This window comes from Vibrio sp. 779(2023), from assembly GCF_033344285.1.
In the GTDB taxonomy this organism is placed as follows: Bacteria; Pseudomonadota; Gammaproteobacteria; order Enterobacterales; family Vibrionaceae; genus Vibrio; species Vibrio alginolyticus.
Genome location: NZ_JAWPOM010000012.1, coordinates 1 through 115,343, shown reverse-complemented (window position 1 = coordinate 115,343; position 115,343 = coordinate 1). Strand labels below are relative to the sequence as shown.

Sequence of the window (115,343 nt, the reverse complement as noted above, 5' to 3'; positions counted from 1 at the left end):
TCCAGAAATGCGAGCCTCCTTAAGTACAGTGCGCAAGTCAGTTCACTTGTTACCGAAGGTGGATTGATGTTTCAAAAGCTCTCACTCGAAACCAAATATATTTGCTCGACAATATTCGTTGTCTTGTTTGTTGTGGTGATAAATCTTGCGTTATACATGCACGGTTACGATGCGTATTCAAATAGCTTAACTCAACAAATCACGAACAACTCTCAAGAAAAAACAGAATCTTACGTTAAGCAAAAAGGGTTGGTTTATGCAGAGCTATTATCAAAACAGCTTTTTGATCCACTCTATACAGACAATATCAGTCAAGCGTATGAGCAAATTAAGGCAACATTGAGCCAGCCAGATGTCTCGAAAATACATGTTGTTGACAATGAAGGGCTAATCTTTCACGACGGCACTACTCAGCTAAGGATGTTTGCCCAACCTCATTACCGCTCTCCTTTTATTTTGAAAGCAATAGAAGAATCCAGAACTCTCGTTTCCTTTTCCAAGCATCAGTTGGAGATCGCAGCGCCGATTCAGCAATCAAATATTACTCTTGGGGCGGTATATCTTGAGCTTAACTTGATACATCTACTGGAAGAGAAAGAACAGAACATTGAACAAGTCCAAGCGATTACCTCAAACGATAAACAGAAGATGTTTAACTTGCTGCTAACGATCAGTGGGATATCCGTTCTATTCGGTAGCATCATCGCTTATGCTTTGGGGCGGTCGTTAACTAAGCCACTCAAGCAACTAAAAGATCAATTTTCAGAGTCAAATACCCAAGCGCTGCCAGTCACCGACATACAAAGCAAAGATGAAGTGGGAGAACTTATTTCGGCGTACAACAAAATGTCAAACAAAGTGAACCGATACACCAGCCGAGTTGAGTTCATGGCGTACCACGATATTCTGACTTCCCTGCCAAACCGAGAAAAGTTACTCATTGATATTCAAACGCAAATAACTGACCACAAATCCCCCTCACTCGCGGTTGTGTTTATTGACTTGGATGACTTTAAGCACATTAACGATAACTATGGACATAACATTGGGGATAAATTGCTAGGCCATCTTGCCTCAGAGCTTCAAGGCCGTTTGCCGAGTTATTTTAAGCCGCTTTACCGCCTTTCTACCATCGTAAGTCGAGTAGGTGCGGATGAATTTGTACTGGCCTTTCCGTGCTCGGACAATCATGAAGCTACAGAAAAAGCGCACGCTATTCATCGCCAACTACTCTCTCCCTTTAGTTTGGAAGAGAACGATATTCAAATTACGGCAAGCCTCGGAATTGCTGTGTATCCAGAATTTGGTTCAAACGCTGAGTCTCTTTTACAGCTTTCCTCTCTTGCGGCGCAGGAATCTAAAAGACGCGGTAAAGACATTATGACGATATACGATTCCACGTTTGATGAAACGATTAAACAACGTTTATACATAGAACGAGAACTGCGTCGTTCAGTACGTGACTTGTCTCAATTCGAGCTGTGGTATCAACCACAATTTGATCTAAAAACCTATCGCCTAATTGGGGTCGAAGCATTGGTTAGGTGGAATCATCCCGAGAAAGGCTATATCAGTCCAGAATCGTTTATCCCGATCGCAGAGCAAAGTGATTTAATATTGGAGCTTGGAGAACATATCATTGAGACGGCAGTTGCTCAGCGGGCAATGTGGGCAGAACATTTCGGTACTGATTTTCACATAGCATTAAACTTGTCCCCAAGACAAATCTATCGCCAAGATTTAAGTCAATTATTTTCTAAGTATTTACGACGACATGATGTCGCCCCTCAAACCATTCATGTTGAAGTGACAGAGTCACTTTTTATTGATGATACAGAGAAAGCTCAATATGTGCTTAAAAAACTACAAAGTATCGGAGTGGAAGTTTGGCTAGATGACTTTGGTACGGGGTATTCAGCCCTTGCCTACCTACAACATATGGCTTTTGACGGGCTCAAGATTGATCGTTCATTTATCGCTCAAATCCGAAAAAGCGATCAAGACGATTCATTAGTTCGCGCGATTGTATCCATGGCTCACAACCTAAGAATGAAAGTAGTAGCCGAAGGCGTAGAAACTCAAACTCAACTCACACGAATGGAGTCTCTCCACTGTGACGTCGTACAAGGTTTTTTCTTAGGTAGACCTGTACCTGCTGAGGAATTGATTGCATTTGAATACCAACGAGGGAGTGGCGCTCAAAGCGTCAATCACTTTGCTTAGAACGCCGTTTTGTTAACTATTGCCGCTTAGCGCGTTAGTACTCGTAATGCAATATCGGTCACACTTCCCCCACCTCATTAATATGAATTTTCTCTTAAAATCTAACATCTGAGATAAATAAACTACACTTTTCATATCAACTTCTTGGATATGGAAATGCGCGTGGTAGGAATCTTTTCTTGGAACAACCTGTCGGTAAAACAAAAGCTATTTGGGTTGGTTTTGCTGCCAATTTTATTGTTGCTTGTCCTCGCGGGTAAACATGTACAAAGCCTTTCTATCCAGGCTCAGGAACTACAAAAAGCACAGTTATTCTCTGTCTACATCGACCGCGTATCTTCGCTTTATCACCTACCGAATAACCCTGATGTAATAGATAAGCAACTAAAAACTCAGCAGATATCTCAATTGTTACGCGACACCGCTGCACCAGTATTCGGTGAAAACGCTGAGATACTAAACCAGTTGACAAGCTTTGAGGAAGCAACCCTCTCGATGCTCTCTTCGCAAAATCAAGAAGAAAAGTTAGATGCGGCAGAGTGGCGCGCTGATACGTTCAAAGAAATCCTCATGAGCTTAGACAAAGTCTATTTTAGAAATGTGAGTTATGAAACAAACACTCACCTTTCTTCTTTGATGCAACTTGAATGGTTGATGTTTTGGTCCACTGAAGAGCATAGATTAAGCGAATATTTGATTCGATCTTCAGAGGAAAATAACGAGTATGACCTCACAACACAGGCTTCTATCCAATCTTTAATCCAGAACCAACAACTATTTCTAGAGCGTTTTGTGACGCTAAATGCCAATCAACAACAAGTAGATCTGCTCATTGAGACGTTTACGGGTGAAGTCTTTATCAAAAGCCAAGAGTTTCGTGCCTATTTATTGCAACCAACTCAACTCAAATCATTAACCCCGGATGAGATTGATGCGGGGTTATCTGCACTCAACAAACGCTTATCGTTATTACAAAGTGTTGACGACAAAATGGAACAGCAGCTGAGTGATGATATATCAAAGACAATCAACACGACGACACAGCACCGCTTTACCTTTATCGCAATGATGAGCCTTTTAACGCTGTTGGTCGTAAGTTTAACATTAAGATTGGTGCGAAAAGTTACTGGAAACTTGAATCTAGTCCTCAAATTTCTCAGTAACGAAAGCAATGAACAAAGTAACACTGAAAATTCACCTCTTGCTCAACTAATAAAGGGTAAAGACGAGCTGAGTAAGTTTGCTCGAGAGGTAAAAAAGCTTAGTGATGAGCGGATGTTGTCCAGACTAAAGCTCACACAAGCTAAAGAAGATGCAGAACAAGCAAAAGATGATGCAATTAAGGCGAGTAAAGCCAAAAGTAGCTTTTTGGCCAACATGTCCCACGAGATCCGCACGCCGCTAAATGGCGTTATTGGTATTTCTGAAGTCTTATCCGATACTTCCCTGACTGCCACACAACGCGATTACGTCGACACGATTGAAACCTCCTCCCAACTGCTTTTGAGTTTAATTAATGACGTTCTAGACTTCTCAAAAATTGAATCTGGGATGTTGCTCATTAGCCCACATTCAACTTGTGTTCGAGAGTCTATCTATGACATTGCTTCTATCATTTCACCGAAAGCAAAGGAAAAAGGCATCGATGTGCAAGTCAACATTAGCCGTAACACGCCTTACCACGTAATGTTGGATGACCATCGTATACGCCAAGTTGTCATGAACTTCATGTCTAACGCGGTAAAATTTACCGAACAAGGCAGTGTAGAGCTATCGGTCATCACCCGCGAAATTAAAAATGGTGAAGCGGTCATCGAGTTTTCCGTTAAAGATTCTGGAATTGGTATTGATGCCCAGCAGCAAAAGAAAATATTTGCTCCATTTGCCCAAGAGGATAACTCTACTACCCGACAATTTGGGGGAACTGGACTTGGGCTTGCCATTAGCACGCAATTAGTTGAGCTAATGGGTGGAGAAATTCAACTTGAATCCGAGAAAGGTAAAGGCAGTCGCTTCTTCTTTGAACTAACTGCTCCTGTTGTGACGCAAGAGTTTAACGCTTATCACGCTCTGAATCACAACGATATATGGATTGTATGCAGCAGTACTCAACTAGAACAAAAACTGCGTAACGAGTTAAGTTTTTTCAACATCAATATAACGCAGTCAGTAGATACCTTAAGTGCGTTGCCAACGTGGATTGATAACGAGCGCGTTATCGTTATTCATGTAGAAGCATCACCAAATGCAGCGGCGATGCATATCGATGAGATAGAAAGCCTTTGTAAACGAAACATTCGTGTCTGCCTCATCAAGCACCTTCATAGCCCACAATTCGACTTTAGAAACAGTATCAGCGCCTTGGTCACTCAGCCACTACTAGGGCAGCGCTTAATTAAAGCACTTGAAAGTTGTGCGGCAAATTTCTCGCACGCACAACAAGAGAGCACTTCAGCGCAACATGTTAAATCTCTGCCGAAAATTTTGGTCGTTGATGACAATACGGTCAATCAAAAAATCGCGGGGCTACACGTCACAAAAGCTGGCTTCGAATTTGATGTCGCTGTAAACGGACAAGAAGCGGTTGAGAAATTTCAACAGAATCAATACAGCCTAATTTTAATGGACTGCATGATGCCCGTAATGGATGGATTTGAAGCCACCCAAATAATTCGTCAAATAGAAGTAAAAGAAAAACGCGCTTTCAGAATTCCGATTATTGCTCTAACGGCAAGTGTGGTCGATGACGATATACAAAAATGCTTTGACGTTGGAATGGATGACTATGTGCCCAAACCATTTAAAGCAGGGTTGCTTAAAGAGAAGTTAGATAAGGCAATTGGGTTACGTGTTTCCAACACGACGCCTGCTGAACCACACCAAGAGAACACCACCCCCGATAAAACTCATGAACTACCTGCAAGTTCTGAGCAACCAGAAGCAACGGTAACGCCTATTCGCTCCGAACGCATCTTGCTTGTCGAAGATAATAGAGTGAACCAGAAAGTGGCTTCTCTATTGCTATCTAAAGCAGGCTATCAATTCGAAGTCGCAGAAAACGGACAAATTGCAGTCGAAATGTTCCAAAAAGATGGAAAGTTTGATGTTATTTTGATGGATTGCATGATGCCCATAATGGATGGGTTTGAAGCTTCTAGGCAAATTAGAGCTTATGAAGCGAGTAAAGGATTAGCTAAGACGCCCATTATCGCATTAACAGCAAGCGTCGTTGATGATGATATTCAACGCTGCTTTGATTCAGGAATGGATGCCTACGTACCAAAGCCTGTGCGCAAAGAAAAACTGTTGTATCAAATTGAACAAGCAATGTAGGTGGATTCTATGAGTAGAAATCATTCTCGCGTTGCTTTTCCTTTGCGTTACATAAAACGCTATCTGTTTATTCTGATTGCCCTTCTTTCATTAAATTGCCAAGCTCTCGCTGCGGAGAGCTACGCCGTTTTCTCATTTAATGACGAATTCTCTCCGCTCACTGTCAATAAAGCGCGAAAGTTGTACAGAGGGAAGACGCAACTTTTACAAGGCCAGCGAATTGAACTCTCTGACTGGCCTGCGACATCAACAGAAAGAGCTGAGTTCTATCGTTATCTTCTCAACAAAAATTTAGCGCAAATGAACGCGCATTGGGCAAGCTTGTCTTTTTCAGGTAAAGCTAGACCGCCAAAAGTGATTGCACGCTCCAGCATTGATGACCTCATAGCATGGATGCAAGAGAAGCCGAATAGAATTGGTTATGCCCCAACATCGAGCGTCCCTAGTAATGCTCATGTTTTATGTGTGGTTAGCTCGGAGAATTGATATGAAAAAATATTTAACCATGTTATCGCTGAGTATCGCGACCTTTCCGAGCTCAGCCACGATTGAAATAACAGAACAACTTTCTTTAAGTGGTTTTGGCTCTACGTCGTGGGCAAAATCCGATAATCCAACTACGGTACTAGTTAACCGCTTTATTGGCGATGAATCTTGTTTCGATTGCGATACCACTTTCGGCATGCAGCTCGATTATTTTCACAAGGCATTTCGGGCATCCGCACAAGTCGTAAAGCGCCCGCAAGACCATTGGAGCTCGCCTCAGCTCGAGTGGGCGTATTTGGCTTATACCTATAAAAACATAGAAATACGAGGAGGACGCTTAAGACTGCCACTGTTTTTGATGTCTGAGTACAACTATGTCGGCCACGCTTTTACCCAAGCCCGCCCACCGAATGAGGTATATGACAGCATTCTAGGTATCACGGCTTATAACGGCCTATCTGCACGCTGGATTCATGACCTTAATGAGCAAACCGTACTTACCGCCATGCCGTTTGTCGGGTTTAAAGACAATAGTGACGTAACCATCAATGAACGTACTGAATTGGAAATTGAGTCAAACAATACTGCAGGGATGAACTTAACGCTAAGCGGAGAGAGTTATCGTTGGTATTTTTCCTACCTCCACGGCGATTATGATCAAACAACGACGCTCTCTAACATTGAGCAATCCACTCCCGGTGGCGGAACCACAATCATTGACCGTCTAGTTGAAACAGAAAAAAACAACACGATCGATCTGTTTTCTCTAGGGTTAAGATACGAGCTCGATAACATTGTGATTATGGCAGAAGGACAGACCAGCAATCTTTCCTCATCTTGGTACGCGACAACAAGTTATAATGTAAACAAGCTGACTCCTTATATTGTTTACGGTCAGCAGTTTAATAGTCGGGATAAAAAAAGTGGAGACAGTTTCTTACTCGGGTTGAGATACGACCTAGATTACAACGTTTCCCTGAACGCAGAATGGCAAAGGTTCAACGCCTACAATAATAGCTCTGGCGCGTTTTCATCAGCCCCAAAGGATGACAGTGCGAGCCTTTATACGCTAATGCTCAACTTCGTTTTTTAATGTTTCTTACAGTACCAATTTCCACAACACTGGGGGCTGTTGTATTAAGAAGGTTTTTTGCAACACGTAACTAAACGCTAAACGACTGGAAGGGATAGAATCGATCAGATAGGTAAGTGGCAATCCAAACAGAGACAAAGGTTACTCTATTTCGGTTTGTTTTGATTGCCTTTTAACCGCTTTTCTTTGCGTCGCAGTGCCCGGAAAAACTTTGACTCTTCGTGGTACCAACCAAGGACACTAATTGGGAAGCCCACGAGCATCATAATAAAAACATCCGCAGGGAGTTGTTCCCAAATGTCGCTTAAAGAATGCAGCTCTCCAAAAATGAACAAACCGATGACTTTACCAAGCAGTAATGCACAACAAATCATAAAGAAGGACTTTAATATATAGTGCCATTTGCCTTTTTTACGCTCTTCTCTCCAATAGGCATATTTATATTGTCGGTCGTACATTCATCCCCCTAAAGTAAACTTGCCGTAAGTTTAAGTATCTCGATAGCGTAAAGTGCGTTGGCACCTCTTTAATCATAGTGCGTATCTAAAGTGAATGCTTATCGTGGCAATAAGAAGGAGAGGTATTCTGTAGTAAGAGCTACATAATCTCTGAACGTTATATGTCTTGTGTCATTCGGATGATGTCTGATTTTGCTTATCGCTAGTGTTTTCTGAACACCCAAATCGGGCCGATGAGTAGAAACTGTAAATCCTCAAAAAACGACGGTTTTTTACCTTCAATCTTGTGACCGATAAATTGCAATATCCACAATACGCCAAACAAGAGCATAGAAATATGCAGAACGGGCAACATCAATACCTCTAGAGACCAAATAAGGCCAATGCACGCTAATGTGTAGCCGATCATCATCATGAATACGCTCAGAGACAAACGAAAATAGAAAACCCAAGTGGGGATCACTGCTACCCAAACCCAATTAAGTTCGAAGCCTAATAATGAAATCTGGGGAATCGACCAAATAAGTCCAACCACAGAAAGGTAAATACCTGGAACTGCGATTGTGTGAATCTTTTGGTTGATAGGGTTTTGGTGACTCTCCCCGTATTCTTTTAGCCATTCAGATAATGCTCGCATATCATTCCCCTTTTCCACCTTCTTATTCTTATATAGCCCGAGGATGATAAAGGTGCGAATTTTTCCGTAAAGGCTACGAGCAACGAGCGACAAAACAACAGAGGCCAGTGCGTTGCCGATTACTCACCAAGCAACGCTCGTTGTGCTTTCGGCAGCTTGGCAACGACAAGAGCATAAGAGCGTTCACACAAGTCTTGAATCAACCCATCCTCGACATCACCGTTAAAATAAACCGTTATCCAATGACGCTTATTTAAGTGATAACCCGGGATAATATCCGTAAACTGCGACGTTAAGACTTCTCCATCTTCTGGTTTTACTTTTACGCTGACATACTCCCGACCGTTTCTCTCTGCAATGATGGCAAACATCTTGCCTTTGATTTTGTATACAAGCGCTTCAGGCCCAAATGGGAAATCGCTTTCTGCACACATGAAGGTACTTAAGTATTGTTCTAGTTCTTTGCTTTTCATATCCCCTGCCTCCTTCTGCGTTCTCATTCAAATTGTGGCAATAGCAATTTTAACGCCTGGTTAACCTGCTCTTTTTCATTGCCTTCTAAACCATGCAATAACGATTGCTGAACGTCTACATGCTCCAAAATTAGCTTGTCAATTAAGGTTAAGCCTTGCCCTGTTAGTTCAACGGTGACGCTACGTCGGTCTTCTTTACTATGGGTTCTGGTGATAAACCCTTTCTTCTCTAGTTTATCTAAGCGATTAGTCATCGCACCCGAAGTGAGCATCATCGACTCTATTAACGCTGAGGGAGTAAGACAATATGGTGAACCAGCTCGACGCAGTGTCGCTAACACATCAAATTCACCCATTTTCAGATCGTACTTCTTATGTAGCTCGGCGACCCTAGATTCCATGTGTTTTGCAATTCGCATTAGTCGACCCATTATTGCCATCGGTTCAGTGTCGAGGTCTGGCTTCTCCCTAGCCCACTGCTCTACCACTCTATCAATTGCATCCATTATTTCTCTCCAAACATCATATATTTTTTATTTTAACATAAAGATACTTTACAAAAAGCCACCTTGCCGATATCGTTACATTTAATTATCTCTACATAAAGATATTTAACATGAACATTTTACTTGCGATGATTCCTGCCTTTTTTTGGGGGACGACTTACGCTGTTACTCAGTTTACTCTACCGAACTGGCCTCCCGTTTTACTTGGCGCTCTAAGGGCACTGCCTGCGGGTCTTTTGTTGCTGGCAATAAAGCCCTCGTTTCCGAAAAGAAGTGAGTGGAAGGTGCTGCTTGTTTTAGGAACCATCAACATCGCTTGCTTCTTTGGTCTCATTTTTGTCATGGCGTTGACGCTTCCTTCTGCCATCTCTGGTGTTGGTATGGTTTCGGTCCCCGTTTTTGCGATGCTGTTTGGTTGGGCGGTCTACAAACGTCAGCCTAGTGGCATTCAAGCTATAAGCGGCGCAACTTTGATTGCTTTAGCTTGGTTCTTATTTGATCCTAGCTCTATTTCTCTCGAACCCGTGGGCTTACTTGCGATGATCTCCGCCATTATGTGCATCGTGATAGGAAGTAGCGTAACAAAGTCACTAGGTACAAAAATGCACTGGTGGACAGTGTTAACATGGCAGCTCATTTTGGGTGGCGTGATTATGTCTATCGCAACAAGTGTGCTGGCGATAAACAATCCAGAGCCATATGTTACGGTCGTTCAGGACGTATCCATGACGAATATTCTAGGGTTACTGTGGGTAATTATTCTGAACACCGCATTAGGGTATGGCATGTATGTATGGTTATTACAGCGGATGTCGGTCGTAGATTTTACCTTTGGTGGTATTGCAAACCCAGTCGCAGGCATTGTTTCGGGCCTACTGCTATTGGGGGAAACGTTCACTCCTCTGCAATACAGCTTAATGCTAGGAATGATCGTAATGTCATTACTACCTCAGCTCATTACGTCAATCAAAACGAAAAGAGCCGCACTCTCCTCCTAAGTAACGTTAATTCCTAACACTCTAGAAGTAATGAGAGTGTTAGGAATCCTCAAGTGTAACCCCATCAGCAGAAATCAGCGCTAACCTAGGCAACTGACACCTTTAAAACGGTACGTTTTGACATTATGGCTGTTAAGCGCTTGCAAGGTTAGTCAGGGGCTCTGGTTTAGCGTAAACATAACCTTGAATAAGGTAAATCGCATGCTGAGCCAGATATTCGACTTGAGCCTGGCTCTCTACACCTTCTGCAATCATCTCACATTCCGCTTTGTTCGCTGCAGACACAATTGAGTCCAGCACTTTCAACTTTTGATCGTCAGATCCTATTGGATCAATGAACATCTTATCCACTTTTACACACCGGATGCCCAAATCTTGTAGGTAAGAAAAGCCACCATATCCGGTACCAAAATCGTCAATTTTGAACTTGTAGCCTTTATTCGTTAAATACAAAATCTCTTTTTTCGCGGCCTCAGTGTCTTTTACTGGTATTCTCTCGGTCAACTCAAAATGAATTCTATTCGAGATTGGCCAATTTAACTCCGACAGCAACTTCGTTAATACGCCTGACTCTAAATGGGAGGAAACAATATTGATGCTGACCCACGTATGCTCGGGCAAGTCACTTAAGTCTTGTATGATTTTACGAATAAGCTGATTGGTCATCGGGATAATCAGGCCACTTTCTTCTGCAGCACCAATAAACATATTTGGTGGCACCATTCCATCACGTCGCGACCATCGAATCAGAGCTTCATATCCTACTGTCTTACCATCGCGACTATCGACAATCGCCTGGTAGTAAGGAATAAATTCTGTATTACTAATCCCATTTTCAATTAGACCTGTAATGGATTTTCTCAAGCTTTTACCAGATATGTATGCAAAGGCAGTCACAAGACCAGCAAGCACACTTACAAGACCGCCCCACAAAAGTACTCTTTCCTGAGCATAATTTTTAAGTTTTTCACCGCTGTATATCTTGATGAGCATGTTGGCTTGAGACTCTCCTGAAAAGAAGAACTCTTTTGACAGTGCGTTTTCTTCTCCTGCAATATTCGCTTTGCCACGGCTTATCGTTAAATCACCAAATATTGGTTCATCATACTTAAACTCTACAAATAGGCAGTCTTTGCAAGGCGTTTTTATTACCTCGTTAACCCAACTGTTATCAAGTACCCAGAAGACTTCAACGTGTTCATTATCATAAATGACCATCCACTCTATTTGGTCATTCTGTTGCGGCAAAATGAGTGATGCGAAAAAGTTCTCATCCATCTGAAATCGTTCACTACTAGATGGGCGAGACACTTCACTACCAACCGTGGAACACGTTTTTCCGCCTTCTGTGGTCATCGCAATAAAACGAATGTAACGGTTATAAAAACGTGGGTCGCGTAAAGTTCTTACATCACTATCACTACAAGTAAAATCTAACTGAGCAATCTGCTTCACTATTGCTCTGTCCAAATAGGCAGACCTTTGATTTAAATATTCTACGTAAGCATCTATTTTCGACGCTTTTACCGAGTTGACGTAAAAGTTGGTTATCGAATGAAAGGCCACTACAAATATGGCGATGGGAACTAAGCCGAGTAAAATGGCATACCTTGTATTCTTTGTTATCAAAGTTCGTCCTGCTAATCTGACAAGCAACCTAAGTGGGATATGAATACTATCTCATTTTTATAGTCCAAAAAGTGAGGAATGACGCTCAATAAAATTATAGACTCAAGTGGCTTTCAGATGTCGGGATTTAGAATGCGAGCACCAAACCACATTCGAGGAGAACAAAGTAGCGACTAAGTGGAAAGTAAGAACGAGCCCAATTGTTAAGTCATCCGTAATAAAAGTGACGACTTGGAGCTTGAGCAATACTTTTTAGATAGGCAGCAGATACGCTAAAAAATAAAAAGGAAACGATTGATGCCAACCGCTTCCTTGATTTGTTATTGCTATTTAAAAGCGCGTGAATTACGCCACTTCAAGAATCACTTTTTCCAATTTATCTAAGCCTTCGTTCAGTACGTCAGATTCGATGGTCAGTGGAGGTAACAGACGAATCACGTTCGCTTTTACTCCACAAGAAAGCAGAATAAGGCCGTTTTCTTGCGCTTTAGAAATCACCGCTTTGGTCATCTCTTGCAGTGGTTTGCCTGATTCTGGGTCAGTAAACTCAATCGCCATCATTGCACCCGTGGTACGGATTTCACCAATAGCAGGCACAGATTGTTGCAGTTTGGTCATACGTGCATTGACCACTTCACCAATGCCCATCGCTTTAGCACACAAATCTTCTTCTTCGATAATTTTCAGCACTTCAAGACCAGCAACACAACCAAGTGGAGAGCCCGCATAAGTGCCACCTAAACCACCGGGTAGTGCAGAGTCCATCACATCCGCTTTCCCAACTACCGCTGAGATTGGGAAACCACCAGCAATGCCTTTCGCCATTGTCATTAGGTCTGGTTCAATGCCTAGGTACTCTGTTGCAAACATTTTACCGGTACGAGCAAAACCCGTTTGGATTTCATCGGCAATCAACATGATACCGTGCTTATCACACAGCTGACGTAAGCCTTGTGCAAACGCTTCAGGTGCTTTGTAGAAGCCGCCCTCACCTTGCACTGGCTCGAAGATGATCGCCGCAACGCGCGAAGGTTCAATATCGCAAGCAAATAGATCGTCGATCGCTTGTAAGCTTTGCGCCACACTGATGCCGTGGAACGCATTTGGGTATGGCGCGTGGTAGATTTCATTTGGGAAAGGACCAAAGCCTGCTTTGTACGGCGCAACTTTACCGGTTAACCCCATCGTCATATTTGTGCGACCGTGAAAGCCGCCTTTAAACGCTATCACGCCGCTACGGCCTGTATGAGCGCGTGCCACTTTTACGGCATTTTCGACCGCCTCGGCGCCAGTGGTTAGAAAGATCGCTTTCTTCTTAGTCTCACCTGGTGCAAGTTCTGTCAGCTTTTCAGCCAGCTCTACGAATGACGCGTATGGCGTAACCATCGCACACGTGTGCGAGAAGTTGTCCAACTGAGCTTTTACCGCTTCACTGATACGTTTGTGAGAATGCCCGGTGTTAGTTACCGCGATGCCCGCTGCAAAGTCGATGTATTTGTTGCCTTCGATATCCCATACGTAAGCGTTTTCAGCTTTCTCGACGTAAAGCGGGTACAGTGCGCCCATGCCTTGAGCGATAACTTGGCTTCTTCTTTCGTGTAGTTGTTGGTTTGTCATTGTTTTGTCCTTAATTAGTTGCCGCCAAAGCAGAGATATTTCACGTCCATGTATTCATCGATACCTTGTTTTGCACCTTCACGTCCGATACCGGACTGCTTAACACCACCGAAAGGAGCCACTTCAGTAGAGATCATACCTTCGTTAATGCCGACCATGCCGTATTCGAGCGCTTCTGCGATTTTCCAAACACGGTGAATGTTTTGGCTGTAGAAGTACGACGCAAGGCCGTAGATGGTGTCGTTCGCCATTTCGATCAGCTGTTCGTCGCTGTCAAAACGAATCACTGGCGCGACAGGGCCAAAGATTTCCTCAGAGACAATCTTCATGTCGTGAGTAACGTCTTTGAGAACCACTGGCTGCATAAATAGACCATCGAGCTTTTTAAGTTCTGAAACCGGCTTCGCACCTTGCTCGATAGCACCATCGATCAACGCTTGAATGCCTTGCTTCGCTGACTCGCTGATCACTGGACCAATGTTGACCCCCTCTTCCAATCCGTTACCAACTTTGAGCTGCTGAACCGCAGCGTCGAACTTAGCAACAAACTCGTCATACACTTTGCTATGTACGTAGAAACGATTCGCACACACACACGTTTGACCTGCGTTACGGAATTTCGACGCCATCGCACCCGCCACGGCTGCATCAATGTCGGCATCATCAAATACGATAAACGGCGCGTTGCCACCGAGCTCCATTGAGGTACGTTTAATGTCCGCCGCGCTTTGCTGCATCAGCACACTACCAACTTGGGTAGAGCCAGTGAAAGACAACTTGCGAATCAACGGATGCGAAGTGAAAATAGCGCCTACCTGACGTGAATTTTCACCGAGAACCACTTGCAGCACATCGCGTGGGATACCCGCTTGATAGGCAAGCTCTGCGACCGCAAACGCAGACAGCGGCGTAGATTCAGATGGCTTCACCACAAAGCTACAGCCTGCCGCTAAAGCTGGCCCTGCTTTGCGCGTGATCATCGCAATTGGGAAGTTCCAAGGCGTAATCGCACAGGCAACACCAATTGGCTGTTTGATAGTAACCAAACGCTTGTCTGCACTTGGCGCAGGAATCGTCTCACCGTAGGTACGTTTCGCTTCTTCAGCAAACCATTCGATAAAGCTTGCACCGTAAAGCACTTCACCTTGAGCTTCCGCTAGCGGCTTACCTTGCTCTAACGTCATCAAACGGCCAAGGTCGGCTTTGTTTTCTAGCAGGAGTTGGAACCAACGATTGAGCATGCCAGCACGCGTTTTTGCTGGCAGTGCCGCCCATTCTTTCTGCGCCACACTGGCACGTTCAATGCCATTTAAAATGTCGTTTTCGGTTGAGACTGGTGCGTACCCGAGGAGTTCTCCGGTCGCCGGATTAGTCACTGCAATGCCCTGTTGTGGATTCGCTACCATAAACGAAACAAGGCTTTGGTTTTGTATCTGTTGCATGGTCATTCCTTTTGACAACTCATCATCGCCGCTAAGCCAGCGGCGAGTTTATGTTTAAGCAGGGATCTGCTGCGTAATACAGTGAATGTTCCCTCCGCCGAGTAGAACCTCTCTCGACGGTATCGCGATGATTTGGTATTCCGGCATCGCGTTTTGCAAAATATCGATCGCCATAGCGTCGGTCTCTTCGTCCAGCATCGGCAAGAACACATGCTCGTTGACGATAAGAAAGTTCGCATAAGAGGCACTTAGGCGTTCGCCAGCTTGTCGACTCATTCCTGAACTGGCGTCAATGCCATTGGCTTCGCGCTCGCTGTAATGCAACGGACCCGGTAATGGCAAACGGACAATTTCAATCTCGCGCCCTCTCGCATCGTGCTGAGATTTCAGTACTTGTTCCGCTTGACGAGATAACGCGTATTGCGGATCGCTTGGGTCATCGGTCCAACTTAGTACCACTTTACCCGGTGCGATAACGTGCATCAGGTTGTCGATATGGCCGTCTGTTTCGTCATTGAATAAACCATTTGGCAACCAAATGACTTTTTCGATACCGAGGTAGGCCTTTAACTGCTCTTCGATTTGCGCTTTGCTCAACTGCGGATTACGTCCTGGGCTGAGTAAGCACTCTTCTGTGGTGTAAAGCGTGCCTTCACCATCGGTGTGAATCGCCCCACCTTCAAGTACAAACGGTGCGCGGTAATAATCAATACCGATGATGTCGCACACCGAGCCAGCTACAAGGTCGTCCTGCTGCCAGTTATCGTAAAGCCCGTTGTATTCGCCGCCCCACGCGTTAAATTGCCAACTAATCCCACGGCGCTCGCCCGCTTGGTTAACAAGCACGGTCGGCCCGATGTCTCGCATCCACGCATCGTTAAATGGGATTTCCACCAAACGTACGTCTGAGTGGAGCATTTGACGCGCTCGATCAAAGTTGTGCGTGCATACCGCCACGCACACATTGGTCACATCCGCGATTAAGTTCGCGATTCTGGCAAAGGTTTCTTGCGCGGGTAATGCGTCATCACGCCAGTTGTCTTTCCTTTCTGGCCACGCTAGCCAAACTTCACTAACCGGCTGAAACTCAGCCGGAAAATAGAAGCCATCTTGCGCTGGTGTTGTCGATAACTTCATTTTAATGCCTCTTTAAACGGCTAGTTTGCCAACGCTGGTGTAAAGGTCTGGACGACGGTCGCGGAACAAGCCCCATGCGTGACGCGCTTTCGCTGTCGTAGCGAGGTCGATTTCTGCGTAAATGATGGTTTCACCTTCACGTGGTGCTTCGGCAATTTTTGCACCAGTGTGGTCAGTGATAAAAGAAGAGCCATAGAACGTCGTCTCGATACCATCATCGACTTCAGTGCCCACTCGGTTTGACGCAATCACTGGAACGAGGTTTGCTGCCGAGTGACCTTGCATTGTACGTTGCCAGTGGTCACGTGAATCCAGTGTCGGATCTTGAGGCTCAGAACCGATTGCAGTTGGGTAAAAAATCGCTTCCGCGCCGTGCAGAGCCAAGCTGCGCGCAAGCTCTGGGAACCATTGGTCCCAACAAATGCCAGCACCGAACTTACCGAACTTGGTTTGCCACACTTTGAAACCGGTATCGCCAGGGCTAAAATAGTACTTTTCGCTGTAGCCCGGGCCATCAGGAATGTGTGACTTGCGGTAGTTATCTAGTACCGTACCATCGGCATCAATCATCACTAGCGAGTTAAAAAACGTGTTGCCCGCTTTTTCAAAGTAGCTAACAGGAATAACCACGCCGAGTTCTTTCGCCAGTGCGCTCATTTCCTGAATAAGGTGGCTATTTGCCGTCTCTTCTGCAAGCTCGAAATACTTCGCTTCTTGTTTTTTGCAGAAGTAAGGCGCGGCGAACAGCTCTTGAGGAAGAATCACGTTCGCACCGTTTTGTGCTGCTTCACGAATCGCCTTTTTGGCTTTAGCTAGATTTTCTTCCAGATCCCAGCTTTTCGTCAGTTGAAGGGCTGCAAATTTCACTACTTTGCTCATTGGATATTCCTTATCTCTTAAATCGCCAGTTTGTCACGTAGGTTGTAGTAAGCCGCGCCCATTGCCGTAAACGGAATTTGGAAGTGGCGGCCCCCCGGGAAGGAGTAATGTTTCAGAGCCGCAAACGCGTCAAAGCGTTCTGCGTGTCCGGTCAAGGTTTCAGCCAGCAACTTACCTGCGAGGTGAGTACACGTTACACCGTGACCGCTGTAGCCTTGTAGGTAGTAAATGTTGTCTGCAAACGAGCCAAATTGCGGCATGCGTGAGTAAGTCAGCAAGAAGTTACCCGTCCAGGTGTAATCAATCTTGATGCCTTTCAATTGTGGGAAGACTTTCTCCATCTTCGGACGAATCAGTGCTTCAATGTTTTCTGGGTCACGTGCGCCGTAAACCACGCCACCTCCGAATAACAAACGCTTGTCGGCAGTTAAGCGGAAGTAGTCAAGCAAGTAGTTACAGTCCTCAACGCAGTAGTCATTGGTCAGCACTTGTTTTAGCTGCTCATCACTCAAAGGCTGAGTCGCCACCACTTGTGTGCCGCACGGGATCGCTTTGTTGCTTATGTTTGGTGCCAAACCACCAAGGTAGGCGTTACCTGCCAGTACCACGTACTTGCTCTTCACGCTGCCTTGCGCTGTTTTCACTACTGGGTTAATCCCTTTATCAATCGAAACGACTGCCGACTGCTCAAAGATTTGACCACCCAGAGAAATAAACGCAGCGGCTTCACCTAACGCGAGTTTAAGCGGGTGAATGTGACCACCGCGCATATCCAACAAGCCACCAGTGTACACTTTGGTCCCTACCGCTTGTTCTACTTCTCCTGCGTCAAGCAGAGTCAGTTGGTCGTTGCCGTAACGCTCCCAGTTCTTCTTATGCTCTTCTAGCCCTTTGAGTTGTTTACTATTCAGTGCCGTGAACAAACCACCTTGCTTGTAATCACAGTTGATGTCGTATTTGTCGATCAGACCACGGATGATATCGCCGCCTTCAAAAATCATATCGCACAGAGCTTTGGCTTGGTTTTGGTCGTAACGGCTTTCAATCACGTCAACATCTCGGCTGTAGCTATTAACGATTTGGCCGCCGTTACGACCAGTTGCCCCAAAGCCCACTTTTGCGCTTTCTAGCACAACGACTTTAAAACCTTTTTCCGCTAGGTGCAGTGCAGAAGAAAGACCAGAGAATCCCGCACCGACTACACACACATCGCACTCGATGTTGTCTTGCAATTGTGGGTATTCCGGCATGTTTGGCACAGAGTGCGCGTAGAACGAATCCGTATGCTTGTTCATAGAACTATTCCTTTATTTATCGTAATCGTCAGCAGGCTTAAGGATGGAGGCGAATCCAAGTGGTTTTGGTTTCGGTGAATTTTTCAATCGCGTGGAGAGACTTGTCTCGACCATTTCCGCTCATTTTGAATCCGCCAAATGGGACCGTCATATCACCTTCGTTGTAGTTGTTGACCCAAACCGAGCCGGCTTGCAGTCGTTTTGCTACGCGATGAACGCGGTTGATATTGCTACTCCAAAGTGCCGCGCCTAAGCCGTACTTCGAATCGTTAGCGATCTCGATTGCTTGCGCTTCGTCTTTGAATGGAATGACACACAGCACCGGACCAAAAATTTCCTCTTGGGCGACACGCATCTTGTTGTCGACGTTGTCTAAAATGGTTGGGGAAACAAATGCGCCCTGCCCATCGACATCGCCGCCACAACGTACGTTTGCACCTTCTGATTCACCTAACGAGATGTATTCCAATACTTTTGATTTATGATCTTGGTCGATGAGCGCACCCATTGATGAACTTGGGTCCATTGGGTCTTTTGGCGTGAACGCTTTCGACGCTTGAATAACTTTTTCTATGAACTGATCTTTGATGCTTTCGTGAACAAGCAAGCGGGTTGCCGCGACGCACACCTCACCTTGGTTGTAGAAACACCCTGCAGCGGTTTCTGCTGCTGCGCGGTCTAAATCATCACAATCTTCAAACACGATGTTCGCGTTCTTGCCGCCCGCTTCTGCAAACACGCGCTTTAGATTGCTCTCACCCGAGCTGACCATCAGTTGACCTGCAATGCGCGTTGAGCCAGTGAAGGCGATGCAGTCTACATCTTGGTGTTTCGCCAGCGCGTCGCCAGCTTCATGACCAAAACCCGTCACGACTTGGAAAACGCCTGTTGGCAAGCCCGCTTGAGATGCAAGCTGGCCTAAGAAGATAGCGGTCAGTGATGACTTCTCTGAAGGTTTTAAGATCACGCTGTTACCAGCTGCTAAAGCAGGGCCAAGCTTCCAACACGCGAGCCAAAGTGGGAAGTTCCACGGCACAACCGCGACAACCACACCAATCGGTTGATGAGAAATAAAAGCGTGTACATCTTTTTCGGTTGGGGCAACTTCGCCGTATACTTTGTCGATTGCTTCTGCGTACCAGCGTAATGCACTCGCCGCACCAGGAATATCGGTAGAGAAGCTATGAGAGATAGGCTTACCGGTATCAAGCGTTTCTAGCAGAGCCAATTCTTCTTGGTGTTGATCAATCAAGTCAGCAAACTGTTTAAGCACTGCTTTGCGATGAGCTGGGCTGCTCTCGCTCCACTGACCGGACTGAAATGCTTGGCGAGCGTATGAAACTGCGAGATCAACATCTTCATTTTGGCAACGGGCGATTTCGGTGAATATCTCGTCTGTTGCTGGGTTAACTACCGGGATGGTTTGCCCTGTTAAAGCGGCACTGTATTCACCGTTAATGTACGCCCTGTTTTCGATGTTTAGATTGTTTTTTAGTTCAATCCATTGCTCTTGGGTTTTCATACGCTCTCCTTGTGATCACACAAGGCAAGCCCCCACTAAAATGTGGTTGGCGTATGCGCACTTATCATTCGACAAGCCTTGTCTGTGTGATTTGTAAATCGATGGGGCTTCGTCGTATCAATAATGTACGACTCGCCCGCTGTTATGACATGAGATTGCCCTTTATATTCCAGAGTGATTTCACCCTCTAATACGGTGCCAATCTCTTCGCCTTCGTGTTTGATTTCTGCCGCACCAGTGGTTCCATAAGGTGCGTATTCCTCGATCAAGAATCCGATGACTTGATCTTTGTCGCCATTCGTTACTAGTTTCATGGACACCGTCTCGCTCCCGATTTCCACAAGATCTGACGGCTTGATGACTACTTTCACTTCATCGTTCGAAGGTTGTTCAAAAGTGAAAAACTCTGATAACGATAAAGAAAATACATTAACGATTTTTTGTAGTGAGCTGACCGACGGGCTCACTTTGCCATTTTCAATGGATGAGATTGCACTGTGGGTAATACCAGCGCGCTCGGCTAGTTCCCTTTGTGACAATCCATGTTTTTTTCGTAACTGAACAATATTTTTACCAATCTCTTGATTGTCCATTCATACAGCTCCAAACGTTTAACGAGAGGTAGCCATCATAAATTCATTGAACAAAATTTGAGAGAAATGATTGGTTTTTGCTTCCCATTCTGGGTGCCACTGCACGCCAACGAAAAATTTTTGATTAGGAAGACTAAATGCTTCTACCAAGCCATCCGGGGCTTTAGCTTCTACTTGTAATAGAGGAGCAAGCTGATCGACGCCTTGGTTGTGTAGTGTGTTCACTTCAAAGAAGGTGGTATTTTCCCAATGATTTTGCACCAGCCATTGTTCAAATAAGCTCTGCTTTTGAACTAGCACAGCGTGTGCTGGCGCGTATTTTTGTTCGAAATCTTCAACAGGCGCTTCACGATGGTCATTGAAGCCGGAGTCATGAACGGCTGGGTTTAACGAGCCACCAAGTGCGACATTCATCTCTTGAAAGCCGCGGCAAATACCAAGGCACGGAATGTTTTGGTCAACCGCATGACGAATTAACGTGAATGAGAGCTCATCACGAGCTTCATCTTTGTAGCTCTCTTCGTGCGTTGCATTGTATCGATGTGGCGCAACGTTAGAGTGGCTGCCAGGAAAAAGAAAACCATCACATATGTCTAGGATGGTGGTTACGTCATCGCCCGACATGTCGGGAGCCAACATAATCGGTAGTCCTCCAAAATCCTTTATGGCGCGAAGGTAAAAGTCGTTGACCGCTTGTATCTGATAGCCACCCAACTCTTTAGCGCAGCTAACCACACCAATGATGGGTTTGTGTGTATCTGCCATGATATGTCCGTGTTCAATTTATTTAACACAAACCCTACAAACCATGTACAAAATTATCAACACAGATGACCATTATTATCGTCACAACGTGATCTAAAGCACTTTTTAGGCTTCAAAACTGAATATTTATGCTCATTATATTGAACAAAACAAAATCAACTGTTACAAAATAGTTAACAGAAAGACATAAAAACCAGCCGTTAAACATCAAAAACACAGTGTAAGTACATGTTTAAATTAAAAATAACCTAAAAAACAAACAACTCGCTCAGAGTGCTGTAATTTATTTGTTAATTTGGTTATTTCTAATTTCTACTCGTCAGGCTATTTGGAGAAGAAAATGGAATCGTATCTACAGGAAGTACAAAATTTTAAACAAAAATGGCCCGATATTGAATTTATCGATCTCATCTTTACCGATATAAATGCCACCCCAAGAGGAAAACGCATCCCGATAGATGCTCTAGAAAAACTGAATAAAGGTGTTGCCCTCCCCCTTTCGACCATCACCCTAGATACCAAAGGTAACGTCGTTGAAACGGCCGGGTTGGGAGAAGATCTCGGAGAGCCAGATAATCTCTGCTATCCAATCAGCGGCACCTTAATGCCGACGGCAAAAGAACAAGTTGGTCAGCTACTGCTTAGTATGATGGATGAAACCGGGCAGCACCCTAACCCACTGTTCATCCGAAACATTCTCGCTTCTATATTGCAAACACTGCATGCTAAAGACCAATATCCTTGTGTCGCGCTCGAGCTGGAGTTCTATTTAATAGACAAAACCCGCGGCGAAAATGGCGAACCATTAACGGCAATTAACCCCACGAAAAAAACTCGAGAAAAAGATACCGAGGTTTACGACCTTGATGGACTAGATGACTACGCTGATTTCTTGGCCGACCTTAATCGAATTGCATTAGAACAAGGTTTAAACACTTCCGGAGCCCTATCTGAATCGGCACCAGGGCAGTTCGAAATCAACTTCAACCATTCTAAAGATGTACTTCGAGCATGTGATGAAATCATCATCGCAAAACGCTTGATTCGCCAAGTCGCTCATCAGCACGGATTTGACGCCACATTTATGGCGAAACCTTTTAGTGAGCAAGCGGGTAATGGCATGCACATTCACCTCAGCTTGGTTGATACAGATGGTAACAACCACTTTAGCCAGCCAGACGGTCAAGCGAGCGCTTTCTTCTATCAAACCATGGCAGCGATGCTGTCACAAACATCCGATGCCATGGCCCTAATCTGTCCTAACGTTAACTCTTACCGTCGCTTTGTTCCTGGCGCTTACGTCCCAACCAAAGCCGATTGGGGAGAAAACCACCGCGGTGTTGCGTTGCGTGTGCCTATCAGCGATAGCAAAAATCGCCGTATAGAGCATCGTATAGCAGGCGCTGACGTTAACCCATACATTCTCGCTGCAGTAGTACTTTCCGCAGTATTAGCGAGTGAAAGCTACACCAAAGATCAATGTCCACCGACTCTCAGTGATGATGCAATTGAGTTACCTCTGCGTATGTCAGAAGCTCTAGAGCGACTGGAGCACAGTGAGCTGGCTCAATACATCTCAAGAGACTTTATCGATTTGTATCTAGCTTGCAAACAGAGTGAACTCGCAGAATTTGAGCGAGCGATTACTCCATTGGAAATCGACTGGATGTTGCACTCGGCATAAACAAAGGAAATGAACTTTATGACTACGCAGACCAAGGCGCTGGATGCGCCTCTTAAAATCAACTCTCAACACATTATTGTTTCTTTAATCTCGGTTGCGACGTTTGTCTTTTTTACCACAATCGGTTTGAACCATGAGGAAGGCGAAGCCTACGGATGGATGAGTCTTTTACCAACGGCGTTGGTATTGGTCTTTGCGCTGACAACACACCGAACTGTGGAAGCCCTCTTTAGCGGCGCTATTGCCGGTGTTCTTCTGCTTAACCCAACTGAAGCGGTGGAACAGATTGTTGATATTTCCATGAGTGTAATGATGGATGAAACTATTGCTTGGATCATCCTCGTTTGTGGTTTGATGGGCGGCCTAATTGCTATTTTGGAGAAAGGCGGCAGTATCTTAAGCTTCTCCGACATGCTGGTCACGAAAGTAAAAAGCCGTAAGCAATCGATGCTGATGACCTTTGCTTTAGGTATTCTGATCTTTATCGACGATTATTTGAATGCGATTGCAATTTCTTCCTCAATGAAAAAAGTTACGGACGGCTACCAAATCTCGCGTGAAAAGCTCTCATATCTTGTGGATTCAACCGCCGCGCCTATCTGTATCCTCGTACCGATTTCCACTTGGGCAATTTTCTTCAGTTCGTTGCTAGAAGCAAACGGAGTAGCAGAAGCGGGAGATGGTATCAAAGCATACATTGAAGCTATTCCATACATGGCTTACGGCTGGGTAACGCTGGTGATTGTTTTGCTGGTTGCAATGGAAAAGATCCCAGATCTAGGTGCGATGAAAAAGGCAGAAAAGCGTGCGAAGAATGGTCAAGTTCGTCCAGACGGTGCAACAGATGTCGACTTTGGTCCCGATGTATCTGCACATACCAACCCAACCATGGGCCTTGTCAACTTCTTGTTACCAATGATCGTACTTGTTGCCGCAAGTTGGTATTTTGGTATCGATCTACTTGCTGGTGTTTTCGTCGCGTTAATCTTTACTATTAGCTTTTACGGCGCACAAAAACTGATCTCGATGAACGACATGTTCGAAGCTGTTTATGATGGCATTAAAGTTATGCTACTGCCGCTTGCGACCGTTATTGGTGGTTTCATGTTGAAATCGGTCAACGACTCATTGGGCGTCACGCAGTATGTCATTGAGACCGTCAGCCCTTACCTGTCAGCGTCTTACTTCCCTGCGATTATCTTTATGATTACGGGCGCGTTGGTATTTGCAACGGCATCGTCTTGGGGAACGTTTGCAGTAGCGATGCCAATTGTTCTACCTTTGGGCGAACAGCTTGGTGTGCCTCTACACTTAACCGTTGCAGCGCTGCTTTCAGCATCAGCGGCAGGGAGCCACTCTTGTTTCTTTAGTGACTCAACCGTGTTATCTGCACAAGGTTCGGGCTGTACAGCAATGCAACACGCAACCACACAGTTTCCTTATGCGTTGATTGGTATTGTTGCAACCGCGATTTTCTTCTTCATCATCGGTTAGCCCCTTTATCTAATTGCAAAACCCTGCTCAAAAATAGCGGGGTTTTGTTCTATCAAGTCAAATGATCCTCTTAAAACTACTTTACGCCCGTTCAGTATAAAAATACTCAAAGATATACAGCTGCACTCAATAAGGGTTTGGTAAACCTAATATTTTTGGTTTACGCTTAGCGAAGCGTTTATTGTGCAACAAGGCAGCTTTTGAGTAACTTAAATGCCGCCTTAATACAGTGTTAACGGTTGGAGAGACATGAAAAAGTTAGCCCATGAGATATGGATATTTGACGGAGATCCCGTCCAATTCTTAGGACTCCCATACACCACTCGTATGACTATTGTTAGGCTTTCTGATGGTGGCCTTTGGATTCATAGTCCAATTAAGTTATCAAATTCGATTAGAGAGCAAATCAACAATCTAGGCCAAGTGAAATACTTAATCGCTCCTAATCATTTACACCACTTGTTCTTATCTGAATGGGTATCTGCCTATCCTAGCGCAGAAGTTTATGGCACAGATGAAGTCATTAAGAAGTGCCGTGATATACACTTTCACGCTTCACTTAACCAAGGCGGTAATGCTTGGAACTCTGAGATTGAACAAGAACTATTTTCTGGCTCTCCATTAATGGAAGAGTGTGTGTTTTATCATCGACTTTCAAAGACCTTAATTGTTACTGACCTCGTCGAGAATTTTTCTGGCCAGAACTTTAACTACTGGCAGCGGTTTGTGGCTAAAGGGGCCGGTATTCTTGCTCCGAATGGAAAAATGCCTTTGGATTGGCGCCTAAGTTTTATGTTTAGCAAACAAGAGGCTCGAAAACACTTAAATAAATTGCTGTCTTGGAAACCTAATATATTGGTTATGGCTCACGGCGAAATCGTCCTTGATAATGCAGACGAGTTCTTACAGCGCTCTTTTAAGTGGCTAGTATGAGACAACATTGAAAACTCACACAACAGAATAGACAAGAAGCTATTTTAAAACATTAGGCCCTTTTAGCTTAGTCTTAGGGGGCAATTTACAGAACTACACGTTATGTTTAACGATAAGCTCCCCTATTCCTCTTAATTGAGCATTATGCAGCAATTTAAAATTCCGTTAGAATTGCACTTCAAAAACTTCAATGCGAAGAATTCTGAACATTGATACGGACATAAGTTCAAGAGTTAACATAACGCTATAGCAATCTCTTACTAATTATTTTGCTTCGAGACATTGGCATACTCCCGAAACAAACCCTTCGACTCTAAAGGTTTTGTTAATAACTGTTGCCATGCTTGTTAGTTATTCTCGTTGAACTCAGTATCTTGAAGTTGTTTGAATATATAAATTTAAAAAAGAGACATAAGATGCACAAAAAACTCATCATTCTAAGCTTGCCTATTCTATTAGCCGCATGTGCGGCACCAAAGTATACGGTAGAAACAATCTCGAAAGAAAATCAGAGCAAGGAAATCACCATCGTAAAAGACAACGCCACGCGAGATGTTTTCTTAGATTCGATGCAAGACTGGTGTTTGGATACCGCCCATAAATGCACAGTCGTAAGCGACGGCACGCCTCCTGTTAGCTCTGAGCTAACACTTACTTACGTATCACGCTGGAGCTGGGATTTTAGAACATTTATCGCTGATGCTCAGATCAAAGCCTACAAAAATAACGAAAAAGTAGGACAAGTTGAATTTAAAGCACCAAACAGCGCGAATCCAGATAAATGGGGTAAAGACAACAAACGAATCATTTCGATGATGGATTTGTTATTCGGTAAACAAACCGTGAGTGAGGCTCAATCCAAGATTAAGCTGGGCGAAATGTAATGAGTCGAACAATTGCCCATTTAACAAGCATCATATATTTGTAGAGAAAGATAGGAATGTTTAAGTGACTGAAGTCAAAACCATTGGGCTTTTCTTTATAACCGCCATTGCAGAAATATTAGGCTGCTACTTACCTTATCTCTGGTTAAAGGAAGATAAGTCAGTTTGGCTTTTGGTACCGGCAGCGCTATGCCTTGCTATGTTTGCTTGGCTTCTATCTTTACATCCTACCGCTACTGGCAGAGTTTATGCTGCTTACGGTGGTGTCTATATTTTTGTCGCAATTCTATGGTTGTGGTGTATCGACGGCGTTCGACCAACGCTCTGGGACATAGTGGGGGTTTCTGTCGCTATGCTTGGCATGTCAATCATCATGTTTTCACCCAGAGCATCCTAAACGTAACCGAGGGAAACCCTTACGCTTAGTATTTTGGCTATGTGCTAGATTTATTGATTAATAACATTATGACGTAATTGCTACATAGCCAAAGTACGCTTGGGCTTCACCCCAAAACAGCGCTATTTATAGGAGATACCAATGAACCATGCAGTGAAGGCAAGATTTGATGAGTATCCAAAACATGTGCGTATTCGGATAGAAGAGCTACGAAATATCGTCTTAACTATCGCTTCTGAATTAAAACTGGGGGAAGTTGAAGAATCTCTAAAATGGGGAGAGCCAAGCTACAGTGTGAAAACAGGTAGCCCGGTAAGGATGGATTGGAAACAGAAAACGCCTAGTCGTTATTATCTGTTCTTTAATTGCCAAACTAAGCTCGTCGACACATTCCGCGAACTGTATAGTGACTCACTTGAGTTTCAGGGTAATCGAGCAATAATTCTATCTTTATCAGCTCCTTTGCCAGAAGCTTCAATCAAGAGCTGTTTAGAATTAGCATTAACCTATCAAAAGCGAAAGAACTTACCTCTTTTAGGTATGTAAGATCGCTTAATAAAACTATTTACGGCCGATTAACCATATTCAACTACTCTACCTTTGTATCCTTTTTAATGCTTACGCAGTAAAGTTTTAGATTAAGTGGTCACCTTAATAGCGCCGTAACCAAACTAGTAATATCGAAATAAAGAAGAGTTTATGAAATCAAAAATCTTGTTCTTACTTATGCTTGGAGCTCATTTCAATGCTTTTTCAGCGACGAACTATCAAGTAAATGTGGTAGTAACAGAGCCTCAATCAACATTCATTTTTCCGACTTTTGAAATATCCTCTAAAGGAAAAAGCAAAACCAGTTTTGTCGACGGCTGCACGTACTTAGGAACCCTTTCAGAACCGAGCAAAAATAGCATACAGCTTGAAGCTACCATGTCATGCAACCGAGATGGCGCTACGTCAAGGATGGAAATGCCGGTATTTGTACTCAACTCCGAGGGTCAAAGCGCGAGTTATGATCTTGTAGAAAACGGGGTCGTGATGTGGAAATATTCTGTAGAAGTTAAGCCGTCACTTAAAAAGTGATATATCAGAAATACTAAAGTAACAATCAGCACTATTAACCGCCGTTTAAGTGTAATAGGTATATTCTTTACGACTTAATGACGTTACTTGTTGCCGCAAGTCTCCAACTCATGTACAAAACAGCCCTAATTTTAATAGGAGATAAGTGGCATGAATTTAATTGTACGTCAGGTAACTTTAGGTGATGCTGAAGGCATTACAAACGTCCTCAACCCCATCATTATTGAAGGTCTATACACTGTATTAGATACGCCTTTCACACCTGAAGAAGAAAAAGAGTTCATTACTCATTTCCCAGAACGGGGCGTGTTTACAGTCGCTTTATCCGAAAATAGCTCACAAGTCATAGGTTTCCAAAATATCGAGCCATTTGCACAATATACAAAAGCTTTTGACCATGTTGGCATAATTGGTACGTTTGTTAGTGACGGTGCTCGTGGCCAAGGTGTGTCTAAACAGCTTTTCAAATCGACATTCGAAGTAGCCAAACAAAAGGGTTACGAAAAACTATTTGCGTACGTTCGCGGCGATAATGAGCGAGCGTTATCAGCCTATCTCAAACAAGGCTTCGAAATCGTAGGGACCGCGAAGAAGCATGCAAAAGTTCGTGGGAAATACGTAGACGAAGTCCTCATTGAGAAGTTTTTGTAGGTGTTAAGTCGCTAAACACTAAGCACGCATATAAGAACATTTGAACCAAGACTCAATTTCCGTCGTAGAAATCTCTTTTCTAAAATAGGTTATTTGAAATGAAACTGACCTCGGAAACTGAGTCAAGAATAATAGAAATGGCATGGGAAGACCGCACCCCATTTGAGGCTATCGAATTTCAATTTGGTTTGAATGAATCCGACGTGATTCAGTTTATGCGTAGCCGGCTCAAATCAAGTAGCTTTAAATTGTGGCGTAAAAGGGTTTCGGGGCGCAATACAAAACACAACAAGCTACGAAACTCAGACATCATTAGAGGTTATTGCCCAACTCAATATAAGCCGCGATAGCGAACTGCACTTGGCATAAATTTTTATTACGAATCGCAACATTTATCGCCCTACCTTTGAATCAACTCCATGATTGGAGGGGAATAGTCACCACTTAATTCAACCTAGGTGTTTCAGGGCGATAATAAATTCAATGGGAGTCATCTTAACATCCTCAGACGCCATCAAACTAATGATTCCACAGAAAAGATTGACACAAAACGCCCAGTAAAAATAACTCAGATTACGGCGTCATTTAACCCGTGTATCAATCTTCTTTGACCTTCTGTTTAGGCACTAGAATCACTAACCTTCTATTTTATCTTTGAAGGCACAGACAAAAAGCTGCATGATTAAAAAGGAAAAATAGCTGATAACGGTTTAACAAGCACTCGGAGCTTGGAGGCAATTTTGAACAAATTACTTATGATATTTGCGTTGGTTTCTTTACCTTGCTTGGCCTCTGATGATGTTGAAGACCCCTGCAAAGTAAAAGGCGGTGGCGTTATGGCTGGTTATCAGTGTGTAGAAAAGAAAATGGAATCTGCAGATAAAGAGCTTAACGAAAGTTACAAGGAAGCAATCGCTAGAATAGGTGAGGAAGAAAAAGCACTAAGGGAAACATGGTCTCAGACCGAACTGGTAGAGCCATTTCGAAAGGCCCAAAGAGCTTGGCTAAAATACAGAGACGCCGAATGTGAGTTTACGGGCCTGTCTTCTACGCCCTCACCCTGGCAAGGTGTCCAGATTGAAGAATGTAAGTTAAGAATGACGTTAGAACGCGTCGAGTACTTCAATGGTGTATACGTAGGCTAAACGGATTACATCTAACAAAGCACTTCAATAAGATTCGCAACTCTTGGCAATTTCAGTTTAAATGTACTCTGTGTTTAAGATGCAAGCGTTCAGGTTATGCGTAAAGCTTATATGGGTGTGAAATAAGTATGGAAAAAGACGATTTAGTTGGGCTAGTAGTTAAGTATTTCGAGAAAATAGATGCCGGTGATCCTAGCTATCTGGATCTATTCTCAGAGGATGTTGATTTTTTCTTTCCTAAATTTGGGCAAGCGAAAGGAAAGAGTGCCTTAGTGGAGTTTGGCAATAGGATTGGTAGCTCGTTGATTAGTATCTGGCACGACATAGACGGCTTTCAAATAACGACTGCTGGAAACAAGGTGATTGTTGAAGGACAGGAAGGCGGCGTAATGAGTGATGGTACCTCTTGGCCGGACAACAAAGTTTCCACAGGGCGTTTTTGTAGTGTATTTGAGTTTGAAGGAAAAATGATAAGTCGTATGTTTGTGTACGTAGATCCTGACTTCCCGAGTCGAGATTTTGAGAGAATTTCCGTGCTGTCAGGCGAGAGCAACGTGCGACAAACTGTTCAAGCCTGAAGACTACCGCTACCGCATAGCATCTTTGTTATGCGGTAGTATTCGTAGTTAAGGTGTGTTGAGGGCTTTGATATCACTTTGCTCACACCTTATCAGTGCGTTAGCTATATTCCCTTACTGATAGAAATGCTACTTTCTTCAATCGTCCTGTATTATGATAATGAAAAAGATTGCACTAATTTTAAAATTAAAATGAACCAAAAATTTTTTCTAAAACTACTCCCTGTCCCTTTTCTTCTAACCGGTTGCCAGTCTACGCAAAGCCAGCTTCAGCCTATACCTGAAAACGTATTATCAAACCTATCGACTCAATGGGCAGTGGTAGAGGCCTGTTTTCACTCCGATGCTTATAGCTTAGAGCAATCCGTAAACTATCGAGAGGCCATTAACTATTCTTTTTCTACTTGGCTAGTCGATCAGTCCGATATCGATCAGTCTGTAAATGAAGCTCGTGTAGCGTTATCAGAATATCAGTCTCAGAATGATGGTTTAGGAACAACATGTAAGGATTGGCACCTACCCCTAGAATCTGGATTGCGAGAAGTTAACAATCATAAGAATCAAGTGGCGATAGACCAGCAGCGAGCACATGAAATACATAAAGCAAACGCTTCTAAACCTGTAACGTATTCAACACCAGCATCTACTTCGACTAGTAATGTTGTTCACTGTTACAAATTGGAAGACGTTAGCTTGGATAAGAACATTCAAACCTTTAATGGAATGATATGCCCTATAGGCTGGCTTAAATATTATGGCTATTAATGTATTTGATTAATACAGTACTTAAGAATGAACTCTAAGTTTAATTTTTAGTTCAAGATTGGGTTTCTTGTTTACAATGTTATGTTTCCAGTTGGATTACCGTATTCGAATAGATTGACGAAGTTAATCAATATATGTGTATTGATGCTTACTTTTTATCGAGTTATCTTTGTTTGATAGCCATTAAAACGAGTAAGGAAACAAAGTGACTGTGTTAACAAAAGGCATACACCACGTAGGTTTAACCGTATCTAACCTAGAAGCAAGCGCGAAGTTTTTCACTGAACAATTAGGTTGGAGTGAAGTAAAAAGAAATCCAGGCTACCCGGCAATATTTGTGAGTGATGGGCATATCATGCTTACACTATGGGCGGCTAAGGCTGATGCCGCCACTCCATTTGACAGAAAAACGAATATTGGTTTGCATCACTTAGCTTTACTCGTAGAGACTGAGAAGCAACTCTATGAGTTGCGTGATCAATTTATGGCGTCGGGAATCGAAATTGAGTTTGGTCCCGAGCTTGTTAAAACAGGACCCGCAAAACATTTAATGTGTTACGACCCAAGTGGTATTAGGGTTGAGTTTTTCTGGGCGGGCTCATAAAACAAACATAACAAAGTTTTATAATAGGGATTTGGTACACATGGCATTGTTAGTTTGCACCGCCTTTGGTGTTTAAGGTGCTCAGCAGAAGCTTGCGTATTGAATGCCCCTCCCCTCCTACTACACATTTTGCGACTTACGAGTAAGTCCAAAAGGATAAATGTTATGTATAAAATCGGCGTTGTTTTATTTGATGATTTCACGGATGTCGATTTCTTTCTTATGTATGACTTGCTAGGGCGCACAACCGACAGTTGGACAGTAAGTATACTTGGAACTAAATCTGAACATCATTCCCACCTCGGTATGAAAGTTAAAACAGACGGACACCTTTCTGAGGTGACGAATCAAGATGTCGTTCTTATTACAAGCGGCAAACGGGGTATTCCAGCCGCTTTAAAAGATGCTGAATTTATGTCAGCGTTGAATCTTGATCCAAATAGGCAGCTAATAGGTTCGATTTGTGCGGGATCATTCATCCTCCATGAACTCGGTTTACTAGAAGGCAAGCGATTAACAACAAACCCAGATGCAAAGGCTGTTCTACAAAGTATGGGAGGAGATGTTCAGGATCTGCCTCTCGTGATAGACGGTAATGTAGCGACGGCCGGTGGCTGCCTTTCACTGATGTATCTAATTGGTTGGTTAACAGAGCGGCTATTTGACTCAAACAAACGAAAAGCTATACAAAATCAATTGATACCTGCTGGGCAATTAGAGCTGTTTGAAGAGCTTATTGCCACAACTATTCAATCAGCAGAGTTAGCAAGCTCGGATAACAAGGCGTTAAATAATCATTCATAACATGTGGTGTTTTACATTACGTTAGTTTTAGTGTTTAGGGTAAGTCACACACCAGTCTTGTGTGACTTACCCTTGAACATAACGCCACTTGGGGAAATTAACTTACAGGGAGTAAATCAATTGGTAAAAATGTACGGTTCTGAAGAGACAAGAGCGTTTTGCTGTAATTGTAAAGAAGTAACGCTACATCGGTACGAAAGCTTCTCTAAAGCACAGGAAAAGACCGAGAAAAAAGCTAAAGGTTTCTTCTCTGGTCTATTTGCAGCAATAATTGGCTCATTAATGGAAGGCGAAGCGACTGGTGACTACAAATGTACAATATGCGGCACTAATCTTCACACGCCAGATAATTTAGATTAGTAGTCAGTGTCTCTAGTGCCACAGCAAGTGGCACGCAACACAATTTATAGACGGCTCTAGTGGGTTTGAAGCGTATGCACCTTATGCATTGGCATTTAGGGTTTTGAGGTTGTGTTGCGGATCAGGTAGTGCGCTTTTATCTTTAACAAGGGGCTAACGCAGAGCAAAAACAAGGACAAGAAAAGAAGTAGTTTTATTTGAGTATTAATGAATTACAGACACAAAAAAGCCCACCAAAAGGTGGGCTTTTCTAAAATTTGGTGGGTCCGGGCGAACTCGAATCGCCGACCCCTACCATGTCAAGGTAGTACTCTAACCAACTGAGCTACGGACCCAAATTTTTATGTTCCTAACCATTCAATTCAGAATGGTGCGTCCGAGTGGACTCGAACCACCGACCCCCGCCATGTCAAGGCGATACTCTAACCAGCTGAGCTACGGACGCATTTCTCTGGAACGACGAGGATATTAGCTATAAGCGAACGACGGTGCAAGCACAAATTTACCAACTTTGAACCGTTTGGCGAAAATGTAAACTCAACACGCGTTTTCAGATGATTTTATCGACAAGGACTGAGCCTGCAGGGTTTAAAAGTGTGATCTATATAACTTTTATTATCTCACTTAATTGTCGTAAGGCACTTCACTGAGCATCCAAATCTGTAAGGTTTGCGATACCTTAGGGCAAGTGCCGAACAAAATCTGATATTTAGGTTTAAATGGTTCGCCGATATAGGTTGTACGGATCAACTCTCCTGTTTTGACGTCTACTTGAGTGCTCACCCTGCCTTTGAAGTTTTGAAATATGACAAACTGCTCACTGTGGTAAACCATTTGCTCTCGGTAAAACAAGAAATGATCTTGGGGTGTCTCTGTCAATTCACACTCCAGTGGTTTCAAATTAGGTATCGCACTAACATTCGATGCGATGAACAACGCCGATAAAATCCATCCGTATCGCATATGGCTGCCCTATTCTGCCCTCTTTTTCAAAGTATAGGCCCTGCCTTGATGACTGATACAAAAAAGGCTTTGATCATCTCTAATCAAAGCCCCTTGTTTCTGCTGGTTAATTGTCGTGTTTAGTCGTCCGCCTCAAACACAACGTTATAATTTTCGGTGTATGTACAATTCGGCTGACGGCTACAAGTAAAGAAACGTCTCCCTTTGAACTCACCTTGGCTTGCGGTTTTAATGATCATCGGACTGCCGCATTTTTTACAAAAACGCACTTCTTTATCGGGCTCAATCAAATCAATGTGTGCCGCAAGCAAACGACGTAATCGCCCAACTTGATAACTGTGCTTTATCGAAGCGCCAATTAAAGGCAGGTTGGCCGTCTTACAAACATGAATCAATAACTTTTGTCTTTCTATCTTACCCTTGTTTAGCTCCTGCCCATTATCCAATTCAACGATAACGCGCGGCTCTAGTGTCCTTGGGTCACAAATAACGTAATCAAAATAGCTTCGAGATATACGGTTGTTCGCGACAAAAAACTGCTTCTTATTTTTGATTTCTTTTGGCGTAACCAAACTGGACATGTTTACTTTCGCGAATACTACGGCATGCTCCCCTACCGCCGCTCTTAACGCATTATAGAACGCACCCTCTTGACCTCTGAGCAGAGGGCCTTTCGAGCGATAAGGATAATCACGCGTGTCATCGTGCTTAATCACGTACTTTTGAATAACAAAGAAGAATAAAACCAGAAGAACAACAATGATAAAAATGTTGGTCATAAATAAAGTGCATCCAAAACAACTCGTTGCTCAAAGCGTAAATGGAAATGTTATGCAGAGCAACAAAACCTCGCAATTTTGAGGCGCCACGACGATAGCGAGAAACAGAAAATTTTGCTCACCAATAAAAACGAGCCAATCACACACTTGGATTGGCTCGTTTAAATTTTGTTAATACATTATGTATGCTAAGAATCAACTATTAGCGTCTGGCTGATTCTCTGGCATCGCATCAATAAAAGCTGGCAGTTGATTGCATGACTGCACAACAGCGTTAATGGTTGGATAAAGAGAGGTATCTACACCAAAGCGTTGTGCGTTATAAAATTGTGGTACCAGACAAATATCGACAATAGATGGCGAGCTTGTCAGGCTAAACTTGCAATCACCATTTAGTTTACGATGCTTCTGAAGTTTCTCTTCTAATGCTGTAAAACCTTTGTGGATCCAGTGATGAATCCAAGCGACTTTGCGCTCTGGCTCGCAAGCTAACTCCCCCTCTAAATACTGTAGAACTCTTAAGTTATTCAGGGGATGAATCTCCATTGCAATATCCTGAGCCAAAGCTAGCGCTTGGTATCGAAGCGGCGTTTGCTCGGGGATCACAGTGACATCCGGGTAGTGTTCTTCTAAGTATTGAATGATCGCCAGTGACTGGGTTAACTGAACCTCCCCATCCACCAGCAAAGGAACCAGTTCAGAAGCGTTTAACTCATGGTACTCGTCACTATGTTGTTCGCCACCATTGCGCACCAAGTGTACCGATTTTGAATCATACGATAACTCTTTAAGATTCAAGCAAATACGCACACGATATGCCGCCGATGATCGCCAGTATCCGTATAAAATCATGCTATCGCTCATATCGTCTCCCAACCAGCACTGTTAGTGCTTGAGATATTGGCTAACTTGTTGGTCAATCGAACCGAATATGTTGTTGCCATCCGCATCGAACATTTCCAATCTAATAGAATCTCCAAACGACATGAAGTTAGTCGACGGCTTACCATCACGAATGGTTTCAATCATGCGAACTTCCGCGATACATGAATAACCAACACCACCCTCCTCAATCGAAGTGCCATGTTCGGTGCCTTGCTTATTAGATACCGTGCCAGAACCTATAATTGCCCCAGCAGATAGCGGGCGCGTTTTAGTCGCATGAACAATTAAGTCTGCAAAATCAAACGTCATATCGATACCCGCATTTGGGCGACCAAACGGCTTGTGGTTGTAGGTCGAGACCAGTGGTAAATGCACTTTGTTTTCGTACCACGCATCGCCTAGTTCGTCAGGTGTTACTGCCACAGGAGAAAACGCAGAAGAAGGTTTAGATTGGAAAAAACCAAACCCTTTAGCTAACTCTGCCGGAATTAGACCACGCAGTGAGACATCATTCACCAGCATGATCAAACGAATCGACTCCTGAGCCTCTGCAACACTCGCGCCCATTGGTACGTCACCAGTTACCACAGCAACTTCACCTTCGAAATCAATACCCCATTCATCACTCGCAAACTCGATGTTGTCACAAGGTCCAATAAAGGCATCAGAGCCTCCTTGGTACATCAACGGGTCCGTCCAAAAACTCTCTGGCATTTCAGCGCCGCGAGCTTTTCGAACCAACTCAACGTGGTTTACGTAAGCACTGCCATCAGCCCACTGATAAGCGCGAGGAAGCGGCGACTCACAGTAGTGCGCTTCAAACTCTTCATACCCTGCAACCGTGCCATTGTTCAGTGCAACGTATAGCTCTTCCAGTTGTGGTGCTAGCGTATCCCAGTTATCAAGTGCCACCTGCATCGTCGGTGCTAAGTTCATAGGGTGGAAAATTTCTGTCGCAGGTACGCAGCGCGTTAAGTCTTTGCTCACGACCATCAACAAACCGTCACGAGTGCCATTTTTCTTGGTTGCTAATTTCATCCTTGCCTCTTACTTCTCTTGCCAGCTATAGACGTATTCTTTGTTTTCTACTTTTTCCAGCTCATCCGAAAACTGAAGTGCGTGACGCGTATCAATCATGACCGCGACTTCGTCGGTAAAAGTCTTCTTATGCTCTCGCCCTGCTTTGAAAGCTTTTGGGTGAGGGCCATGTGTAAATCCTGCTGGATGGAATGTCACCATACCCGCTTCAATGTTGTCACGACTAAAGAAGTCACCTGCATGGTAGAACAAGACTTCGTCATAATCGTCATTGTTGTGGTAGAACGGTACTTTGAGCGCTCCAGGATCACTTTCAATTGGACGAGGAACGAAGGTGCACACCACAAATCCTGCTCCTACAAATGTAGTATGTGCAGAAGGCGGTAAATGGTAACGATGTGACATAAGTGGACGAATATCACGCCAGTTCACTTTTACTACCGCCAAATCACCATGCCAGCCAATCGCATCCAGCGGGTTGAATGGGTAAGTGATAACACTGACTTTATCGTGGCGTTTCACCTGAACCTGTGTTTGATTCTCAGAATATTGAGCACGGAACTGATCGTTGATCGACGGCGTTTCTAAAACCGCTGGATCAAACACCGCGTGGTTTCCAACCATGCCTTTTTCGGGCAATGTATAAGCCGCATCGGTATTTTCGATCATCAGAATGAACATCGGCTCGCTTGGCTCTAAACGCCAGCTCGTTGAGCGAGGGATCATGACATAATCCCCTTCGCTCACTTTCAAATGACCATAATCACAGTAGAGATCTGCCGTACCTTGGTGGATGAATAGCAGTTCGTCGCCATCCGCGTTTCTCACCAAGAAGTCCATTTTTTCATCCATACGCCAAACACGAACTTTACAATTCGCGTTGTGTAATAGATGCGGGACTGCCCAAGGGGTAATATGGCTGGCTTTCTCGACTAGATTAAAATCAAATGCTCGTGGACGTAGCTCGCCTTCCCACTCAGACCACCCCGTTGGGGCATGTTGATGATGAAAATGTGTTGCGGGGCCGAAGAAGCCACTTCGACCTGCCTCACGTTCATAAATTGCCTCTTCCGGGAAGTCAGCATGCGCTTGTTTAGAGCACACTCCCTCCCGTTGAGGGAATGTGATCCATTTATGCATCGCTCAATACTCCTCGGCGAATTTGGTCTTCTTCTATCGATTCAAACAACGCTTTGAAGTTACCCTCGCCAAAGCCTTCATTGCCTTTACGTTGGATGATTTCGAAGAACACAGGGCCGATAACGGTTTGAGTAAAGATTTGTAGCAAGATGCCATCTTTCGTTGGCGCACCATCAATAAGAATCTGCAAATCACGAAGCTTGCTTACATCTTCACCGTGGCCTTCAACACGCTGATCGACTTTCTCGTAATAAGTATCTGGTGTTGGCATAAAGTCCATGCCTCGCTCACGCAAGGTTTTGACCGTTTCGTAGATGTCGTCTGTGGTCAATGCGATGTGTTGAATACCTTCGCCATTGTATTCACGGATAAACTCTTCAATCTGTGATTTATCATCTGACGACTCATTGATAGGAATTCGGATTTTGCCGCAAGGTGCGGTCATCGCACGGCTGACAAGACCTGTCAGCTTACCTTCGATATCGAAATAACGAATTTCGCGGAAGTTACCAATGCGCTCATAGAAACCTGACCAGACATCCATGTTGCCTTGCTTAACGTTGTGCGTTAAGTGGTCGATTTCGTAAAGACCAACATTCGCTTTTGATAAACGCTCATCAGCATCATCATAAAAACGAAAATCGACATCATAAATGCTCTGCTTTCCATAACGATCGACAAAATAAAGCAAGCTTTCACCGATGCCATAAATAGCAGGAATGCTTAGCTCCATCGGCCCAATTTCCGTTTTATATTCTTTACCGCCATTCTCTAACGCATGCGCCAGAGCAACGGTGGCGTCTTTCACACGAAATGCCATGCCACAAACCGACGGACCGTGAACTTTGGCGAATCCCTCAGCTTGGCTATGCGGCTGCGCATTCACAATAAAGCTAATGTCACCTTGTCGATATAACCACGCTTCTTTTGAGCGATGCTTTGCGATTTCCGCAAAACCTAACGATATAAACAGATCTTTAAGCTGTTGAATGCCTTTGTTGTCTGCAGCGGTATATTCAACAAACTCAAATCCGTCTGTTCCTAGTGGGTTGTATGCATCAACCATGACTTTCTCCTTGTCTCAGTAGCTTTTGTTTGGACTTATTTTTCTAACTTGGCGCAGGTCTTGAGAAATTGGAATACGTGGGGAGAAATCTTTATCTTGGCGATTTTTACGCCTAATTGTAAAATATATGTTACACACAGAGGACACATCGAATCCACTTTCGTAAACATCAAACAAACTGCTTATTTTCAATATATTAGATTGATATTTTCGGCTTTACGCCAACACAAAAAATGTAAACAAGTTGTTACCTTGGCATTTTATCTTGGCAACGTAGCTCAAAAAGTAAAAGGGTATGGAAAGCCTATTGCCCCCTATTTCTATCTGCTTCATTCATTTGGTCCTACAAAACATCAAAAGTAATGTTTCGTGACGCTTCATACAGTTCGAAAGACTCATCGGTCAGAATCGTGTCATGGATACCCCTTTATTGATTCACCTCAGTTTTATTCAAAAGTAACTGTGCCATAAGTGGTGCTCTGTTCCCTATCGAGCCGAGCCACAAGGCTTCACGCTCGATCAGAAAAAGAGACATCTAATGACACACATTAATCAAGAACGCCTAGTTAAACACTTTTGCCAACTAGTACGTATCGACAGCGAATCAAAAAACGAAAAACAAATTGCAGAAACACTGGCAGAACAGCTAGGCGAGCTAGGCTTTACCGTGCACAAGCTTCCAGTGCCTGAGCACATTTCTAACGGTTTTAACGTGTACGCCCGTTTAGACGGCAAAAAAGACGGCTCTATCCTAATGAGCTGTCATATGGATACGGTCACTCCAGGTATTGGCATTGAGCCACTCATCGAAGACGGCATTATCCGTTCAAAAGGCCATACGATTCTCGGTGGCGATGATAAATCTGGTATTGCTGCCATCATGGAAGCCGTTCGTTGTATTCAAGCGGAAAACCGTGAGCACAAAACGTTAGAACTTGCTTTCACCGTGTATGAAGAAGGCGGTTTATTCGGTTCACAATACTTCGATATGTCACACGTCACTTCAACGGAAGCAATCGTGTTAGATACGGGTGGCCCTATTGGCACCATTGTGACCGCAGCCCCAGGCCAGCAAAAGATCATGGCAAAAATCAAAGGTCGACCAGCACACGCAGGGCTTGCGCCAGAAGAAGGCATCAGTGCGATCATGGTGGCGGCTGATGCTATCAACCAAATGAAGCTGCTGCGCATCGACGAAGAAACGACAGCCAACATCGGTATGGTTAACGGCGGTCAGGCCACAAACATTGTTATGCCTGAATTAAAAATCGTGGCAGAAGCACGCTCCCTGAATGGCGATAAACTAGATGCTCAGGTCAATCATATGATCTCAACATTAGAGTCTGTCTGTAAAAAACACGGTGCAGAAGTCGAAATTGAATCTAGCCGAGCCTACGACGCTTTTGTTATTGAAGAAAACCACCCACACGTAAACGCTATAAAAGCAGCGTTTTCAGAGTTGGGAATTGACGCCTTCACAAAAGGCACTGGCGGCGGTAGCGATGCCAACAACTTTAACAAGAAAGGTCTCACAACGGTCAACCTTTCAACTGGCATGGCAAAAGTACACACGACAGAAGAGTTTATCGCGGTAAGTGATATGGTCAAAATCACTGAGTTCGTGAAACATTTCCTAGTCAGTTAACGTCGTGCCTTTTGAAGAGAGACTGACTATCTTCCCCTTCTAGCCTGTGTTTGAAGGGGATTTTAATTTGTATCGAAGCAAAATTACTTCCCGTCATGCCAACTTGATATCAGATCTTCAAAGAAATTCCCCTAGCTCACTTTTTGAGACCAGACAGCTCAACACCTGACACCCTGTTACAGTAATGTTAAAACTCGATTGTGTAGACAATTTATACAATATACATTTTTGGCATCTTTCAGGATGAAAAGAGTGAGACAAGGATGAAATTACCTAAGTTGCTTTTATTAGCGTCGATGATGAGTCCAATACTGGCAACATCAAGCTATGCCGCGCCGTATCCCGCAGGTGTGACCCTCGATGAGACACAAGAAATTACGCTAAACAATGGAGCTGAAGTTACTTCTATTGATCCAGCCAAGCAAGCCGCAGAGCCCGCTTTTAATCTCGGTCGAGACCTGTTTGAAGGTCTGGTCATTCAAGATAAGCAAGGTAAAACCATTCCTGGTGTTGCTGAGTCTTGGTCAGTCAATGACAACAATACGGTTTATACCTTCCACTTACGTGATGCAAAATGGTCAAATGGCGAAACGGTCACTGCACAAGATTTTGTCTACAGCTGGCAACGCTTACTGAATCCAAGCACTGCTTCACCCTACGCTTGGTTTGCGGCCATTCCAAATATCGAAAACTCGCAAGCGATTATGAAGGGCGAAGCCGAGCCTGAGTCTTTGGGCGTGAAGGCGCTGGATGAAAAAACATTCCAGGTAACACTCGAAGAGCCTATTCCCTTCTTTACGAAACTATTAAGTCATCCAGTGCTTGCCCCCGTTCACAAAGCGACCGTTAAAAAACATGGCAACCGTTGGACCCAGCCTGAGCATATCGTTACAAATGGTGCGTTTACTGTCTCTGAATGGAAAGTTAACGAAAAACTGGTGATGGTTAAAAATCCACATTATTGGGACGCAAGCAATGTAGTGCTGGAAAAAGTCACTTGGCTACCAATTGGTGATGCAAACGTAGTGCTAAACCGCTACCTAGCTGGTGAGATAGACCAAGCGGTTTCCATTCCTGCCGCTCAGAAGAAAAAGTTAATTCAACAACGCCCACAAGAGGTGGCAAGCACCAGTGCGTCTCTTGGCTCCACATTCTATTACCTCAACACTCAACAAGGGCCAACAAAAGACGTTCGGGTTCGTAAAGCCCTCTCATATGCCATTGACCGTCAACTGTTAACGAGTGCTATTTTGAGAAACGGTGGGGTTCCAATGTATACCCTTGTGCCACCTCAAACAGATGGTTTTAAATCTCACACTCCTGAGTTCGCAACTTGGAACCGCCATAAACGTATCGAAAAAGCGCAGCAATTACTGTCAGAAGCTGGATACGATAAAAGCAATCCGCTTAAGTTAACGTTTACCGTACCAACTTTCTCGATGGACGTAAAAATGGCAACCACCATGGCAGGCATGTGGAAAAGCCGATTGGGTGCGCAAGTCACGATAAAACAGCTAGAACCGAAAGTGTTCTACGCACTTAAAGAGCCGACCGACATTACTCGCGGCGGCTGGACGGCCGACTACAATGAAGCCTCTACATGGTTGGATATCTTCGTTTCTAGTGGTGAGTACAACGATTCTCGTTATAACAACCCGCAATACGACGAGTTAATGGCTCGCTCAAAGACCATGAGCAACCCATCAGAACTGTATTTACAAGCAGAAAGCATGCTGATTGAAGACATGGCCATTATTCCTATTTATCGTCCGGGTAACGATCAATACCTCATCAAGCCTTACGTGGGCGGCTACGAACTGACAAACCCTGAGTCGTCGTACTACCGCAAGAATGTCTATGTAACAGCCCACTAAAAGCATGTTTTCGGTCTGAGTCGGCAAGTTCAATGTTTACTTGCCGTTCCTCATATCTCTCGGTGGAGAAGGCAACCTGAGCTCAGACCATTTTTTTATTCATAACCCTTCGAAGTGATTTCGGATGACCAAAGGATGATGGATCATGATTTGGTACATTGTTAAGCGATTAGCTATCGCTATCCCCACGCTTCTATTCATCGCACTCGTATCATTTTGGCTGATGCACATTGCACCAGGGGGGCCATTTGATATGGAACGGCCTATGCCAGAGGTGGTACGTGCGAATATCGAAGCAAAATTCCATTTGGACCAGCCCTTCCTTACTCAGTTTTGGATTTACATTGGTAATTTCATACAAGGAGATCTCGGTCCGAGCTTCGTTTATCAAGACTTCAGTGTTACACAGCTCGTCGCACAATCATGGCCAGTTTCAGCAGTATTAGGCGTGCTCTCCTTTTGTATTTCCGTTCCACTTGGCATGTTGCTTGGCACCATTGCGGCATTGAACCGAAATAGCCGCCTAGATTACGGCCTGATGACACTTTCGATGACTGGAGTTGTGGTTCCGGCTTTCGTGCTTGCTCCAGTTTTAGTCATGATCTTCGCTATTCAGCTCGGCTGGTTCCCTGCTGGTGGTTGGGAAGGAGGAAAGCTGGCTTTTCTTGTTCTTCCCGTGCTCAGCCTAGCGATTGGCTCCATTGCGAGTATTGCACGCGTCATGCGTGGCGCAATGATTGAAACGCTCAACCAACCATACATTCGAACGGCAAAAGCCAAAGGTTTGTCCACAACCTACATTTTATTCCATCACGCTTTGCGACCATCCCTGATTCCCGTCGTTGCGATGCTCGGCCCTGCGTTTGTTTCTGTCGTGACAGGCTCGGTGATTATCGACATTTTCTTTGGTACAGGTGGCATGGGACAACACTTTGTGTCTGGGGCTCTCAACCGCGACTACGGCCTAGTAATGGGCATTACTCTGATTGTCGCTTCACTCACTATCTTCTTTAACCTTGTGGTCGACTTGCTATATACGATTATCGACCCTCGTATACGCGTTTAGGAGTCCGGTATGTTAACGATCAAAAAACTGGATACACAAGCTCTTCAAGATCAAGTCGTCGACAATATTGAAGCCGTCGAAGGTCGCAGTCTTTGGCAGGATGCATGGACTCGATTTCGTAAAAACAGAGCCGCGATGACATCAGTGTATGTTTTGGCTTTCATTACCTTATGCATCACTTTCGGCCCCTCTCTTGCCGCTTTTGGCCATGATGAAATTGACTGGGAAGTGCTCATCGATCCATACGAGCTAGGGAAACCTTCACTGAGCAGTGGCCATTACTTTGGTACCGATGATCTCGGGCAAGATGTCTTCGCTCGCACGATGCAAGGTGGCAGGCTCTCTATTTTGGTGGGTTTTGTTGGCGCCTTAGTCGCCGTTGTTATTGGTACGATTTGGGGAAGTATTTCCGGCTATCTTGGCGGCGTTGTCGATAGCGTAATGATGCGCATTATTGAGGTGCTCGATTCGGTGCCATTTATGTTTATGGTTATCCTGTTTGTTACCCTTTTTGGCAACAACATCTACCTGATTTTTATCGTGATCGGAATGGTATCTTGGCTGGGCATTGCCCGTGTTGTACGTGGTGTCACCTTCGGTCTAAAAAAGCGAGAGTTCATCGAAGCCGCACACTCTATTGGGGTTTCTAAATTGACAATTGTCCGACGCCATGTTCTGCCTAATGTGCTTGGGATCGTGATGGTTTATTCCTCCTTAATGGTACCAGGATTCATTATGTTCGAATCGTTTTTAAGCTTCTTAGGGCTTGGTGTTCAACCACCAGACACGAGCTGGGGAATCCTAATCTCCGAAGGCGCAAAAACGATTGACGTTGCATTGTGGATGCTGCTTTTTCCCTCTCTGTTTTTAGTTGCCACCCTCTTTTGTTTTAACTTCATCGGCGATGGCTTGCGTGATGCTCTTGACCCGAAAGACCGATAAGGACAAACCCATGCTATCTATTGAAAACATGAACGTGCGCTTCGATACGCCAGATGGGCAAGTGCAAGCGGTCAGTAATCTCTCCTACTCGATTAAAGCGGGCGAAACTCTTGGGATTGTTGGGGAATCAGGTTCGGGAAAAAGCCAGTCTGTTTTCGCATTAATGGGGTTAACCGCGGACAACGGCGCCGTGTCTGGCAGCGCGATGTTCCACGGTGATGATTTACTCGCGATGTCTAAAAAGCAGCTCAACCGCATCCGTGCAGAGAAAATCGGAATGATCTTTCAAGATCCGATGACGTCACTCAATCCATTCATGAAAATTGGCAAACAGCTTTGTGAAGTTCTCATGATTCATAAAGGAATGAGCCGAAAACAAGCAAAAATTGAATCGATTCACATGTTAGATGCGGTGCGTATTCCCTCTCCCGAAACTCGGATGAATCAATACCCTCACGAGCTATCTGGCGGAATGCGTCAGCGAATCATGATAGCGATGGCCTTGTTGTGTAAGCCCGAGTTGTTAATTGCAGACGAACCAACCACCGCATTAGATGTAACCGTTCAGGCTCAAATTTTGACGCTATTACGAGACTTACAACAAGAGTTCAACACCGCAATTTTACTGATCACTCACGATATGGGCGTCGTCGCCGAGATGTGTGATCGCGTATTGGTCATGTATGGTGGTCAAAAAATGGAGCAATCAGATACCGAGACATTGTTCGCTCAACCTGCTCACCCCTATACTCAAGGCCTGCTAAAGGCTATTCCTTCTATCACTGAAGATATGCCACGTTTACCAACCATCCCAGGTAACCCACCAAGTGCGTTGATTAACCATCAAGGGTGTCCGTTTAGAGAGCGGTGCGAGCATCGAGAGACGCGTTGCCAATACGAAACCCCACGGTTTTCCCCATTAAACACGAGCCAGTCCATTGCCTGTCACGTTAAAGCACCCAGTGTTATCACTCCCATTCAAATAAAAGCTTAAGGAGGCGTTATGAATAAAAAAGAAGTCCTCATGTCTGCTCGTGATTTAAACGTCCACTTTCCTGTTTCACGTCATCTTATTCCAAGTCGACGTAAAATCGTGAAAGCGGTCAATGGTATCGACTTAGATGTTTACCGAGGTGAGACACTTGGCATTGTGGGGGAATCAGGCTGCGGAAAATCAACACTTGCACGCGCCTTACTTCGCTTAATTGAACCTACACATGGCGAGTTGACTTGGAAAGGTCAAGACATGCTCGGGTTTAGTAAAAAAGAGCTTTCCTCTCGACGCAGAGAATTTCAGATGGTGTTTCAAGACCCATCCGCTTGTTTGAATCCGAGGTTAACCATCTCAGAATGCATCGCCGAACCACTGCTCACCCACGAGCCAAAGCTTAAACGGGCAGAGGTAGAAAAGCGTGTCATCGCTATGATGGATAAAGTGGGTCTCTTGGCGAGCCAGCGAAACCGCTATCCACATGAATTTTCCGGAGGTCAATGCCAGCGTGTGGGCATTGCTAGAGCGTTAATTCTCAATCCAGATTTGGTCGTGTGTGATGAACCTGTTAGTGCGCTAGATGTCTCCATACAAGCTCAGGTCATCAATCTTCTAGACGATCTTAAACAAGAAATGGGGTTAACACTGGTGATGATTGCGCACGACTTAAGCGTGGTGCGCCATATCAGCGACCGCGTTATGGTGATGTATCTTGGTAAACCTATGGAAGTAGGACGTTACGATAAAGTATTTGATGATGCACAACACCCCTACACCAAAGCACTGTTATCTGCTGTCCCGATAGCTAATCCGCAATTAGCACGTGACCGTGAAATACAACTATTGCCCGGCGATCTTCCTTCTCCACTTAACCCACCGAGCGGTTGCGTTTTTCGTACTCGATGCCCAGAAGCCACAGAAGTATGCGGGCAACAGAACCCAATAAAAACAGGCTCGGAGCAGCATCATATCTATTGCTCAAATATGACTTTAGGAACCATTTAATGAACAATACTAACTCAGTAAACCAACGCCTTACGTTATTACGTGAGGCAATGTCCTTTCACAACGTGTCTGCATATATCGTGACCAACAATGACCCACATAACAGTGAATACTCAGCGGATCATTGGTTAGCGCGAAGCTGGATTTCAGGTTTTACCGGCTCAGCAGGCGATGTCGTCATTACCCAACAAGGTGGTGGCCTGTGGACTGATGGTCGTTACTATATTCAAGCTGAAGAACAGTTACACGGCACAGGACTTGAACTGTTTAAAGCCAAACAACCAGAAACGCCGACAGTTGCCAAATGGCTGGCTACCACGCTACCAGAAAACAGTATTATCGCGGTTGACGGGCGCGCCATCAGTTACGCTTTTTATCAAGGCCTCAAACAAACCTTTGAAGCGAAAAACATTAAGATCATTCTCGACCTGGATTTACTCACACCGATTTGGCTTGAAAGACCACCTCGCCCAAGTGCACCCGTATTCGAGCACCCCACCGCTTTTGCTGGCGTTGACACTGAAAATAAGTTAGCGAGAATCCGTTCTTGGTTAACCGAGAACCAAGTAGATAGCTTATTAGTGTCAACGCTAGATGATGTCATGTGGACAATGAATATTCGAGGTGGTGATACGAATTACTGCCCAGTTTCTGAAGCCTATCTAGTCGTAGAGCAATCACTTGCGACACTGTTTATTGATAAAGCCAAACTGCCTCAAGACGTTGAAAGAGCGCTGACCGATCAGAGTGTACACATTCGCCATTACAACTACGTAAGTCAGTATTTGAATCAGCAATGTGAGGGATTATCGCTCGCTTTTAACCCGACCCACACAGACAGCTTATTGGTGAGTTCGATTGAAGGGAATGTGAATCTAAAGCCAATGGCTTGCCCTGTAACGGCAATGAAGGCCATAAAAAATGCGACCGAGCTAACTAGCCTAGAACAGGCATTAACAGATGATGGTGTGGCAATCGTAAGGTTTATGAACTGGCTCGAAGAGCAAGTTCCAAGCGGACTCGTTACAGAATTGTCTGCTGAGGCACAACTGAATCACTATCGCCGTCAAACCCGACATTATGTGAGTGACAGTTTCCGCACTATCGCAGGCTTCGCAGCTCACGGGGCAAAAATGCATTATGCCGCCGATGAAGAAAGCAATGCGGCAGTCAATGAAAGCAACTTCTTTCTCGTCGATTCTGGTGGCCAATACCTTGGCGGGACAACAGACATCACCCGTACTTTCCACTTCGGGTCACCGACCATTAAGCAGCGCAAAGATTATACCTTGGTGCTCAAAGCGGTCATCCGACTGACTCAGACTCGATTCATGAAAGGCTCTACGGGTGCCAATCTTGATATCATGGCGCGTGGCGTCTTATGGCAACATGGTATTGATTACAAGTGCGGCACTGGACACGGCGTGGGCGTTTGCTTGAATGTTCACGAAGGCCCACAAAATTTCTCGCAAAGCCACCACGAGGTTGAACTAAAACCGGGTATGGTCATTACTAATGAGCCAGGCGTTTATCGCGAAGGTGAGTACGGGGTAAGAATAGAGAACATTCTTAAAGTTGTAGAAGTAGAACAAAATGAGTTCGGCACGTTTTACGGTTTTGAGACCATCACTCTTGCTCCAATTGCGACCAACGCCCTTGATTTATCAATGCTAGATCAAGCAGAGCTAGACTGGCTCAATCATTACCATTCACGAGTCTATCAAGCACTTAGCCCTTTTCTTGATACGCAAGATAAAAACTGGCTTCAACGCACAACCCAACTTATTGAGAAATAGGATATCAGCAAGCTTTATAACGTTTTCATTTTCATCTCAAACTCCTTGTTTGCCAGCCTTCGGGCTGGTTTTTTTATAGAGATAACGGCGTGAAAAACAAAAACGCCCCGCAATGTTAGCGAGGCGATCAATTAAATTAAAATGATGCAGTTAAAATGCCCTACTGACGACACTTCTGAGCATCAAAATCAACGACGATGGCGGCATTCTCAAAGTCACCAGAGACTTTAACGTAGCCCCAGTAGTTACTCTGATTTGACAACGTAATACACTCTCCATTACCAATATTATCTGACCACCCGTGAAGATTAGCACCATCCGGCCAACCAGAGTTACTGTATTCAAGCTTTAGGTTGCCCATACCGTTCCCCGTCGTTATCGCCAGATTTGAGCTCTCATTCACCGCTGGCACGCTCAGCCAAATGGTTTGTTGATTTGCCAAGCAAACAGGCTCTCCTGCTGTTAGGCGCCCACCGCTTACTTTACTTTGCACCGCGCAGTCTTGTGGCAATGTGTCATTACCGCCCAACGTTGAGATAACAACACTATGAGTGGCGGTTGCCGTCAAGCCTTCACTGTCTGTCACACTTAGACTGACCGAATACTCCCCTTCACTCCCATATTGGTGCGTCGGCTTGGTTTGTGTACTTGTCGAGCCATCACCGAAGTCCCATAAGACGCTGACGATCTTCCCGTTTGGGTCTGTACTGTTTTCACTGCTAAATGTAATGCTTTCACCGACTTTCCCCTTGTTGTTTGCGGTTATGACTGCATTAGGTGCACCATTTGAGACAAGGGCTTGCTGCCACTGCTCAAACTCACTTTGATATAAATTCGCCCATTGGGTGATCGTTGCTTTGTAATTGCTCCAATTCCCTTGGCGTGTTTCCACCAGCATTTGGTTTACGTCATCTTTATGATTTTCAAACATAAAACGTACAGCTAAGTACCCCCAACGATAAATTCGATCGACATCAAACCCATCATAAGTAGTCTCGAAAATCTCACTTAAGGTATATGTCGAGCCGTCTAAAATCGTCTCAAGTGCTGCTTGGTTGTCATTTTCTTGAGCGACATACTCTGCAATGCCTTCACTCCACCACACTATTTTTTCAGTTGGATGACTAAACCCTCCATAGAGATCAAATCGACCATCTAAGTAATGCACGTATTCGTGCTCTAAGTTCCAGACAAAGTGATCCGCGTTCGCATAAGAGGCTTCATAAGCAATAAAGTTGGGAATATTCCCCGGCTGGGAAGGATCGCCTTCCAAGTACATACCGCCATTGTCAGTACTAATATCGAAAATTGGCCCTGCGTACTTACCATAATCGGTGCTTGAATCGAAGATATTGACTTGGAGCTGAGTATTGTGGTCATCTTTTACTGGCTGTTCACCAGTTTCTAATGACTGATGAAAGTAACCCTCTTCGTAACCCATTTTAGAACATGCGGCCGCGTGTTGCTCTTGCGTCATATTCTGGGACAATATTCGAATTGTTGGACTACAAGTATAAGTTTGCGATAGCACTAAGCCTTTTAGCTCAGTTTCGAAATTACAAATTCCGAACTCACTACAATCTGCGTAATATGAGGCAGTGTCCGCCGCCGCAAGCCAAACCGCGTCACCCCGACCATACATTTCATACTGTTCAAAGATTCGACTCAGCTGACTCTTCACAACAGAACTCGCGTTACCCGTATACTTGGTCAAACGCCCGAGCTCTCGCCCCGCATTCGCGGCCATGAACTCATCTTCAGCACCGATTGATGATGCCCTCAGAGCAAAATCGCCTAAAGCTTTGGCAAGGTCCGTTTGGTTGCCAATTATTTGCACAAATTGCTCGTTCCACTGCCCACCAAACAAAATAGTGAAAACACCGTTAACTGCATTGCGCATATACCAGTGCTGGGCGTATTGATCATTCCAACGTGTAAGCCATTGGGTCACTTGCGGTAAGTACGCGTGCTGCAAGCCCGCACTATCCATAGTGATGATGACTTCACTAAGCACTTTGCCGTGACGGTCGCTGTTCTCATAGAAGTTTGCGTTATTAACAAACTCATCCACGGATTCTTTCACCGCTGGTGTGACCCATTCAATAAATGAGATGTTGTCATTGTAAAACTCGGCGTAATAACCCGCGCGTAAGTATAAGAACAACGTTTCTAGTTCATCGCTCCCGCCACCTGTATACCCCTTCGCCAATGTCGTAGTACGCTTCGCAATGTTGTACATATGAGCGGAGCTAAATACCGACTCTTGAATCCGACTTTCAGCAGAGAATAGCTGGTTCACACACGTCGCGCCCTGACTTAAAATTTCGCCGATCAATTGGTTACTGCTTTCGGTAACCAATGCTTCCAAATCACAAGCAGTGCTCGACTCATCAAGGCTTTCAAGTGACTGTACTCGAGTTGCCTTGGAAGGCTGAATAGGGAGAGTTGCGGTTGGTTGGTATTCAACTCGATTGGATTCAACACCGTGTGTATGAGCCGAATGTGCATGTTGCTCTGTAACTTGAGAAACTGGCTCGCTTAACGCAAATACGCCAGTGCTGGTTAATGTTGTCGCAATCGCGACACTCAAAGTCTTCAGTTCCATCTAATTTCTTCTATATTGAGTTTTCCTTAGATGCATTACGTCTTTTGCATCGCCACTGCCCTTATTACTGCAAGAGCATCTCCATATAATCTACTCGCAAGACAAGATGAAACATTTTGTTAACAACTGAACGTGACGGTGTCAGTTTTTGGTACTCGAGTTGCCGTTGCACGAGCTTGCCAGAAATCGATTTGCTTTAGTAATATTGATCAACTAGTTGTTTATCTTTCCATTCAAATATCTTTTATTGCTCCTCACAAAAGCGATAAAATGGTTTCTTTTCTTTTTGCTAAACAACTCCTATGACCGACGCTGATATTGAGCTACAACATCTTTGGTTAGAAGTCCAAGCCGAACGCTGGCAAAACCTGCCACGCTTTTTATTCAGTTACTACTGCTACAAGCACAACCTTGTCAGTAAAACCAACAAAGTTTGCTGGGAGACGGCACGTGCAAGACTGCCCGCTTCAACATCAATAAAAGAGCGAAAAAACGCGGTGGTTGAACCGTTAGTCTCTGAGGAAACCGTCGTTGGGTTATTGAAAACCATCAGCAAAGATGGGGAAATGACGTTTGACGTGATGGTAACCACACTTAATACGTTTTTGCACTATGTTGTGATTAGCAAGGAAGAAAAAGCGCAACTTAAATCAAACATGCCAGCTAGTTGGTATCAGCAATCGAACAAGTCGCCTTTGGCACGTTTCGAGCAAGCTGGCATTAAGCTACCAGAGTGATATGTCAGTCATCGCTGATGATAAACACAAAAGACAAGCGCCTACAATGAGGCGCATTTGGTCAAAAATTGAGGAGCACCTAAACAAAAGTGCGTAGCGAGCAACAAAGAAAAAGTTTGGTTATTCTTGAATGCCTCGAATGCGTACATTACGCCTACGTAGAACTTCTAAAGTCACGAGCAAACACACCGACATAAAAATCAGCAACGTAGCGACCGCCAATATAGTCGGACTGATTTGCTCTCGAATTCCTGACCACATCTGCCTAGGAACGGTTTTTTGTTCTGCCCCAGTCAGGAATAACGCCACCACAACCTCGTCGAACGAAGTGCCAAAAGCAAACAAGCCGCCAGAAATCATCCCCGGACGAATCAGAGGAAAGGTAATGTGTCTGAAAGTATAAACAGGGTTTGCTCCTAAGCTAGCCGCCGCTTTTACCAAGCTATGGTCAAAGCCGCTTAACGTCGCAGTAACGGTAATGACGACAAAAGGCGTACCTAACGCAGCGTGTGCCAAAATGACGCCTAAATAAGTTTGTGATAAGCCAAGGCGTGTGTAGAAAAAGTACATCGCAGCAGCAGAGATAATGACTGGTACGATCATGGGTGAGATCAACAGCGCCATAATCGTATTGCGAAAAGGCAAGTTACTACTTGCTAAACCCAACGCCGCCAGAGTTCCTAGCCCTGTTGCAACGAGTGTCGCCATAAAAGCAATAAACGTGCTGTTTTTCAGCGCCAACAGCCACTGATCACTAGTAAACATTTCTTGATACCAGCGAGTAGAATACGCTGCCGAGTCAAGGTTTAACATCCCCTCGGTAAAAGTAAAGTAAGGCGTTGCATTAAACGATAACGGGATGATGGTCAGAATTGGAGCGATTAAAAAGAACAGCACCACCCCACAAAAAGCTAAGTAACCTGCGTAAGCAACTCGCTCTACTTTTGATGCATAGTTTGGTAATGCCATGGTTATCCCCCTACCTTAAGGTTGTTAATGCCAACCACACGGTTGAACATATAAAACAGAACCAGTACAACGAACAAAAGCAGTCCACCCAATGCGCCAGCCATCCCCCAGTTCAGTGATGTCTGCATATGATAGGCAATCATATTGGAGATCATCTGTCCGCTTCTTCCACCAACCAAAGCGGGCGTAATGTAGAAGCCAATAGAAAGAATGAAAGTAAGCAAGGCCCCCGCACCTATCCCCGGTAACGTAAGCGGCATATAAACTTTGATGAACGCAATGAAAGGCGTCGCGCCTAGAGAACGAGCGGCACGGAAATAAGTTGGGCTAATTCCTTTCATTACGCTATACAGAGGCAGGATCATAAAAGGCAACAGAATGTGCACCATAGACACCACCGTTCCGAAGGTATTGTGAATCATCTGAATTCGCTCAGAAGTAAAACCCGACCAAATAAGGAGATCATTAATGACCCCTTGGTTTTGCAGCAGAACAATCCAAGACGTGGTTCTGACTAATAATGATGTCCAAAATGGCAGCAGCACAATGATTAAAAGTAAGTTCGCGCGCTTATCAGGTAAATTGGCAAGCAGGTAAGCAACGGGGTACGCCATCACCAAACAAATTAAGGTGATTGAAATAGACATCCAAAAAGTTTTAAAGAAAAGGTCGACGTATATTTGGCGTTTTTCTGGTTGGGGTTCAATGTCTCCAAACTCATTCACTTGCAAGTCTAGCGCTGCAAGATAGTGACTGAATGTTAATGCGCCACTAAGATTCTTAAACGCCGCCCAATATTTAGGATTAGCCCAACGCTTATCCAGCTTAGCTAGCTGTGTCACCGAGCTCGGCAGCGACGTCAAACGAGACAACTTTCTGCCGGTTTTCATGAGTAAACTGCGCATACCTGACTCTTCAATATTCATCCGGTTGGCTATTTTCGGCAGCTCTTTGCTTTGATAAAGCGCAAGTACTTCAACAGAGAATGCCTCAATGACTTCTTGATGAGGCTGACCTTGATAATCCCAACTTTCTAAGGCTTGAATAGTTTGTGGTAGTGACAGGGATATTTCTCGGTTATCCACGCTTCGATAAAGCATGTCGAGGATAGGAAAAGCAAACGTAAGCAGAACAAAACACACCAATGGCGTTGTGAGCATAATGGAGCGAAGCTTTTTTCGGCGCTCGGCCTTTTGCAACTGCGCTTTCAAATTGGTTTCTTGCTCATGAACTTGGCGTTCGATTTCCAATACAGAATCTAATGCGGTTAGCTCTCGACTCATGCTGCTACCTCGCTACTTTGAGTTTGTGTCCCATCAAGAGCATGGCAATCGTCACTTTGCCAACCAATACGACAAATTGAGCCAGGCGTTAACTGCAAGTGTTTACGATTATCGTTAGGTACTTTAACGATGAAGTGACCAACGCTCTCTACTTCGACTACCAGACGATAATGATCACCGTGATAAATCAATTCTCGTAGGACGCCCGAGACTTGGTTCTCACAAGACGCTTTCTCTGGTTGAATAACAATCTTTTCTGGTCGAATGGAAAGTGTTGTTCTCTGCCCTTGCTCAGAGACTCTGACAGGTTTCGCAGTAAATAACTCTTTCCCAACGAGCACTTGGCAATACTTTCCGTCCCACTCTTTGACTAAACCTGAGAGTTGGTTGTTTTCTCCGATAAACTGCGCAACAAACGTATTACTCGGAGATTCATAAAGCTCGGTTGGTGTCGCGAGTTGTTGCACTTCGCCGTGATTAAAAACCGCAATACGGTCGGACATAGTGAGAGCTTCGTCTTGATCGTGCGTCACATACAAAATGGTAATGCCAAGCTTTTCATGCAAATGTTTAATTTCCATCTGCATTTGCTCACGCAGCTGCTTATCTAACGCGCCTAGTGGTTCATCCATCAACACGAGTTTAGGCTCAAACACTAATGCTCGCGCTAACGCAACACGCTGTTGTTGACCACCTGATAACTGCTTCGGGTATCGAGTCGCAACATGCTCAAGCTCGACCATTTCTAATACACTCTGAACTTTGCTTTGAATCGTGTCACTGTCGAGTTTTCGCACCTTTAAAGGAAACGCAAGATTCTCAGCAATGGTCATATGTGGAAACAACGCATAGTTTTGAAACACCATACCAATATCGCGCTTGTGCGGCGCGAGATGATTAACAGGAACGCCATCAATATAAATGTCTCCACCGGTCGCAGTTTCAAAGCCTGCTAGCATCATCAAGCAAGTGGTCTTGCCCGATCCTGACGGCCCCAACATAGTAACAAACTCTCCAGGAGCAATATCTAAGTTGAAGTCTTTCACCACCAAATTCGTGCCATCGTAGGTTTTCTTAACGTGTTGAAAGCTGACATAGTCCTTGTTTTCCGTGCTCATGACTTCCCTCTTCTCATTTTTTGAATATTACGAATAAGTAGAGCGTCAGTTAACGCTCTACTAAACAGCACAATTACAGATTGTATTTGGATAGGTCTAAGCGGGTTTCTAACGCATGTTCAACCATTTGAATGACTTGTTGACGCTCTTCACCTTGTAAGAGTTGGCGTGGCGCACGAACCTGTTCAGAGCCACGTCCGCAGACTTGCTCGGCCAATTTTATGCACTGAACCAGCGTAGGAATGGTGTCTAAACGCAGTAGCGGTAAGAACCAACGGTAGATTTCTAACGCTTCAGCATAACGACCTTGGCTTGCCAGTTTATAAATCGCGACGGATTCTTCTGGGAATGCGTTGGTTAAACCAGAAATCCAGCCGGTCGCACCTAGCATCAATGATTCAAGAGCGATGTCATCAACACCACTGAACACGGTAAAGCGGTCATCAAATTTATTGTAAAGCTCAGTGATACGACGAGTATCAGTGGTCGACTCTTTGATAGCTACAATACTTTCAAACTCAGCCAGTTTCGCCATAATATCGAGGTTTACATCGACACCATAAGCAACCGGGTTGTTGTAAATCATGATTGGCATTTCTGGCGTTGCTTCTGCTAGCGTGCGGTAATATTCGAACGTTTCGCTCTCAGACGTGCGGTAAACCATGGCAGGCATCACCATACAACCATCGATACCAATTTTGTGCGCATCCTGCATGTAATCAACAGCTGCTGTGGTAATAGACTCTGCTGTACCAGCAATCAAAGGCACACGGCCATTTACGACTTCTTTTGCCGCTTGCAAGACCTGGCGTTTCTCCTCCGGGTACAACGCACAGTTCTCACCGACAGTACCCAAGCAGATAATGCCATTCACACCATCTTTAATCTGGTTGTCTATAACGGTTTGCGTTGCGTCTAAGTCAATTGACTGATCTTGACGAAATTGCGTACTGACCGCCGGATAAACACCTTTCCAATCAATTTTCATGAACTACTTTCCTTATATGTATATTGTATGCAATTTAAATGAACGAGCGAAAATGCTCAGACATGGCTATCTATGCCATTTTCTAACAACACCGCCTTTACAGCGGCCAAATCAGACAAAGCACTGCCAACTGATTTGTATAAAGTAATGACCTCATCGTTTTGACGTCCTGAGATTTGTTGGGCGCAAAGCTGCGGTAATTCCCCTTTGATATCGTCTGAAGTGAACACGCCCTCTTGAATTGGAATGAGAAGATCGCCCGCTTCGGCTAATACATTAATACGGCTATCAACATACACCTGTGCTCGTTGCACTGCTTCGGAGTCGCATTCACGCTTGTCCAAGTCATGATTACCGACCAAATCAATATGGGTGCCCTGCTGCACGTCTGCGCCATTAAACAAAGGCTCTGCTGATGCAGTAATACAGCTGATGATGTCAACATGTTTGATAACGTGGTCCACTTTTTCTACGACTGAAACACGGAACCGACGCTCATCAGGAAGCGACTGATACTCTGAAGATGACACAATGGCATCTACCGTCGCCTCGGCTTTATCTGAGTTACGCCCCCAAATATAAACCTGCTTAAGTGGGCGAACCGCAGCGTATGCCCACGCAAAATAAGGCGCAAGATTGCCCGTTCCGAAGATCAACAGACGATCAGCATCGGGACGCGCTAAATAGTCCGCTGCCAACGCAGAAGCTGCGGCGGTGCGCCAAAACGTTAAAACTTTACCGTCCACGAGTGCGAGCGGCTCACCATCGTTTCGTCTAAAAACAAGCAGCTTAGATGCAAGCGTATCTTTGCCTTGCTCAGGGTTATGCGGGAAATACGTAAAGGCTTTCACCGCAATCAACTCCTGGTTCCAAGCTGGAAGTAGCGCAAACGCCTCGTATTCTCCCTCTTCTAAGGGCATGACTCGGCGTTGAGGTATTGTTGCTGGCCGCGAGTACATTTCACGCATCGTTTCAATAAGAGACTTCATTGTTAAACATTGCGCGACTTGCTGTGCTTCGATGACTTTCATTATTTCTCCGAAAACATAAATACAGTTGAGGAAAAGTACGGAACCTCGCTTATGGATGAAAACTCGGCCCCATACAAAAATTAACGCCTAGTTAAGCAGCCAGGTGTTGAACTCTTCATTGAGTTCATCCGCGTAGTCTGACCACCATTCATCGTTAATCAGGAAGGCGGTTTGGAAGTTTTGAGGTGCGGTAGGAAGGTTCGCTAAAATGTCTGGGTTCACCTCCGCCGAAGACGACTTACGCGTAGGCCCATAGGCAACGTACTTAGCTTGATCAGCTAATGGTTTTGTTCCTGAAGAAAAAGCAATGAAGTCCAATGCAAGCTTTGTGTTCTCACTCCCTTTAGGTATCGCCCATCCATTCATGTAACCCATTTGACGGTCCCATATAATCCGAAATGGTTGACCTTCATCTTTACGGGCATTGTGGATTCGGCCGTTAAACGCCGAGGCGATCACCACTTCTTTGTCTGCAAGCATTTGAGGTGGCTGGGCACCTGTTGTCCACCACAGCACTTCTGATTTGATCGTATCCAACTTAGCAAACGCACGCTCACGCCCGGCTTCGGTTTCGAGCAGGCTGTAGACCTCTTCTGGCTTTACACCATCAGCCAATAGTGCCCACTCAAGATTACCCTGAGGTTGTTTTTGCAATGCACGTCGACCTGGAAAAGTTTTTAGGTCAAAAAGATCGGTCAACTTGCTAGGCAAAGCCTTACCTTTAAACGCGTCTTCGTTCACCGCTAATACTGTGGACACAACGATGGTATTGATTGCGCATTCGTGAATCGCACCATCAATGAAATCCTCTTGTGCTGGTGTTCCATCTGCGCCCGGAGGCAAAATACTTGGGCTCACTGGTTCTAGTAACCCTTCGGCGCAACCACGAACAATGTCCGGCTTGTCGAGAGAAACCAAATCCCAGCGCACATTGTTCGCTTCCACCTGCGCTTTAATTTCGGCTAATCCGCCACTGAAATCCTCGGATACGATCTCAACACCTGTTTTTTTAATGAAAGGCTTATGATATGCCTCCACTTGGCTCTTGGTGAATGCACCACCCCAAGATACGACCGTCAATTTGTCTTCAGCATAAGCAGAGGTCCCCAACAGCATTCCTGAAATCAACAGCGCCAATGGTGCTTTGGTCATTCGTGACATGTTTTACTCCTTTTGGTTGTTTTTCTGGAGGCATCCGAGTACGGCTGTTGGATACCAGTTTTTGTTAAAATTAAGTTAACATTAGCATTTAATATATTTTATACAATATTTAATATTAAATTTTTCAGGCAAATCGTTGTAGTGAAAAAGGTGAAAGATCAATCGATGTTGGCTTTCCTTCGATAAGCTCTAAAAGGAGATCTGCCGTAATCGCCGCTTGAGTTAATCCAAGGTGTTGGTGGCCAAATGTCAGTAATACATTTCCATCCCAAATGCTATCAATAACCGGTAACGAGTCGACTGTTGAAGGCCGATTCCCCATCCACTTTTCTCCTTGCTTGAGTGGATTTAACCCCGATTCAAACATCTCATCACCTAACTGAAAAAGCATTTCTGAACGTTTCATATTGGGTGGTGATTCTACATCGGCATACTCAACAGTGCCTGCCAAGCGTAGCCCACCAGACATCGGAGTCATGATGAATTTTCTATCGGCAGAGCTAATAGGAAATGGCAGTACATCACGCTTGTCATCCACCATTAGGTGATAACCACGCTCGGCTTGAATAGGCACTTTGACTCCGGTTAGTTCCCGTATCAAAGGCTTAGAATGTACACCAGCGGCAACAATGATTCGGTCAAATGAATGTGTTTGAGACTCAACCAGCACATCGCCATTTTTCGCCAACGCAGATACACCTTTTTGTAAAACCTTACCGCCAAGCTCTTCAAAGGCTTCACTTAGCTCAGCACAGAGCTGATAAGGGTCTAGAGTATGACCGGTTTCGGGAAAAAAGACTCCGATACGAACCTTATGGCTGAGATCAGGTATCCGCTCTCGAATCTCCTCTTGTGTCCAAACTTGATGCGTCACACCGTTTTTAGCCAGTGAGTTAAGCGTACTTTGATAATTCTGAAACAGTTTCTCGTTTTCAAAAGTGAGCAATGAACCATTCATTTTTATTAGATGCGCTTTTCCGATTGAATCAAGCATGCCACGCCAACTTGCCACTGACCGCTCGTTAAGACTCTTAATCGCGTTTTTTGCCCGCTCCGCGGCTGATGGCTTGGTTTGTAATAGAAAACGAATCATCCACCCGATTGTGTTTGGAATATCTTGCCAACGGATCGAAACCGGACTTTTGGGATCTAGCAGCATTTTAGGTAATTGTGGAAGCAGCGCTGGCGTTGCAAGAGGGAAGATTTGCTCAGTCGCGATATGGCCTGCATTTCCCTTAGAGCATCCATTCCCCACGCCATTGGGATCAAAAATCGTGACTTGATAACCTTGCTGCTGCAATTTCAAGCCAATTGATAAGCCAATAATCCCCGCACCTATCACAGCGATCCTTTCCTTTTTAGTTTCATCCTTGACCAACATAAATATGCTCCGAGTCACACTTGAAAACGTAGATTGTATACAATATATTTTACATTACGTTAACATCACTATTGTTTAATTCAACCATTTTTTCAGCAAGGAGCGAAAAATGAGACAAGGAACTTTTTTCTGTATTGATGCCCACACCTGCGGCAACCCAGTTAGGCTGGTAGCAGGCGGTGTGCCTCCACTCGAAGGCAATACCATGAGCGAAAAGCGCCAATACTTTCTTGAGCATTATGATTGGATTCGTCAGGCACTCATGTTTGAGCCTCGCGGACACTCGATGATGTCGGGGTCCGTTGTCTTGCCTCCTTGCAGCGATAACGCAGACGCTTCAATTCTGTTTATTGAAACCAGTGGCTGCTTACCAATGTGTGGCCACGGCACCATTGGAACCGTCACTACCGCTATCGAGAATCGCCTTATCACTCCCAAAAAAGAAGGCCGTTTGATACTTGATGTCCCAGCAGGACAAATCGAAGTGCACTACCAAACAAAAGGTGACAAGGTCACGTCGGTGAAGATATTTAACGTACCAGCTTACCTTGCCCACCAAGACGTAACCGTGGACATAGAGGGCTTAGGTGAGCTCACTGTCGATGTTGCTTATGGCGGAAACTATTACGTAATCGTCGATCCTCAAGAAAACTACGCCGGACTTGAACACTACTCTCCAGATGAAATTTTGATGCTTTCACCAAAAGTTCGCGAAGCGGTATCTCGAGCGGTTGAGTGCGTACATCCAGAAGATCCAACAGTGTGCGGTGTTTCTCACGTGCTATGGACCGGAGAGCCCACTCAAGAAAACGCCACCGCTCGAAATGCTGTGTTTTACGGCGACAAAGCGTTGGATCGTTCGCCATGTGGTACGGGAACAAGTGCACGTATGGCGCAATGGCATGCAAGAGGCAAGCTCAATCAAGGGGAAGACTTTGTTCACGAAAGTATCATCGGCAGCCTATTTCAAGGACGTATAGAAGGCATTACCGAAGTGAATGGCAAAGCCGCTATTTTGCCAAGCATTGAAGGATGGGCACAAGTATACGGTCACAACACGATATGGGTAGACGATGAAGACCCATATGCGTACGGATTTGAAGTGAAGTAATAAGGATAGTAAGGAAGAATGATGAACCCACAAGAACCAACCACTTTTTACGCAGTCAACGCCTTTACTGGTGAGCCTCTACCTATAGCGTTTCCGGTACATGGAGAGCAAGAAGTTAATCAAGCCGCCTCAGCCGCCCAAAGCGTTGCGCGTGAGTTTCGCCAACTAAGCAATGCAAAGCGAGCGAGCTTACTTTGCTCTATCGCCTCTGAATTGGAAGTGAAGAGTGAAGAAATCGTTGCTCGTGCTCATTTAGAAACTGCCCTTCCCGAAGCACGTTTAAGCGGTGAAATAGGACGTACCGCGAGCCAATTAAGACTATTTGCCGAGGTTGTGAGATCGGGTAATCACCATCAAGCAATTTTCGATACGCCAAACCCAAACCGTCAACCACTGCCAAAACCAGATATTCGCCGTCAACAAATCGCAATTGGCCCTGTCGCCGTGTTTGGTGCGTCTAATTTTCCGCTCGCATTTTCTACGGCAGGTGGTGATACGGCTTCGGCACTGGCAGCTGGCTGTCCTGTGATTGTAAAAGGCCATACCGCCCACCCTGGCACCAGTCAACTTGTTGCCGAGTGTATTGAGGCTGCACTTGAGAAAGAGTGCTTACCGCAAGCCATCTTCACGCTATTGCAAGGCAACAAACGTGCACTTGGCCAAGCACTCGTTACCCATCCAAAAATTAAAGGGGTTGGGTTTACAGGTTCAGTCGGTGGTGGCCGTGCGCTGTTCAATCTAGCCCAGCAAAGACCAGAGCCAATCCCCTTCTATGGCGAACTAGGGGCGATTAATCCAACATTTATTCTCCCTTCAGCCATACGGGCAAACGCATCATTGGCTGAAGAATTTGTGGCTTCTATGACTTTGGGCTGTGGACAATTTTGTACAAAACCAGGCGTTGTATTTGTCTTGAATAGCCCAGAAACGCAAGCCTTTATCGAAATCGCTCAAGGGTTAATTCGACAACAATCAACGGCCACTTTGCTAACGCAAGGAATCCGAGAAACGTATGAATCCGAAGTGGATAAGCGAGCTTCCGAAACAGGCATTAACGTCACTCGTTCTGAACAAGCAGAAGCGACCAATGTCTCACCAGCACTGTTCGTGACGGACAGTAAAAACTGGCGTGAAAACCCGCAATGGGAGGAAGAAATATTTGGTCCTCAATCGTTAATCGTAATCTGTGAAGATTTCGATGATATGTTGAAACTGAGTGATTCACTGACTGGATCGCTCACCGCAACCCTTCACGCTACCGCTGAAGACGAAGAACAAGCCAAGCAACTGCTTCCAAGTTTGGAAGAAATCGCCGGACGCCTTGTATTCAACGGTTGGCCAACTGGCGTCGAGGTTGGTTACGCTATGGTTCATGGTGGACCCTATCCGGCTTCAACCAATTCTGCCTCAACATCTGTCGGTGCGGAGGCTATTCATCGTTGGTTGCGTCCGGTCTCTTATCAAGCTTTGCCAGAATCTTTATTGCCGGATTCATTAAAAGCGTCGAACCCACTGGGTATCCAACGCGCCATAGATGGCAGTGTGTCCCAATAAGCCCACCAAATGGCTCAAAAAGGCATCAACTGATGCCTTTTATTTCACTCTACTTCTCAAAACCTTCTTTCCTAGTTGGTTTGTGCCAGAAAAACAATAAACTACTAAAGTAAAATGGATTGGATACAATATTAATTTCACGGGAGACTTCAATGTCACAGAAACCTGTTTTTAAAACGCGCACTCAGCTCGTTGAGGAAGCAATTCGAACTCAGATCTTGAAGGGCGAGTTAAAAACTGGTCAACCTTTACGTCAAGATGCGTTAGCAAAAGAGTTTAATGTTAGCCGAATTCCTGTGCGTGAAGCGTTAGTTCAATTGGAAGCACAAGGACTCGTTAGCTTTGAACCTCACAAAGGTGCGACGGTCACTGAGCTATCTTCAGAGAAAATCAATGAGCTATTTGAACTGCGCGCTGTCGTGGAATGCCACATTTTAGAGCGCGCGATTCAAAATATGACAGACGCTGACCTTGAACGCGCGCGCGAAGTTCGCGAACGTTTCGAGTCAGTAGTGAACAGTGGCGACGAAGTAGAAGAATGGAGCAACTACAACTACGAGTTCCACAAAGCCCTATATGCGCCAGCCAACATGCCTGAAACTATGGACGTCATTTACAACCTGAACACAAAGTGTGACCGATACATACGCATGCAGCTATTGTTTACTACAGGCATTAAAAAGGCAGAAGAAGAGCACTTAAGCTTGTTTGAAATGTGCCAAAATCGCGATATCGAAGGCGCCAAGTACCTACTGAAAAAGCACATTCTAGAAGCAGGCACAGCGATTCGAAACCTGCTGCTTGAAAGGCAAAATATCAGCCAGTAAACGGAATAACGAATAAGGTGATATTCAAGGATGAATGTTGGACCAAAGTTTTTACTTGCAGCGCTACGACAAAAGATTAAAGAAGAAGGGCTTTGCTACAATTCCTTGTCAGAGAAAAGTGGCATCCCTTTATCTAGTATTAAACGCCACCTACATAATCCAGCTTTAGGTTTGGATAAAGTACTTATTTATCTGAACTACCTGAATACCGATCTCATCGAACTCGCAACCTTAGCCAACGAGCTTCAGCACCAAAACGAGCAAATGCTAACAGATGAAGAGAGCGCCCTTTTCGTTGAGCATCCTTATTTACTTGATTTTATTTATATGCTGACTTCTCGTGATATTAAACCGCAAGAGATAGCCCAAACTTACGGACTTTCTGATACAAGCTTACGATTCTATTTGCGTATCGCGGAAATTCTAGGATATGTCGAAAACTTCGGAGACGGCTTGTTTTACCGTTCTGGTCGTCGATTTATTATGGAAGAAGGTACGGCATTAGACACCTTATTCAAAGAGCGATTTCAACAAGATTCGCTTTCTCATGATATCAACCCAGGCGTATGTATAGGTCGCATTAGGCTCACCGAAGAGCAGAAAGTGCAAATAGAGGACGAGCTTTGTAATAAATTAGCGAAACTTAACGCAGTTAACACTTCCAACAATGAAGGTGAACTAACAAATATATTAATGCGCTGCACTCCCGGTGCTCAGATATTTTTCGCTGATGATTTACCTAACATTGACGGAAGCTTATTAAAGCACGTCGCTCAACTCACTAAATTAAGTTAAAGCATCAGATAAATAAATCAAACACCCCCGAGATAACATCATATATCCCTACCAAACTATTGATTCAAAGCGTTTCCTGAATCTAATTCTGATTTTTTATTTAGCAAGCGTCGCTTAGTCAACTAAGAACTTGTCTTAATTTCACACTTATTAATTGTCTTGTTAGCTCTTTTGAAATAGACAGAAAACTTAAGTAATGACTAATTTAGCTTAAGTATAAAAGACAACTTTTTTACGTTATTTACCTCACACTATTTAACTATAAATTTGCAGACGAACAAATTAAATTAATACATTCACCTAGCTAATAAAAACAAAAGCAAAACACATAATTATAATTCTATTATTTATAAGGACATAGAAAAGTGAAATTTAAGTATTCTTTAGCAACGGCAGTCACTCTCGCATTATTACAAGGCTGTGGCGGTGGCGGCGGTGATAGCTCATCACCTACTCCGTCCACTAGCAGTGCAAACGGTCCAACATGGAAAGTTCATGATTTTAGCCAATCGTCGAAAACGTTTATCAACCAATGTGAAACGCCCCGCGTCGGACTGGACCCATATGACAACTATGCCGCCTATCCAGATAAATTGGGCTCTGCATTACACGAAAAACTCTTTTTAAGAGCTTTTACTAACGAAACGTATCTATGGTATGACGAGGTTCCTGATAATAATCCAGCAAACTACAAAACTGTTACTGATTACTTCAATACGCTGGTCACCTCTGCTACTACCGCGACGGGTAAACCGAAAGATCGCTTCCATTTTACCGTCTCTTATGAAGATGATATGAAATCATCGCAATCCGGTTTAGTTGCTGGATTTGGTTTTAACTGGGCATTCCTACGTGGCGTACAACCTCGAGACGTTCGTATTTCCTACAATGAAGAAGCCTCGCCAGCTGATAGAAGCGGCATTGCTCGTGGTGATAAGCTTCTGAAAATCAATAATATTGATGTGGTTAACACCGGTAGTCAGTCCGACATTGATTTTATTAACAAAACGCTCTTTAACCCTGACATCAATCAAGATTACACCTTCACATTTGAGAGTGTTGACGGTCTAGAGAAAACCGTGACGCTTACCGCCTCTGATGTCATGACCTCTCCAGTTAAAAATGCCAAAGTGATTACACACAATGGTATGCGGATCGGCTATCTGCAATACAACTCCTTTGAACCAAGCGCTCAAGCCCCGCTTATTGAGGCATTCAGTACGCTCTCAGCAGAGAATGTTGACGAGATCGTCGTTGATTTACGTTACAACGGCGGTGGTTTAGTCCTTCAGTCCTCGCAAGTAGGCTACATGCTAAGCGGTGCTGGTCAGAACCGAGTCTTCAGTGAGTTGATTCATAATGACAAAGTGATGCGTACCATTAAAGATGGGGATAACATCTATCGCTTTACAAATCTAGCAATAGACTGGGCAGCACAGAAATATTCGGACCAAGTGCTTCCGACACTGAACAAAAAGCGCGTATATGTGCTGACTTCAGGAGGCACAGCTTCCTCTAGTGAACTGCTAATCAACGCTTTACGCGGCATTGATGTGGAGGTTATCCAAATAGGCTCAACAACCACAGGTAAACCGTATGGGTTCTCACCAGAACAAAACTGCGGCACTATGTACTACACTATTCAGTTCAAGTCGGCGAACGAGAAAAAATTTGGCGACTTCGCTGATGGTTTTATTCCTACTCCAAAGAGCCAAATCAATACCGAGCTAGGCTTAAACAATAGAGTGGAAGGTTGCTGGGTCAATGACGACCTAACAAAACCGTTAGGCGATCCGTCTGAAGGTATGCTTTCTGCGGCGCTAAACTACATGGAAACAGGAACCTGTCCGCCAGTATCCCCTTCAAGTTTCAACGCCATGCCGCGTAACATTTCATCTCCGGAGTTAAGCGATCTTCGCTCTCCGCTACGAACAGAGGCAATTCATGTTGAGATCAACTAACTTTTTACGAATGCTGATTCGGGTTGCGCTTTTCTTAGGCACTTCGATTTCTTTGATAGGATGCCAAGCTATGTCACAAGAACCCGTTGAAGCATTAAGTAAAAAGAACTCTCCGGAAACAGTCATAGAGATTCAAAACGCGATCGCAGAAATCCAAGGGACACCAGCACCTAGAATCGCAAATAACGTATTTGAATCCTCACCGCATTTGTTGATTGAAAAAGGACGAGTAAAAGGGAACAACAATCAACTGTTGGATGGCAGCTATACGGATCTTCCAGACCAATATACGTTGCAGATAAGAGGTGAAACCTGTGGCTTGTACTATGCCAAAACAGATACTTTTGTCTCTCTCAGTTCACTAGATTGTGAGCCCATCATTAAGTTTTAGATCTCCCAAAATAGAAGCCCGCTGATATCAGCGGGCTTTCTACTTTATTGCTCAGCGTGAAACGGTCAATGTTACTTTAATTCAATCCATGCTTTACGCTGTTGTTTATCCATGTATGACCAAGCTACAAAGCGGCTCACTTTCTGTCCTTGACTCATTTCAACCACACGAATGGCTTTCACACCCAATTTTTCAAGCTGCTTGCGCATCGGGCGAACGTTGTCTTTTTTGGATATAAGTGTTGTAAACCACAAGACCTGCGCAGCAAAAGCTTGGCTTTCATTCGCCATTTTTCGGATAAACGCCGCTTCTCCGCCTTCACACCACAATTCAGCGTTTTGACCGCCAAAATTCAACGCCGGCTTACTTGTCTTTACTTGTGCGGTTTGAGATTTTAGCCCTTTCTTACGCTGGTTTGCTTTTAGATTATCGATTTTACGCTGGCTGCCCATAGCGGCATCTTCCGCCGAACGGTGGAATGGCGGATTACATGTCGTCACATCATAACGATCATTCGGTTGAATGATACCTCGATAAATATTGGCATCATTGTGTTGCTGTATTAATGCAATTTTTCCCGTCAAAACACGATTGTGCTCTACGATCGTTTGAGCCGATTGGATGGATTTTGGATCGACATCGCTGCCCGTATAGTGCCAACCGTATTTTGTTACACCAACAATCGGATAAATACTGTTTGCTCCCACGCCAATGTCCAACGCTTTCACTTTTTGGTGCGCGTACTGACCTTTTACTTCACCATCAAGTAGTTCTGCCACTCGGTGAATGTAATCAGCGCGGCCCGGAATCGGTGGGCAAAGGTAGGTGTCGGGAATGTCCCAGAACTCGATACCATAATACGCAGCAAGCAATGCTTTATTGAGCATTTTAACAGCATTAGGATCAGAGAAGTTTATGGAGTCTTCCCCTTTCGGATTTTTGATAACGAATGGCTTTAACTGTGGTTCACTTTCCACGAGTTTTTTAAAATCGTAACGACCTCGATGAACATTACGCTCATGCAAACCATTCTTCGCTATTTTTATGAACTCGACTTCGCTCTTTCCTGCAGGCTGCGAGGATTTGCGCGCAACTTTGTCTTTAACACGCTTCGGCTTGGCTTTATTCGCGTCTGTATTCTGAGCCGCCTTTGAAGCCTTTGGCTTTGCTTGCTTCGCGTTGTGATTATTGTTCTTCATTCAAATTCGCTTTTAAATCGAGGTAAATCATAAACAAACGAGCATCAAATTCGAGTTGGTGATACTCAGGCTCCATGCAGCAACATAACTGATAGAACGCCTTGTCGTGGTTTTTCTCACGAGTATGTGCCAACTCATGTACCACCAGCATTCTTAATAGTGGCTCGGGCGCATCTTTAAATACATTGGCAATGCGAATCTCGTTTTTCGACTTAAGCTTACCACCATGGTTTCTACTGATTACACTGTGCAAACCAAGCGCATTGTTTACCGCGTGAATTTTCTTATCGTAGACAACTTTACTGATTGGCGCGGCTTTCTTCATGTAGCGATTTTTGATTGCCATGGCGTACTCATAGAGCGCCCTTTCGCTTTTGATTTGGTGCCTATCGGGATAACGCTTTTCGAACCAAGGAACAAACTTGCCACTCGCTATCAATGAGCTCACCTGCTCTACGATGTTTTGTGGGTAGCCTTGAATGTATCGAAGTGACGGATGCATAGAGTTAACGTCTGTTATGACAAAATAAAGGCGCTCAATATACCTGAGATAAAGGACAGTTTCACCTTAGCTTTCGCCTTTCATTTATGGTGAAAGGCCGTTAAACTTCGCCTCCCAATGATAATGGAGAGAAACTCAATGAAACGTGTCGTCCTTTACGTCAAAGACAAATGCCCTCACTGCAAAGATGCTCAACGTTATCTGGATTCGAAAAATATTAACTATCGTTTGTGCAATGCTAAGATGCAACGCGGTCGCAAAGAACTTGATGCGCTTGGTGCTCGTTCAGTGCCAGTTTTAAAAATTGGTGATCGGGTAATGATTGGCTGGAACCCAAAGAACTTCGAGAAGATGTACAAAGGCGACTAGTGCTCGGACGATGAATCTGCGCTGCGTTTAAACGTAGCGCTTGATAAAGTCGATAAACGTTCGATCTGCTATTGATAAATACCCCTGCTTGCGCCAAGCAAGTGCCAGATCCAGCGTAACTGGTGGTTCAAACGGTAAGCCAACAACGCCCGACTCATGTTGAGTCACCAATTCCAGTAACGCGGTAATCGCAAACTCTTGTTTTACAATACTCAAAATCAAAGGCAGTAAGTTGGTCTCGAATGATGACTTCATGGTAAACCCATGCTCCTCACTCACCTGATCCAAAAATTCGCGGTGAAAATAGCCATGCTGAAACATAACCAAATCGTGTTCAAAGAACTCATCAAAAGTAAGAGCGTGTCGCTGGGCTAACTCATGCTCAGGTGAAACAACTGCGACCATTTGGCTAGTAAACAAATGGTCAGTTTCTAGGTCATCAGGCACGTTATCACAACTGATCACACCGATATCGAGTTGACCATTGAGCAGCATACGACGAATCGATTGAGTCCCAGCTTCGACCAAGGTCAATTTTAACTCCGGGAATTGGCTTTTAAACGCCATCACAATTCGTGGAAAGAAATAACTGCCCATCATTGATGGCGTCCCGAGCCTTACTTCGCCTTTCGCTAAGCCTTTCAACTCATCAATCGCGAGCTGCGCGTCGTGCAACTGTTGAATCACCCGCTTGGCATGTATAAGTAGCGTTTCGCCCTCTTTCGTTAAGCTGATTTTTTTATCATCACGGCGAAATAGGGTAACGCCCAAAGACTGCTCAAACTTTTTGATAGAAATGCTTAATGCGGGCTGGGCAATATGCAGGGCTTTCGCCGCATGGGTAATATTTCCATGTTCAGCGACCGCCAGAAAATGTTTAAGTTGTTTCGATTCCATTAGATCATAAATATATGGTGTCCATATTTTTAATATATTTTTTTAATTTATAACGAACTGATAGATTGATCACAGTCTCTCCATTTGCTCACATTAGGCAGGATTCATGGTCAGTTTTGGCACACCGGAATACAAACGCATTACGCTCTCGCTAGCGCTTGGTTCCTTCTTGGTTTTTTCAAATTTATACCTACTACAGCCAATGCTGCCCACTTTTGCCCAAATTTTCACGATCTCAGAAACGCAAGTGAACTGGTTATTTGCGGCCTCAACACTCGCTCTCTCTTTTAGCCTCGTTCCAATGGCTGTGTTGTCAGAATCAGTGGGACGAAAGCCAGTCATGATGGCTGGTCTGTTTTCGATTCCTACCCTTTCCGCTTTGATGCTGTTTGGTGACTCATTTCTGTTTTTGGTGGTATGTCGAGCACTGATCGGTGTCGCGCTCGCAGCTTTTGCTGCGGTCGCCGTGGCTTACATGGCAGAAGAGCTCGACAAGCACGCTTTCTCGATGGCAATTGGAACGTACATTGCGGCTAACTCATTAGGCGGTATTGCAGGGCGTATTAGCGGCGGCTTATTGGCGGACAATTTCAGTGTTGATGTCGCCATAGAAGTTATGATGGTGTTCACTCTTCTTGGTGTCATTGGCGTTCACTATTTATTGCCAACACAGCGCAACTTCACCCCGTCATCAAGCAGCTTGCGCCATCAAAATCGTGCGCTTATTGGTCATTTTAAAAACCAACGCGTGTGGTTCGCGATGCTGATAGGAGGACTCAACTTTGCTTTGTTCGTCAACCTTTACTCCGTCATGGGTTTCCGTCTGGTGAGTGAACCTCACAATGTGCCCGTCGGGTTGGCCTCACTGATCTTTATTTGTTACTTGGGAGGGACTTTCTCCTCTCGTTGCGCAGGCCACTGGAGTAAACGTTATTCATCAATCCTCGGTATGTTCTTAGGCGCGATAGTGAGCATGACGGGGATGTGGATTGCGGCGGTTGAAAGCTTGACTGCAATGCTATTTGGATTGTTGTTGATAAGTTTTGGTGCCTTCTTTACTCATACCCTCGCCTACGGATGGGTCGGTCAGAATGCCACTCGTGCCAAAGCCACCGCGACAGCGCTCTACTTAGTACACTACTACGTAGGCGGTAGCTTAGGAGGATTCTTACTTCTTTATTGTTGGCAGCATGGAGGTTGGTCGAGTGTTCTTATGGGGGGAAGCGCAGTCTACCTAGCAATGTTTGCTGCAATTGCGTATTTGAAACACATTGCCGAAAGAAAGCATACTGACCAAACACCTGACACTGCGAGTTTAAAGAGTAGCTAAGGTACGCTCATTTACGTAATACCTCTCTGGTTACTTGGATAACCAACTCTGCTATGCTTGCGCTACTTTAATAAAAACCAGAAAGTCGTATGTCAACGCGTTCAACACAAAACACAGATATCGAAGCGATCACTCAACAGGTCGATCAATGGCTCAACGATGTAGTAATCGGTCTCAACCTTTGTCCGTTTGCTGCCAAGCCGCAACGTAATAAACAAATCAAAATCTTTGTTAGTGAAGCGACTCAAGAAGAAACGCTTCTTGAAGATATTTTATTGCAACTGATTGAGCTGAGTAACACAGAGCCCGAACAACTTGAGACCACGTTGGTTGTGGTTCCCAACATGCTACAAGATTTCTGGGACTACAACTTTTGCATAGATTGGGTTGAAGGATTAATTAAGCAGCAAAACTGGGAAGGTATTTTCCAAGTAGCGACTTTCCATCCTGATTACTGTTTTGGCGGCGCAAGGCCTGAAGACGACGAAAACCTGACCAATCGTTCTCCTTACCCGATCTTCCATTTGATTCGCGAAGAGAGTATGGAAAAGGTACTAAAACACTATCCTGATCCTGAATCCATTCCCGATACGAACATCGCTCGTGTTTCCGCCCTTTCAGAGGAAGAACGTAAAAAGCTGTTCCCTTACCTATTTCGTTAAGCACCACCATTCCCAAAGGCAGATTTATCACCAGTTAGATGCAATGCCCTTGGGGTTCAAAGTGCGGTTTGGTATCATTGCCGCTTCAATCGATTCAATGGAAATTAGAATGCAACTGTCAAAGCTAACCCAAGAGATTTTTGATCACTTATACCGTGATATCACCGAGTTCCGTAGTACCTTCGACTTACCAGTCGCAGACGCTGCAAGCCTTGATACGCAAGCAGACACACTACACACCTCTTTGGCGATCGAAGAGCTAACAGAGCTAGCAGAAGCAGATTGTAAAACTGAGCAAGCAGATGCCATCGTAGACAGCGTGTATGTATTAATGGGCCGTCTCGTTCATCTTGGCCACAGCAAAGTAGAAGACAACCTGGCGATCAGCTACTTAATTGATCTTCTATTAAACGTTGCGGTAAACCGTGGTATCGAGTTTATTCCTTGCTGGGATGAAGTACATTCAAGCAACATGAGCAAAGTATGCCGTAACGAGCAAGAGTACTCAGAAACAGAAGCATTCTACGCAGAACAAGGCATCAAGTTGATGGCGGTGCAGAAAGGTGAATACATCATCGCGAAATGCGCCGAAGATTTCGTATCGGAAGGTAAAACCATTCGTAAAGGCAAAGTACTCAAATCTGTTTACTACCGCCCTGCAGATCTAAAACCGTTAACTCAATAAGCGTTGAGTTTGGCTATCTCGATTAAAAAAAACGACCTCAAGTAGGTCGTTTTTTTATTGTCCCTAAATACTAATCAAAGATTAAATAAGGTTGCTCATCTACGATGACCTTTTTGACTTGAGTATTGAACACTTCCCCGAGAGCTTCTTCCGTTAGCACAGTATCGGCACTTCCTGATGAGTGCAGCACACCGTTGTTAAGCAGCAATACTTTATCTGCGTGCTTTAATGTGCGATTGAGATCGTGATTAGCAACTAATACTCCAATTCCCTGCGCCGCCATAGCGTTAATCAATTGATAGAGCAGACCCTCTTGCGCAATATCTAACGGTGCTGCTGGCTCATCCAAAATTAAAAACTGCGAAAAAGGATTAATGGTACGCCACACCTGCAAACATACACCTGCTAATCGGACACGCTGCCACTCACCACCGGATAATGTTTGAATACTGCGATGAAGCTTATCTTGCAGTTGTACCAGCTCCACCACCATATTGACGGCATCACGCACTTTGATATCCGCAATCTCAGCACCACTTGGCAGAGATAAAGCGAGATACTGAAACACATCAACATTAAACGCTGGGCGCGATTGCTGACACAAATAACCTCGAACATGAGCTTGCTCTGACAACGGTAAAGTAAGCAAGTTTTTGTTGCCAACGTACACTTCACCACTCATACCGTCTCGGTGACTTAACGTACCAGAAATCGCAGCCAATAAAGTACTCTTACCGGAACCATTAGGCCCAACGATATGTACGATTTCGCCAGCTTTGCATTCAAAAGAAAGAGGCAATAATCGACTACCAACCGACATATGTTTAACGTGCATCATGACTCTTCACCAGCATCCAGATGAAAATAGGTGCGCCAATCGATGTTGTCATGACACCTAAAGGTAACTCTGCGGAGTCCAATAACAGTCTTGCGCCGATGTCAGCAAATACAAGCAACGCAGCACCAGATATTGCAGAAAGTGGCAATAAATAACGGTTTTCCGTACCAAAAGCCAAACGCAACAAGTGCGGCACCACCAAACCAACAAAACTGATGATGCCACCCAAAGCGACTGAACTACCCACCAAAACAGAAATGGCGAGGATCAATTTCCAACGCATTTGATGCACATCGACACCCAATTGGGTCGCATGAATCTCACCCAGCATCAATTTATCAAGCGACTTGCCTTTACAACATAACCAGATAAGCACCGGTAACATCACCAAAGTAACGGTATGTTGATACCAACTTGCACCGCCAATACTGCCCATTAACCAATACATCAGTTGGCGTAAACTGAGATCATCACTAAAGTAAAATGCCCAGGTCACAATCGCGCTCGATAAAATACCCAATGCGACCCCAACCAAAAGCAATCGAGCCGTCGTCAGGTGCATTGCCCTTGCTATCGCCACCAAAACAAACGTGAATACCATCGAGCCTGCAATCGCTGCCAACATAAAAACAATCGGGGTAGGAAGAACAGGTGACGCGAACATGATTAAGACCATTGCTAAGCTTGCACCACCAGATATACCGAGTACGCCGGGTTCAGCCAACACGTTCCCAAGCAACACTTGTAACGTCGCGCCAGATACCGCTAACGCAGCACCAATAATTGCCGCAGACACTAACCTCGGTAAACGCAAGTCCACCAATAACTTCTGTTCAAATGCAGATAAGGATTGAAAAGGAGAAAGGAAAATTTCTCCGACCATCAAGTGAATGGCAGAGAGTACAGCGAGCACGATCGACATAACCATCAGGTTACGTTGCCAGCGTCGCTCCTTGTTCAGGATAAGTTGTTGAAAATCCATAGCAGCCGATACAAACAAACGAGGCTTAACCTTACAGTTAAGCCTCGGTAAATTGCAATTAACTTCTCAAAGCAATGTTGGATTAATCGTAAACCAACTCACCCTCTTCAAAACGGGTTTTCACTTCACAAACCATCAGAGCTGCGCGTTGACCTATTGCGACGTGGCGATTCGGGAAGACAATCGCTTCGTTTTCATTCTTCGCCATTAATGGTTTGTCGCCATCATGACCAAACACTTCGCCGTGAACAAATGAGGTGAAGTTTTCAACATTGTCGTCGAACATAAAGTCAAAGTCTTCGTTCAAACGAACGATTGTGCGACTTACGCGATACTTAATGCATGGTTTTGGTAGGTGTTCTGGCTTCGTTTCCGCAATCAAATTACGTAAAGACAAATCAAACGCGGTCAGTTTATCGAGGTCATTTTCACCGATACGAGCCACACGGCCAAGCTCCATTGTGAGAGCCTGCGCACCAAAGTTCTCGGCACTGTACCAGCTAAACGTGCTCGATGGTGAGTTTGACAGGAGCACTGCTTCAATGTGTGCACTGTCCAAGAAATCGATCAATGCTTTGCTGCGCACAGGATGACGAGTCTTAGGACTTACTGCAAACGTATAGTGCTTCGAGCCTCTAATCGCGCAGTGTAAATCAAGGTGCCAGCGTGTTGTCGGGTCGGTATCCTGATAAAAATCTCGAACAAGCAGCTTAAGCGTATCGGCGATAACAAGCTCTTTTGTCTGTTTGTGTTCTTTTTCGTCAAACAGACGGTTGAGGTTTTCTTCAAGGAATCGCGTGTGCGCCAGAGTGGATTCTGGGTGAGCAATAATGAACAGACAACGGGTATCGACCGTCTGGAACCCAGATTCTATGTCTTGAATAATGGAATCCACCAGCTCCATCGGTGCGGTTTCATCTCCGTGAACCCCACAAGAGATGATGATGTTCTTCGTATCCTGAGTATAATTCGCAGGGATTACTTCTAATACACCACGCTGATAGAGTTTAAGTTTTACACCGTTAGAAAGCACCTGCTCCGCTGGTGCAACATCAATATGAACATCTAACGTGTCAGTTAAAAACGATTGGCGAAAGAGAGACTTCGTCATGCGTTACTCCTTAATAGCACGGCGGATATGTTAATAAATTGTACAAAGGATTTTTGTTGCTGCGATCTCACTTATGAGTAGAAATCACTATTTCCCTCGAAAATCCGATGCCTTTTCGCGCCAGGCACTCAAATCAAGCATTGAGGCGTTTAATTTTCAAACAATTACAAAGTGTTAGGGCTGTGAACTTTACCACAGCCCTGATGAAGATCATTATGATTTGATCAAATTTTTGTAGCTATAAAGCAGATTATGCATCAACACTGCGAAAAACTTAGCCGCGCTGTGCGAGCAAACGCTCAAACTCATCGACTTTTTCACGCACTAGCTCAACACTCTGCTGCCAAAACGTTGGCTGGGTTAAATCCATCGACAGATGCTTTTCAACGACATCTTCCGCCATCATGCAGCCTGTATCGCGCAGCAAATTGATGTAATCGGTGTAAAACGCTTCGCCTTTGGTTTCTCGCTGTGCATAGATACCCTTGCTAAACAAGAAACCAAATAGGTATGGGTAGTTATAAAAGCTCACGCTATCAATAGAAAAGTGCAGCTTGCTTGCCCAGAAGTACGGATCCGGTTCGCTCATTACGTCGCCATACCATTCTTTCCAAGTTTCTGACATCAACTCACAGAATTCATCTGCGGTTAACTCTCCATCCTGGCGGCGTTCATAGAACGATTTTTCAAACTCATAGCGAACCGGAATGTTGATCATTAAAGCTAGCGCAGATGACAACTCTTCCCACAACATTTCGAGCTTTTCATCAACGCTCTCCGCTTTCGAAATCAAATGATCACGAACGATGTTTTCTGCAAAGATAGAGGCGGTTTCTGCTAACGTCATTGGGTAGTAAGTTTGGCAAAGTGGCAAATCACGAATAACCCAGTTATGGAACGCATGGCCAAGTTCATGTGCCAGAGTCATAAGGTCTGAACGGCTGCCACTCCAAGTCATAAACACAAGTGGTGTTCGCGTTGCTGGCAGTTTGGTGCAGTATGCGCCAAGACGCTTGTTAGCATTTGGCGCGGCATCAATCCAACCATTTTGTACCATCAAACGGACAAACTCCGACATCTCAGGGTTTACTGTTTCAAATGCTTCACAAATAACCTCAATCGCTTCATCAAAATCGTAAACCTTCGCTTCACCGCTCAAAGCAGGCATAGCCGCCAGATGATTCCAAGGTTTCATCTCATCCAGACCATGTACTTGCGCCATCAATAAACCTGCTTTCTGACCAATAGCTCGACTGTCTTTGGCTACTGTCATCATCGCATTTAAAGTTTCAGCTTGGATTCGGCTACCATGCAAACTCGGCTCTAGGAAGTGAACTTCACGCTTCGTAGAACGCTTTTTGTTTTCAGTTAAGCGCCATCCTGCTAACGCATTCAAAATCGCAGCGAATGATTCTTGGTGCGTTTGCATTGCATCTTGTACGCCTCGCCACGCGGCTTCTTGACGCTCGAATTCAGAACCATAAAGAATGCTTGCCGCTTGAGAAAACCCAAGCTCTTCACTATTACCATCTGTGTACTCAAGCTTCACTTTCAATGAGCCAGTCAGGTTATCGTATAGGTTACCCCAAGCCGATTTGCCATCCACACTCATCGCAGCCAGTAACTGTTCTTCTGCGTTGCTAAGACGAGTATCCGCCAACTTTCTAGAATTCAAGATAGAAAAAGCTTGCCCACTGATATCAGGATTTTCATGGTCTAACACGCGCAAGATAAACTCTTCGTCGGCATGAGTTAATGTCAAATCAAAGGGACTGAACGCTTGGGAAAGCTCCGAAAAGATGCGGGTCATTTTACCAAGTAACGATTTCGCTTCGGCGTTTGTTGCATCAACAGAAGCATAACAACTCGCAAAATTTGCAACTGTACCCGCTAAACGACTCGCAGCTTCATTGGTCAAAATCGCATTTTGCATGATCTCTACGTTGCCACAATCTACTGATTGTTTATTCAAAAGATCAATACATTGTTCCACCAGAGCAATATCGTCTTGAATTCGTGGGTCAGAAAGGTCGTTATAAACGATGGACAAATCCCAACTCGGCGTTGTCATTTCTATATTTCCTTTTTATGTAACTGAGTCAATTTTCGCTTCCTGCACCTAGCAGATGGGCTTCCACTGACATCTTCCGTGACTATGCCCGTAAGCAATATCGTTCTGGGCATTTTAATATTTATAAGTTAACGAGTTAAAAGAGGTACGCCAATCGAACGCACCGAGGCGTAAATTTGCTCATCTATGGTAATTGTTATATGCGTGACAGAAGCGTTTCCTATCGACAACGTCGAATACCACCTTGGATTACGCCAATCTAACTACAATACATGAGCAAGAATCATACGAATGACGCCACCATGCGTGACGATAAGGAGATTGTCATTGATATCGTTGATGATTTGAGACCAAGCGCGACATATGCGCTCAGAAAATGTGCTTAAGCTCTCAGCATTCGGCAACGTATGTTGTGCTGGCGATTGCCAAAAAGCATCTAGCTTTTTCCACTGCTCAGTGAGCATATCAAAAGGCATACCATCAAAATCACCAAATGCCATCTCTTGTAAAGATTCATCCGTCATTACTGGTAATAATTGCTGTTCAGCAATGATGTTTGCCAGTTCTTGACAGCGTGAAAGTGGAGAAGAAATTATTCCACCCACACCTCGTCCACTCTCAGCCCAAGCCCGAGCAATACTTTCTTGATCAGCAGGCGTAACTTTTACATCTGTTTGGCCATGGAGTCCTGGTGGAGCGTCTACTTTTCCATGACGCACAAGATAGATATTGAGTGTTTTCATTTTGTTCCATCCTACTCTTTAAGAACCAACGGCAAACCAGCAGCAACAAAGGTAACGCGATGGCAAACACTGGCTAGTTTTTGATTCATCCGTCCTGCATTATCCACAAAATAACGACTAACCGCCCCCAAAGGTACAATGCCCATTCCAACCTCGTTAGAGACGAATATTAACGTCGCATCTGAGCCACGTACCACCTGTATAAGCTTTTCAATTTCTGCTTCTAGCTTCTCATTGGAACATTCATCACCTAACTCAAATATCCAATTGTTGAGCCACAAGGTTAAACAGTCGATCAATACAACATCGGTGATAGCGAAATTTGTCAGTAACTCAGATAAATGAAGGGGGCATTCATGCTCTTGCCACTCGCCCCCGCGTTGCTTTTGATGATGCGCTATTCGCTCTCGCATTTCTTGGTCAAATGGCAGCGCGGTTGCAACATAGTGTAATGCTCGCTGAGAAGCGACCGATAATTGCTTAGCTGTTTTTTCTGCCAAATGCGACTTCCCAGAGCGCGCGCCACCGAGTATCAATTGCTTCATGAGGAGTGATACAACCCAATCATAGTGAGATAAATAAGCAGTTCCGACAACTGTTGCGCTGCGCCAAGGCAATCCCCCGTAAAGCCGCCAATTCTCTTGATTAACCAACGTTTGAACATCAAACGAAATACCACGAGAACAAGCGATATCAAGATCGCATCCGCGATACCAAGCACAAGCAATGTTACGCCACCAGTAAACAACAAAATGGAGACTTCTAGAGAAGACTGGCGACTTGCTAGCGGTTTACTTTTCGACGTATCACTGTCACTGACATAAGGCATGTCATAAATAAGCGTCGCTGCTAGTGCTCGGCTTGCGGTGTAAGCGACGACAATGACCAACCAAAAGTGCGGCAAGTTAGCCAGTTCACTCCAAAAAACATACTTAGCCAATAACGCCATAATGAGAGTGGCGGCACCATAAGTGCCAATACGACTGTCTTTCATAATAGAGAGGCGTCGCTCTACGGTCATGCCACCGCCAATGCCATCCGCCATATCGGTCAAGCCGTCTTCGTGAAAAGCCCCAGTTAACAATAAGCTAAACACCATCGTTAATACTATGGCAACCGACTCTGGGAAAAAAATTGAGGTGAGCGAGAATACCAAAGCGCAAAGTGCTCCAAGCACGAGACCAACTAACGCAAAGTAACGGCCTGCCTGATTCATGCGTTCTTCACTGTAAGGCAACGCTTGGGGCACGGGTAAGCGGCTAAAAAAACTGGTAGCTAATAGAAATAACTCCCACTGGTATCTTAACGATGACGGCGTGACTTTCTCAGAATTATCAGGGACTGACACTATACTGTAACTCCTGCACTCTCGAAGCTCGCCATTTTGTTGTAAAACTGAGCGGCAGCTTTTAACAAGGGTAAGGCAAGAGCGGCTCCTGTTCCCTCCCCTAGCCGTAAACCAAGGTCGAGCATCGGTTCTGCTTTAAGATGTTCCAATACAAATTTATGTCCATTTTCTTCAGAGCGATGGGCAAACAACATGTATTCACGCGTTTCTTCGTCTAACAACGTCGCAATATAAGCCGCTACCGATACGATAAACCCATCCACTAAAACTGGAGTTTTAAGCCGCTTGGCTTCTAAAAAAGCGCCCACCATTTGTACGATTTCAAAACCCCCAACCTGTGCGAGAATCGCTTTGGTATCAAGACCTCGACATCGGTTTACCCCCTGTGCTACCAGTTTATATTTGCGGCTCAACTGCTGTTGATTGATTCCGGTGCCAACGCCAACACAATAATCAATATCTAATGAGCTCAGCGCCGATAACAGTGCTGAGGCCGAACTGGTATTACCGATGCCCATCTCGCCGAACATTAAGAGGTTTGAACCATGCAAAATGGTATGCTCAGCAATCTTCGCACCATATTCTAAACCTAACGCCACTTGTTCTGGGGACATCGCGGATTGTTTAGAAAAATTAGCCGTACCGTTACCCAACCGTTGTTCAACCAAGTTGGGATGGGATTTAAATTCTGGAACCAGCACATCAATAGGAGCCAACATGCCGCAATCTATTACTTTGAGTTGAATGCCATTAATGTCGCAAAAACAGTTGATGGCTGCGCCGCCAGCGAGAAAGTTAGCCACCATTTGCTGAGTGACTTCGCTTGGCGCAATGCTCACACCCTCCTCTGCAACGCCGTGATCTCCAGCAAATACCAGCATGCTCGGTTTGCAGATAGCGATGGAATCAACTGGCTGAGGTTTATTCTGACTTTGAATAAGAGCTAACTGCAGTGCCACCTTTTCCAATAAGCCTAAAGAACCGACGGGTTTGGTTTTGTTATCTATGCGTGCTTGTATCTCCGCAGCAAAAGAGTCATCCATTTTTTACGTTCCTTTGATGTTGTCTGGGTGAGAGGTGTTCTGTTGTTCAAGAGGTCTTGTTCAGCGACAGTTTTTGCGCGCCCACTATTGTATACACTTGCATCCAATTGGGGCAGCGCTAATCAAGTTTATCTCAGGATAGTCTGCCGAGTTCGCAGAGCGTCTCACCTTTCTTGCACGAGATTATAAGTAACTCGTTGAAATCCGCTACAATAGCTTAGACTATGTTCCCATATAGGAGAAAAGATATGGATAACAACACCTGCGCAATCATCGCCGGTGCAACTGGCTTAGTAGGCTCAAAAGTCATTGCAAACCTCATAAATCAATCAGGTGTTGGAACATTATATTATCTTTCTCGCCGCCCACTCGATGGCGTCCTAGATGTGGACAACAAGCTTATTCCTCTCATTGATGCAGACCTTTCTATCCACCAATGGGATGAGAACCAACCAACACCAACCATCGGCTTTATCTGTTTAGGCACGACCCTTAAGCAAGCAGGCAGTAAGGATAATTTGCGTAGAGTAGATGTTGATCTGGTGTGCAAAGTCGCCCAACAAATGAAAACAATCGGAGTCAAACGCCTTGCGGTTGTTTCTAGCCTCGGTGCAAATAGTAAATCGCCATCCCATTACTTAGCTTGTAAAGGACAAATGGAACAACGAATCGAAGCTATGGATTTTGAGGAAATCGTATTTGTTCGCCCAGGCCCGCTTGTTGGTCAACGTCAAAACCCAAGAATGGACGAGAAGTTAGTACAAACTCTGTTTAAGGTAATTCGCCCACTTATGCTAGGCAAACTGTCCAACTTTTTACCTATTCGAGCAGAAGATGTCGCCAAAGCGATGATTTATCAACTTTTCAGTTATCAAGAAGACTCGGTGGTTTACTTACAAAGGAAAGAAATGCGTGAATTACTGCATCACTACGAATAACCATTTTGTACAATTAACGTGCTAATTCACACTCTCACGCGACTTAGATCTCGTTTTTATATTCATTTTAGATCTAGCTAATACCCGTTTGTCATTTTTAAAGTTATATCACGAGCGTTATCTTACGCTCCATAAATAAATCCGTATAAAACCCCATATAAAAAACAACCGCCACTTCGGCTGGTTGATAAGGTCAAATTATGAATTTTGCAGTGATAGCCTCTCTAGCCGTCTTTGTTGGAATATTGTTCTTTCTATTTAATCAGCAACAAAAGAAACACACTCTTTCACGTCTCGTTTTGATCGGTCTTGTTACCGGTTCTCTTTTTGGTCTTGCTTTGCAACTCATTCACGGTGAAGGCAACAGCGCAATTGCTCAAACACTTGAATGGGTAGGCATTGTAGGCAGTGGCTACGTTGGTCTACTGAAAATGGTCATCATGCCACTAGTATTGGTATCGATGATCTCTGCAGTTGTTAAGTTGGAGAAAGGTGGATCTTTAGGTAAAATTTCTGGCCTGACCATCTCTGTTCTTCTAGTAACGACTGCAATTGCTGCAATTATCGGTATTTTGGTGACAACGACATTTGGCCTGTCAGCAGAAGGGTTAACTGAAGGTGCGCGTGAAACCGCTCGTATCGCCGTTTTAGAAAGCCGTGCCGGTACAGTAAGTGACTTAACTATTCCTCAAATGCTAGTTAGCTTCATTCCAACCAACCCATTTGCTGATCTAACAGGTGCTCGCTCGACATCAATTATCGCTGTTGTGATTTTCGGCGTGTTAACTGGTATCGCCGCTCGTAAAGTGATGATGGAAAAAGCAGAGTTGGAATCACCGATTCGTACTTTCGTAGAAGCTGCTCAATCTATCGTTATGCGACTAGTGAAGATGATCATGGCCCTAACGCCATACGGCATCGCAGCACTGATGGCAAAAGTGGTAGCGACATCAAGCGCAGGCGACATCCTAAACCTACTTGGCTTTATTGTGGCGTCTTATGTTGCTATCGCACTGATGTTTGTTGTTCATGGCGTATTAGTCTCTTTTGTCGGCGTTAGCCCTGCGGAATACTTTAAGAAAATCTGGCCTGTACTGACCTTCGCGTTTACATCTCGTAGCTCAGCAGCAACAATTCCACTAAACGTAGAAGCGCAAATCACGAAGCTTAACGTACCACCAGCGATTGCAAACCTATCAGCATCGTTTGGTGCCACTATCGGCCAAAACGGCTGTGCGGGTATCTATCCTGCAATGCTTGCAGTGATGGTAGCTCCGACAATGGGCATCAACCCACTTGATCTACACTTTATCCTGTCATTGATTGCGATTATCACCATCAGCTCATTTGGTATTGCAGGTGTCGGCGGCGGTGCGACGTTTGCAGCCTTGATTGTTCTTCCTGCAATGGGCTTACCTGTGACCATCGCGGCACTGCTTATCTCTATTGAACCACTGATTGACATGGCACGTACCGCACTAAACGTTTCAGGCTCAATGACTGCGGGTACAATTGCTAGCCGAGTGCTGAAGTCACCAGAAAGTGAAGCAACATTGGAAGAAACACGAGCATAGAACTCAAATTCCTTCCAAAGCGATAAAACATAAAATATCAAGCCGATGGTTCGCCATCGGCTTTTTTCATTTTCAAAAATTCAACTTGCATCTTTCGTTGCTAGTCAAGGCGTTGAATGGTCTAATACTGTCATCGGTTTTGTAAACGGTAAGCAGAATGCACCAAGATAATCAGCCCACTTTTTTCTTCTTTGATTATGAGACATGGGGAACCAACCCCGCGAAAGATCGCCCAAGCCAGTTTGCTGGTGTTCGTACAGATGAAAACTTTAATATCATCGGCGAGCCTTTAGTCATGTACTGTCAACCACCGGCTGATTATCTTCCGTCTCCTGAAGCTGCGCTTATTACTGGTATTACTCCGCAAAAAACGGTTCAAGAAGGCCTTTCTGAGCCAGAGTTTATCGCTAAGATTCACACTGAACTCGCGAGACCAAATACCACCAGTTTAGGCTACAACAGCATTCGCTTTGATGACGAAGTGACCCGTTATACTTGTTATCGCAACTTTATCGAACCATACGCATGGAGTTGGCAAAACGGTAACTCACGTTGGGATTTACTCGATGTACTACGCGCGTGCCATGCCCTTCGCCCAGAAGGCGTAGAATGGCCAGAAAACGAAGATGGCTTCACTAGCTTTAAATTAGAACACTTGTCTGTGGCTAACGGCATAGAACATAGTAACGCGCACGATGCCATGGCAGATGTGATTGCGACTATCGAAATGGCAAAGAAAGTAAAAGCAGCGCAACCAAAATTGTTTGATTACTTTTTTTCTATGCGCCAAAAGCGCAAGCTCAATGATTTAGTCGACATCGTCAACATGACACCGTTGATGCACGTTTCAGGCATGCTAGGGCGCGAATGTCAGTACACTAGCTGGATTGTGCCTGTTGCTTGGCATCCAACCAATAATAACGCTGTTATCACCATCGATTTAGCGAAAGACCCTCAACCTATTCTTGAGCTATCCGCAGAAGAGCTGCACGAAAGACTCTACACTAAGCGCGAAGATCTTGGTGAATTGCTACCAGTGCCAGTTAAACTAGTTCATTTGAACAAATGCCCTATTCTCGCCCCTGCAAAAACGTTAACGGCGGAAAACGCAGAAAACATCGGCATTGATCGTCAGAAGTGTCTCGATAATTTGGCAATACTTCGCCAGCACCCTGAGATTCGAGAAAAACTAATCGGCTTGTTCTCTATCGAACGTCAATTTGAAAAAAGCGATGATGTGGACACTCAACTTTACGACGGATTCTTCTCTCCGGCCGATCGCGCAGCCATGGATATCATTCGAGAAACCGACCCGAACAATCTTGCCGCATTGGACATTGAATTTGATGACAAGCGCATTAAACCTCTATTGTTCCGCTATCGTGCGCGTAACTTCCCAGGCACATTAGACGAGCAAGAACAAAGACGCTGGGCATTACACTGTCGAGAAGTGTTTGAAAGCCAAATTGAAGAGTACATGCTGAATTTAGAAAACTTAGTTCACGAACATGAAAGTGACGAAAAGAAGATTGCGATATTAAAATCCGTGTACCGTTATGTAGAGAGCTTAGCTTCTTAACTCCTCCTAATACAAGCGCACCTTATGGTGTGCTTGTTGTTTATATACTGTCAAAATGATTAAAGAACGATTCTTACAACTGATCCAACTGCTCATTTCAATCTTCCTCATCATGGGGGCACTTGGCATCGGAATTACCATTCAAAAGTTCACTGGCGTTTCCGTCCCAGGAAGTGTCATCGGTATGCTCGTACTGTTTTTCTCTATGACTCTTGGGCTTGTAAAGGTCGATTGGGTCAAACCGGGCGCCACGCTATTTATCCGCTACATGATTTTGTTGTTCGTTCCTATTAGCGTGGGATTAATGCAACATTTCGATATGCTACTCGCTAATGCCCTCCCTATCATTGCTAGCGCAGTTGGAGGCTCACTCATTGTACTAGTCAGCCTCGCTTGGCTGCTGGACTACTTGCTAAAGGAGAAGCACTGATATGTGGTTAGTTGTTACCATTGCGGTTTTTCTTGTCGCGCGCCAAATCGCAATCAAAGTGAATAATCCTCTAGCAAATCCTTTGCTGATCAGTATTGCAGTGCTCATTCCTTTGCTTACTTACTTAAATGTACCGTTTGAAACGTATTATGCGGATAACGAAGGGATCAGTTTTTTACTTCAACCAGCCGTAGTTGCTCTGGCTTACCCGCTATATGAACAACTACCACAGATTAAAGCAAACTGGCGAATCATCACTTTTGCTTGCACAGTAGGCAGTGTGATGTCGATGATGACAACCACCTTGATCGCAGTCGCTTTCAAAGCAGATATCAGTTTAATCGCAAGTCTAGTGGGTAAATCCGTCACTACGCCAATAGCAATGGAAATTTCGAGTCACCTCGGTGGTGAAGCTGCCGTTGCGGCGATCTTGGTTCTGATTGTTGGTTTATTGGGCGCGATTTTGGCATACCCAATTTACAACTTAATTGGAATTAAACACCCGATTGCACGTGGTCTGACAATGGGTACAGTCTCTCATGCCTTAGGCACCGCTACTTGTGCAGAGAAACAGCCCATAGATGCCGCGTTCTCATCACTCGCATTGGTTTTATGTGGGATCATAACTTCTATTTTGGCTCCAAGTTTTTTTGCTTTGGCGGTCTGGCTATATCAATAGTTAAGCGCTCTTGGTCTGCCCTCCTTCCGGCAGGCCGTAGCCTTTACGTTTCTTACTTATCCCTTTTCAAAACCCTATCTTATCTATCAAACTCACCCAGTAATATCGTGAAGGGACTTGACTGAGATATACATTCATAGCATTAGCATTCTAGCTGCTACCACTCGCTCTAGATTACGTAAGTATAAAGTAGCATAGCGGTAAAAGTCGCGTTGGTAACATACTCCTGCTCCTTGGTCATATGAATATATACTGATATGGTTAATTGTGAGACGGAGATAACGCTTCACACCTGTGCAATCGAATACATGTGTGAGCTCACTCTAATTATGTAACAGAATTATCAATTGCATTATTTATCGTGATCTAACGCACGGAACATTTCTATCTTTCACATAGAATAACTGTCCATGCAATAACAAGGATTCAACATGAAAAGTCGCATTGAACAGGCGCTAGCAGGCGCTCCAGAAGCACTTTCCAAACAACTTGCTCCTATCATCCAAGCTGATGATTTTGATGCTACGCTTTCAGTTCAACAATTTGAGCAGTTGCTTTCAGCTACCGGTCTATCAGACAAAGAGCTTCGTGTTGCGCTACTTCCTTTTGCCGCAGCGTACTCCTATGCTCCCCTTTCTGACTTTTATGTCGGCGCTATCGTTCGTGGTCTTTCAGGTCGCCTTTACTTCGGTGCCAACATGGAATTCTTTGGTGTACAGTTGGGTCAAACGGTTCACGCAGAGCAGTCTGCGATTAGCCATGCTTGGATGAAAGGCGAACGTGGTGTTAAGGATATCACTATCAACTTCAGCCCATGTGGTCACTGCCGCCAGTTCATGAATGAGTTATCTACCGCAAACGAGCTTAAAATCCAGCTCCCAGAACGCGAAGAAAAGTCACTTCATGAATACCTGCCTGAAGCCTTTGGACCAAATGATCTCGGTATCGAGTCCGGCTTAATGGCAGAAGTTAAACACCAATTCTCATGTGATGATGAAGACGCACTCATCCAAACTGCAGTTGAAGCGATGAACATGAGCCACTCTCCATACACCAACAACTTGAGTGGTTTAGCATTAGAGATGACTAGCGGTCGTGTATTCCAAGGCGCTTATGCAGAAAATGCAGCGTTTAATCCTAGCTTGCCACCGCTACAAGTTGCGCTAATCCAAGTTTTACTTGCGGGTGAAATCTTTGACAGCATCAAAGCCGCTGCATTGGTAGAGAACTCAGAAGGTAAGATCAGTCATTTAGCCGATACGCAATCAACGTTGGAAGCGTTGAATCCAGATATTCCGCTTAGTTTTGTCAACGTATAAACGACAAATTCAACAAAAAGCTCTACAACATGTAGAGCTTTTTTATTACCTAAAAACCAAAAGCAAACGTTTGCTTTGTCATAAAACTTCAGTATGATCTCCTGCAATTTCTGTCTCATCACTCTATTTTGTAAGGGAACACTATGTTTGGCACTGCAACTAGCGCAAATGCTACCCGTGTATTACTTTTAGGCTCTGGCGAACTCGGTAAAGAAGTCGCCATTGAATGCCAGAGACTTGGTTTAGAAGTGATTGCTTGTGATCGCTATGCCAATGCTCCAGCGATGCAAGTCGCTCACCGTAGTTATGTTATCGACATGTTAGATGGGAACGCCTTAGAAGAAGTTATTACGAAGGAACAACCTACTTACGTCGTACCAGAAATTGAAGCCATCGCAACCGGCAAACTGGTAGAGCTTGAAGAAAAAGGACTGAATGTTGTTCCAACCGCTAAGGCAACCAGGCTAACAATGAATCGTGAAGGTATCCGACGTTTGGCAGCAGAAGAACTGGAATTGACGACTTCACCTTATCGTTTTGCAGATAACTTTGAAGACTTCAAAGCCGCGGTTGAACATGTGGGTATTCCGTGCGTGGTGAAGCCAGTGATGAGCTCTTCCGGTAAAGGGCAAAGTGTTATCAAGACCGAAGACGACGTTACAAAAGCATGGGATTACGCTCAGGAAGGCGGACGTACGGGTGCAGGTCGCGTTATCGTGGAAGGTTTTATCGACTTCGATTACGAAATCACTTTATTGACCATCAGAGCCGTTGACGGTGTGCATTTCTGTGCTCCAATTGGTCATCGTCAGGAAGATGGCGACTACCGCGAATCATGGCAACCGCAAGCTATGTCAGAAAACGCAGTAAAAGCAGCTGAATACACGGCTGAGAAAGTGGTAAACGCGCTCGGTGGCTACGGCATCTTTGGTGTAGAGCTGTTTGTCAAAGGCGATAAAGTCATTTTCAATGAGGTCTCTCCTCGCCCTCACGATACGGGTATGGTTACAATGATTTCGCAGGAAATGTCTGAGTTTGCTCTCCACGTGCGCGCGTTTACCGGAATGCCAATTAATAATATTGTGCAATATGGCCCATCTGCGTCTGCTGTTATTCTTGGACAAGGAACTTCCACAAACATTCGCTTTGAAAACCTAAGCAAAGCTTTAGCTCAACCTCAAACACAAGTTCGTCTATTCGGTAAGCCAGAAATCGATGGCCGCCGCCGTTTAGGTATTGTCCTTACGCGACGAAAAACCACCGAAGAAGCCGTTCAAGATGCTGTTGAAAGTGCTTCAAAAGTGAATATCATTTATTAAATACGAACCACTCATACAAAAATAGCGCAGCTCAAATTGCTGCGCTATTTCGTGTTCCAAACCGAAGAGAGCCTATTCACTCTCGATTAAGTACACTTCTTCAGAGAAGCGACTTAAGCCTTTTTTCACAATTTTAGGATGATTCTCGTCAGCTTCATCTACGTTCAAACAAGTAACTTTGTAACCTGAAAATAACTGCTCAATCTCTTCGACCGGCACGCTAAATGGAGGCCCCGCCATCTCTTCTTGAGGATAGTTGAGTGTAACAAGCAAAATACGACCGCCTGGGTTCAGCAGTTGCTTGAGACGCTCTACATACTCCTCTCGCATATCTTGCGGTAAAGCAACCAACGCGGCGCGATCATAAATGATATCGGCTTGAGATAGTGGTGCAGTGAAAAAGTCCCCAGTATAAATAGAGAGCTCATCAAATTGATAAAGCTCGTGCTTGCCATTAAGAGGCGTTACCGTTGGCGTGTAAAAATGTTCAGCAAAAAAGGCACGCACAGCAATATGGCTTAGCTCAACACCTTCAACCGAATCATGCTTCATCGCTAGCCAAATCAAGTCTTCTGACTTTCCACATAAAGGAACTAACACTTTATCTTCACGCTTTGGATTAGTGTGTTTCCAATATACTGGTAATAGCGGGTTTACATCTTCCAAGTGAAATCCGATCTGATTGCTGGCCCATTTGTTATGCCAAAATTCTTGGTCTCTCATTTTACTTTCTACTTGTCGGCTGTTTTCATTTTGAGAGGTAAGACTAACGTTTTTTTTCAATTTGTCTATGCCGTTCATCTTTGGTTAATACTGCGGTGATAGGATGTAATCGGTCTCATAGGAGACGCGCCTCTATCTGATAATCAGAATAAAGAAAAGAGAAATGGTGATCTAACGCACGATTCTACTTCAAGACAAAACTGAAACCTTGGAATCTTTCGTAATGGCCCCATTTATAAGTTAGTACCTGATTTGCCGAACTTAGCGACCTTTATGTTCCCTATTTTCTAAGTACAAGCAAGTTAAGGAGAGTGAATGAGCTTATTTCTTCGTACTACAGCATTGATGCTTTTGGTACTTAGCCGTGCACCGGCATTTGCCGCACTTCCAATTACCCCTGCGCCTAGTGGCGAACAAAATCGTTCAACCAGCCAAAACGAAGTTTGTTCGAAACTTTTTAAACACAGCCTTAGCGGTTTATATGGCATTCAGTCAATCGACACCACACCAACTCAGCCATATTCTGACTTCGACATTCTTTACAGCAAAGCTCACCAAGCGCAATTTGAACTTGAAACTATCTGTAAAAGTACCGCACTTCTTAATGACGCTCAGCCATACTTCGCAGGCGTGAAATCCAAACAACGAGCAGAAGAAAAGATAGCTTTAGAGTTAGATGGGAAAGTTGAACGTATTACTGACCTAGCACGTGCAACGATTGTAGCTGAAGACGTCGCGAGTTTAGTCTCCATTTATGAAACGTTAGAGCGTGAAACAACGATTGTGAAAGTAAAAAATCGATTCAAAAAACCTGGCCCTTCAGGATATAGAGACTTGAACTTGCTCGTTCGTTTACCAAAAACAAACCTAGTAGCCGAAGTTCAACTGCACTTGAAAGCAATCGCAGATGTAAAAAGCGGTCCCGAACACGACCTATACGAAAAAATCCAGAAACTAGAACGTCAAGCGATGTTGGAAAAACGTGAGCTAAGCGAAATAGAGCTTGCCTCTATTCGCAACATGCGTACACAGTCTAAGAACTTGTACCAACAAGCATGGCAACCATACTTAACAACGCATCTAGAAGCGGCGTAACCGATATCATTAAGCGTCTCTCATAAACAGAAAAACCACCGCATTGCGGTGGTTTTCATTTGTATGCACACGAATTTTACGCAAAAAAAGACCACGCCTTAGCGTGATCCATTTATTCGGCTTACTGTACTTTCTTCAGGTTTTCTACACGAGCTTTTAACTTCTGACCCGGGCGAAAAGTCACTACACGTCGAGCAGTAATTGGAATATCTTCACCAGTTTTCGGGTTACGACCAGGTCGTTCATTCTTGTCACGAAGATCAAAGTTACCAAAACCTGACAGTTTTACCTGTTCGCCACTTTCCAGTGCCTTACGAATCTCTTCAAAGAACACTTCCACCGTTTCCTTGGCGTCCCGCTTACTAAATCCTAATTTATCAAACAGGTTTTCTGCCAGTTCGGCTTTTGTGAGCGCCATAAAACTTTCCTCAAAGCTATGTTAAACAATGCTACGTTAGTGTAGCGCCAGAGCAGTTTTACCCTACCAATTCAACAACATATCGGGGTTACATCAGGAAGTGTATGACAAGCTTATGATTTTCGCCAACTTTTTTCTTGGCGAACAAAAGGAATAGCACTACGTAAATTATTGTTAAACACCAGAAATTTGATATTTTTGTTTTTGTTTCATCTTTATCAGGAAAAACATCCAGATTATAAAACTAAAAGTAGTTTAAATATCAACATTAAACACTATTTAATAAAAATATCAGATATTGGTTATTTAACAGACACTTGACATAGAACTTGTCGTAAATTCAGTGATTTGTATGTAACTCGATACGTAACAATTAGATTAAAAGGTATGACCACCTGTACTTTGCAACTGTGCTTAGAAAGCTTGATTAAACCCACGCTTCTCGCTGTTCAACGATGACGCCATATATAAAGATTGATAATGTGGAAGTTCGTGTATTTCCTCATTAGCTTCTTACACTGCTTCTAGGCGACCATGATTAATCAAATCATAAATATTCTTTTCCCTGTTTTTGCTCTTGTCGGAGTTGGCTATTTGGTCGGTCGTTACATCAAGCCTGACTTTCGCCCAATAAACCGCATTAATATTGAGGTATTTACGCCAGCACTGGTATTTTCGTCACTCGTTAGCATGCCGCTCGATTCAAATCAGGGGCCGCTTCTTTTGGCAGCAATTGTCGCGGTTTTAATTCCCGCACTACTCATGATCCCGGTATGTCGATGGACGTCACTCTCGTTTAAAACCTGGGCGCCACCACATATGTTTCGCAATAGCGGAAATCTAGCTATTCCTTTGTTTACCTATACGTTTGGAGAAATTGCGCTGTCGTCAGCAGTGCTTTTATTTGTCGTGTCAGCATGCTTGCATATCAGCTTAGGCGTAATGCTGCTTAGTCATGGCAACCCTTTTAAGCAAATAGTCAAGATGCCAATCTTTTTAGCAGCGTCGTTGGCTCTGTTTCTCAACGTGTCAAATGTGGGTGCATGGGCGCCTTTATACGAAGCCACGGCTCTACTTGGGCAAGCGGCCGTACCCGTGATGCTTTTATCTCTGGGGGCACAAATGTGTCATTTAAGGTTGGACGGTTTAAAGATTGGTGTGTTGTGTACCGTGCAGTCACTGGCAACTGGTGCTGTCGCTTTTGCACTTATTTATTGGTTAATTCCCCTTCCAACGATGCAATTGCAAATGATGGTGCTCTTCACAATGCTGCCGCCAGCCGTCATGAATTACCTATTTGCGGAAAGGCTGAATATAGAACCCATGAAAGTGGCGTCAATGGTACTATTTGGCAACTTTTTCAGCATTCTTACGCTACCTCTTCTGCTTAGCTATACCCTCTCACTCGCTGCCTAACCGCCAACAAGCTATCGTTAGCGTGTATTAGCTGAAAAACAATACGTTCCTAATCTCGGGTAAGGGCCATCCCTAGTTTGGTCTAGTATTTTAAAGTAATGAGGGGTGGTGCGAGCAGTAAGGAACTTGAACAACGATAAGGTAATCCTAAAAATAAAAAACCCTGCCGAGCTGGCAGGGTTTTCATTTCTTAAGAAGATGCGTTACGCGAGATTAGTCACGTAGAGACGCACCAAACTTCTCAGAAACGTGAGCAACGATAGCGTCAACCGCACCCGCGATATCTGCATCTTCAAGCGTACGCTCAAGTGACTGTAGAGTCAGAGCGATTGCTAGGCTCTTCTTACCATCTTCAACGCCTTTACCTACGTAAACGTCGAACAGTTTCGCATCTTTAAGGAACTCGCCACCTTGCTCTAGACAAGCGTTAACGATGTCACCAGATGCAACAGCTTCATCCACTACTACCGCGATATCACGACGGTTTGAAGGGAATTTAGAAAGTGCTACCGCTTCTGGGATCACTTTGCTGTTAATTGCAGACCATTCGATTTCGAATACGATAGTACGACCATTTAGACCGAACTTACGCTCAAGCTCAGGGTGAACGGTACCGATCACACCCACTTCTTTGCCATCTACGATAATTGCCGCAGATTGACCTGGGTGAAGTGCTGGGTTAGCTTTTTTGCTTTCAGGTGACAGTGCAGCGAAAGAGTACGCTTTTTCGTTCGCAGATAGCTCTAGAATCGCTTCTAGATCGCCCTTAAGGTCGAAGAAATCAACCGTGTTAGTTTCGATATCCCAATGTTCTTCACCGCGAGTACCAGCAATAACACCTGCAAGCATAGGCTCTTGACGCATGCCGTTTTCTGCAGTTTCACATGGGATGAAACGTAGGCCGTATTCGAATAGACGAACGCGTGGCTGTTGACGCTTCTGGTTGTGAACAACCGTGTTCAGCAGACCTTGGATAAGACCAAGACGCATTGCTGACATGTCTGCAGAAATTGGGTTTGGAAGCACTAGAGGCTCAACACCAGGTACAACTAGCTTTTGTTGCTCAGGCTCAACGAAGCTGTATGTAATTGCTTCGTGGTAACCACGGTCAACAAGAAGATCACGAACGCGTTTCAGTGGAAGATCCGCTTCAACGTGGTTGTGCATCTTAAGTGCTGCTGCTGGGTGTTGGTTAGGAATGTTGTCATAACCGTAGATACGGCCAACTTCTTCAATTAGGTCTTGCTCGATAGCGATATCGAAACGCCATGTTGGCGCTACTGCCATCCAACCTTCTTCTGAAGCTTCAACAGTCAAACCTAGACGCTCTAGGATTTCTACTACGTCGCTATCTGCAATGTGGTGACCTAGCAGGTTGTCTAGCTTAGTACGACGTAGAGCAACTTTGTTTGGCTTAGGTAGGTCTGCTTCAGACTCTACTGCAACAACAGGTGCTACTTCACCGCCACAGATCTCAACAAGAAGCTGAGTTGCACGCTCCATTGCGCTCACTTGTAGTGCGTAATCCACACCACGCTCGAAACGCATTGAAGAATCAGTGTGAAGACCGTAGCTACGTGCGCGGCCACGGATGTGGTCAGGTGCAAAGAATGCACACTCTAGTAGAACGTCTTTAGTCTCAGTTGTTACACCAGACTCTTCACCACCAAAGATACCTGCGATTGCAAGTGCTTTGTTGTGGTCAGCAACTACTAGTGTATCTGCGTTTAGTTCTGCTTCGTTGCCGTCAAGAAGCGTTAGCTTCTCACCTTGCTCAGCCATACGAACTACGATGCCACCTTCGATCTTCGCTAGATCGAATGCGTGCATTGGTTGGCCTTGCTCTAGAAGAACGTAGTTAGTGATGTCTACTACAGGGTCGATAGAGCGAATACCACAACGACGCAGTTTCTCTTGCATCCATAGTGGCGTTTCAGCTTGAACGTTTACGTTCTTAATAACACGACCTAGGTAACGAGGACACGCAGCTGGCGCTTTCACTTCGATAGACACTTTATCGTCGATTGAAGGGGCAACTGCTTCTACTGATGGCTCAGTCACGTCAGCACGGTTTAGTACGCCAACTTCACGAGCTAGACCACGAATGCTGAAACAGTCAGCGCGGTTTGCTGTTAAGTCTACGTCTACTGTTACGTCGTCTAGACCTAGGAATTCACGGAAATCAGTACCGACTACTGCGTCTTCTGCTAGTTCCATGATACCGTCTGACTCAACGTCGATACCTAGTTCAGTGAATGAACAAAGCATGCCGTGAGATGGCTGGCCACGTAGTTTCGCTTTTTTGATTTTGAAATCACCTGGAAGAACAGCACCAACTGTTGCTACTGCTACTTTCAGACCTTGGCGACAGTTAGGTGCGCCACAAACAATGTCTAGAAGCTCTTCTTCACCCACGTCAACTTTAGTTACGCGCAGTTTGTCTGCATCTGGGTGTTGACCACATTCAACAACGTGACCGACTTTAACGCCAGTAAAAGACCCTGCAACAGGTAGAACGTCGTCTACCTCTAGACCGGCCATTGTAATTTGGTGAGTTAGCTCGTCAGTAGTAACCGCAGGGTTTACCCACTCACGAAGCCATGATTCGCTGAATTTCATGTTGATGAACCCTCTGGATTACTTGAACTGTTTTAGGAAACGAAGATCGTTCTCGAAGAACGCACGTAGGTCGTTCACGCCGTAACGAAGCATTGTTAGACGCTCAACACCCATACCGAATGCGAAACCAGAGTATTTTTCAGGATCGATACCTACGCTACGTAGCACGTTCGGGTGAACCATACCGCAGCCTAGCACTTCTAACCATTTACCGTTTTTGCCTTTCACGTCTACTTCAGCTGAAGGCTCAGTGAATGGGAAGTAAGATGGACGGAAACGTACTTCTACTTCTTCTTCGAAGAAGTTACATAGGAAATCGTGCAGGATGCCTTTCAGCTGAGCAAAGTTTACGTTCTCATCAACCAGCATGCCTTCCACTTGGTGGAACATTGGCGTGTGCGTTTGGTCGTAGTCGTTACGGTATACACGGCCTGGTGCGATGAAACGGAATGGTGGTTTACCATTTTCCATCGTACGGATCTGTACGCCTGACGTGTGAGTACGAAGCATCAAATCTGGGTTGAAGAAGAAAGTATCGTGGTCAGTACGCGCTGGGTGATCAGCTGCGATGTTTAGTGCATCAAAGTTGTGGAATGCATCTTCGATTTCTGGACCAGACTCTGTGTTAAAGCCAAGTTCGCCAAAGAACTTCTCAATACGCTCTACAGTACGAGTAACTGGGTGTAGACCACCGTTCTCGATACGACGACCTGGTAGTGTCACGTCGATCGTTTCTGCTGCTAGCTTCGCTTCTAGCTCTGCACGTTGTAGTGCATCTTTACGAGCTGCGATAGCTTGCTGAACGACGCCTTTCGCTTTGTTGATCTCTTGACCAGCTTCACGGCGTTCTTCTGGTGGTAGTTTGCCTAGGCTTTGAAGTTGAGCAGTTAGCTCACCTTTTTTACCCAGATACTGAACACGCACTTCATCAAGTGCGACTAGCGATTCGGCAGCTTCAATTGCAGTGCTCGCGCTAGCAATGATCTCTTCTAGATGTTGCATCGTTTCCTCATCTACCTGTTGGTAGTGTCCATAAGGGAGTGATTGGTTTTTTGATAGCTGTACATAGTAGCCAAACCGGGCACCAATGCCAAATTGAATTACGAAAAGAAGAGGTTATTGAATAAAAAGAGCACAAAAACGTCAAAAATGTCATCTTTAGTTGATCTGCCGTTTAGTTGTGCCTTTTTTTTTAGAAATAGTATTGAATAGATAGCTCGATAAAATCGTCATCTCTAGCGAAGTAGAGCAAATCATTTGGTGTTTCATTTTTAAACAACCAAGCATCAATTTGCCACTTAACGTGATTCGATATTCGGCTCGATGCTTCTAACTTAGCATTGTAAACATCAGCGTTATCTAAATCCTTCGTAATTCCCGTCAATACTTCCGTTCCGTCCTCATCATTGAGCGCCCAACGAATACCTGCAAACACATCATTTTGACCGATAGTTTGTGCGTTGTTCCCACGACTGTCATAGAGGTACTCACCAATAACTCCCACATCCCAAACCGTGTCAAATGCACCGACGAAGGTATACTCAAAACCCGTCACAAGACCGACATGATTATCAGCGCTATCTCGATAAACACTTTCTAGTTTCCATAACCAATCGCCAACAATTCCTTGCACATCCAGACCGACATGACTCATCAGAGCGTAGTAAGGCTTTAATTCTCCGTACTCTAAACGAAAGTAAGGATCCCGGTTTGTTCCATATAAATAGCTTAGGCCTACGTCCCAATCGCCAAGCATTTTCGAATATCGAAAAGCCACATCTACGTGCTTCTCTTCTGTGCTTGATTCATAGATAGCATCATCAGAGACAACGGGTTCGGTTCGCAAGCGGCCATCTGTACCCGCAAACGTTCGTTCCCTAAAGTAAGGTAACAACATTGCGTGGACGGTGCCCCAGTCTTTGAAAGAGGTAAAATGTAACATCGGCTGACCGAGTTTATCTTCACCATCGACGGCTTCAATGGCATCTGTTTGGTTTACTACATCAACTAAATGGGCTGATTCAGTCACTCCCCAAAAGACCTTACTAATCCCAACTCGAAGCTCATAATCATCCCAATAAGTCAGATAAAGTGCCTCTCGTATGTCGCCATGACTTCGTTCATCGTCTAGACCATCCAGACGATAGAAAGGTGTGAAAGTAAAGTTTGCATCACCATTTTGCATCTCCCAGTAAAATTCTGGCTGCAAAACCAATGACGTTTGCGCTTTGCTCTGACCCTGAGAGCCCGTTTTAAAAAACTGACGATGCTCAATATTGACTTGTCCTGCGAGCTCGACGGCAGTCAGAGGCATCGAGTAAAAAAAGGCTGCTGCACTAAGCAACAACCCAACATTTAATCGCTTCATTTTTCCTCCACTACCTCACTCGCTTCAACACATTCTTATGAAAGTCATTGTCTTGTAATCCAGTGTTAAAACGCATTTCGCTAGTCGTTAGCTCAGTACTTTTTCCTGTTTGATGGTTTGTCATCGCCATAGTGTGCGCTCGCCAATATTGGTTGAGATATTGCTTGTAATCGGAAAAAGAAAGCGTTTTTAACAAAGAGCCTTTGCGGTCGTAAAACTCAACTTTAAGTGGACGATAATGCGCTTTATCTAACCACACCGTTTGCTTGGTATAACCTGAGTTCTTATCGGTCGGAATTTGCTCTACGACGAAAACATCTTGCCCGTTTATGCTGTCATCTTTTAGGTAGTTGAAACGGTATTTTTCAATCTCAAAGGAACTGAGATCCTCATACGCGAATTCACTGCCCATAAAAGGACCTGATTTGTTACGCGAGGAAATACGTTTCACACGTTTCAGTGCAGGAAGGTAAAGCCATTGGTCATCGGCACCCACCGTATGAGAATGGTTGAGAAACGCCGTGCCTTTTACATCTCTCGGTTCATCAAATATCGTGAGCCCTTTGTCACCATCGCCATCAACTTCAAGTGATTGTAAGCGCATTAAACGTGTGCTGCTTTCTCCTTGCGCGTTTCGCAGAATCATTTGCATCGTAGCAACAGAATCCCCCCACCCTTCATCACGGGCTTTGCGCTCTTGAGCAATCTCTAATCCTTTCGCTTGATCCGCTAACACCGCATGACTCATAAAAAGCGAGACAGAAAGTGCAGATACTTTTAAGGCATTTTTTAGTAAATTCATGTTCAATCCTTTGATTCGTTATGACTGAGTAACAGCCGTGGTTTGAGAGTCAGTTGATTTAAGCTTGTTTCGGCGGTCCACCTCGACGTAGACGCCTTTGTCAAACAACATCAGTAGAGTCGGTAGAAAGATGAAATCCACAACAAGGGCAATAAAGATGACAATGGCACTCAACTGTCCCATATCGGCATTTAAACGGAAGCTCGACATCGCCAGAACAGAGAAACCAGCAACAAGCACGACCGTCGTAATCCAGAGAGCGCGCCCCACGGTACGAAAGGCGTAGCGAACCGCTTGCTCCGCACTGTGGCCATCTTTACGAGCGTGTTGATATTTAGAAAGAAAGTGAACGGCGTCATCGACAACAACACCAAGCGTTAATGTCACAACGACAGACAATCCCAAGTTAATCTCGCCAGAAACCAGCGCCCAAATACCAAAACCAATAAGCGCAGGAGCAATATTCGGGACAAGACTAATTAAGCCAAGCTTGAACGAACGCAAGGCAAAGATCAGTAATGCAGAGATTAAGACAAGAGTAATGGGCAAGGTTGACAGCATGCTGGCCATATTCGTTTCACCAATATGCGCAAACATCAATGAAGGACTAGACGCAACAACATCATATTGAGGCGCGTTTTCGTTAAACCATTGGTAAATGCGATTTTCCAAATCAACAAGCTCGACGCTGCCCAAGTTCTCCACGGTGAGAACCATCTTGATCGACGACTTATCTACATTGATTTGGTTGTTCAAATCTAAACCATACGGTAGTGACATTTCATAAAGCAGCAGATATTGAGCCGCTAATTCTCTTTCTTGAGGGAGCGAGTAATAAGCCTGATCATCTCCATGCATGTTCTTGTTTAGGCGCTTATAAACATCGCTCAAGGTCGCAACATGGTCCGTTTCTGGCTGCAACCTTAGCCAGTCAGTAAATTTACCCACGGAATTGAGAAAATTAGGATCGGCAATGCCCTGCGATTCGTTGGTTTTTATCGCGATACTGATGTTCGCCATGCCACTGATTCGCTCTTCCATAAAATCAGCCGCTCGGCGAAATTCATTGCTATGGCCAAAGTACTCGACGGATTCATCATTGACTTTGTTCAGCGGAATCAAGCTCGCACTCGCGACAATAACAAGCACCGACAACGGCAATAACGCATGTCGCTTTGACACCACGAAATCTCCTAAATGATCCATAAAGTGCTTTCTTTCATCAGAAGTATCCGACTTCACCGTAACCGGAAGGATATTAAGCAAGGCGGGAAGTAACGTGATGGAAAGGAAACAAGCAACCATGACGCCAAGGGCTGATAGGTTGCCGAAATCTCTCAGGATTGGAGAATCCGACATATTCATCATTAAAAAGCCGATCGCGGTGGTAATGGAGGTAATCAAGATAGGCATGAAATTGAGCGCAATACTTCGCTCAATAGAGTGGGCTTTACTAAAGCCGTTTTGCATAGACTGACGCATTGTCGCGATGATGTGTACACAGTCTGCGACGGCAAGCGTCATCACCAAGGTAGGCACATTAACGGTCGCCGTGCTTAAGAACATACCAGCCCATCCTGACAAGCCCATTGTAACCATAACCGAGCCGATAATAACGATGAGCGTCGCGATGACGCTAAGCAATGAGCGCAACATGATGGTCAGAAACACCAATATCACTAGTAACATAGTAGGCACTAATGTTGCGCTATCATCTTGGGCTGCGGTCATAAACGCGTAGTTCATTGCAATAATACCAGCCTTGTGGAATTCCGTGTCTGGGTACACTTGCTGATAACGTTCAATCATTCCGTTTATGTAAGCAACCACCTCTTGTACTTCAGCAGTTTTATCTATTTCAGGGAGTTGGACCGTAATGTTTACGACCGTGACATCTCCTTTTTCAGAAATCAGTGAACTTTTCAAAACCGGCTCACTCAACGCAATACTTTTGACTTTCTCTATTCGTTGAGGTGTCAATTCATATTCGCTATACAGTAAGTCTTCGACAAGAAGATCATCTTCAAACGCTTCGGTATGCTGGTAGTTGGCGAGGGAATCAACGCGGGTGGAGTATGGAACTTGCCACGCCTCGTCAGTGATCTGCTGAATAAGAGATAATGTGCTAGGAGTAAAAACAGTGCCGCTCTTTGGCGCTATAACCAAAGCAAGACTGTCAGATTTTGCAAAGGTGGTTTGAATTTCATCAAACGCAAGTAACTGCTCATTTGTTCCATCAAAGAAGATGTCGTAATCTCCTCTAAAGTAAAGATTTTTTCCTCCAATAGTTGCTATGACAATCAATAAAACGGTAGCAAGCATCACCAATACACTGTAATTCGTTGGTAGCTTACCCCACCCTGAACGGGCGTATTGTTGAACGTTGTGATGTGGCATCACACTCTCCTTTTGTGACGTTTCGTCAAATTTAAAAACTAAAAAAACAGCAAATGCTGTAAATAACCAGACAAACTCGACATGCAAACTTTAGATCGAATGAATTTGGCTACATAAGTCAGTTTTTAGTAACTTCCTATGCTTCTCGTGATCATTGGCTGAACGCCAACCCTCGAGATTTAATGACGATTCGTCACAATAGTGCGATAAAAAAGCCAACCATAACGTCAGATTGGCCTTTCCAGTTTATTAGCGATTCACTGACTCTAAATAAGCAAGCTCTTCACTAAATAACTCCTGCTCCACTCGACGCCAGGTTTTACGGTAGTCCCATTCTGTAGATAAAGGCGACCAACCTAAACCATCAAGTAACATATTCGCGTTGTGCAGTACTGAGAATGGGTCCTGAATTCGCTGAATACATCGACTGTTCGATGCATTTTGCGCCAAAGCGTTTGAACCGAATGCAATAGACCAGTTGGCGAATACAATAGCATCAGAACCAATTGCGGGAGAAAACTTAAGATCACCACATTCTACCGCATTGTTCACCAGCGCATCAGCACCATCTATTACTTGTTCTTCCAAGTTATTCAGTTCATTCACACGTTTAGGCGAAGCCTTCTCTAGAACCCAAGGCGTCTTTGCAACAATCGCACAGGTTGATAGTACTGGCTCCATACGAGCGTAAATACGATAACCTACATGCATCGCAATGATTTTTTCTCTGGTATTGCCATTAAATTTGGCGGTACGTTCGAAAAATATTGCTTCGCTTTTCAGCGAATGAATACAAAGCGCAAGAATCACATCTTCTTTGCTGCAAAAATGATTGTAGATCGTCCCTTTAGAATAAGGGCTTGACGCTGTAAGCTTGTCCATCGTTAAGTTGGCAAAGCCTTGCTCTTGAACTAAAGACTTAGCCAATTGAATAAGCTCTATCTCACGATCAGCAATCGCCTGTTGCTTTTTTGTTAGCCCTGAAGACACACGACATCCGTCTTGCTTGCTATATTTTTTACAGCGAAAGTTAAACATAATCCTTTGATCCGTATACCAACACACTCCCAATAATTGTAACACGATTCTTTAATACAGGAACGTAACTAAAGTTGACGAACCGTCACAAATGACACTTCGTCATAATAGATCAAAAAACAAACATTTCAAGTATGAATTTATAATTAGAAGATAAATAGCCACCAATTATGCATACCCAAGTAGCTACAGGATGCTTGGTTCAACGAGAATGGTTTCTTTGTAGAGGAAGCGAGAGAGGCTTTGGGAGGAACAACGAAGGAAATCAGCATGTTAAAAATAACGAAAGTAGATGCTGAACAGGTATTATTCGAAATAAGCCCAAAACACTTTAAGTCTGAATTAAGAGCAAACACCGCTGAATGCCCTACTTACAAAGTATTTGCTGTCTTAGGCTTTTTCTTTTGCAACGCCCTTTCAGAAACTCTCTTCAAAAAAGGCTCAAAATCTATATAGATAGGCTTGGCTTATCACCTGCAGCTGCGATGGCATAACGAATATCATCAATAAATCGCCCCTCTGTCTCAATAATGCCGTCAGAGAATGTGACTGGCTGATGTGGCCCAGCAAGTAGAACAATATTAGTAAAATCAGAGACATTAAAGTTCTCTGCTACAACATTTTTGGAATGAAAATCGATGACGGTCTTTGCGACTTGATCTTCCAGTAACAAAAGCTGTTCTTCGGTAATTTTCATACGCGCCAAAGCAACGCGAACACACTTATCGTGGGTAGTCGTCTGCTCTTTTATGATTTCGGTATATTTGTCGTTGAGCTTGGAGTTCTCTGCATAGCTATAATATAAAGGTCCGTGCAGCGTTATATTTTTATCTTCATCAACGTAAACGAGATCCAACAACTCTAATGCTTTTAAGTAATCGGACATGCTCTGCTCAGACAAGTCATACTTTTTCTTTAAAATAGAATAGCCGTCTTTACCTCGTAACATTCTCAATTCACGATAAAAGTCGTAAAGGTGAGGGAATTGAAAGAATACTTCATCCTGTGTGCGACTAAAGTAATCCTCGTCTTCACCTTGCAATTGATTTGCGAGCTTTTGTAGTTCATCTAACGTGCAATCAACCGCTCTACAATATTCCAGCAACTTATCTAAAGCGAGATTCGTGCTTGTAAGATGTCTCTTAAAGGTAGACAGTGGCATACCCATTTTCTCAGATAGCTCTCGATATGTTAGCCCTTTTGTTTTAATCGCTTGGCGTAATGCGGCTAGCAAGTATTCGGGAGTCAGATCTCTCATCTACAATTCCTTTTGGCAATGTTACAGCTGTATAGTATTTGTAACAATTTAGAACCGCTTGGCAAGGTATAAGTTCATATTTTTATAAGAAAAACATGAATTAATATACTGAAAGGAGAATTCACACAACAAATGAAAAATTCAATATGAATTCAATTTCATTATAGATATAAAATAATATGCAAAATAAAAGTAAAGCAATTACTCTAAATTATCGTGATTAATTTTAATAGTAACGTAAAGTTGAGAATATAAACCTATTCGCTCTACAAAAATCTAGAATAATTAACCTAAAAGGAACAGAACGGTAAATGCATAATAATTCACCGCTCTCTATTGGCATTTTTGCAATGCTATTCAAGTAGACTAGTTCGCTAATTTCACCGCAGTACCAAATGCCAAAATTTCCGAAGAACCATCTACGATTGAGCTTGTGGTAAATCGAATCCCTACAATTGCATCGGCACCTTTAGACTCAGCGTCCGCCACCATGCGTTGTATAGCAATATCACGCGCGTCGGTCATCATTTCCGTGTAACCACGAATTTCGCCGCCAACAATGCTCTTGATACCCGCCATGAGGTCACGGCCAATATGTTTTGATTGAACAACATTACCAGTTACAACCCCTCTGATTTCAGAGATCTGCTTGCCAGGAATGCTTTCGGTCGTTGTGTAGATCATTTTTAATCCCTTATAAACGTAAAAATTTATACCCAAGCTACCTTATAACTAACATAAGATGCTAACCAATAAATTGAGAAGACTGATAAACAATACTCTAAATAACCAAGCTAAAAGTCATTTGGGTATAAATTTTAGCAATAAAAAAGGAGAGCTAATGCTCTCCTTCTCTTAATCCTAAACTGCTAATTAAAGAGCAGCTTTCGCTTTTTCAACTAGAACTGCAAATGCAGCTTTGTCGAATACTGCGATGTCCGCAAGGATCTTACGGTCGATCTCGATAGATGCTTTCTTAAGACCGTTGATGAAACGGCTGTAAGATAGACCATTTTGACGAGATGCCGCATTGATACGTGCAATCCATAGTTGACGGAATTGACGTTTCTTAGCGCGACGGTCACGGTAAGCGTATTGACCAGCTTTAGTAACTGCTTGGAAAGCTACGCGGTAAACACGTGAACGCGCACCGTAGTAACCTTTAGCTTGTTTTAGAACTTTCTTATGACGTGCACGAGCTTGTACACCACGTTTTACGCGAGGCATTATGCTTCTCCTAAACTAAACGATTGATAACTAAAAAGAATTAAGCGTATGGCAACATACGGATTACTGCAGCCACTTCACATTTTGGAAGGATTGCATTCGGACGTAGTTGACGCTTGTTCTTAGTAGTACGCTTAGTCAGGATGTGACGTTTTGTAGCGTGCTTGTACTTAATACCACCAGCAGTTTTCTTAAAACGCTTAGCAGCACCTTTGTTGGTTTTCATCTTAGGCATGATGAATAACTCCGCATTGAGTAGGTTTAATAAACAACGTAATTAGGGCGAACAAAACCCAGCCGTTATGCCTTTATCGAAAGGAAAGCGGCTAGGTTTTAATTACTTGATGAGCCGTTAATTACTTCTTTTTAGGGGCTAGCACCATGATCATCTGGCGACCTTCAATCTTCTTAGGGAAAGATTCAACTACAGCAATTTCTGCAGTATCTTCCTTAAGACGATTTAGAACGTCAACACCGATGTCTTGGTGTGCCATCTCTCGGCCACGGAAGCGAATTGTTACTTTCACTTTGTTGCCTTCTTCAAGGAAACGCGTCAGGTTGCGTAGTTTTACCTGATAGTCTCCAATATCAGTTCCAGGACGGAATTTTACTTCCTTGATCTGGACCTGCTTTTGCTTCTTCTTCTGCTCTTTAGCAGTTTTGCTCTTCTCGAAGAGGAACTTACCATAGTCCATCACACGACAAACAGGTGGCTCGGCGTTAGGACTGATCTCAACGAGATCCATACCAGCTTCTTCAGCAGCTGCAATGGCTTCTTGAATCGATACAACACCAACTGATTCACCGTCAGCGCCTGTTAGTCGAACTTCACGAATACCACGAATTTCACCGTTGATACGGTGCGGGTTTTGTTTTACCGGCTGTTGGCCACGTCTTCCGCCTTTAATAGCTTATTCCTCCAGATTGAGCTTACGGCTAGAGATCTCGTCTTGGATGTATGCAATAAAATCATCCACTTTAAATTTACCAAGATCTTTACCTTTACGAGTACGCACTGCAATTTCGCCAGCTTCCATTTCTTGGTCACCAACAACAAGCATATACGGTACACGCTTCAAAGTATGTTCGCGGATTTTAAAGCCAATCTTCTCATTTCTCAAGTCCGCTTTAGCTCTAATTCCACTTTTTTGTAGTTTTTGTACTATTTCTTGAACATAACCTGACTGTTTATCAGTAATGTTCATAAGAACTGCTTGTTCTGGCGCCAACCAAGTTGGGAAGAAACCAGCATATTCTTCGATAAGGATACCGATGAAGCGCTCTAGTGAACCTAGAATCGCACGGTGAATCATTACCGGTACAAGACGTTCATTGTTTTCACCTACATAAGTAGCGCCTAGGCGACCTGGTAGGTTGAAGTCTAGCTGGACAGTACCACACTGCCACGCACGGTCTAGACAATCGTATAGTGTGAATTCAATCTTAGGGCCGTAGAACGCACCCTCGCCTTCTTGAATTTCGTATGGGATATCCATCGATTCAAGAGACTGCTTCAATGCTTCTTCAGATTGATCCCAGATTTCATCTGAACCTACACGTTTCTCTGGACGAGTAGACAGTTTCACTACGATGTTGTCGAAACCAAATGTTTGGTACGTATCGTACACCATCTTGATACAGTTTGTTACTTCTTCTTGAATTTGGCTCTCAGTACAGAAAATGTGAGCGTCATCCTGAGTAAAGCCACGTACACGCATAATACCGTGTAGTGCACCAGATGGTTCGTTACGGTGACATGAGCCAAACTCAGCCATACGTAGCGGTAGGTCGCGGTACGATTTTAGACCTTGGTTGAAGATCTGTACGTGACCTGGACAGTTCATTGGCTTAATCGCGTATTCACGGTTCTCAGAAGAAGTTGTGAACATTGCATCAGCGTATTTATCCCAGTGACCTGAGCGTTCCCAAAGAACACGGTCCATCATAAGTGGACCTTTCACTTCTTGGTAACCGTACTCATCTAGCTTAGCGCGGATGAATACTTCTAGATCACGGAAGATAGACCAACCATTGTGATGCCAGAACACCATACCCGGTGCTTCTTGCTGCATGTGGAATAGGTCTAGTTGCTTACCAATCTTACGGTGATCACGCTTCGCCGCTTCTTCTAGGCGAGTTAGGTGCGCTTTCAGTGCTTTCTTGTCGTGGAAAGCCGTACCGTAGATACGTTGAAGCATTTTGTTGTCGCTGTTACCACGCCAGTAAGCACCTGCAACATTCAGCAAAGTGAAGTGTTGACAGAAGCTCATATTAGGAACGTGAGGACCACGACACATGTCGATGTATTCTTCATGGTGGTAAAGGCCTGGACGATCATCGCGAGATACGTTTTCGTCTAGGATTTCAACTTTGTATGGTTCGCCACGTGATTCAAACGTATCACGCGCTTCCTGCCAGCTTACTTTTTTCTTAACCACTTCGTACTTGGTTTTCGCTAGCTCTTTCATACGCTTTTCAATCTTTTCAAGATCTTCTTGCGTTAGAGATTCGTCTAGGTCGATATCGTAGTAGAAGCCATTGTCGATGGTTGGACCGATCGCCATTTTAGCTTGAGGGTAAAGCTGCTTAAGAGCGTGACCAAGAAGGTGAGCACAAGAGTGACGAACGATTTCTAGACCGTCTACTTCATCTTTAACTGTGATGATTTCAAGGCTTGCGTCTTCTTCAATTAGATCACACGCATCAACGCGGTTACCGTTTACACGACCAGCGATAGTTGCTTTTGCAAGACCAGGACCGATCGATTGCGCAACTTCCATAGTAGAAACTGGGTTGTCAAATTGACGCTGACTGCCGTCAGGAAGAGTAATAATAGGCATGCTATGTCCTTTACAGTGGTGTTGCACACCAAGCAACACATGTTATTCAAATTAGAAGCTATTTGTTGAAAATAGTTGAGAGTCAATAAAGGCCTCTCGGTAACACGAATACCGGACCGTTATCGAAAATGGGATTGTACCTAGCTCACATTTAGAATGCAAAGCGCGATTTTGTTTTGTCATAAGAACTTAACCGCAGACCCGTCACGACAATCTGATCATGCTTTTAAGGGACCAACGGAATTGCCCCTCAATGAACTTACACAACAAATTACAATATCGCCTATTACGTGTGAACCGATACAAAGCCTAACACGCTGGGCGAGAGCTCAACGTGCGATTTAGGTATATAGTTGTTTTATAGAGTAGTTTGTATGTAGGTATTCATCATGGTCTATTTCAAATCGCGCTTTATGGTGCTTCTAAGCACCTCGATATGTTCTTTACAAGCCTTCGCATCAAATGACTTATATGGCCCGCTGCGTTCTTACGCACAATCCCCAATGCAAGTGGTTAGTCACACTAACATACTGCGCTCAGGACATAGTCTGCCCTCTGGTTTTGTCGAAGCCTATGGTTCAGGAACCGTGGCAAGTGTTTGGGCTCATACTGATGAATACGCACTGGATTATTACCACAATCAAATCGAATTAGGCAACAAATGGCAAGTCAGCGATCGTTGGCAGTGGGAGCTCAACTATCGATGGGTCTTTGCCGCTGACAACCATTTAGATGGACTGACGAAAAGCTTCCATAAACTTTTCGGTATCGGACAAAATGGGCGGGATAAAGTAGACAGAGATCGTTTTTACATTTCAATGCCGCAATATGATGTGCTTGAAGATGATTTCGAAGGACAAACACTGGCCAATAACCTATCTACTTACTTACAGTATCAAGTGTTCCAAAATGAACATCACGGCCTATCGATTGGCGGCAGTTTGTATTTTAACGATGTGGCTCACGGCGCTTTTCAAGGTAGCAGTTTCGAGCAAGGCTTCCAATTAAACTACAGCTACTTAAGTGATGCTCATGCATTTTATTCGATGATTGGCATGACTTTTCGATCGGATGACCGTGCCTTGCTCGATCTGCCCTATCGACATAATACGATTGCCATTGCGGGTGGGTACCGTTATGCCTTAGAAGATAACCATCACCTGATGTTGGAATATCATTGGTATCAAGGCTCAACAGAAGGGCCCACAGAGTTTGCTGATGCCTCTAATGAACTGGTGTTAGGCTATCGATATCTAATGGAAAATTCAGCGCTTGAGTTTTTAGCCGTAGAGAACGCAAGAAACATGGATAACAGTACCGATATCGCTTTCACAATAGGATATCGGTACATATTTTCATCAAGTTGATGAGAGCTATAGATTTAGCGTTGGTGCAACTGCGGCAGCGACTTGAGCATCGGTTGCATTGATCGGCAACGTAAACGAGCGATATTGGTCACCAGCCAAGCTGAGCGAACGGTCAATCTCTGCCAAACAATGCATGACCTGCCCTTCCAGAATAAAAGAGAGCTCAATTTCTTTTGATGAGATAAAGCCGCTGTTACGGAACTCTAGCTCTTGATAAATACCAGAGCGAGAGGCAAACGAGCCACCGCGCAAAAAGCCTTTTTCAACATCGGCTTTAACCATAGTGAAGCCAGCTTGCTCGATCGCTTGAATAACCCGAGATGCTACTGGTAGTGGTTTCACTTCAATATAGTCACGGTCACGCGGGTCAATCGCAAAATCAATATCTAACGTCGTCTCGACCCAAACATGACATTGATTCTTAAGTGCGCTAACCGCAGTAATTGGCGTTTCATCATGCAGTTTTAGCTCAAACGGAACCTGCTTTTCTTCATTAGGTTGAATCACAAAAGGGTCAACTGCTTTCAATTGATCAATAGTGAAGGTTTGGTAACTTACGCTATCATCCACTTCGACTTTCATTTCCGTGTTCAATTTAATCGTAATAGCATCAATTTGTTGTTCGACGTCTCCGCCTTTGATATGAACATGCCCTTTCAGCGTCGCTCCTTGAAACACGCTCATTTCGTCCAAAATGGTATCTACTTTTGCAGAGCCGATCCCCAGTGATGCTTTCAATTTTTTAAACATACTTTTCCTTTTTTAGCGACTTTTCTTCTAATAATCGTTTGTTTACACAATTGTTTTCTGCTGTGCAAGCAATAGACCACAAGAAAATGTTTGAATTCAATCATCAATCCAAATAATGCTCAGCAGCAAGAGTCATTCAGCTCTGCAATAGGATTGTTCGGTCACTAAGCGGTATATTCGTCGAGAAATGTTTGCAATTTGTACCTAAATTAAGCAGTATTTGTATAGTCAAATAAAGGGAAATCATTATGTCTGCACCACTCTACATTCAAATTAAACAATTTATCCTGGATAAAATTGATGCTGGAGAGTGGGTAGTTGGTCATCGCATCGCCACCGAGATTGAGCTTACCGAGCAATTTGGTGTCAGTAGAATGACAGTGAACAAAGCAATTCGGGATTTAGTTAATGAGGGCCGATTACAACGTCGCCCACGCTTAGGCACGTTCGTGTGTGATCCTGGTGAAAAGTCAGAATCTCCCCTGCTAGACATTCGAAACATTGCCGAAGAAGTCAGCGATAGAGGGCGAAAGTATGGCAGTAAAGTGCTCAAACAGATTGCCATAAAAGCAGATGACAACATTGCGACAAAACTCGGCGTTATGCTAGGCACGACAGTGTTTTACAGTGAAATTATTCACTATGAAGACCAAACGCCGATTCAATTGGAGCTCCGCTGGGTGAATAGCCAATATGCCCCGAGTTATTTAAATCAAGACTTCACACAAATCACTCCAAATCAATACCTGTCAAATAATTGCCCACTCAGCGCGATAGAACATACTGTAGAGGCAATTGTGCCTGAAAGCCGTATTAAGCAAGACTTAAAAATGCAAGCCAATGAACCTTGCCTTCTCTTGAATCGCAGAACGTGGAGCCAAGATAAGTTAGTCAGTACCGCCCTACTTTATCACCCTGGTAACAAATATAAGCTGAGCTCAAAAGTGCTCATTTAAGGACAAGATTTGTCCTCTAGATCTACGTTTTGATCACATTTTAGCAACATCAATCTTGTCAGTGTTCTTATTTTGCTCTATTTATTTGTATATACATTTAATGATACAAATAAACACAGGGACACAAACATGGATTTGCTGATTGAAAACGCACGTCTAGTTACCATGCAATCGGGAGAATGCGGATACCTTCCAACGCCTCCAGCGCGCATTGGTATTCAATCTGGAAAAATCGTTGCGATCAGTACTTGTGCCATTGGTGAAGACGCACCGCAAACCGAGTCTCTGCTGTCTGCCCAACATTACGCTCAGAGTATCGACCTTCAAGGCAAGTTAGTTCTGCCAGGTTTGATCGACTGCCACACTCATCTTATTTACGCGGGCAATCGTGCCAACGAATTTGAAATGCGCTTAAACGGCGTGCCATATCAAGAAATTTCCAAACAAGGCGGTGGGATACTTTCAACGGTGCATGCGACGCGTTCAGCAACCGAAGCGCAATTAGTTGAGTTAGCGTTGCCACGTTTAGACGGGCTACTCGCGAGCGGCGTCACTTCTGTCGAAGTGAAATCAGGCTACGGATTGACACTGAATGATGAAGTAAAAATGCTCCGTGCAGCCAAAATGCTTGAACAAGAGCGCAAAGTTAAAATCACCACTACACTTCTCGCCGCTCACGCCATTCCGCCAGAGTTCCAAGGTCGTGCAGATGATTATATTGAGCACATTTGTCAGGACATAATCCCTGTTGTCGCAAAGGAAGAATTAGCTACGAGTGTCGATGTTTTTTGTGAATCGATTGGTTTCAATCTTGAACAAACAGAAAAAGTGTTTGTAGCTGCAAAACGTCACGGCTTAAAGGTTAAAGGGCATACTGAGCAGCTTTCTAATCTCGGTGGTACAGCCCTCACTGCGCAATACAACGGTCTGTCAGCGGATCACATCGAGTTTTTAGATGAGCAAGGTGTTAAAGCACTTGCTCGATCAAACACTGTCGCCACTCTATTGCCTGGCGCTTTTTATTTTCTAAGAGAAACTCAGTTACCACCGATTGAGTTGTTGAGAGAGCATAACGTGCCGATGGCAATTGCTACGGACGTCAACCCAGGTACATCACCATTTTCTGATCTCACACTCATGCTGAATATGGCGTGCACACTATTTCGCCTTACACCGCAAGAAGCACTGCGTGGTGTAACGCAACATGCAGCCAAAGCTCTGGGTTATCAAAACTCACGTGGCGAAATCAAAGTAGGGTTTGATGCGGACTTCTCTATCTGGGATATCGAAAGCCCTGCGGATTTAAGCTATCAAGTCGGAGCAAAACGTCTGGTAGGTCGTATAGTAAATGGTGAATACATTTCACACGGAGGCCAATAATATGTCTCAATTCGACCTACACTCTCCCCTATTTCATTGGCAAGGCCGTCATGATGCCGAGGACGGCAAGCTTGGTCAGCGAATTCATCACGTTGTTCAACGCCAAAAAGCAGATGAGTTGAGTGCCGTTGCGCATGGCGTCTCATTACTCGGTTTTGCTACCGACGCTGGCGTTGCGAGAAACAAAGGACGCATTGGCGCGAAAAAAGCGCCAGACTTAATCCGACGAGCACTCGCTAATTTAGCATGGCACCAAGACGCCCCACTATATGACTTAGGTACTGTGGTGTGTGAAGACGACTTACTGGAAGAGAGCCAAGCTCTATGTGCAGCAACCATTTCAAGCGCACTGCCCCATACGCCAGTCATCGTGCTAGGTGGTGGGCATGAGATTGCGTGGGCCTCCTTTTCCGGCTTAGCGGGGTATTTTAAAGAGCACTATCCAGAGAAGAAGCCTAAAATCGGCATTATTAATTTCGATGCTCATTTCGATTTGCGCGCATTTGAGAGCAACCTCGCCGACATAAGACCGAGCTCCGGCACACCCTTCAACCAAATTCATCATTTTTGTCAACGTAACGATTGGGACTTTCATTACGCTTGTATTGGTGTAAGCCGTAGTAGCAACACTAAAGCGCTATTTGAAAAAGCAGATGCGTTAAATGTTTGGTATGTAGAGGACAATCAGCTCTGCTACTTAAACCACAGTTATCACTTAACTCAGCTTCAGCATTTTATTGACGACTGTGACTACCTCTATTTGACCATTGATCTAGATGTATTTCCTGCCGCAACCGCACCTGGAGTCAGCGCACCAGCTGCTCGGGGAGTGAGTTACGACACTATTGCACCCTTTTTAGAGCGAATTCTTCATTACAAAAATAAGCTAATGCTGGCTGATATCGCCGAATACAACCCAAATTATGACGTCGATAGTCAAACTGCACGATTAGCTGCCCGTTTGTGTTGGGATATCGCCAACGCAATGGCGGAAAAACAGCACAAACCATGATGCATCCCAGATGCCACTGATTATTACGACCAAGCAAGTACTTGGTCATCACGAGAAACTAAAGGAGTCTGAAATGACACAGCGCCAGGGACAAGATCCACGACTTGATACAAGCAGAACAATTCGTGCACCTCACGGAGATAAACTGCGCGCAAAATCTTGGCTAACCGAAGCCCCTCTTCGTATGCTGATGAACAACCTTGATCCTGATGTTGCAGAACATCCACATTCACTGGTTGTATATGGCGGCATTGGCCGAGCAGCGCGAAACTGGGAATGTTACGACAAGATTGTTGAAGTACTTGAAAGACTCGAAGATGACCAAACGCTTTTAGTTCAATCAGGCAAGCCTGTTGGTGTTTTCCCTACTCATAAAAATGCCCCACGCGTGCTTATCGCAAACTCAAACCTTGTTCCGCATTGGGCAAACTGGGAACACTTCAACGAGCTCGATAAACAAGGCTTGATGATGTACGGCCAAATGACCGCTGGCAGCTGGATATACATTGGCTCGCAAGGTATCGTACAAGGCACATACGAAACGTTCGTATCTGTTGCAAAAAAACACTTTGACGGTGAAGCAAAGGGCCGTTGGATTCTAACAGGTGGTCTTGGTGGCATGGGTGGTGCTCAACCTCTCGCTGGTACAATGGCGGGCTTCTCCATGATTGCAGTAGAGTGTGATGAATCACGTATCGATTACCGCCTGCGTACAGGCTATGTCGATAAGAAAGCGACTTCTTTAGATGAAGCGCTAGCTATCATTAAAGAGTCAGACACACCAGTATCGGTTGGTCTACTAGGTAATGCAGCAGACGTTTTCTCTGAGCTGGTAGAACGTAATATCACGCCTGATGTCGTAACAGACCAAACGTCTGCACACGACCCGCTCAATGGCTATTTACCACAAGGCTGGAGCATGTCTCACGCAGCAGAAATGCGTTTGCAAGATGAAGCAATGGTCGTAAAAGCAGCGAAAAAATCCATGGCTGTGCAAGTTCAAGCGATGTTAGAGCTGCAAAATCGCGGCGCCGCAACACTCGACTACGGTAACAACATCCGCCAGATGGCCTTGGAAGAAGGCGTAGAAAACGCATTCGATTTTCCTGGCTTCGTTCCAGCCTACATTCGTCCTCTATTCTGTGAAGGTATCGGTCCTTTCCGTTGGGCTGCTCTCTCTGGCGATCCTGAGGACATTTATAAAACCGACCAAAAAGTAAAAGAGCTAATTCCAGATAATCCGCACTTACATAACTGGCTAGATATGGCTCGCGAACGCATCCAGTTCCAAGGTTTACCTGCGCGTATTTGCTGGGTTGGTCTTAAAGATCGTGAGCGTCTTGGTCAAGCATTCAACGAAATGGTGAAAAATGGCGAACTTAAAGCGCCCGTTGTCATTGGTCGAGATCACTTAGATTCTGGCTCTGTAGCAAGCCCGAACCGTGAAACCGAAGGTATGATGGACGGTTCTGACGCCGTATCAGACTGGCCATTATTAAACGCGCTACTCAACACGGCGGGCGGCGCAACTTGGGTTTCACTACACCACGGTGGTGGCGTAGGTATGGGCTTCTCGCAACACTCAGGTATGGTTATCTGCTGTGACGGCAGTGAAGATGCCTCAGAACGTATTGCCCGCGTGCTGCATAACGACCCAGCAACAGGCGTTATGCGTCATGCTGATGCGGGATACGATATCGCTAAACAATGTGCAGCAGAGCAAGGGCTAGATTTGCCAATGCTCAACGAAGAACTGAAGAAGCTCAAGTAAGGATGAAAGAGATGTTAAATTTAACGCTAAAGCCAGGTCATATTAGCTTAAACGAACTACGCCAAGTGAGCCGTTCACCAGTCAACCTTACTTTGGATCCTGAAGCCATTCCGGCCATTGAAGAAAGCACACAGGTCGTAGACCGAGTCATCGCGGAAGATCGAACGGTTTACGGAATTAACACTGGTTTTGGGCTATTGGCTAACACACGAATAGCACCAGAAGATTTAGAAACACTGCAACGCAGTATCGTTCTTTCTCATGCGGCAGGTATCGGTGAGTTTATGTCAGATGAAACGGTTCGTATGATGATGGTATTAAAAATCAATAGTCTGTCTCGTGGCTTTTCTGGGATTCGCCTAAAAGTCATTAATATGCTGACCGACCTAGTCAACGCACAAGTTTACCCTTGCGTACCTAAAAAGGGCTCTGTTGGCGCATCAGGTGACTTAGCTCCTCTAGCCCATATGAGCACAGTATTACTGGGAGAAGGACAAGCTCGCCACAACGGTAATATCATTTCCGGGCAAGAAGCTTTAAAAATCGCAGGTCTAGAGCCTATCACTCTGGCGCCAAAAGAAGGCTTAGCGCTACTAAATGGGACTCAGGCATCCACAGCGTTCGCATTGGAAGGCCTGTTTATCGCGGAAGACCTTTTCGCGTCAGCAACCGTTTGTGGTGCAATGTCTGTTGAAGCCGCTCTCGGCAGCCGACGTCCATTCGATCCGCGCATTCACCGTGTACGTGGTCATCGCAGCCAAATGGACGCAGCACTCGCATACCGTCATTTGTTAGACACATCGAGTGAAATAGGTGACTCGCACACTAACTGTGAAAAAGTGCAAGACCCGTATTCTTTGCGCTGTCAGCCTCAAGTGATGGGCGCGTGTTTACAGCAAATCCGCAATGCGGCGGAAGTATTACAAGTAGAAGCGAACTCCGTATCAGATAATCCGTTGGTGTTTGCTGAAGATGGTGACATCATCTCTGGCGGTAACTTCCACGCGGAGCCTGTTGCAATGGCAGCCGACAACCTAGCACTTGCGATTGCCGAGATCGGCAGCTTGTCTGAACGTCGTATGGCATTACTTATCGATAGCGCGCTATCAAAACTGCCACCGTTCTTAGTCGACAATGGTGGTGTGAACTCTGGTTTCATGATCGCTCAGGTGACCTCTGCTGCGTTAGCAAGTGAAAACAAAACGCTCGCTCACCCAGCGTCAGTAGACAGCTTGCCAACATCTGCAAACCAAGAAGATCACGTGTCAATGGCAACATTCGCGGCTCGCAGATTGAAAGAAATGGGCGAAAACACTCGCGGTATTCTGGCGGTAGAATACCTCTCAGCAGCACAAGGCCTAGACTTTAGAGCACCAAACAAGTCCTCTGAGCGTATTGAGATTGCGAAACAAATGTTGCGTGAAAAAGTATCGTTCTACGATAAAGATCGCTACTTTGCTCCAGACATTGAACAGGCAAATACTCTGCTTAAGCTGGCTATCCACAACACGCTCATGCCAGAGAGCTTGTTACCAAGTGTTCAATAACCAAGCATAACTGGCATTTCATCGAATAAACAGATAATGACTTGAAGGCTCTACGTTCAGCGTGGAGCCTTTTTACATACGATTAAACATGTTGATGGCACTATTTATGAACGCCAGTCTACTTTGATGGCTATACTTTAAAAGATAGGCGAGCGAAAAAGTCGTTGTTTATTGTTTTCACAAATAAAAGCGTTGCTAAAGTATGCGTTTTTAACGGTTTATCCGCCGAAATAGTGTCTTATTGTTAGGATACGGTGAAGTTTTCACTGGATGGACCATTGCTACGCAGATATTCGCATATAATCCCACACAGTTTTGGTTACTACGTAAAAATTATGTTTCTAACACCTTATTTTTCAAACACTAATCACCAGTTTCAGTTCACTCGCGAACAAGCAAGCCACTTTGCAAAACGTGTCGCAGGTGACTACAACCCAATTCATGATGAAGACAACAAACGCTTTTGTGTCCCTGGAGATTTACTTTTCGCTGTGCTTCTTAGTAAAGAAGGCGTTAGCCAAAAGATGCGTTTTAACTTCTCTGGCATGGTAAACGATGGTGTAGCACTTCATATTGAAAATAAGTGTGACAAAGAAAGCGCTGTTGTTGACGAGGCAGGTAAAGAATACTTACACATGTCCCGTGAAGGTGAAACTAACCACGATCCGGCATTTATTGAGCATGTAGTGACAAATTACGTGCAATTTTCTGGTATGAACTTCCCTCACATCATGGTTCCTCTTATGGAAGAGAAGCAAATGATGATTAACTGCCAGCGTCCATTAGTTATTTATGAAAGCATGGAAGTCGAATTTTCACGCTTAGACCTTACGCATCCAGAGGTGGATTTCACTGGCGCAACATTCGACGTAGAAGGAAAACGAGGTGTAGTCACCTTAAACTTTGCGTTTAAAGAAGACGGTGAAGTCGTTGGTAAAGGTATTAAGCGCATGGTTGCAAGTGGCTTGAAGCCATATGACCAAGAAGCGGTTGACGACCTTGTACGCCGCTTTAATGAACGTAAGGATGCATTCCTAGCAAAGTTCGTTAAGGCAGCCTAGTCGACTGCCCTATCAGAAGCGCACAAAAAACGTGTTTGACCCGTCCTGATATGGGTTGACACTTTTTAACTAAAACGCTCGATGTACTTCATCGGGCGTTTTGTATTTTAAAG

General features: G+C 44.5%; 108 protein-coding genes, 2 tRNA genes and 1 pseudogene (1 of these 111 running past the window's edge). 56 read left to right on the top strand and 55 right to left on the bottom strand.

What is annotated here, in order from left to right:
• The 5 genes from R8O70_RS16005 to R8O70_RS15985 all read left to right on the top strand — a co-directional run.
• Window positions 1-67 carry the 3' end of a phosphate/phosphite/phosphonate ABC transporter substrate-binding protein gene (locus tag R8O70_RS16005; protein ID WP_005385723.1) on the top strand. It extends 863 nt beyond the left edge of the window, so the window shows 67 of its 930 coding nt (coding positions 864-930); its start codon lies off the left edge, out of view; it ends in the stop codon at window positions 65-67.
• Window positions 67-2,223 (top strand): GGDEF domain-containing phosphodiesterase, encoded by a 2,157-nt coding sequence (locus R8O70_RS16000; protein ID WP_258481166.1) that lies wholly within the window; start codon window positions 67-69, stop codon window positions 2,221-2,223. Before R8O70_RS16005 ends, R8O70_RS16000 begins: the two co-directional genes overlap by 1 nt.
• A gap of 156 nt (window positions 2,224-2,379) precedes the next feature.
• Window positions 2,380-5,556: a response regulator gene (locus tag R8O70_RS15995; protein ID WP_258481167.1), complete on the top strand. Its 3,177-nt coding sequence runs from the start codon at window positions 2,380-2,382 to the stop codon at window positions 5,554-5,556.
• 9 nt (window positions 5,557-5,565) lie between these two features.
• Window positions 5,566-6,042, top strand: coding sequence for a hypothetical protein (locus R8O70_RS15990; RefSeq protein WP_017633987.1), 477 nt, complete (start codon window positions 5,566-5,568; stop codon window positions 6,040-6,042).
• Between the two features lies 1 nt (window position 6,043).
• Entirely contained in the window at window positions 6,044-7,135 is a 1,092-nt protein-coding gene (locus R8O70_RS15985; protein WP_167415170.1) for a sulfate ABC transporter permease, read from the top strand.
• 146 nt (window positions 7,136-7,281) lie between these two features.
• On the opposite strand, the gene R8O70_RS15980 is transcribed toward R8O70_RS15985, so the two are convergent.
• The 4 genes from R8O70_RS15980 to R8O70_RS15965 form a co-directional block, all read right to left on the bottom strand.
• Complete coding sequence (locus tag R8O70_RS15980; protein ID WP_005377799.1) at window positions 7,282-7,593, bottom strand: hypothetical protein; 312 nt, start codon at window positions 7,591-7,593, stop codon at window positions 7,282-7,284.
• 202 nt (window positions 7,594-7,795) lie between these two features.
• The gene (locus tag R8O70_RS15975; protein WP_005377800.1) at window positions 7,796-8,230 is read right to left on the bottom strand and encodes a DUF962 domain-containing protein; all 435 of its coding nucleotides are present in this window, start codon (window positions 8,228-8,230) and stop codon (window positions 7,796-7,798) included.
• A 119-nt stretch (window positions 8,231-8,349) separates the two neighbouring features.
• A complete protein-coding gene (locus R8O70_RS15970) occupies window positions 8,350-8,703 on the bottom strand; it encodes an MmcQ/YjbR family DNA-binding protein (protein ID WP_017633985.1) in 354 nt (117 codons plus the stop codon).
• Between the two features lie 23 nt (window positions 8,704-8,726).
• Window positions 8,727-9,209: a MarR family winged helix-turn-helix transcriptional regulator gene (locus R8O70_RS15965; RefSeq protein WP_005377802.1), complete on the bottom strand. Its 483-nt coding sequence runs from the start codon at window positions 9,207-9,209 to the stop codon at window positions 8,727-8,729.
• A 110-nt stretch (window positions 9,210-9,319) separates the two neighbouring features.
• On the opposite strand from R8O70_RS15965, the gene R8O70_RS15960 reads away from it, so the two are divergent.
• Window positions 9,320-10,207 (top strand): DMT family transporter, encoded by an 888-nt coding sequence (locus R8O70_RS15960; RefSeq protein WP_167415169.1) that lies wholly within the window; start codon window positions 9,320-9,322, stop codon window positions 10,205-10,207.
• Window positions 10,208-10,339: 132 nt separating this feature from the next.
• On the opposite strand, the gene R8O70_RS15955 is transcribed toward R8O70_RS15960, so the two are convergent.
• The 9 genes from R8O70_RS15955 to R8O70_RS15915 form a co-directional block, all read right to left on the bottom strand.
• A complete protein-coding gene (locus R8O70_RS15955; protein WP_242013338.1) occupies window positions 10,340-11,836 on the bottom strand; it encodes an EAL domain-containing protein in 1,497 nt (498 codons plus the stop codon).
• A gap of 345 nt (window positions 11,837-12,181) precedes the next feature.
• The gene (gene gabT, locus R8O70_RS15950) at window positions 12,182-13,453 is read right to left on the bottom strand and encodes a 4-aminobutyrate--2-oxoglutarate transaminase (protein ID WP_318184255.1); all 1,272 of its coding nucleotides are present in this window, start codon (window positions 13,451-13,453) and stop codon (window positions 12,182-12,184) included.
• Window positions 13,454-13,467: 14 nt separating this feature from the next.
• A complete protein-coding gene (locus R8O70_RS15945; protein WP_213898260.1) occupies window positions 13,468-14,895 on the bottom strand; it encodes an NAD-dependent succinate-semialdehyde dehydrogenase in 1,428 nt (475 codons plus the stop codon).
• A gap of 54 nt (window positions 14,896-14,949) precedes the next feature.
• Window positions 14,950-16,032, bottom strand: a complete 1,083-nt coding sequence (gene aguA, locus R8O70_RS15940; protein ID WP_318184254.1) for an agmatine deiminase — start codon at window positions 16,030-16,032, stop codon at window positions 14,950-14,952.
• A 12-nt stretch (window positions 16,033-16,044) separates the two neighbouring features.
• The gene (aguB, locus tag R8O70_RS15935; protein ID WP_258481172.1) at window positions 16,045-16,911 is read right to left on the bottom strand and encodes an N-carbamoylputrescine amidase; all 867 of its coding nucleotides are present in this window, start codon (window positions 16,909-16,911) and stop codon (window positions 16,045-16,047) included.
• A gap of 17 nt (window positions 16,912-16,928) precedes the next feature.
• Window positions 16,929-18,206, bottom strand: coding sequence for an NAD(P)/FAD-dependent oxidoreductase (locus R8O70_RS15930; RefSeq protein WP_258481174.1), 1,278 nt, complete (start codon window positions 18,204-18,206; stop codon window positions 16,929-16,931).
• Window positions 18,207-18,243: 37 nt separating this feature from the next.
• The gene (locus R8O70_RS15925; RefSeq protein ID WP_167415167.1) at window positions 18,244-19,728 is read right to left on the bottom strand and encodes an aldehyde dehydrogenase; all 1,485 of its coding nucleotides are present in this window, start codon (window positions 19,726-19,728) and stop codon (window positions 18,244-18,246) included.
• Between the two features lie 35 nt (window positions 19,729-19,763).
• Window positions 19,764-20,321 carry an HTH-type transcriptional regulator PuuR gene (puuR, locus tag R8O70_RS15920; protein WP_005377813.1) on the bottom strand — a complete coding sequence of 186 codons (558 nt, stop codon included), beginning with the start codon at window positions 20,319-20,321 and terminating at the stop codon, window positions 19,764-19,766.
• 18 nt (window positions 20,322-20,339) lie between these two features.
• Window positions 20,340-21,086: a gamma-glutamyl-gamma-aminobutyrate hydrolase family protein gene (locus tag R8O70_RS15915; RefSeq protein ID WP_005377814.1), complete on the bottom strand. Its 747-nt coding sequence runs from the start codon at window positions 21,084-21,086 to the stop codon at window positions 20,340-20,342.
• Between the two features lie 340 nt (window positions 21,087-21,426).
• Here R8O70_RS15915 and R8O70_RS15910 point away from each other — a divergent pair, with 340 nt between their 5' ends.
• From R8O70_RS15910 to R8O70_RS15840, 15 genes are all read left to right on the top strand, one after another.
• Window positions 21,427-22,770 carry a glutamine synthetase family protein gene (locus tag R8O70_RS15910; protein ID WP_017820915.1) on the top strand — a complete coding sequence of 448 codons (1,344 nt, stop codon included), beginning with the start codon at window positions 21,427-21,429 and terminating at the stop codon, window positions 22,768-22,770.
• A gap of 18 nt (window positions 22,771-22,788) precedes the next feature.
• Complete coding sequence (locus tag R8O70_RS15905; RefSeq protein WP_005377816.1) at window positions 22,789-24,264, top strand: Na+/H+ antiporter NhaC family protein; 1,476 nt, start codon at window positions 22,789-22,791, stop codon at window positions 24,262-24,264.
• A gap of 249 nt (window positions 24,265-24,513) precedes the next feature.
• On the top strand, window positions 24,514-25,197 hold the full coding sequence (locus R8O70_RS15900; protein WP_064368205.1) for a DUF4336 domain-containing protein: 684 nt from the start codon (window positions 24,514-24,516) through the stop codon (window positions 25,195-25,197).
• Between the two features lie 416 nt (window positions 25,198-25,613).
• Window positions 25,614-26,081 (top strand): Sbal_3080 family lipoprotein, encoded by a 468-nt coding sequence (locus tag R8O70_RS15895; RefSeq protein WP_005385757.1) that lies wholly within the window; start codon window positions 25,614-25,616, stop codon window positions 26,079-26,081.
• A gap of 64 nt (window positions 26,082-26,145) precedes the next feature.
• A complete protein-coding gene (locus R8O70_RS15890; protein WP_005377819.1) occupies window positions 26,146-26,478 on the top strand; it encodes a YnfA family protein in 333 nt (110 codons plus the stop codon).
• Between the two features lie 141 nt (window positions 26,479-26,619).
• Complete coding sequence (locus R8O70_RS15885; protein WP_031780989.1) at window positions 26,620-27,024, top strand: DUF1801 domain-containing protein; 405 nt, start codon at window positions 26,620-26,622, stop codon at window positions 27,022-27,024.
• Window positions 27,025-27,177: 153 nt separating this feature from the next.
• Window positions 27,178-27,558, top strand: coding sequence for a hypothetical protein (locus R8O70_RS15880; protein WP_031780990.1), 381 nt, complete (start codon window positions 27,178-27,180; stop codon window positions 27,556-27,558).
• 150 nt (window positions 27,559-27,708) lie between these two features.
• Window positions 27,709-28,209: a GNAT family N-acetyltransferase gene (locus tag R8O70_RS15875; protein WP_053306918.1), complete on the top strand. Its 501-nt coding sequence runs from the start codon at window positions 27,709-27,711 to the stop codon at window positions 28,207-28,209.
• Window positions 28,210-28,307: 98 nt separating this feature from the next.
• A complete protein-coding gene (locus R8O70_RS15870; protein WP_005377824.1) occupies window positions 28,308-28,559 on the top strand; it encodes a TIGR03643 family protein in 252 nt (83 codons plus the stop codon).
• A gap of 405 nt (window positions 28,560-28,964) precedes the next feature.
• Window positions 28,965-29,354 (top strand): lysozyme inhibitor LprI family protein, encoded by a 390-nt coding sequence (locus R8O70_RS15865; RefSeq protein ID WP_017820912.1) that lies wholly within the window; start codon window positions 28,965-28,967, stop codon window positions 29,352-29,354.
• A 128-nt stretch (window positions 29,355-29,482) separates the two neighbouring features.
• On the top strand, window positions 29,483-29,932 hold the full coding sequence (locus R8O70_RS15860) for a nuclear transport factor 2 family protein (protein ID WP_005377826.1): 450 nt from the start codon (window positions 29,483-29,485) through the stop codon (window positions 29,930-29,932).
• A gap of 126 nt (window positions 29,933-30,058) precedes the next feature.
• Window positions 30,059-30,697, top strand: a complete 639-nt coding sequence (locus tag R8O70_RS15855) for a hypothetical protein (RefSeq protein ID WP_258624241.1) — start codon at window positions 30,059-30,061, stop codon at window positions 30,695-30,697.
• Between the two features lie 205 nt (window positions 30,698-30,902).
• The gene (locus R8O70_RS15850) at window positions 30,903-31,301 is read left to right on the top strand and encodes a VOC family protein (protein ID WP_005377827.1); all 399 of its coding nucleotides are present in this window, start codon (window positions 30,903-30,905) and stop codon (window positions 31,299-31,301) included.
• Between the two features lie 165 nt (window positions 31,302-31,466).
• On the top strand, window positions 31,467-32,105 hold the full coding sequence (locus R8O70_RS15845; protein ID WP_005377828.1) for a DJ-1/PfpI family protein: 639 nt from the start codon (window positions 31,467-31,469) through the stop codon (window positions 32,103-32,105).
• A 129-nt stretch (window positions 32,106-32,234) separates the two neighbouring features.
• Entirely contained in the window at window positions 32,235-32,465 is a 231-nt protein-coding gene (locus R8O70_RS15840; protein WP_005377829.1) for a hypothetical protein, read from the top strand.
• Window positions 32,466-32,723: 258 nt separating this feature from the next.
• Here R8O70_RS15840 and R8O70_RS15835 read toward each other — a convergent pair.
• The 8 genes from R8O70_RS15835 to hppD all read right to left on the bottom strand — a co-directional run bounded on the left by R8O70_RS15835 (window position 32,724) and on the right by hppD (window position 38,336).
• Window positions 32,724-32,800: transfer RNA gene (locus R8O70_RS15835), tRNA-Val, on the bottom strand.
• Window positions 32,801-32,833: 33 nt separating this feature from the next.
• Window positions 32,834-32,910, bottom strand: a tRNA-Val gene (locus tag R8O70_RS15830).
• A gap of 179 nt (window positions 32,911-33,089) precedes the next feature.
• Window positions 33,090-33,428: a hypothetical protein gene (locus tag R8O70_RS15825; protein WP_005377830.1), complete on the bottom strand. Its 339-nt coding sequence runs from the start codon at window positions 33,426-33,428 to the stop codon at window positions 33,090-33,092.
• Window positions 33,429-33,547: 119 nt separating this feature from the next.
• Window positions 33,548-34,207, bottom strand: a complete 660-nt coding sequence (locus R8O70_RS15820; RefSeq protein ID WP_005377831.1) for a DUF2726 domain-containing protein — start codon at window positions 34,205-34,207, stop codon at window positions 33,548-33,550.
• Window positions 34,208-34,402: 195 nt separating this feature from the next.
• A complete protein-coding gene (gene maiA, locus R8O70_RS15815; RefSeq protein ID WP_005377832.1) occupies window positions 34,403-35,071 on the bottom strand; it encodes a maleylacetoacetate isomerase in 669 nt (222 codons plus the stop codon).
• Window positions 35,072-35,092: 21 nt separating this feature from the next.
• Window positions 35,093-36,130, bottom strand: coding sequence for a fumarylacetoacetate hydrolase family protein (locus R8O70_RS15810; RefSeq protein ID WP_025766743.1), 1,038 nt, complete (start codon window positions 36,128-36,130; stop codon window positions 35,093-35,095).
• Between the two features lie 9 nt (window positions 36,131-36,139).
• The gene (locus R8O70_RS15805; protein WP_005377834.1) at window positions 36,140-37,270 is read right to left on the bottom strand and encodes a homogentisate 1,2-dioxygenase; all 1,131 of its coding nucleotides are present in this window, start codon (window positions 37,268-37,270) and stop codon (window positions 36,140-36,142) included.
• Window positions 37,263-38,336: a 4-hydroxyphenylpyruvate dioxygenase gene (gene hppD / locus R8O70_RS15800; RefSeq protein ID WP_005377835.1), complete on the bottom strand. Its 1,074-nt coding sequence runs from the start codon at window positions 38,334-38,336 to the stop codon at window positions 37,263-37,265. Before hppD ends, R8O70_RS15805 begins: the two co-directional genes overlap by 8 nt.
• Before the next feature lie 538 nt (window positions 38,337-38,874).
• Between hppD and R8O70_RS15795 the strand changes: the two genes are divergently transcribed.
• The 7 genes from R8O70_RS15795 to R8O70_RS15765 all read left to right on the top strand — a co-directional run bounded on the left by R8O70_RS15795 (window position 38,875) and on the right by R8O70_RS15765 (window position 47,655).
• Window positions 38,875-39,981 carry a M20/M25/M40 family metallo-hydrolase gene (locus R8O70_RS15795; RefSeq protein ID WP_086046697.1) on the top strand — a complete coding sequence of 369 codons (1,107 nt, stop codon included), beginning with the start codon at window positions 38,875-38,877 and terminating at the stop codon, window positions 39,979-39,981.
• Window positions 39,982-40,244: 263 nt separating this feature from the next.
• Window positions 40,245-41,855 carry a peptide ABC transporter substrate-binding protein gene (locus R8O70_RS15790; RefSeq protein ID WP_161441560.1) on the top strand — a complete coding sequence of 537 codons (1,611 nt, stop codon included), beginning with the start codon at window positions 40,245-40,247 and terminating at the stop codon, window positions 41,853-41,855.
• 145 nt (window positions 41,856-42,000) lie between these two features.
• Window positions 42,001-42,921, top strand: a complete 921-nt coding sequence (oppB, locus tag R8O70_RS15785) for an oligopeptide ABC transporter permease OppB (protein ID WP_005377838.1) — start codon at window positions 42,001-42,003, stop codon at window positions 42,919-42,921.
• A 9-nt stretch (window positions 42,922-42,930) separates the two neighbouring features.
• On the top strand, window positions 42,931-43,863 hold the full coding sequence (locus R8O70_RS15780) for an ABC transporter permease subunit (protein WP_005377839.1): 933 nt from the start codon (window positions 42,931-42,933) through the stop codon (window positions 43,861-43,863).
• 10 nt (window positions 43,864-43,873) lie between these two features.
• Window positions 43,874-44,857: an ABC transporter ATP-binding protein gene (locus tag R8O70_RS15775; protein WP_025766748.1), complete on the top strand. Its 984-nt coding sequence runs from the start codon at window positions 43,874-43,876 to the stop codon at window positions 44,855-44,857.
• Window positions 44,858-44,866: 9 nt separating this feature from the next.
• Window positions 44,867-45,859, top strand: a complete 993-nt coding sequence (locus R8O70_RS15770) for an ABC transporter ATP-binding protein (protein ID WP_005388959.1) — start codon at window positions 44,867-44,869, stop codon at window positions 45,857-45,859.
• Complete coding sequence (locus tag R8O70_RS15765; protein WP_053350405.1) at window positions 45,859-47,655, top strand: aminopeptidase P family protein; 1,797 nt, start codon at window positions 45,859-45,861, stop codon at window positions 47,653-47,655. Before R8O70_RS15770 ends, R8O70_RS15765 begins: the two co-directional genes overlap by 1 nt.
• A 160-nt stretch (window positions 47,656-47,815) precedes the next feature.
• Here the strand turns inward: R8O70_RS15765 and R8O70_RS15760 are convergent, their stop codons facing one another.
• The gene (locus R8O70_RS15760; RefSeq protein WP_318184253.1) at window positions 47,816-50,260 is read right to left on the bottom strand and encodes a collagenase; all 2,445 of its coding nucleotides are present in this window, start codon (window positions 50,258-50,260) and stop codon (window positions 47,816-47,818) included.
• Window positions 50,261-50,562: 302 nt separating this feature from the next.
• Here R8O70_RS15760 and R8O70_RS15755 point away from each other — a divergent pair, with 302 nt between their 5' ends.
• Complete coding sequence (locus R8O70_RS15755) at window positions 50,563-50,997, top strand: hypothetical protein (protein ID WP_165401694.1); 435 nt, start codon at window positions 50,563-50,565, stop codon at window positions 50,995-50,997.
• Between the two features lie 120 nt (window positions 50,998-51,117).
• Here the strand turns inward: R8O70_RS15755 and R8O70_RS15750 are convergent, their stop codons facing one another.
• The 7 genes from R8O70_RS15750 to R8O70_RS15720 form a co-directional block, all read right to left on the bottom strand.
• On the bottom strand, window positions 51,118-51,966 hold the full coding sequence (locus R8O70_RS15750) for an ABC transporter permease (RefSeq protein WP_006741629.1): 849 nt from the start codon (window positions 51,964-51,966) through the stop codon (window positions 51,118-51,120).
• A gap of 2 nt (window positions 51,967-51,968) precedes the next feature.
• The gene (locus tag R8O70_RS15745) at window positions 51,969-53,249 is read right to left on the bottom strand and encodes an ABC transporter permease (RefSeq protein WP_318184252.1); all 1,281 of its coding nucleotides are present in this window, start codon (window positions 53,247-53,249) and stop codon (window positions 51,969-51,971) included.
• Window positions 53,246-54,367 (bottom strand): ABC transporter ATP-binding protein, encoded by a 1,122-nt coding sequence (locus R8O70_RS15740; RefSeq protein WP_054866064.1) that lies wholly within the window; start codon window positions 54,365-54,367, stop codon window positions 53,246-53,248. Before R8O70_RS15740 ends, R8O70_RS15745 begins: the two co-directional genes overlap by 4 nt.
• A 73-nt stretch (window positions 54,368-54,440) precedes the next feature.
• Entirely contained in the window at window positions 54,441-55,355 is a 915-nt protein-coding gene (locus tag R8O70_RS15735; protein WP_033905160.1) for a dihydrodipicolinate synthase family protein, read from the bottom strand.
• A gap of 56 nt (window positions 55,356-55,411) precedes the next feature.
• On the bottom strand, window positions 55,412-56,386 hold the full coding sequence (locus R8O70_RS15730; protein ID WP_256895893.1) for an ornithine cyclodeaminase family protein: 975 nt from the start codon (window positions 56,384-56,386) through the stop codon (window positions 55,412-55,414).
• Window positions 56,387-56,473: 87 nt separating this feature from the next.
• Window positions 56,474-57,547, bottom strand: a complete 1,074-nt coding sequence (locus tag R8O70_RS15725; protein WP_017633955.1) for a polyamine ABC transporter substrate-binding protein — start codon at window positions 57,545-57,547, stop codon at window positions 56,474-56,476.
• A 124-nt stretch (window positions 57,548-57,671) separates the two neighbouring features.
• Window positions 57,672-58,928, bottom strand: a complete 1,257-nt coding sequence (locus R8O70_RS15720; protein WP_138939944.1) for an NAD(P)/FAD-dependent oxidoreductase — start codon at window positions 58,926-58,928, stop codon at window positions 57,672-57,674.
• Between the two features lie 109 nt (window positions 58,929-59,037).
• On the opposite strand from R8O70_RS15720, the gene R8O70_RS15715 reads away from it, so the two are divergent.
• The 6 genes from R8O70_RS15715 (at window position 59,038) to R8O70_RS15690 (ending at window position 65,567) form a co-directional block, all read left to right on the top strand.
• On the top strand, window positions 59,038-60,039 hold the full coding sequence (locus R8O70_RS15715) for a 4-hydroxyproline epimerase (protein ID WP_005389764.1): 1,002 nt from the start codon (window positions 59,038-59,040) through the stop codon (window positions 60,037-60,039).
• Between the two features lie 21 nt (window positions 60,040-60,060).
• Entirely contained in the window at window positions 60,061-61,593 is a 1,533-nt protein-coding gene (locus tag R8O70_RS15710) for an aldehyde dehydrogenase (NADP(+)) (RefSeq protein WP_213874526.1), read from the top strand.
• Window positions 61,594-61,745: 152 nt separating this feature from the next.
• The gene (locus R8O70_RS15705) at window positions 61,746-62,420 is read left to right on the top strand and encodes a GntR family transcriptional regulator (protein WP_318184251.1); all 675 of its coding nucleotides are present in this window, start codon (window positions 61,746-61,748) and stop codon (window positions 62,418-62,420) included.
• Between the two features lie 30 nt (window positions 62,421-62,450).
• A complete protein-coding gene (locus R8O70_RS15700; protein WP_005377865.1) occupies window positions 62,451-63,215 on the top strand; it encodes a hypothetical protein in 765 nt (254 codons plus the stop codon).
• A 365-nt stretch (window positions 63,216-63,580) separates the two neighbouring features.
• The gene (locus R8O70_RS15695; protein WP_318184250.1) at window positions 63,581-65,176 is read left to right on the top strand and encodes a S41 family peptidase; all 1,596 of its coding nucleotides are present in this window, start codon (window positions 63,581-63,583) and stop codon (window positions 65,174-65,176) included.
• 70 nt (window positions 65,177-65,246) lie between these two features.
• A complete protein-coding gene (locus R8O70_RS15690) occupies window positions 65,247-65,567 on the top strand; it encodes a hypothetical protein (protein WP_005397755.1) in 321 nt (106 codons plus the stop codon).
• A 71-nt stretch (window positions 65,568-65,638) separates the two neighbouring features.
• Here the strand turns inward: R8O70_RS15690 and rlmF are convergent, their stop codons facing one another.
• Entirely contained in the window at window positions 65,639-66,766 is a 1,128-nt protein-coding gene (gene rlmF, locus R8O70_RS15685; RefSeq protein WP_318184249.1) for a 23S rRNA (adenine(1618)-N(6))-methyltransferase RlmF, read from the bottom strand.
• On the bottom strand, window positions 66,753-67,268 hold the full coding sequence (locus R8O70_RS15680; RefSeq protein WP_047100699.1) for a M48 family metallopeptidase: 516 nt from the start codon (window positions 67,266-67,268) through the stop codon (window positions 66,753-66,755). Before R8O70_RS15680 ends, rlmF begins: the two co-directional genes overlap by 14 nt.
• A gap of 138 nt (window positions 67,269-67,406) precedes the next feature.
• On the opposite strand from R8O70_RS15680, the gene R8O70_RS15675 reads away from it, so the two are divergent.
• Entirely contained in the window at window positions 67,407-67,637 is a 231-nt protein-coding gene (locus R8O70_RS15675; protein WP_005377871.1) for a glutaredoxin family protein, read from the top strand.
• 27 nt (window positions 67,638-67,664) lie between these two features.
• On the opposite strand, the gene R8O70_RS15670 is transcribed toward R8O70_RS15675, so the two are convergent.
• Window positions 67,665-68,534: a LysR family transcriptional regulator gene (locus R8O70_RS15670; protein WP_017820887.1), complete on the bottom strand. Its 870-nt coding sequence runs from the start codon at window positions 68,532-68,534 to the stop codon at window positions 67,665-67,667.
• A 106-nt stretch (window positions 68,535-68,640) separates the two neighbouring features.
• Between R8O70_RS15670 and R8O70_RS15665 the strand changes: the two genes are divergently transcribed.
• From R8O70_RS15665 to R8O70_RS15655, 3 genes are all read left to right on the top strand, one after another.
• Window positions 68,641-69,864, top strand: a complete 1,224-nt coding sequence (locus R8O70_RS15665) for an MFS transporter (RefSeq protein WP_017820886.1) — start codon at window positions 68,641-68,643, stop codon at window positions 69,862-69,864.
• Between the two features lie 89 nt (window positions 69,865-69,953).
• On the top strand, window positions 69,954-70,526 hold the full coding sequence (locus tag R8O70_RS15660) for a DUF1415 domain-containing protein (RefSeq protein ID WP_017633946.1): 573 nt from the start codon (window positions 69,954-69,956) through the stop codon (window positions 70,524-70,526).
• A 109-nt stretch (window positions 70,527-70,635) separates the two neighbouring features.
• Window positions 70,636-71,211, top strand: a complete 576-nt coding sequence (locus R8O70_RS15655; RefSeq protein WP_005377875.1) for a nucleoside triphosphate pyrophosphohydrolase family protein — start codon at window positions 70,636-70,638, stop codon at window positions 71,209-71,211.
• Between the two features lie 70 nt (window positions 71,212-71,281).
• On the opposite strand, the gene btuD is transcribed toward R8O70_RS15655, so the two are convergent.
• From btuD to cobT, 8 genes and pseudogenes are all read right to left on the bottom strand, one after another.
• Window positions 71,282-72,049: a vitamin B12 ABC transporter ATP-binding protein BtuD gene (gene btuD, locus R8O70_RS15650; protein ID WP_017820884.1), complete on the bottom strand. Its 768-nt coding sequence runs from the start codon at window positions 72,047-72,049 to the stop codon at window positions 71,282-71,284.
• A complete protein-coding gene (gene btuC, locus R8O70_RS15645; RefSeq protein WP_042521936.1) occupies window positions 72,036-73,031 on the bottom strand; it encodes a vitamin B12 ABC transporter permease BtuC in 996 nt (331 codons plus the stop codon). Before btuC ends, btuD begins: the two co-directional genes overlap by 14 nt.
• Before the next feature lie 82 nt (window positions 73,032-73,113).
• Window positions 73,114-74,142, bottom strand: a complete 1,029-nt coding sequence (locus R8O70_RS15640; RefSeq protein WP_005377878.1) for a succinylglutamate desuccinylase — start codon at window positions 74,140-74,142, stop codon at window positions 73,114-73,116.
• 274 nt (window positions 74,143-74,416) lie between these two features.
• Window positions 74,417-76,213, bottom strand: a complete 1,797-nt coding sequence (locus R8O70_RS15635; RefSeq protein ID WP_318184248.1) for a M3 family oligoendopeptidase — start codon at window positions 76,211-76,213, stop codon at window positions 74,417-74,419.
• 128 nt (window positions 76,214-76,341) lie between these two features.
• A pseudogene (cobC, locus tag R8O70_RS15630) lies at window positions 76,342-76,956 on the bottom strand (alpha-ribazole phosphatase).
• An 11-nt stretch (window positions 76,957-76,967) separates the two neighbouring features.
• On the bottom strand, window positions 76,968-77,501 hold the full coding sequence (cobU, locus tag R8O70_RS15625) for a bifunctional adenosylcobinamide kinase/adenosylcobinamide-phosphate guanylyltransferase (protein ID WP_042521941.1): 534 nt from the start codon (window positions 77,499-77,501) through the stop codon (window positions 76,968-76,970).
• Window positions 77,498-78,304: an adenosylcobinamide-GDP ribazoletransferase gene (locus R8O70_RS15620; protein ID WP_053303161.1), complete on the bottom strand. Its 807-nt coding sequence runs from the start codon at window positions 78,302-78,304 to the stop codon at window positions 77,498-77,500. Before R8O70_RS15620 ends, cobU begins: the two co-directional genes overlap by 4 nt.
• Complete coding sequence (gene cobT, locus R8O70_RS15615) at window positions 78,304-79,347, bottom strand: nicotinate-nucleotide--dimethylbenzimidazole phosphoribosyltransferase (protein ID WP_318184247.1); 1,044 nt, start codon at window positions 79,345-79,347, stop codon at window positions 78,304-78,306. Before cobT ends, R8O70_RS15620 begins: the two co-directional genes overlap by 1 nt.
• A gap of 248 nt (window positions 79,348-79,595) precedes the next feature.
• Between cobT and R8O70_RS15610 the strand changes: the two genes are divergently transcribed.
• The 7 genes from R8O70_RS15610 to purT all read left to right on the top strand — a co-directional run bounded on the left by R8O70_RS15610 (window position 79,596) and on the right by purT (window position 87,185).
• Window positions 79,596-80,285, top strand: a complete 690-nt coding sequence (locus R8O70_RS15610) for an NAD(P)H-binding protein (RefSeq protein ID WP_005377884.1) — start codon at window positions 79,596-79,598, stop codon at window positions 80,283-80,285.
• Between the two features lie 200 nt (window positions 80,286-80,485).
• Entirely contained in the window at window positions 80,486-81,859 is a 1,374-nt protein-coding gene (locus tag R8O70_RS15605; protein WP_193837428.1) for an L-cystine transporter, read from the top strand.
• A 157-nt stretch (window positions 81,860-82,016) separates the two neighbouring features.
• Window positions 82,017-83,438 (top strand): exodeoxyribonuclease I, encoded by a 1,422-nt coding sequence (gene sbcB / locus R8O70_RS15600; protein WP_104975258.1) that lies wholly within the window; start codon window positions 82,017-82,019, stop codon window positions 83,436-83,438.
• A 55-nt stretch (window positions 83,439-83,493) separates the two neighbouring features.
• Window positions 83,494-83,868 carry a CidA/LrgA family protein gene (locus tag R8O70_RS15595; RefSeq protein WP_005397786.1) on the top strand — a complete coding sequence of 125 codons (375 nt, stop codon included), beginning with the start codon at window positions 83,494-83,496 and terminating at the stop codon, window positions 83,866-83,868.
• A gap of 1 nt (window position 83,869) precedes the next feature.
• Window positions 83,870-84,547, top strand: a complete 678-nt coding sequence (locus R8O70_RS15590) for an LrgB family protein (RefSeq protein ID WP_005377888.1) — start codon at window positions 83,870-83,872, stop codon at window positions 84,545-84,547.
• Between the two features lie 431 nt (window positions 84,548-84,978).
• Window positions 84,979-85,866 carry a cytidine deaminase gene (gene cdd, locus R8O70_RS15585; RefSeq protein WP_318184246.1) on the top strand — a complete coding sequence of 296 codons (888 nt, stop codon included), beginning with the start codon at window positions 84,979-84,981 and terminating at the stop codon, window positions 85,864-85,866.
• 143 nt (window positions 85,867-86,009) lie between these two features.
• The gene (purT, locus tag R8O70_RS15580) at window positions 86,010-87,185 is read left to right on the top strand and encodes a formate-dependent phosphoribosylglycinamide formyltransferase (protein ID WP_258624891.1); all 1,176 of its coding nucleotides are present in this window, start codon (window positions 86,010-86,012) and stop codon (window positions 87,183-87,185) included.
• Window positions 87,186-87,257: 72 nt separating this feature from the next.
• On the opposite strand, the gene R8O70_RS15575 is transcribed toward purT, so the two are convergent.
• Window positions 87,258-87,908 (bottom strand): thiopurine S-methyltransferase, encoded by a 651-nt coding sequence (locus tag R8O70_RS15575; RefSeq protein WP_154204661.1) that lies wholly within the window; start codon window positions 87,906-87,908, stop codon window positions 87,258-87,260.
• Window positions 87,909-88,223: 315 nt separating this feature from the next.
• Between R8O70_RS15575 and R8O70_RS15570 the strand changes: the two genes are divergently transcribed.
• Window positions 88,224-89,003 (top strand): phosphoribosylglycinamide formyltransferase, encoded by a 780-nt coding sequence (locus R8O70_RS15570; protein ID WP_025766820.1) that lies wholly within the window; start codon window positions 88,224-88,226, stop codon window positions 89,001-89,003.
• A gap of 121 nt (window positions 89,004-89,124) precedes the next feature.
• Here the strand turns inward: R8O70_RS15570 and ihfA are convergent, their stop codons facing one another.
• Window positions 89,125-89,421 carry an integration host factor subunit alpha gene (ihfA, locus tag R8O70_RS15565; RefSeq protein WP_005377899.1) on the bottom strand — a complete coding sequence of 99 codons (297 nt, stop codon included), beginning with the start codon at window positions 89,419-89,421 and terminating at the stop codon, window positions 89,125-89,127.
• Between the two features lie 534 nt (window positions 89,422-89,955).
• Between ihfA and R8O70_RS15560 the strand changes: the two genes are divergently transcribed.
• Entirely contained in the window at window positions 89,956-90,837 is an 882-nt protein-coding gene (locus R8O70_RS15560) for an AEC family transporter (RefSeq protein ID WP_005377901.1), read from the top strand.
• A gap of 213 nt (window positions 90,838-91,050) precedes the next feature.
• Here R8O70_RS15560 and pheT read toward each other — a convergent pair whose 3' ends face one another.
• The 6 genes from pheT to R8O70_RS15530 form a co-directional block, all read right to left on the bottom strand.
• Entirely contained in the window at window positions 91,051-93,456 is a 2,406-nt protein-coding gene (gene pheT, locus R8O70_RS15555) for a phenylalanine--tRNA ligase subunit beta (RefSeq protein WP_005385469.1), read from the bottom strand.
• A gap of 18 nt (window positions 93,457-93,474) precedes the next feature.
• Complete coding sequence (pheS, locus tag R8O70_RS15550) at window positions 93,475-94,458, bottom strand: phenylalanine--tRNA ligase subunit alpha (RefSeq protein ID WP_065645301.1); 984 nt, start codon at window positions 94,456-94,458, stop codon at window positions 93,475-93,477.
• A 190-nt stretch (window positions 94,459-94,648) separates the two neighbouring features.
• Window positions 94,649-95,824, bottom strand: coding sequence for a hypothetical protein (locus tag R8O70_RS15545; RefSeq protein ID WP_213889992.1), 1,176 nt, complete (start codon window positions 95,822-95,824; stop codon window positions 94,649-94,651).
• 10 nt (window positions 95,825-95,834) lie between these two features.
• Entirely contained in the window at window positions 95,835-96,626 is a 792-nt protein-coding gene (locus R8O70_RS15540; RefSeq protein ID WP_213889993.1) for an outer membrane lipoprotein-sorting protein, read from the bottom strand.
• Between the two features lie 18 nt (window positions 96,627-96,644).
• On the bottom strand, window positions 96,645-99,023 hold the full coding sequence (locus R8O70_RS15535; RefSeq protein WP_213889994.1) for an efflux RND transporter permease subunit: 2,379 nt from the start codon (window positions 99,021-99,023) through the stop codon (window positions 96,645-96,647).
• 249 nt (window positions 99,024-99,272) lie between these two features.
• Window positions 99,273-100,061: a TetR/AcrR family transcriptional regulator gene (locus R8O70_RS15530; RefSeq protein ID WP_005377913.1), complete on the bottom strand. Its 789-nt coding sequence runs from the start codon at window positions 100,059-100,061 to the stop codon at window positions 99,273-99,275.
• A gap of 270 nt (window positions 100,062-100,331) precedes the next feature.
• On the opposite strand from R8O70_RS15530, the gene R8O70_RS15525 reads away from it, so the two are divergent.
• A complete protein-coding gene (locus R8O70_RS15525) occupies window positions 100,332-100,517 on the top strand; it encodes a hypothetical protein (RefSeq protein WP_005377915.1) in 186 nt (61 codons plus the stop codon).
• Here R8O70_RS15525 and R8O70_RS15520 read toward each other — a convergent pair.
• The 6 genes from R8O70_RS15520 to thrS all read right to left on the bottom strand — a co-directional run bounded on the left by R8O70_RS15520 (window position 100,510) and on the right by thrS (window position 105,386).
• Window positions 100,510-101,319 carry a helix-turn-helix domain-containing protein gene (locus tag R8O70_RS15520; protein WP_005385480.1) on the bottom strand — a complete coding sequence of 270 codons (810 nt, stop codon included), beginning with the start codon at window positions 101,317-101,319 and terminating at the stop codon, window positions 100,510-100,512. The genes R8O70_RS15525 and R8O70_RS15520 overlap by 8 nt on opposite strands.
• A 366-nt stretch (window positions 101,320-101,685) precedes the next feature.
• Complete coding sequence (locus R8O70_RS15515) at window positions 101,686-102,003, bottom strand: heavy metal-binding domain-containing protein (RefSeq protein ID WP_130546017.1); 318 nt, start codon at window positions 102,001-102,003, stop codon at window positions 101,686-101,688.
• A gap of 189 nt (window positions 102,004-102,192) precedes the next feature.
• Window positions 102,193-102,546, bottom strand: a complete 354-nt coding sequence (gene rplT, locus R8O70_RS15510; protein ID WP_004727974.1) for a 50S ribosomal protein L20 — start codon at window positions 102,544-102,546, stop codon at window positions 102,193-102,195.
• A gap of 40 nt (window positions 102,547-102,586) precedes the next feature.
• Entirely contained in the window at window positions 102,587-102,781 is a 195-nt protein-coding gene (rpmI, locus tag R8O70_RS15505) for a 50S ribosomal protein L35 (RefSeq protein ID WP_005377932.1), read from the bottom strand.
• Between the two features lie 121 nt (window positions 102,782-102,902).
• Window positions 102,903-103,454 (bottom strand): translation initiation factor IF-3, encoded by a 552-nt coding sequence (infC, locus tag R8O70_RS15500; protein ID WP_080276913.1) that lies wholly within the window; start codon window positions 103,452-103,454, stop codon window positions 102,903-102,905.
• Window positions 103,455-103,457: 3 nt separating this feature from the next.
• A complete protein-coding gene (thrS, locus tag R8O70_RS15495; RefSeq protein ID WP_005395892.1) occupies window positions 103,458-105,386 on the bottom strand; it encodes a threonine--tRNA ligase in 1,929 nt (642 codons plus the stop codon).
• A gap of 389 nt (window positions 105,387-105,775) precedes the next feature.
• Here thrS and R8O70_RS15490 point away from each other — a divergent pair, with 389 nt between their 5' ends.
• Window positions 105,776-106,753 (top strand): DUF3187 family protein, encoded by a 978-nt coding sequence (locus tag R8O70_RS15490; RefSeq protein WP_318184244.1) that lies wholly within the window; start codon window positions 105,776-105,778, stop codon window positions 106,751-106,753.
• A gap of 6 nt (window positions 106,754-106,759) precedes the next feature.
• On the opposite strand, the gene R8O70_RS15485 is transcribed toward R8O70_RS15490, so the two are convergent.
• A complete protein-coding gene (locus R8O70_RS15485) occupies window positions 106,760-107,503 on the bottom strand; it encodes a sporulation protein (RefSeq protein ID WP_017821818.1) in 744 nt (247 codons plus the stop codon).
• A gap of 248 nt (window positions 107,504-107,751) precedes the next feature.
• Between R8O70_RS15485 and hutC the strand changes: the two genes are divergently transcribed.
• The 6 genes from hutC to R8O70_RS15455 all read left to right on the top strand — a co-directional run bounded on the left by hutC (window position 107,752) and on the right by R8O70_RS15455 (window position 115,230).
• Window positions 107,752-108,459: a histidine utilization repressor gene (hutC, locus tag R8O70_RS15480; protein ID WP_005377944.1), complete on the top strand. Its 708-nt coding sequence runs from the start codon at window positions 107,752-107,754 to the stop codon at window positions 108,457-108,459.
• Between the two features lie 129 nt (window positions 108,460-108,588).
• Complete coding sequence (gene hutI / locus R8O70_RS15475) at window positions 108,589-109,839, top strand: imidazolonepropionase (RefSeq protein WP_005377945.1); 1,251 nt, start codon at window positions 108,589-108,591, stop codon at window positions 109,837-109,839.
• Between the two features lies 1 nt (window position 109,840).
• Window positions 109,841-110,851 carry a formimidoylglutamase gene (hutG, locus tag R8O70_RS15470; RefSeq protein ID WP_005377946.1) on the top strand — a complete coding sequence of 337 codons (1,011 nt, stop codon included), beginning with the start codon at window positions 109,841-109,843 and terminating at the stop codon, window positions 110,849-110,851.
• A 73-nt stretch (window positions 110,852-110,924) separates the two neighbouring features.
• Window positions 110,925-112,622 carry a urocanate hydratase gene (hutU, locus tag R8O70_RS15465; RefSeq protein ID WP_025766830.1) on the top strand — a complete coding sequence of 566 codons (1,698 nt, stop codon included), beginning with the start codon at window positions 110,925-110,927 and terminating at the stop codon, window positions 112,620-112,622.
• Window positions 112,623-112,633: 11 nt separating this feature from the next.
• A complete protein-coding gene (gene hutH / locus R8O70_RS15460) occupies window positions 112,634-114,169 on the top strand; it encodes a histidine ammonia-lyase (protein ID WP_213890000.1) in 1,536 nt (511 codons plus the stop codon).
• A gap of 335 nt (window positions 114,170-114,504) precedes the next feature.
• The gene (locus R8O70_RS15455; protein WP_017821813.1) at window positions 114,505-115,230 is read left to right on the top strand and encodes a DUF3581 domain-containing protein; all 726 of its coding nucleotides are present in this window, start codon (window positions 114,505-114,507) and stop codon (window positions 115,228-115,230) included.
• Window positions 115,231-115,343: the final 113 nt, after the last annotated feature.

Bases quoted from the DNA above. Each gene is read 5' to 3' on its own strand.
- R8O70_RS16000 (WP_258481166.1), top strand. From the start codon at position 67: ATGTTTCAAAAGCTCTCACTCGAAACCAAATATATTTGCTCGACAATA.
- R8O70_RS15995 (WP_258481167.1), top strand. From the start codon at position 2,380: ATGCGCGTGGTAGGAATCTTTTCTTGGAACAACCTGTCGGTAAAACAA.
- R8O70_RS15990 (WP_017633987.1), top strand. From the start codon at position 5,566: ATGAGTAGAAATCATTCTCGCGTTGCTTTTCCTTTGCGTTACATAAAA.
- R8O70_RS15985 (WP_167415170.1), top strand. From the start codon at position 6,044: ATGAAAAAATATTTAACCATGTTATCGCTGAGTATCGCGACCTTTCCG.
- R8O70_RS15980 (WP_005377799.1), bottom strand. From the start codon at position 7,593: ATGTACGACCGACAATATAAATATGCCTATTGGAGAGAAGAGCGTAAA.
- R8O70_RS15975 (WP_005377800.1), bottom strand. From the start codon at position 8,230: ATGCGAGCATTATCTGAATGGCTAAAAGAATACGGGGAGAGTCACCAA.
- R8O70_RS15970 (WP_017633985.1), bottom strand. From the start codon at position 8,703: ATGAAAAGCAAAGAACTAGAACAATACTTAAGTACCTTCATGTGTGCA.
- R8O70_RS15965 (WP_005377802.1), bottom strand. From the start codon at position 9,209: ATGGATGCAATTGATAGAGTGGTAGAGCAGTGGGCTAGGGAGAAGCCA.
- R8O70_RS15960 (WP_167415169.1), top strand. From the start codon at position 9,320: ATGAACATTTTACTTGCGATGATTCCTGCCTTTTTTTGGGGGACGACT.
- gabT (WP_318184255.1), bottom strand. From the start codon at position 13,453: ATGACAAACCAACAACTACACGAAAGAAGAAGCCAAGTTATCGCTCAA.
- R8O70_RS15945 (WP_213898260.1), bottom strand. From the start codon at position 14,895: ATGCAACAGATACAAAACCAAAGCCTTGTTTCGTTTATGGTAGCGAAT.
- aguA (WP_318184254.1), bottom strand. From the start codon at position 16,032: ATGAAGTTATCGACAACACCAGCGCAAGATGGCTTCTATTTTCCGGCT.
- aguB (WP_258481172.1), bottom strand. From the start codon at position 16,911: ATGAGCAAAGTAGTGAAATTTGCAGCCCTTCAACTGACGAAAAGCTGG.
- R8O70_RS15930 (WP_258481174.1), bottom strand. From the start codon at position 18,206: ATGAACAAGCATACGGATTCGTTCTACGCGCACTCTGTGCCAAACATG.
- R8O70_RS15925 (WP_167415167.1), bottom strand. From the start codon at position 19,728: ATGAAAACCCAAGAGCAATGGATTGAACTAAAAAACAATCTAAACATC.
- puuR (WP_005377813.1), bottom strand. From the start codon at position 20,321: ATGGACAATCAAGAGATTGGTAAAAATATTGTTCAGTTACGAAAAAAA.
- R8O70_RS15915 (WP_005377814.1), bottom strand. From the start codon at position 21,086: ATGGCAGATACACACAAACCCATCATTGGTGTGGTTAGCTGCGCTAAA.
- R8O70_RS15910 (WP_017820915.1), top strand. From the start codon at position 21,427: ATGGAATCGTATCTACAGGAAGTACAAAATTTTAAACAAAAATGGCCC.
- R8O70_RS15905 (WP_005377816.1), top strand. From the start codon at position 22,789: ATGACTACGCAGACCAAGGCGCTGGATGCGCCTCTTAAAATCAACTCT.
- R8O70_RS15900 (WP_064368205.1), top strand. From the start codon at position 24,514: ATGAAAAAGTTAGCCCATGAGATATGGATATTTGACGGAGATCCCGTC.
- R8O70_RS15895 (WP_005385757.1), top strand. From the start codon at position 25,614: ATGCACAAAAAACTCATCATTCTAAGCTTGCCTATTCTATTAGCCGCA.
- R8O70_RS15885 (WP_031780989.1), top strand. From the start codon at position 26,620: ATGAACCATGCAGTGAAGGCAAGATTTGATGAGTATCCAAAACATGTG.
- R8O70_RS15880 (WP_031780990.1), top strand. From the start codon at position 27,178: ATGAAATCAAAAATCTTGTTCTTACTTATGCTTGGAGCTCATTTCAAT.
- R8O70_RS15875 (WP_053306918.1), top strand. From the start codon at position 27,709: ATGAATTTAATTGTACGTCAGGTAACTTTAGGTGATGCTGAAGGCATT.
- R8O70_RS15870 (WP_005377824.1), top strand. From the start codon at position 28,308: ATGAAACTGACCTCGGAAACTGAGTCAAGAATAATAGAAATGGCATGG.
- R8O70_RS15865 (WP_017820912.1), top strand. From the start codon at position 28,965: ATGATATTTGCGTTGGTTTCTTTACCTTGCTTGGCCTCTGATGATGTT.
- R8O70_RS15860 (WP_005377826.1), top strand. From the start codon at position 29,483: ATGGAAAAAGACGATTTAGTTGGGCTAGTAGTTAAGTATTTCGAGAAA.
- R8O70_RS15855 (WP_258624241.1), top strand. From the start codon at position 30,059: ATGCTACTTTCTTCAATCGTCCTGTATTATGATAATGAAAAAGATTGC.
- R8O70_RS15845 (WP_005377828.1), top strand. From the start codon at position 31,467: ATGTATAAAATCGGCGTTGTTTTATTTGATGATTTCACGGATGTCGAT.
- R8O70_RS15840 (WP_005377829.1), top strand. From the start codon at position 32,235: ATGTACGGTTCTGAAGAGACAAGAGCGTTTTGCTGTAATTGTAAAGAA.
- R8O70_RS15825 (WP_005377830.1), bottom strand. From the start codon at position 33,428: ATGCGATACGGATGGATTTTATCGGCGTTGTTCATCGCATCGAATGTT.
- R8O70_RS15820 (WP_005377831.1), bottom strand. From the start codon at position 34,207: ATGACCAACATTTTTATCATTGTTGTTCTTCTGGTTTTATTCTTCTTT.
- maiA (WP_005377832.1), bottom strand. From the start codon at position 35,071: ATGAGCGATAGCATGATTTTATACGGATACTGGCGATCATCGGCGGCA.
- R8O70_RS15810 (WP_025766743.1), bottom strand. From the start codon at position 36,130: ATGAAATTAGCAACCAAGAAAAATGGCACTCGTGACGGTTTGTTGATG.
- R8O70_RS15805 (WP_005377834.1), bottom strand. From the start codon at position 37,270: ATGCATAAATGGATCACATTCCCTCAACGGGAGGGAGTGTGCTCTAAA.
- hppD (WP_005377835.1), bottom strand. From the start codon at position 38,336: ATGGTTGATGCATACAACCCACTAGGAACAGACGGATTTGAGTTTGTT.
- R8O70_RS15795 (WP_086046697.1), top strand. From the start codon at position 38,875: ATGACACACATTAATCAAGAACGCCTAGTTAAACACTTTTGCCAACTA.
- R8O70_RS15790 (WP_161441560.1), top strand. From the start codon at position 40,245: ATGAAATTACCTAAGTTGCTTTTATTAGCGTCGATGATGAGTCCAATA.
- oppB (WP_005377838.1), top strand. From the start codon at position 42,001: ATGATTTGGTACATTGTTAAGCGATTAGCTATCGCTATCCCCACGCTT.
- R8O70_RS15780 (WP_005377839.1), top strand. From the start codon at position 42,931: ATGTTAACGATCAAAAAACTGGATACACAAGCTCTTCAAGATCAAGTC.
- R8O70_RS15775 (WP_025766748.1), top strand. From the start codon at position 43,874: ATGCTATCTATTGAAAACATGAACGTGCGCTTCGATACGCCAGATGGG.
- R8O70_RS15770 (WP_005388959.1), top strand. From the start codon at position 44,867: ATGAATAAAAAAGAAGTCCTCATGTCTGCTCGTGATTTAAACGTCCAC.
- R8O70_RS15765 (WP_053350405.1), top strand. From the start codon at position 45,859: ATGAACAATACTAACTCAGTAAACCAACGCCTTACGTTATTACGTGAG.
- R8O70_RS15760 (WP_318184253.1), bottom strand. From the start codon at position 50,260: ATGGAACTGAAGACTTTGAGTGTCGCGATTGCGACAACATTAACCAGC.
- R8O70_RS15755 (WP_165401694.1), top strand. From the start codon at position 50,563: ATGACCGACGCTGATATTGAGCTACAACATCTTTGGTTAGAAGTCCAA.
- R8O70_RS15750 (WP_006741629.1), bottom strand. From the start codon at position 51,966: ATGGCATTACCAAACTATGCATCAAAAGTAGAGCGAGTTGCTTACGCA.
- R8O70_RS15745 (WP_318184252.1), bottom strand. From the start codon at position 53,249: ATGAGTCGAGAGCTAACCGCATTAGATTCTGTATTGGAAATCGAACGC.
- R8O70_RS15740 (WP_054866064.1), bottom strand. From the start codon at position 54,367: ATGAGCACGGAAAACAAGGACTATGTCAGCTTTCAACACGTTAAGAAA.
- R8O70_RS15735 (WP_033905160.1), bottom strand. From the start codon at position 55,355: ATGAAAATTGATTGGAAAGGTGTTTATCCGGCGGTCAGTACGCAATTT.
- R8O70_RS15730 (WP_256895893.1), bottom strand. From the start codon at position 56,386: ATGAAAGTCATCGAAGCACAGCAAGTCGCGCAATGTTTAACAATGAAG.
- R8O70_RS15725 (WP_017633955.1), bottom strand. From the start codon at position 57,547: ATGTCACGAATGACCAAAGCACCATTGGCGCTGTTGATTTCAGGAATG.
- R8O70_RS15720 (WP_138939944.1), bottom strand. From the start codon at position 58,928: ATGTTGGTCAAGGATGAAACTAAAAAGGAAAGGATCGCTGTGATAGGT.
- R8O70_RS15715 (WP_005389764.1), top strand. From the start codon at position 59,038: ATGAGACAAGGAACTTTTTTCTGTATTGATGCCCACACCTGCGGCAAC.
- R8O70_RS15710 (WP_213874526.1), top strand. From the start codon at position 60,061: ATGAACCCACAAGAACCAACCACTTTTTACGCAGTCAACGCCTTTACT.
- R8O70_RS15705 (WP_318184251.1), top strand. From the start codon at position 61,746: ATGTCACAGAAACCTGTTTTTAAAACGCGCACTCAGCTCGTTGAGGAA.
- R8O70_RS15700 (WP_005377865.1), top strand. From the start codon at position 62,451: ATGAATGTTGGACCAAAGTTTTTACTTGCAGCGCTACGACAAAAGATT.
- R8O70_RS15690 (WP_005397755.1), top strand. From the start codon at position 65,247: ATGTCACAAGAACCCGTTGAAGCATTAAGTAAAAAGAACTCTCCGGAA.
- rlmF (WP_318184249.1), bottom strand. From the start codon at position 66,766: ATGAAGAACAATAATCACAACGCGAAGCAAGCAAAGCCAAAGGCTTCA.
- R8O70_RS15680 (WP_047100699.1), bottom strand. From the start codon at position 67,268: ATGCATCCGTCACTTCGATACATTCAAGGCTACCCACAAAACATCGTA.
- R8O70_RS15675 (WP_005377871.1), top strand. From the start codon at position 67,407: ATGAAACGTGTCGTCCTTTACGTCAAAGACAAATGCCCTCACTGCAAA.
- R8O70_RS15670 (WP_017820887.1), bottom strand. From the start codon at position 68,534: ATGGAATCGAAACAACTTAAACATTTTCTGGCGGTCGCTGAACATGGA.
- R8O70_RS15665 (WP_017820886.1), top strand. From the start codon at position 68,641: ATGGTCAGTTTTGGCACACCGGAATACAAACGCATTACGCTCTCGCTA.
- R8O70_RS15660 (WP_017633946.1), top strand. From the start codon at position 69,954: ATGTCAACGCGTTCAACACAAAACACAGATATCGAAGCGATCACTCAA.
- R8O70_RS15655 (WP_005377875.1), top strand. From the start codon at position 70,636: ATGCAACTGTCAAAGCTAACCCAAGAGATTTTTGATCACTTATACCGT.
- btuD (WP_017820884.1), bottom strand. From the start codon at position 72,049: ATGATGCACGTTAAACATATGTCGGTTGGTAGTCGATTATTGCCTCTT.
- btuC (WP_042521936.1), bottom strand. From the start codon at position 73,031: ATGGATTTTCAACAACTTATCCTGAACAAGGAGCGACGCTGGCAACGT.
- R8O70_RS15640 (WP_005377878.1), bottom strand. From the start codon at position 74,142: ATGACGAAGTCTCTCTTTCGCCAATCGTTTTTAACTGACACGTTAGAT.
- R8O70_RS15635 (WP_318184248.1), bottom strand. From the start codon at position 76,213: ATGACAACGCCGAGTTGGGATTTGTCCATCGTTTATAACGACCTTTCT.
- cobU (WP_042521941.1), bottom strand. From the start codon at position 77,501: ATGAAGCAATTGATACTCGGTGGCGCGCGCTCTGGGAAGTCGCATTTG.
- cobT (WP_318184247.1), bottom strand. From the start codon at position 79,347: ATGGATGACTCTTTTGCTGCGGAGATACAAGCACGCATAGATAACAAA.
- R8O70_RS15610 (WP_005377884.1), top strand. From the start codon at position 79,596: ATGGATAACAACACCTGCGCAATCATCGCCGGTGCAACTGGCTTAGTA.
- R8O70_RS15605 (WP_193837428.1), top strand. From the start codon at position 80,486: ATGAATTTTGCAGTGATAGCCTCTCTAGCCGTCTTTGTTGGAATATTG.
- sbcB (WP_104975258.1), top strand. From the start codon at position 82,017: ATGCACCAAGATAATCAGCCCACTTTTTTCTTCTTTGATTATGAGACA.
- R8O70_RS15595 (WP_005397786.1), top strand. From the start codon at position 83,494: ATGATTAAAGAACGATTCTTACAACTGATCCAACTGCTCATTTCAATC.
- R8O70_RS15590 (WP_005377888.1), top strand. From the start codon at position 83,870: ATGTGGTTAGTTGTTACCATTGCGGTTTTTCTTGTCGCGCGCCAAATC.
- cdd (WP_318184246.1), top strand. From the start codon at position 84,979: ATGAAAAGTCGCATTGAACAGGCGCTAGCAGGCGCTCCAGAAGCACTT.
- purT (WP_258624891.1), top strand. From the start codon at position 86,010: ATGTTTGGCACTGCAACTAGCGCAAATGCTACCCGTGTATTACTTTTA.
- R8O70_RS15575 (WP_154204661.1), bottom strand. From the start codon at position 87,908: ATGAGAGACCAAGAATTTTGGCATAACAAATGGGCCAGCAATCAGATC.
- R8O70_RS15570 (WP_025766820.1), top strand. From the start codon at position 88,224: ATGAGCTTATTTCTTCGTACTACAGCATTGATGCTTTTGGTACTTAGC.
- ihfA (WP_005377899.1), bottom strand. From the start codon at position 89,421: ATGGCGCTCACAAAAGCCGAACTGGCAGAAAACCTGTTTGATAAATTA.
- R8O70_RS15560 (WP_005377901.1), top strand. From the start codon at position 89,956: ATGATTAATCAAATCATAAATATTCTTTTCCCTGTTTTTGCTCTTGTC.
- pheT (WP_005385469.1), bottom strand. From the start codon at position 93,456: ATGAAATTCAGCGAATCATGGCTTCGTGAGTGGGTAAACCCTGCGGTT.
- pheS (WP_065645301.1), bottom strand. From the start codon at position 94,458: ATGCAACATCTAGAAGAGATCATTGCTAGCGCGAGCACTGCAATTGAA.
- R8O70_RS15545 (WP_213889992.1), bottom strand. From the start codon at position 95,824: ATGAAGCGATTAAATGTTGGGTTGTTGCTTAGTGCAGCAGCCTTTTTT.
- R8O70_RS15540 (WP_213889993.1), bottom strand. From the start codon at position 96,626: ATGAATTTACTAAAAAATGCCTTAAAAGTATCTGCACTTTCTGTCTCG.
- R8O70_RS15535 (WP_213889994.1), bottom strand. From the start codon at position 99,023: ATGCCACATCACAACGTTCAACAATACGCCCGTTCAGGGTGGGGTAAG.
- R8O70_RS15530 (WP_005377913.1), bottom strand. From the start codon at position 100,061: ATGTTTAACTTTCGCTGTAAAAAATATAGCAAGCAAGACGGATGTCGT.
- R8O70_RS15525 (WP_005377915.1), top strand. From the start codon at position 100,332: ATGTTAAAAATAACGAAAGTAGATGCTGAACAGGTATTATTCGAAATA.
- R8O70_RS15520 (WP_005385480.1), bottom strand. From the start codon at position 101,319: ATGAGAGATCTGACTCCCGAATACTTGCTAGCCGCATTACGCCAAGCG.
- R8O70_RS15515 (WP_130546017.1), bottom strand. From the start codon at position 102,003: ATGATCTACACAACGACCGAAAGCATTCCTGGCAAGCAGATCTCTGAA.
- rplT (WP_004727974.1), bottom strand. From the start codon at position 102,546: ATGCCTCGCGTAAAACGTGGTGTACAAGCTCGTGCACGTCATAAGAAA.
- rpmI (WP_005377932.1), bottom strand. From the start codon at position 102,781: ATGCCTAAGATGAAAACCAACAAAGGTGCTGCTAAGCGTTTTAAGAAA.
- thrS (WP_005395892.1), bottom strand. From the start codon at position 105,386: ATGCCTATTATTACTCTTCCTGACGGCAGTCAGCGTCAATTTGACAAC.
- R8O70_RS15490 (WP_318184244.1), top strand. From the start codon at position 105,776: ATGGTCTATTTCAAATCGCGCTTTATGGTGCTTCTAAGCACCTCGATA.
- R8O70_RS15485 (WP_017821818.1), bottom strand. From the start codon at position 107,503: ATGTTTAAAAAATTGAAAGCATCACTGGGGATCGGCTCTGCAAAAGTA.
- hutC (WP_005377944.1), top strand. From the start codon at position 107,752: ATGTCTGCACCACTCTACATTCAAATTAAACAATTTATCCTGGATAAA.
- hutI (WP_005377945.1), top strand. From the start codon at position 108,589: ATGGATTTGCTGATTGAAAACGCACGTCTAGTTACCATGCAATCGGGA.
- hutG (WP_005377946.1), top strand. From the start codon at position 109,841: ATGTCTCAATTCGACCTACACTCTCCCCTATTTCATTGGCAAGGCCGT.
- hutU (WP_025766830.1), top strand. From the start codon at position 110,925: ATGACACAGCGCCAGGGACAAGATCCACGACTTGATACAAGCAGAACA.
- hutH (WP_213890000.1), top strand. From the start codon at position 112,634: ATGTTAAATTTAACGCTAAAGCCAGGTCATATTAGCTTAAACGAACTA.
- R8O70_RS15455 (WP_017821813.1), top strand. From the start codon at position 114,505: ATGTTTCTAACACCTTATTTTTCAAACACTAATCACCAGTTTCAGTTC.